This window comes from Streptantibioticus cattleyicolor NRRL 8057 = DSM 46488, assembly GCF_000240165.1.
Taxonomy (GTDB): Bacteria; Actinomycetota; Actinomycetes; order Streptomycetales; family Streptomycetaceae; genus Streptantibioticus; species Streptantibioticus cattleyicolor.
In genome coordinates, this window is the sequence record NC_017586.1 from 795379 (window position 1) to 910721 (window position 115343).

Annotated in this window: 88 protein-coding genes and 3 rRNA genes (1 of these 91 running past the window's edge); 31 read left to right on the forward strand and 60 right to left on the reverse strand. The window is 73.5% G+C overall.

Annotation, left to right across the window (positions count from 1 at the left end; all coding sequences use genetic code 11):
- The 6 genes from SCATT_RS03245 to SCATT_RS03270 all read right to left on the reverse strand — a co-directional run.
- Positions 1-240, reverse strand: the 5' end (the start) of a protein-coding gene (locus SCATT_RS03245; RefSeq protein WP_173405619.1) for a DUF881 domain-containing protein. 681 nt of this gene lie to the left of the window's left edge; the window shows 240 of its 921 coding nt (coding positions 1-240); its start codon is at positions 238-240; the stop codon falls past the left edge of the window.
- Between the two features lie 109 nt (positions 241-349).
- Positions 350-2845: a mannose-1-phosphate guanyltransferase gene (locus SCATT_RS03250; protein WP_014141491.1), complete on the reverse strand. Its 2496-nt coding sequence runs from the start codon at positions 2843-2845 to the stop codon at positions 350-352.
- Positions 2846-2963: 118 nt separating this feature from the next.
- On the reverse strand, positions 2964-3572 hold the full coding sequence (locus tag SCATT_RS03255) for a CDP-alcohol phosphatidyltransferase family protein (protein WP_014141492.1): 609 nt from the start codon (positions 3570-3572) through the stop codon (positions 2964-2966).
- 160 nt (positions 3573-3732) lie between these two features.
- Positions 3733-3849, reverse strand: a 5S ribosomal RNA gene (gene rrf / locus SCATT_RS03260).
- A gap of 97 nt (positions 3850-3946) precedes the next feature.
- Positions 3947-7069, reverse strand: a 23S ribosomal RNA gene (locus SCATT_RS03265).
- A 274-nt stretch (positions 7070-7343) separates the two neighbouring features.
- A 16S ribosomal RNA gene (locus tag SCATT_RS03270) occupies positions 7344-8869 on the reverse strand.
- Together the 16S, 23S and 5S rRNA genes form the textbook arrangement of a ribosomal RNA operon.
- Before the next feature lie 633 nt (positions 8870-9502).
- Between SCATT_RS03270 and SCATT_RS03275 the strand changes: the two genes are divergently transcribed.
- Together SCATT_RS03275 and ptsP are read left to right on the forward strand one after the other, a co-directional pair.
- Entirely contained in the window at positions 9503-9955 is a 453-nt protein-coding gene (locus SCATT_RS03275) for a PTS sugar transporter subunit IIA (RefSeq protein ID WP_014141494.1), read from the forward strand.
- 72 nt (positions 9956-10027) lie between these two features.
- Positions 10028-11698 carry a phosphoenolpyruvate--protein phosphotransferase gene (ptsP, locus tag SCATT_RS03280; protein WP_014141495.1) on the forward strand — a complete coding sequence of 557 codons (1671 nt, stop codon included), beginning with the start codon at positions 10028-10030 and terminating at the stop codon, positions 11696-11698.
- A gap of 84 nt (positions 11699-11782) precedes the next feature.
- Here the strand turns inward: ptsP and SCATT_RS03285 are convergent, their stop codons facing one another.
- Positions 11783-12613, reverse strand: a complete 831-nt coding sequence (locus tag SCATT_RS03285) for a hypothetical protein (protein ID WP_014141496.1) — start codon at positions 12611-12613, stop codon at positions 11783-11785.
- A gap of 343 nt (positions 12614-12956) precedes the next feature.
- On the opposite strand from SCATT_RS03285, the gene SCATT_RS03290 reads away from it, so the two are divergent.
- Complete coding sequence (locus SCATT_RS03290; protein WP_014141497.1) at positions 12957-13541, forward strand: TetR/AcrR family transcriptional regulator; 585 nt, start codon at positions 12957-12959, stop codon at positions 13539-13541.
- 116 nt (positions 13542-13657) lie between these two features.
- Positions 13658-14422 (forward strand): SDR family NAD(P)-dependent oxidoreductase, encoded by a 765-nt coding sequence (locus SCATT_RS03295; protein WP_014141498.1) that lies wholly within the window; start codon positions 13658-13660, stop codon positions 14420-14422.
- A 54-nt stretch (positions 14423-14476) separates the two neighbouring features.
- On the opposite strand, the gene SCATT_RS03300 is transcribed toward SCATT_RS03295, so the two are convergent.
- A complete protein-coding gene (locus tag SCATT_RS03300) occupies positions 14477-16486 on the reverse strand; it encodes an acetoacetate--CoA ligase (RefSeq protein ID WP_014141499.1) in 2010 nt (669 codons plus the stop codon).
- Between the two features lie 271 nt (positions 16487-16757).
- On the opposite strand from SCATT_RS03300, the gene SCATT_RS03305 reads away from it, so the two are divergent.
- On the forward strand, positions 16758-19097 hold the full coding sequence (locus SCATT_RS03305) for a glycoside hydrolase family 31 protein (RefSeq protein ID WP_014141500.1): 2340 nt from the start codon (positions 16758-16760) through the stop codon (positions 19095-19097).
- Here SCATT_RS03305 and SCATT_RS03310 read toward each other — a convergent pair.
- From SCATT_RS03310 to SCATT_RS03330, 5 genes are all read right to left on the reverse strand, one after another.
- Entirely contained in the window at positions 19094-20398 is a 1305-nt protein-coding gene (locus tag SCATT_RS03310) for a cation:proton antiporter (RefSeq protein ID WP_014141501.1), read from the reverse strand. The genes SCATT_RS03305 and SCATT_RS03310 overlap by 4 nt on opposite strands.
- Positions 20399-20977: 579 nt before the next feature.
- Positions 20978-21586: a GTP-binding protein gene (locus SCATT_RS03315; RefSeq protein WP_014141502.1), complete on the reverse strand. Its 609-nt coding sequence runs from the start codon at positions 21584-21586 to the stop codon at positions 20978-20980.
- A gap of 30 nt (positions 21587-21616) precedes the next feature.
- Complete coding sequence (locus tag SCATT_RS03320; protein ID WP_014141503.1) at positions 21617-22006, reverse strand: DUF742 domain-containing protein; 390 nt, start codon at positions 22004-22006, stop codon at positions 21617-21619.
- Positions 22007-22015: 9 nt separating this feature from the next.
- On the reverse strand, positions 22016-22420 hold the full coding sequence (locus SCATT_RS03325) for a roadblock/LC7 domain-containing protein (RefSeq protein WP_014141504.1): 405 nt from the start codon (positions 22418-22420) through the stop codon (positions 22016-22018).
- A complete protein-coding gene (locus tag SCATT_RS03330; RefSeq protein ID WP_014141505.1) occupies positions 22417-25038 on the reverse strand; it encodes a sensor histidine kinase in 2622 nt (873 codons plus the stop codon). Before SCATT_RS03330 ends, SCATT_RS03325 begins: the two co-directional genes overlap by 4 nt.
- A gap of 276 nt (positions 25039-25314) precedes the next feature.
- Here SCATT_RS03330 and SCATT_RS03335 point away from each other — a divergent pair, with 276 nt between their 5' ends.
- Positions 25315-25749, forward strand: coding sequence for a hypothetical protein (locus SCATT_RS03335; RefSeq protein ID WP_014141506.1), 435 nt, complete (start codon positions 25315-25317; stop codon positions 25747-25749).
- 15 nt (positions 25750-25764) lie between these two features.
- Here SCATT_RS03335 and SCATT_RS03340 read toward each other — a convergent pair whose 3' ends face one another.
- The 5 genes from SCATT_RS03340 to SCATT_RS03360 form a co-directional block, all read right to left on the reverse strand.
- Positions 25765-30420, reverse strand: coding sequence for a hypothetical protein (locus SCATT_RS03340; RefSeq protein ID WP_014141507.1), 4656 nt, complete (start codon positions 30418-30420; stop codon positions 25765-25767).
- Positions 30421-30468: 48 nt separating this feature from the next.
- A complete protein-coding gene (locus SCATT_RS03345) occupies positions 30469-31416 on the reverse strand; it encodes a hypothetical protein (protein WP_014141508.1) in 948 nt (315 codons plus the stop codon).
- Entirely contained in the window at positions 31413-32975 is a 1563-nt protein-coding gene (locus tag SCATT_RS03350) for a hypothetical protein (protein ID WP_014141509.1), read from the reverse strand. The genes SCATT_RS03345 and SCATT_RS03350 overlap by 4 nt, the downstream gene beginning before the upstream one ends.
- 128 nt (positions 32976-33103) lie before the next feature.
- On the reverse strand, positions 33104-36718 hold the full coding sequence (locus SCATT_RS03355) for a hydantoinase B/oxoprolinase family protein (RefSeq protein WP_014141510.1): 3615 nt from the start codon (positions 36716-36718) through the stop codon (positions 33104-33106).
- A 67-nt stretch (positions 36719-36785) separates the two neighbouring features.
- Positions 36786-38207, reverse strand: coding sequence for a hypothetical protein (locus SCATT_RS03360; protein WP_014141511.1), 1422 nt, complete (start codon positions 38205-38207; stop codon positions 36786-36788).
- 514 nt (positions 38208-38721) lie between these two features.
- Between SCATT_RS03360 and SCATT_RS03365 the strand changes: the two genes are divergently transcribed.
- Positions 38722-40203, forward strand: a complete 1482-nt coding sequence (locus SCATT_RS03365) for a PP2C family protein-serine/threonine phosphatase (RefSeq protein WP_014141512.1) — start codon at positions 38722-38724, stop codon at positions 40201-40203.
- An 18-nt stretch (positions 40204-40221) separates the two neighbouring features.
- Here SCATT_RS03365 and SCATT_RS03370 read toward each other — a convergent pair whose 3' ends face one another.
- Positions 40222-41703, reverse strand: coding sequence for a DNA-binding protein NsdB (locus SCATT_RS03370; protein WP_014141513.1), 1482 nt, complete (start codon positions 41701-41703; stop codon positions 40222-40224).
- A gap of 413 nt (positions 41704-42116) precedes the next feature.
- Between SCATT_RS03370 and SCATT_RS03375 the strand changes: the two genes are divergently transcribed.
- Both SCATT_RS03375 and SCATT_RS03380 read left to right on the forward strand, forming a co-directional pair.
- Positions 42117-43253, forward strand: coding sequence for an aminoglycoside phosphotransferase family protein (locus SCATT_RS03375; protein WP_041824388.1), 1137 nt, complete (start codon positions 42117-42119; stop codon positions 43251-43253).
- A 311-nt stretch (positions 43254-43564) separates the two neighbouring features.
- The gene (locus SCATT_RS03380) at positions 43565-45493 is read left to right on the forward strand and encodes a peptidoglycan recognition protein family protein (protein ID WP_014141515.1); all 1929 of its coding nucleotides are present in this window, start codon (positions 43565-43567) and stop codon (positions 45491-45493) included.
- A gap of 47 nt (positions 45494-45540) precedes the next feature.
- Here the strand turns inward: SCATT_RS03380 and SCATT_RS03385 are convergent, their stop codons facing one another.
- The 7 genes from SCATT_RS03385 to SCATT_RS03415 all read right to left on the reverse strand — a co-directional run bounded on the left by SCATT_RS03385 (position 45541) and on the right by SCATT_RS03415 (position 53145).
- Positions 45541-46041, reverse strand: coding sequence for a hypothetical protein (locus SCATT_RS03385; protein WP_014141516.1), 501 nt, complete (start codon positions 46039-46041; stop codon positions 45541-45543).
- A gap of 77 nt (positions 46042-46118) precedes the next feature.
- Positions 46119-48056 carry a phosphocholine-specific phospholipase C gene (locus SCATT_RS03390; RefSeq protein WP_014141517.1) on the reverse strand — a complete coding sequence of 646 codons (1938 nt, stop codon included), beginning with the start codon at positions 48054-48056 and terminating at the stop codon, positions 46119-46121.
- Positions 48057-48818: 762 nt separating this feature from the next.
- Complete coding sequence (locus SCATT_RS03395; protein WP_014141520.1) at positions 48819-49058, reverse strand: DUF397 domain-containing protein; 240 nt, start codon at positions 49056-49058, stop codon at positions 48819-48821.
- A gap of 100 nt (positions 49059-49158) precedes the next feature.
- Positions 49159-50325 (reverse strand): thiolase domain-containing protein, encoded by a 1167-nt coding sequence (locus tag SCATT_RS03400; RefSeq protein ID WP_014141521.1) that lies wholly within the window; start codon positions 50323-50325, stop codon positions 49159-49161.
- Positions 50318-51367: a thiolase domain-containing protein gene (locus SCATT_RS03405; protein WP_014141522.1), complete on the reverse strand. Its 1050-nt coding sequence runs from the start codon at positions 51365-51367 to the stop codon at positions 50318-50320. The genes SCATT_RS03400 and SCATT_RS03405 overlap by 8 nt, the downstream gene beginning before the upstream one ends.
- A complete protein-coding gene (locus SCATT_RS03410; RefSeq protein WP_014141523.1) occupies positions 51364-52308 on the reverse strand; it encodes a Zn-ribbon domain-containing OB-fold protein in 945 nt (314 codons plus the stop codon). Before SCATT_RS03410 ends, SCATT_RS03405 begins: the two co-directional genes overlap by 4 nt.
- A 36-nt stretch (positions 52309-52344) precedes the next feature.
- Positions 52345-53145: a crotonase/enoyl-CoA hydratase family protein gene (locus tag SCATT_RS03415; protein ID WP_014141524.1), complete on the reverse strand. Its 801-nt coding sequence runs from the start codon at positions 53143-53145 to the stop codon at positions 52345-52347.
- Between the two features lie 188 nt (positions 53146-53333).
- Between SCATT_RS03415 and SCATT_RS03420 the strand changes: the two genes are divergently transcribed.
- Entirely contained in the window at positions 53334-54941 is a 1608-nt protein-coding gene (locus tag SCATT_RS03420; protein ID WP_014141525.1) for an acyl-CoA synthetase, read from the forward strand.
- A gap of 14 nt (positions 54942-54955) precedes the next feature.
- Here SCATT_RS03420 and aroQ read toward each other — a convergent pair whose 3' ends face one another.
- The 11 genes from aroQ to SCATT_RS03475 all read right to left on the reverse strand — a co-directional run bounded on the left by aroQ (position 54956) and on the right by SCATT_RS03475 (position 64535).
- Positions 54956-55561 (reverse strand): gamma subclass chorismate mutase AroQ, encoded by a 606-nt coding sequence (aroQ, locus tag SCATT_RS03425; protein ID WP_014141526.1) that lies wholly within the window; start codon positions 55559-55561, stop codon positions 54956-54958.
- 92 nt (positions 55562-55653) lie between these two features.
- A complete protein-coding gene (locus tag SCATT_RS03430) occupies positions 55654-57228 on the reverse strand; it encodes an acyl-CoA synthetase (RefSeq protein WP_014141527.1) in 1575 nt (524 codons plus the stop codon).
- 14 nt (positions 57229-57242) lie between these two features.
- Complete coding sequence (locus tag SCATT_RS03435; protein ID WP_014141528.1) at positions 57243-58346, reverse strand: nitronate monooxygenase; 1104 nt, start codon at positions 58344-58346, stop codon at positions 57243-57245.
- A gap of 77 nt (positions 58347-58423) precedes the next feature.
- Positions 58424-60010 (reverse strand): serine/threonine-protein kinase, encoded by a 1587-nt coding sequence (locus SCATT_RS03440; protein WP_014141529.1) that lies wholly within the window; start codon positions 60008-60010, stop codon positions 58424-58426.
- A gap of 94 nt (positions 60011-60104) precedes the next feature.
- Entirely contained in the window at positions 60105-61283 is a 1179-nt protein-coding gene (locus SCATT_RS03445) for an acyl-CoA dehydrogenase family protein (RefSeq protein WP_014141530.1), read from the reverse strand.
- 106 nt (positions 61284-61389) lie between these two features.
- Positions 61390-62151 carry a metallophosphoesterase family protein gene (locus SCATT_RS03450; protein ID WP_014141531.1) on the reverse strand — a complete coding sequence of 254 codons (762 nt, stop codon included), beginning with the start codon at positions 62149-62151 and terminating at the stop codon, positions 61390-61392.
- The gene (locus SCATT_RS03455) at positions 62148-62402 is read right to left on the reverse strand and encodes a BON domain-containing protein (RefSeq protein WP_014141532.1); all 255 of its coding nucleotides are present in this window, start codon (positions 62400-62402) and stop codon (positions 62148-62150) included. Before SCATT_RS03455 ends, SCATT_RS03450 begins: the two co-directional genes overlap by 4 nt.
- Positions 62399-63091, reverse strand: a complete 693-nt coding sequence (locus SCATT_RS39325) for a nucleotidyltransferase family protein (RefSeq protein ID WP_231905194.1) — start codon at positions 63089-63091, stop codon at positions 62399-62401. Before SCATT_RS39325 ends, SCATT_RS03455 begins: the two co-directional genes overlap by 4 nt.
- 459 nt (positions 63092-63550) lie before the next feature.
- On the reverse strand, positions 63551-63757 hold the full coding sequence (locus SCATT_RS03465; protein WP_014141534.1) for a hypothetical protein: 207 nt from the start codon (positions 63755-63757) through the stop codon (positions 63551-63553).
- A 62-nt stretch (positions 63758-63819) separates the two neighbouring features.
- Positions 63820-64227 (reverse strand): SRPBCC family protein, encoded by a 408-nt coding sequence (locus SCATT_RS03470; protein ID WP_014141535.1) that lies wholly within the window; start codon positions 64225-64227, stop codon positions 63820-63822.
- Positions 64224-64535 carry an ArsR/SmtB family transcription factor gene (locus SCATT_RS03475; protein ID WP_014141536.1) on the reverse strand — a complete coding sequence of 104 codons (312 nt, stop codon included), beginning with the start codon at positions 64533-64535 and terminating at the stop codon, positions 64224-64226. The genes SCATT_RS03470 and SCATT_RS03475 overlap by 4 nt, the downstream gene beginning before the upstream one ends.
- A gap of 127 nt (positions 64536-64662) precedes the next feature.
- Between SCATT_RS03475 and SCATT_RS03480 the strand changes: the two genes are divergently transcribed.
- On the forward strand, positions 64663-65490 hold the full coding sequence (locus SCATT_RS03480; RefSeq protein WP_014141537.1) for an MOSC domain-containing protein: 828 nt from the start codon (positions 64663-64665) through the stop codon (positions 65488-65490).
- Between the two features lie 12 nt (positions 65491-65502).
- Here the strand turns inward: SCATT_RS03480 and SCATT_RS03485 are convergent, their stop codons facing one another.
- Together SCATT_RS03485 and SCATT_RS03490 are read right to left on the reverse strand one after the other, a co-directional pair.
- Positions 65503-67164: a penicillin-binding transpeptidase domain-containing protein gene (locus SCATT_RS03485; protein WP_014141538.1), complete on the reverse strand. Its 1662-nt coding sequence runs from the start codon at positions 67162-67164 to the stop codon at positions 65503-65505.
- A gap of 97 nt (positions 67165-67261) precedes the next feature.
- Complete coding sequence (locus SCATT_RS03490) at positions 67262-67894, reverse strand: TetR/AcrR family transcriptional regulator (protein WP_014141539.1); 633 nt, start codon at positions 67892-67894, stop codon at positions 67262-67264.
- Between the two features lie 258 nt (positions 67895-68152).
- Between SCATT_RS03490 and dhaK the strand changes: the two genes are divergently transcribed.
- From dhaK to SCATT_RS03505, 3 genes are all read left to right on the forward strand, one after another.
- Positions 68153-69139: a dihydroxyacetone kinase subunit DhaK gene (gene dhaK / locus SCATT_RS03495; protein ID WP_173405620.1), complete on the forward strand. Its 987-nt coding sequence runs from the start codon at positions 68153-68155 to the stop codon at positions 69137-69139.
- Positions 69140-69204: 65 nt separating this feature from the next.
- Complete coding sequence (gene dhaL, locus SCATT_RS03500; RefSeq protein ID WP_014141541.1) at positions 69205-69882, forward strand: dihydroxyacetone kinase subunit DhaL; 678 nt, start codon at positions 69205-69207, stop codon at positions 69880-69882.
- Positions 69879-70289 carry a PTS sugar transporter subunit IIA domain-containing protein gene (locus SCATT_RS03505; protein WP_014141542.1) on the forward strand — a complete coding sequence of 137 codons (411 nt, stop codon included), beginning with the start codon at positions 69879-69881 and terminating at the stop codon, positions 70287-70289. The genes dhaL and SCATT_RS03505 overlap by 4 nt, the downstream gene beginning before the upstream one ends.
- On the opposite strand, the gene SCATT_RS03510 is transcribed toward SCATT_RS03505, so the two are convergent.
- The 3 genes from SCATT_RS03510 to SCATT_RS03520 form a co-directional block, all read right to left on the reverse strand.
- Positions 70274-70798 (reverse strand): NUDIX hydrolase, encoded by a 525-nt coding sequence (locus tag SCATT_RS03510; protein WP_014627438.1) that lies wholly within the window; start codon positions 70796-70798, stop codon positions 70274-70276. The genes SCATT_RS03505 and SCATT_RS03510 overlap by 16 nt on opposite strands.
- 92 nt (positions 70799-70890) lie before the next feature.
- Positions 70891-71454 carry a hypothetical protein gene (locus SCATT_RS03515; RefSeq protein ID WP_014141544.1) on the reverse strand — a complete coding sequence of 188 codons (564 nt, stop codon included), beginning with the start codon at positions 71452-71454 and terminating at the stop codon, positions 70891-70893.
- A 94-nt stretch (positions 71455-71548) separates the two neighbouring features.
- Complete coding sequence (locus tag SCATT_RS03520; RefSeq protein WP_014141545.1) at positions 71549-72334, reverse strand: glutamate racemase; 786 nt, start codon at positions 72332-72334, stop codon at positions 71549-71551.
- 822 nt (positions 72335-73156) lie between these two features.
- Between SCATT_RS03520 and SCATT_RS03525 the strand changes: the two genes are divergently transcribed.
- Complete coding sequence (locus SCATT_RS03525; protein WP_014141546.1) at positions 73157-74329, forward strand: glycosyltransferase; 1173 nt, start codon at positions 73157-73159, stop codon at positions 74327-74329.
- Positions 74330-74367: 38 nt separating this feature from the next.
- Here SCATT_RS03525 and SCATT_RS03530 read toward each other — a convergent pair whose 3' ends face one another.
- On the reverse strand, positions 74368-75621 hold the full coding sequence (locus SCATT_RS03530; RefSeq protein WP_014141547.1) for a TerD family protein: 1254 nt from the start codon (positions 75619-75621) through the stop codon (positions 74368-74370).
- 323 nt (positions 75622-75944) lie between these two features.
- Here SCATT_RS03530 and SCATT_RS03535 point away from each other — a divergent pair, with 323 nt between their 5' ends.
- The 3 genes from SCATT_RS03535 (at position 75945) to SCATT_RS03545 (ending at position 80280) form a co-directional block, all read left to right on the forward strand.
- Entirely contained in the window at positions 75945-76466 is a 522-nt protein-coding gene (locus tag SCATT_RS03535; RefSeq protein WP_014141548.1) for a DUF6643 family protein, read from the forward strand.
- A 457-nt stretch (positions 76467-76923) separates the two neighbouring features.
- Entirely contained in the window at positions 76924-77517 is a 594-nt protein-coding gene (locus tag SCATT_RS03540) for an Rv1733c family protein (protein ID WP_231905035.1), read from the forward strand.
- A gap of 264 nt (positions 77518-77781) precedes the next feature.
- On the forward strand, positions 77782-80280 hold the full coding sequence (locus SCATT_RS03545; protein WP_014141550.1) for a right-handed parallel beta-helix repeat-containing protein: 2499 nt from the start codon (positions 77782-77784) through the stop codon (positions 80278-80280).
- Here the strand turns inward: SCATT_RS03545 and SCATT_RS03550 are convergent.
- Entirely contained in the window at positions 80250-82709 is a 2460-nt protein-coding gene (locus tag SCATT_RS03550) for a hypothetical protein (protein ID WP_014141551.1), read from the reverse strand. The two genes, SCATT_RS03545 and SCATT_RS03550, sit on opposite strands and share 31 nt — an antisense overlap.
- Positions 82710-83067: 358 nt before the next feature.
- On the opposite strand from SCATT_RS03550, the gene SCATT_RS03555 reads away from it, so the two are divergent.
- Positions 83068-83907 (forward strand): DeoR/GlpR family DNA-binding transcription regulator, encoded by an 840-nt coding sequence (locus SCATT_RS03555; protein WP_014141552.1) that lies wholly within the window; start codon positions 83068-83070, stop codon positions 83905-83907.
- A gap of 92 nt (positions 83908-83999) precedes the next feature.
- Positions 84000-84479, forward strand: a complete 480-nt coding sequence (locus SCATT_RS03560; protein ID WP_014141553.1) for an SRPBCC family protein — start codon at positions 84000-84002, stop codon at positions 84477-84479.
- A 79-nt stretch (positions 84480-84558) separates the two neighbouring features.
- Here the strand turns inward: SCATT_RS03560 and cds1 are convergent, their stop codons facing one another.
- A complete protein-coding gene (gene cds1, locus SCATT_RS03565; protein ID WP_014141554.1) occupies positions 84559-85710 on the reverse strand; it encodes an L-cysteine desulfhydrase Cds1 in 1152 nt (383 codons plus the stop codon).
- Positions 85711-85901: 191 nt separating this feature from the next.
- Between cds1 and SCATT_RS03570 the strand changes: the two genes are divergently transcribed.
- Positions 85902-86219: a hypothetical protein gene (locus SCATT_RS03570; protein WP_014141556.1), complete on the forward strand. Its 318-nt coding sequence runs from the start codon at positions 85902-85904 to the stop codon at positions 86217-86219.
- Between the two features lie 187 nt (positions 86220-86406).
- On the forward strand, positions 86407-86913 hold the full coding sequence (locus SCATT_RS03575) for an ATP-binding protein (protein ID WP_014141557.1): 507 nt from the start codon (positions 86407-86409) through the stop codon (positions 86911-86913).
- Positions 86914-87004: 91 nt separating this feature from the next.
- Here the strand turns inward: SCATT_RS03575 and SCATT_RS03580 are convergent, their stop codons facing one another.
- Both SCATT_RS03580 and SCATT_RS03585 read right to left on the reverse strand, forming a co-directional pair.
- Entirely contained in the window at positions 87005-87361 is a 357-nt protein-coding gene (locus SCATT_RS03580) for a hypothetical protein (RefSeq protein WP_014141558.1), read from the reverse strand.
- Between the two features lie 73 nt (positions 87362-87434).
- The gene (locus SCATT_RS03585) at positions 87435-88661 is read right to left on the reverse strand and encodes an ROK family protein (RefSeq protein WP_014141559.1); all 1227 of its coding nucleotides are present in this window, start codon (positions 88659-88661) and stop codon (positions 87435-87437) included.
- A 371-nt stretch (positions 88662-89032) separates the two neighbouring features.
- Between SCATT_RS03585 and SCATT_RS03590 the strand changes: the two genes are divergently transcribed.
- The gene (locus tag SCATT_RS03590) at positions 89033-90304 is read left to right on the forward strand and encodes an MFS transporter (protein WP_014141560.1); all 1272 of its coding nucleotides are present in this window, start codon (positions 89033-89035) and stop codon (positions 90302-90304) included.
- A 122-nt stretch (positions 90305-90426) separates the two neighbouring features.
- The gene (locus SCATT_RS03595; RefSeq protein ID WP_014627446.1) at positions 90427-91071 is read left to right on the forward strand and encodes a hypothetical protein; all 645 of its coding nucleotides are present in this window, start codon (positions 90427-90429) and stop codon (positions 91069-91071) included.
- Positions 91072-91131: 60 nt separating this feature from the next.
- On the opposite strand, the gene SCATT_RS03600 is transcribed toward SCATT_RS03595, so the two are convergent.
- The 5 genes from SCATT_RS03600 to SCATT_RS03620 all read right to left on the reverse strand — a co-directional run bounded on the left by SCATT_RS03600 (position 91132) and on the right by SCATT_RS03620 (position 96694).
- Complete coding sequence (locus SCATT_RS03600; RefSeq protein WP_014141562.1) at positions 91132-91770, reverse strand: maleylpyruvate isomerase N-terminal domain-containing protein; 639 nt, start codon at positions 91768-91770, stop codon at positions 91132-91134.
- A gap of 92 nt (positions 91771-91862) precedes the next feature.
- Positions 91863-92528 carry a response regulator gene (locus SCATT_RS03605; RefSeq protein WP_014141563.1) on the reverse strand — a complete coding sequence of 222 codons (666 nt, stop codon included), beginning with the start codon at positions 92526-92528 and terminating at the stop codon, positions 91863-91865.
- Complete coding sequence (locus SCATT_RS03610) at positions 92525-94099, reverse strand: sensor histidine kinase (protein WP_014141564.1); 1575 nt, start codon at positions 94097-94099, stop codon at positions 92525-92527. The genes SCATT_RS03605 and SCATT_RS03610 overlap by 4 nt, the downstream gene beginning before the upstream one ends.
- A gap of 216 nt (positions 94100-94315) precedes the next feature.
- Complete coding sequence (locus tag SCATT_RS03615) at positions 94316-95008, reverse strand: TetR/AcrR family transcriptional regulator (protein ID WP_014627447.1); 693 nt, start codon at positions 95006-95008, stop codon at positions 94316-94318.
- Between the two features lie 444 nt (positions 95009-95452).
- Complete coding sequence (locus tag SCATT_RS03620; RefSeq protein WP_014141567.1) at positions 95453-96694, reverse strand: geranylgeranyl reductase family protein; 1242 nt, start codon at positions 96692-96694, stop codon at positions 95453-95455.
- A 150-nt stretch (positions 96695-96844) separates the two neighbouring features.
- Between SCATT_RS03620 and SCATT_RS03625 the strand changes: the two genes are divergently transcribed.
- Entirely contained in the window at positions 96845-98224 is a 1380-nt protein-coding gene (locus SCATT_RS03625; protein WP_014141568.1) for a dipeptidase, read from the forward strand.
- Between the two features lie 1290 nt (positions 98225-99514).
- Here the strand turns inward: SCATT_RS03625 and SCATT_RS03630 are convergent.
- Positions 99515-100555 (reverse strand): NUDIX hydrolase, encoded by a 1041-nt coding sequence (locus SCATT_RS03630; protein ID WP_014141571.1) that lies wholly within the window; start codon positions 100553-100555, stop codon positions 99515-99517.
- Between the two features lie 1187 nt (positions 100556-101742).
- Between SCATT_RS03630 and SCATT_RS03635 the strand changes: the two genes are divergently transcribed.
- Positions 101743-102474 carry a class I SAM-dependent methyltransferase gene (locus SCATT_RS03635; RefSeq protein ID WP_014141573.1) on the forward strand — a complete coding sequence of 244 codons (732 nt, stop codon included), beginning with the start codon at positions 101743-101745 and terminating at the stop codon, positions 102472-102474.
- Positions 102475-102520: 46 nt separating this feature from the next.
- On the opposite strand, the gene SCATT_RS03640 is transcribed toward SCATT_RS03635, so the two are convergent.
- Positions 102521-103051: a winged helix-turn-helix transcriptional regulator gene (locus tag SCATT_RS03640; protein WP_014141574.1), complete on the reverse strand. Its 531-nt coding sequence runs from the start codon at positions 103049-103051 to the stop codon at positions 102521-102523.
- Between the two features lie 169 nt (positions 103052-103220).
- Between SCATT_RS03640 and SCATT_RS03645 the strand changes: the two genes are divergently transcribed.
- The 3 genes from SCATT_RS03645 (at position 103221) to SCATT_RS03655 (ending at position 106427) form a co-directional block, all read left to right on the forward strand.
- Positions 103221-104687, forward strand: coding sequence for an MFS transporter (locus SCATT_RS03645; protein WP_014141576.1), 1467 nt, complete (start codon positions 103221-103223; stop codon positions 104685-104687).
- 65 nt (positions 104688-104752) lie between these two features.
- Positions 104753-105517, forward strand: coding sequence for a serine hydrolase (locus SCATT_RS03650; protein ID WP_014141577.1), 765 nt, complete (start codon positions 104753-104755; stop codon positions 105515-105517).
- A gap of 70 nt (positions 105518-105587) precedes the next feature.
- Positions 105588-106427: a MerR family transcriptional regulator gene (locus SCATT_RS03655; protein WP_014141578.1), complete on the forward strand. Its 840-nt coding sequence runs from the start codon at positions 105588-105590 to the stop codon at positions 106425-106427.
- A gap of 564 nt (positions 106428-106991) precedes the next feature.
- Here SCATT_RS03655 and SCATT_RS03660 read toward each other — a convergent pair.
- A complete protein-coding gene (locus tag SCATT_RS03660; RefSeq protein ID WP_014141580.1) occupies positions 106992-107969 on the reverse strand; it encodes an ROK family protein in 978 nt (325 codons plus the stop codon).
- Between the two features lie 358 nt (positions 107970-108327).
- On the opposite strand from SCATT_RS03660, the gene SCATT_RS03665 reads away from it, so the two are divergent.
- Positions 108328-109314, forward strand: coding sequence for a LacI family DNA-binding transcriptional regulator (locus SCATT_RS03665; RefSeq protein ID WP_014141581.1), 987 nt, complete (start codon positions 108328-108330; stop codon positions 109312-109314).
- Between the two features lie 37 nt (positions 109315-109351).
- Here the strand turns inward: SCATT_RS03665 and SCATT_RS03670 are convergent, their stop codons facing one another.
- The gene (locus SCATT_RS03670; RefSeq protein ID WP_014141582.1) at positions 109352-110620 is read right to left on the reverse strand and encodes a DUF6986 family protein; all 1269 of its coding nucleotides are present in this window, start codon (positions 110618-110620) and stop codon (positions 109352-109354) included.
- Between the two features lie 79 nt (positions 110621-110699).
- Complete coding sequence (locus tag SCATT_RS03675) at positions 110700-111260, reverse strand: Lrp/AsnC family transcriptional regulator (protein ID WP_014141583.1); 561 nt, start codon at positions 111258-111260, stop codon at positions 110700-110702.
- 148 nt (positions 111261-111408) lie between these two features.
- Between SCATT_RS03675 and SCATT_RS03680 the strand changes: the two genes are divergently transcribed.
- A complete protein-coding gene (locus SCATT_RS03680; protein ID WP_014141584.1) occupies positions 111409-112629 on the forward strand; it encodes a trans-sulfuration enzyme family protein in 1221 nt (406 codons plus the stop codon).
- 80 nt (positions 112630-112709) lie between these two features.
- Here the strand turns inward: SCATT_RS03680 and SCATT_RS03685 are convergent, their stop codons facing one another.
- The 3 genes from SCATT_RS03685 to SCATT_RS03695 form a co-directional block, all read right to left on the reverse strand.
- Entirely contained in the window at positions 112710-113672 is a 963-nt protein-coding gene (locus SCATT_RS03685) for an electron transfer flavoprotein subunit alpha/FixB family protein (protein WP_014141585.1), read from the reverse strand.
- A 100-nt stretch (positions 113673-113772) separates the two neighbouring features.
- Positions 113773-114561, reverse strand: a complete 789-nt coding sequence (locus SCATT_RS03690; protein ID WP_014141586.1) for an electron transfer flavoprotein subunit beta/FixA family protein — start codon at positions 114559-114561, stop codon at positions 113773-113775.
- A 210-nt stretch (positions 114562-114771) separates the two neighbouring features.
- Positions 114772-115302, reverse strand: a complete 531-nt coding sequence (locus tag SCATT_RS03695) for a flavin reductase family protein (protein WP_014141587.1) — start codon at positions 115300-115302, stop codon at positions 114772-114774.
- Positions 115303-115343: the final 41 nt, after the last annotated feature.

Below are 115343 nucleotides of genomic sequence, written 5' to 3' on the forward strand. Positions count from 1 at the left end.
CTGGGCCTGCGCCCCGCCGACGGTGACCACCGCGGCCACCAGCGCGAGGCCCGCGGCGAGCGCGATCCGGCCCCGGGCGGTACGCGGCAGCCTGGCCCGCCCGGTCTCCCCGCGGCGCGCGGTGACCTCGGCGTATCCGTCGTCCAGGCTGTGCTCCATGATGTTGGTCAGCAGCGACATCGAGGCGTCCCGCCGCGGGGGGCGCGGGGGCGTGCTCCGAACGGGGGGCTGCTGCGGCATGCCGCACATCGTCCCACGTCGGACCGGCCGGTGCCGAACGGCCCCCGCGGGACACGCCTGACGACCTCACCGGCGCCCGGCCGCGATGGCGCGGCCGGGCGCACGCGTCTCAGCGGCCGGCGCTGTCGACCACCGTCGACCACTCGTCCAGCAGCGCCTGCGCGGAGGCGTCGTCCGGTCCCTCGGCCCACAGCCGGGTGACCGCCTCGGCCGGGTCGGGCAGCACCATCACCCAGCGCCCGTCGGCCTCGACCACCCGCACGCCGTCGGTGGTGTCCACCGAGCGGTCCCCGGCCGCCTCGACCACCCGTCGCATGACCAGCCCCTTGACCGCCCACGGCGTCGCCAGCTCCCGCTTGAGCACATGGGCACGCGGGATCCGGGCATCGATCTGACTGAGCGTCAACTGGGTGCGCGCGACGAGCCCGGTGAGCCGGACGAACGCCGCCGCGCCGTCGAAGACGCTGCTGAACTCCGGCACGATCAGCCCGCCGCGGCCGTCACCGCCGAAGATGGTGCCCTCGGTACGGCACACCCGGGTCAGGTCGTCCGGGGAGGTGGTCGTCCACTCGACCTGGGTGCCGTGGTAGGCGGCGACCTGTTCGGCGATGCGGGTCGTGGTGACCGGCAGCGCCACCCGTCCGCTGCGTCGCTCGGCGGCCACCAGGTCCAGCATGACCAGCAGCGCCCGGTCGTCCTCCACGATCCGGCCGCGCTCGTCGACCAGCGAGATCCGCTCGCCGACCGGGTCGAAGCGCACCCCGAAGGCGGCCCGCGCGGAGGCCACGATCTCGCCCAGCCGCACCAGCCCGGCACGGCGTTCGTCGGCGGTCTCGGTCGGCCGTCCCTCGTCCAGACCGGGGTTGATGGTCAGCGCATCCACCCCGAGCCGGCCCAGCAGGCTGGGCAGCACCAGGCCGGCGCTGCCGTTGGCCGCGTCCACCACGACCTTCAGGCCCGACTCGCGCACCCCGGTGGTGTCCACCGCCCGCAGCAGGGCGCCGGTGTAGGAGTCGAAGACGCTGGACGGGAAGGTGAGGTCGCCGATCTCGCCGGGGAACGCGCGGCGGTACTCCTGACGGGCGAAGACCCGGTCGAGTTTGCGCTGCCCGGCCTGGGAGAGGTCGGCGCCGCGTTCGTCGAAGAACATGATGTCGACCGAGTCGGAGACCCCGGGGGTTGTGCGGATCATCAGGCCGCCCGCGCTGCCGCGCGCGGTCATCTGCCGGGCCACCGGCATCGGCACGTTCTCCAGGTCACGTACGTCGATCGCGCTCGCCTGGAGCGCGGAGATGACGGCGCGTTTGAGAGCGCGCGCGCCTCTGGAGTGGTCCCGCGCCGTGGTGACCGTGGACCCCTTCTTCAGGGTGGTGGCGTAGGCTCCGGCGATGCGCACCACCAGTTCCGGGGTGATCTCGACGTTGAGGATGCCGGAGACGCCCCGGGCGCCGAACAGATGCGCCTGGCCGCGCGATTCCCAGATCACCGAGGTGTTGACGAAGGCGCCGGCCTCGATGGTCTTGAACGGGTAGACGCGGACCGTGCCCGCGATGATCGACTCCTCGCCGATCAGGCACTCGTCGCCGATCACCGCCCCGTCGTCGATCCGGGCGGCCCGCATGACGTCGGTGTTCTTGCCGATGACGCAGCCGCGCAGGTTGCTCTGCGGTCCGACGTAGACGTTGTCGTGGACGACGGCCTTGTGCAGGAACGCGCCGGACTTGACGACCACGTTGGAGCCGATGACCGAGTGTTCTCTGATCTCCGCGCCGGCTTCCACCTTGGCGTAGTCGCCGATGTACAGCGGGCCGCGCAGCACGGCGTCGGGGTGGACCTCGGCGCCCTCGGCGACCCAGACGCCCGGGGAGATCTCGAAGCCGTCGATGTCGACGTCGACCCGCCCCTCCAGGACGTCGGCCTGGGCCTTGACGTAGCTCTCGTGGGTGCCGACGTCCTCCCAGTAGCCCTCGGCGACGTAGCCGAAGACGGGCTTGCCTTCCTTCATCAGCTGCGGGAAGACGTCACCGGACCAGTCGACCGGGACATCGGGCTCCACGTAGTCGAACACCTCGGGTTCCATGACGTAGATCCCGGTGTTCACGGTGTCGGAGAAGACCTGGCCCCAGGTGGGCTTCTCCAGGAAACGTTCGACCCGGCCCTCGTCGTCCACGATGGTGATACCGAATTCCAGTGGGTTGGGCACCCGGGTCAGGCAGACGGTGACCAGCGCGCCCTTTTCCTTGTGGAACCGGATCAGGTCAGTCAGGTCGAAATCGGTGAGCGCGTCACCGGAGATCACCAGGAATGGCTCGTCCTTGAGCGCCTCTTCGGCGTTCTTGACGCTCCCCGCGGTGCCGAGTGGCTTTTCCTCGTGGGCGTAGGTGAGGTCCATGCCGAGTTCGTCGCCGTCCCCGAAGTAGTTCTTCACGAGGGAGGCGAGGAACTGCACGGTCACCACGGTCTCGGTGAGACCGTGCCGCTTGAGCAGCCGCAGCACGTGCTCCATGATCGGCCGGTTGGCCACCGGCAGGAGCGGCTTGGGCATGCTTGAGGTCATCGGGCGAAGGCGGGTGCCTTCGCCGCCGGCCATCACGACGGCCTTCATGTCGGAAGCGTCCTCCTCGAAGAGACGGCGTTCGCACCGACCGAATCCCTGCGACGACCTGCCCGTATCGCGTTACGGGCACCCGGCCGCGGATGACTGTCTGCCGGGAATCGCGGACTCAGTCGGCTGTGGCGTCCGCCCTGACGAGTCGGCGGACCTGGACCACGTAGAGGATCCCTGCCCACCAGTAGAGCGTTGTACCCCATCCGGCGAACGCCCATCCGAAAATAGCAGCGATGGTGTGACCCCACCCGTCGCCCTGGCTCAGCAGGAGCAACGGGAACGCGTACATGAGGTTGAAGGTCGCCGCCTTGCCCAGGAAGTTGACCTGCGGCGGACCGTAGCCGTGGCGGCGCAGCACGAGGACGGCGACGCCCAGCATCAGCTCACGCGCCACCAGGACGGCCGTCAGCCACCAGGGGAGGATCTCCCGCCAGGTGAGGCCGACCAGGGTGGAGAGGATGTAGAGCCGGTCGGCCGCGGGGTCGAGGATTCGGCCAAGACTGCTGATCTGATTCCACCGGCGGGCGAGCTTGCCGTCCAGGTAATCGCTGATCCCGCTGAACGCCAGCACCAGCAGCGCCCAGCCGTCGCTCTTGGGACCGCCGAACTCGGGACGCAGAATGAGCCACAGGAACACCGGCACGCCGACCAGCCGCGCCATGCTGAGGATGTTGGGGATGGTGAGGACCCGGTCGGTCTGCACCCGTGTCTCCTGGACCTCCACCCGGACTGCCTTCCTGTAAGCCGCTGCGGTACGCGCGGGTATCCGCGCCCCATGACCTTACCTGGGCGTGGGACGCACCCGGTAAGGGGGCGGTGGGGCGTGGAACGCGAAGAAGCCCTGCCGGTGCGTTACACACCGACAGGGCTTCCCCTGACAAATTGTTCGGCGGCGTCCTACTCTCCCACGGGGTCCCCCCCGCAGTACCATCGGCGCTGAAAGGCTTAGCTTCCGGGTTCGGAATGTAACCGGGCGTTTCCCTAACGCTATAACCACCGAAACACTATGAAGTAAACAACCAGACCACACAACACACCCTACACGGGGATTGTGACGGTTCGTTACCTCAGAACCTACACAGTGGACGCGAGCAACCTATGGACAAGCCCTCGGCCTATTAGTACCGGTCAACTCCACCAGTCACCTGGCTTCCATATCCGGCCTATCAACCCAGTCGTCTACTGGGAGCCTTACCCCATCAAGTGGGTGGGAGCCCTCATCTCGAAGCAGGCTTCCCGCTTAGATGCTTTCAGCGGTTATCCCTCCCGAACGTAGCCAACCAGCCATGCCCTTGGCAGAACAACTGGCACACCAGAGGTCCGTCCGTCCCGGTCCTCTCGTACTAGGGACAGCCCTTCTCAAGACTCCTACGCGCACAGCGGATAGGGACCGAACTGTCTCACGACGTTCTAAACCCAGCTCGCGTACCGCTTTAATGGGCGAACAGCCCAACCCTTGGGACCGACTCCAGCCCCAGGATGCGACGAGCCGACATCGAGGTGCCAAACCATCCCGTCGATATGGACTCTTGGGGAAGATCAGCCTGTTATCCCCGGGGTACCTTTTATCCGTTGAGCGACGGCGCTTCCACAAGCCACCGCCGGATCACTAGTCCCAGCTTTCGCTCCTGCTCGACCCGTCAGTCTCACAGTCAAGCTCCCTTGTGCACTTACACTCAACACCTGATTGCCAACCAGGCTGAGGGAACCTTTGGGCGCCTCCGTTACCCTTTAGGAGGCAACCGCCCCAGTTAAACTACCCATCAGACACTGTCCCTGATCCGGATCACGGACCCAGGTTAGACATCCAGCACGACCAGAGTGGTATTTCAACAACGACTCCACCCAAGCTGGCGCCTGAGCTTCACAGTCTCCCACCTATCCTACACAAGCCGAACCGAACACCAATATCAAACTGTAGTAAAGGTCCCGGGGTCTTTCCGTCCTGCTGCGCGAAACGAGCATCTTTACTCGTAATGCAATTTCACCGGGCCTATGGTTGAGACAGTCGAGAAGTCGTTACGCCATTCGTGCAGGTCGGAACTTACCCGACAAGGAATTTCGCTACCTTAGGATGGTTATAGTTACCACCGCCGTTTACTGGCGCTTAAGTTCTCAGCTTCGCCCTGACGAATCAGAGCTAACCGGTCCCCTTAACGTTCCAGCACCGGGCAGGCGTCAGTCCGTATACATCGCCTTACGGCTTCGCACGGACCTGTGTTTTTAGTAAACAGTCGCTTCTCGCTGGTCTCTGCGGCCACCCCCAGCTCACCGTGCACGACGGATCACCAGGAATGGCCCCCCTTCTCCCGAAGTTACGGGGGCATTTTGCCGAGTTCCTTAACCATAGTTCACCCGAACGCCTCGGTATTCTCTACCTGACCACCTGAGTCGGTTTAGGGTACGGGCCGCAACAGCACTCACTAGAGGCTTTTCTCGACAGCATAGGATCATCCACTTCACCACAATCGGCTCGGCATCAGGTCTCAGACTATGTGTCATACGGATTTGCCTGCATGACGTCCTACACCCTTACCCCGGGACAACCACCGCCCGGGCTGGACTACCTTCCTGCGTCACCCCATCGCTCACCTACTACCACGTTGGACCGGCGGCTCCACCACTCCCCCTCACTCCGAAGAGATCAGAGGCGGCTTCACGGCCTTAGCATTCGAGGATTCAGCGTTGGCGCACTGCCACGGGTACCGGAATATCAACCGGTTGTCCATCGACTACGCCTGTCGGCCTCGCCTTAGGTCCCGACTTACCCTGGGCAGATCAGCTTGACCCAGGAACCCTTAGTCAATCGGCGCAAGAGTTTCCCACTCTTGTATCGCTACTCATGCCTGCATTCTCACTCGTGAACCGTCCACAACTACCTTCCGGCGCTGCTTCACCCGGCACACGACGCTCCCCTACCCACCCACACCCTCGTTGGAGGTATTGTGTGAGTGACACGACTTCGGCGGTGTACTTGAGCCCCGCTACATTGTCGGCGCGGAATCACTTGACCAGTGAGCTATTACGCACTCTTTCAAGGATGGCTGCTTCTAAGCCAACCTCCTGGTTGTCTCTGCGACTCCACATCCTTTCCCACTTAGCACACGCTTAGGGGCCTTAGTCGATGCTCTGGGCTGTTTCCCTCTCGACCATGGAGCTTATCCCCCACAGTCTCACTGCCGCGCTCTCACTTACCGGCATTCGGAGTTTGGCTAAGGTCAGTAACCCGGTAGGGCCCATCGCCTATCCAGTGCTCTACCTCCGGCAAGAAACACACGACGCTGCACCTAAATGCATTTCGGGGAGAACCAGCTATCACGGAGTTTGATTGGCCTTTCACCCCTAACCACAGGTCATCCCCCAGGTTTTCAACCCTGGTGGGTTCGGGCCTCCACGAAGTCTTACCTCCGCTTCACCCTGCCCATGGCTAGATCACTCCGCTTCGGGTCTTGAGCGCGCGACTGACTCGCCCTGTTCGGACTCGCTTTCGCTACGGCTACCCCACACGGGTTAACCTCGCCACGCACCGCAAACTCGCAGGCTCATTCTTCAAAAGGCACGCAGTCACGACCGCCAAGCAAAACCTGACGGCGACGCTCCCACGGCTTGTAGGCACACGGTTTCAGGTACTATTTCACTCCGCTCCCGCGGTACTTTTCACCATTCCCTCACGGTACTATCCGCTATCGGTCACCAGGGAATATTTAGGCTTAGCGGGTGGTCCCGCCAGATTCACACGGGATTTCTCGGGCCCCGTGCTACTTGGGTGGCTCTCAAGCAAGCCGCTGATGTTTCGACTACGGGGGTCTTACCCTCTACGCCGGGCCTTTCGCATGCCCTTCGCCTACACCAACGGTTTATAACTCGCCGACCGGCCGGCAGACCGGTCAAGAAAGCTCCCACAACCCCGCCTGCGCAACCCCTGCCGGGTATCACACACAAACGGTTTGGCCTCATCCGGTTTCGCTCGCCACTACTCCCGGAATCACGGTTGTTTTCTCTTCCTGCGGGTACTGAGATGTTTCACTTCCCCGCGTTCCCTCCACACTGCCTATGTGTTCAGCAGTAGGTGACAGCCCATGACGACTGCCGGGTTTCCCCATTCGGACACCCCCGGATCACAGCTCGGTTGACAGCTCCCCGGGGCCTATCGCGGCCTCCCACGTCCTTCATCGGTTCCTGGTGCCAAGGCATCCACCGTGCGCCCTTAAAAACTTGGCCACAGATGCTCGCGTCCACTATGCAGTTCTCAAGCAACGACCCATCCCCCACACCCAACACCTCACGGCGCCTTCGGCGAGACCGGTCTCCATGTCCGAGGGGACTCATCGTTCCCTCAGGACCCAACAGCGTGCCCGACACCACCCCGCTCAAGGACCACGTTCCACGCCGAAGCAGTACTAGTGCCCATCACAAGGACGTGCCGAATAGTCAACGTTCCACCCATGAGCAACCGTGCGAGACACTCGCTCGCATCCGGCTATGTGCTCCTTAGAAAGGAGGTGATCCAGCCGCACCTTCCGGTACGGCTACCTTGTTACGACTTCGTCCCAATCGCCAGTCCCACCTTCGACAGCTCCCTCCCACAAGGGGTTGGGCCACCGGCTTCGGGTGTTACCGACTTTCGTGACGTGACGGGCGGTGTGTACAAGGCCCGGGAACGTATTCACCGCAGCAATGCTGATCTGCGATTACTAGAGACTCCGACTTCATGGGGTCGAGTTGCAGACCCCAATCCGAACTGAGACCGGCTTTTTGAGATTCGCTCCACCTCACGGTATCGCAGCTCATTGTACCGGCCATTGTAGCACGTGTGCAGCCCAAGACATAAGGGGCATGATGACTTGACGTCGTCCCCACCTTCCTCCGAGTTGACCCCGGCAGTCTCCCGTGAGTCCCCATCACCCCGAAGGGCATGCTGGCAACACAGGACAAGGGTTGCGCTCGTTGCGGGACTTAACCCAACATCTCACGACACGAGCTGACGACAGCCATGCACCACCTGTACACCGACCACAAGGGGGACCCTGTCTCCAGGGTTTTCCGGTGTATGTCAAGCCTTGGTAAGGTTCTTCGCGTTGCGTCGAATTAAGCCACATGCTCCGCCTCTTGTGCGGGCCCCCGTCAATTCCTTTGAGTTTTAGCCTTGCGGCCGTACTCCCCAGGCGGGGAACTTAATGCGTTAGCTGCGGCACGGACAACGTGGAATGTCGCCCACACCTAGTTCCCAACGTTTACGGCGTGGACTACCAGGGTATCTAATCCTGTTCGCTCCCCACGCTTTCGCTCCTCAGCGTCAGTATCGGCCCAGAGATCCGCCTTCGCCACCGGTGTTCCTCCTGATATCTGCGCATTTCACCGCTACACCAGGAATTCCGATCTCCCCTACCGAACTCTAGCCTGCCCGTATCGAATGCAGACCCGGGGTTGAGCCCCGGGCTTTCACATCCGACGCGACAAGCCGCCTACGAGCTCTTTACGCCCAATAATTCCGGACAACGCTCGCACCCTACGTATTACCGCGGCTGCTGGCACGTAGTTAGCCGGTGCTTCTTCTGCAGGTACCGTCACTTGCGCTTCTTCCCTGCTGAAAGAGGTTTACAACCCGAAGGCCGTCATCCCTCACGCGGCGTCGCTGCATCAGGCTTTCGCCCATTGTGCAATATTCCCCACTGCTGCCTCCCGTAGGAGTCTGGGCCGTGTCTCAGTCCCAGTGTGGCCGGTCGCCCTCTCAGGCCGGCTACCCGTCGTCGCCTTGGTAGGCCATTACCCCACCAACAAGCTGATAGGCCGCGGGCTCATCCTGCACCGCCGGAACTTTCCACCCCAGGGCATGCGCCCTAAGGTCGTATCCGGTATTAGCCCCGGTTTCCCGGAGTTATCCCAGAGTGCAGGGCAGATTGCCCACGTGTTACTCACCCGTTCGCCACTAATCCACCCCGAAGGGCTTCATCGTTCGACTTGCATGTGTTAAGCACGCCGCCAGCGTTCGTCCTGAGCCAGGATCAAACTCTCCGTGAATGCTTCCGGGCTATCCCGGTGACACAGTCACGAGAGCGGCACGGGCCGGAGGAATAATCCGGTCCGTGCACAGCGTCCTCGCTGTGTTTTCTTCAAAGGAACCTCATCCATCCAGGCCGTCAGGCCCGGCGGACGGGGTATCAACATATCTGGCGTTGACTTTTGGCACGCTGTTGAGTTCTCAAGGAACGGAAGCTTCCTTCGTTGCCGTTTCCGGCCCCTCCGGGCTTTCCCTTCGTTGTCTCCAGCTTATCAGATCCTTTCGGGCCCGATTTTCGCTGGATTTGCGTTCCGGCCTTTCGGCTTTCCCGCTGCCCCGACTTTAGCAGAAGCTTTCCGCCGGATTTCCCACCGCGTTCCCGTCGAACTGTTCCCGGACATGCCGGTGTGCTCGTCGGTCGCGGCGGTTGTGCCAAGGTACTGGAGCCTCGGTGACGAAGCAAATCTCCCGGCCCCGAGGGCGTTCGCGGCCCGGGAGGAGGGGCTGCGGGAGGGGGTGATCGGGATCGGACATCAGGGATCAAACGCCCAGTGGTCTGGACCGGTCGAAGATGACTTACGCTGCTCTAGCGGTAACGCCGTCCGGTACAGGATGGGGCGGCGCCTCTGAACTCCGCACATAGGAGGCTTCCCATGACGACGACTGTGACGTCCCCTCTGCCCGGACGCGCGATCGGGCTGGCCGCGGTGCCCGACCCGGTGTTCTCCGGGGCGATGGTGGGCCCCGGCACCGCGATCGATCCGGTGCGGGAGCCGTCCACCGCCGTCTCGCCGGTGAGCGGAGTCATCGTTTCCCTGCACCCGCACGCGTTCGTGGTCGTGGACGACCAGGGACACGGCGTCCTCACCCACCTCGGTATCGACACCGTGCAGCTCAACGGTGACGGTTTCGAGCTGCTGGTGGCCAAGGGCGACACCGTGGAGCGCGGTCAGCCGGTGGTGCGCTGGAACCCGGCCGCCGTCGAGGCGGCGGGCAAGTCGCCGGTGTGCCCGGTCATCGCCCTGGAGGCCGCCGCCGAGGCGCTGGCCGATCTGCGCGAGGACGGCGAGATCGCCTCCGGCGACCAGCTCTTCGCCTGGAACTGACACCGCGCCCGCGAGGCGCCGACACATGCCAACGCGGCGGACCACCCGCCGCACGTACCGGAGACGGGTGAGATGGAGACAACGCTGCGAGGCGTCGGGGTGAGCCACGGCGTGGCGATCGGCGAGGTACGGCACATGGGGACCGCGGTCCTCGAACCGCCGGCCAAGCAGATCCCGGCCGACGAGGCACCGCGTGAGCAGAGCCGGGCGCGGCAGGCCGTGGAGGCCGTCGCCGCCGACCTGATCGCGCGCGGCAACCTGGCGGGCGGTGAGGCCCAGGCGGTGCTGGAGGCCCAGGCGCTGATGGCCCAGGACCCGGAGCTGATCGCGGACGTGGAGCGGCGGATCGCGGTGGGGAGCACCGCCGAGCGTGCCGTGTACGACGCCTTCGCCGCGTACCGGGCGCTGCTCGCCGGTGCCGGGGAGTACCTGGCCGGCCGGGTGGCCGACCTGGACGACGTGCGCAACCGCATCGTGGCCCGGCTGCTGGGCGTGCCGATGCCGGGTGTGCCGGACAGCGACGAGCCGTACGTGCTGATCGCGCGGGACCTGGCGCCGGCGGACACCGCGTTGCTCGACCCGGCGCTGGTGCTCGGCTTCGTGACCGAGGAGGGCGGGCCGACCAGCCACAGCGCCATCCTGGCCCGGGCCATGGGGGTGCCCGCGGTGGTGGCGCTGCCGGGCGCGATCGAGCTGGCCGAGGGCACCGTGGTCGCCGTCGACGGCAGCACCGGTGAGGTCTTCGTGAACCCCAGCGCGGACAAGCGGGCCGAGCTGGAGCGGGCCGCGGCCGAGCGGAAGGCGGCGCTGGCCGCGTCCACCGGGCCGGGGGCCACCTCCGACGGCCACAAGGTTCCGCTGCTGGCCAACGTCGGCGGCCCGGGCGACGTGGCGGCGGCGGTGGAGGCGGGCGCCGAGGGCGTCGGCCTGTTCCGTACCGAGTTCCTCTTCCTGGACGACAGCACGCGGGCGCCATCGGAGGAGAAGCAGGTCGCGGCGTACCGCTCGGTGCTGGAGGCGTTCCCCGAGGGCCGGGTCGTGGTGCGGGTGCTGGACGCGGGGGCGGACAAGCCGTTGGAGTTCCTGACCCCGGGTGACGAGCCCAACCCGGCGCTGGGCGTGCGGGGGTTGCGGACCCTGCTCGACCACCCGGAGGTGCTGCGGACCCAGTTGCGGGCGCTGGCCACCGCGGCGGCGGGGCTGCCGGTGCACCTGGAGGTCATGGCGCCGATGGTGGCCGACCGCGTCGACGCCAAGGCGTTCGCGGACGCGTGCCGGGAGGCGGGGCTGCAGGCCAAGTTCGGCGCGATGGTGGAGATCCCGTCCGCCGCGCTGCGGGCCCGGGCCATCCTCCAGGAGGTGGAGTTCCTGTCGCTGGGCACCAACGACCTGGCGCAGTACACCTTCGCCGCCGACCGGCAGGTCGGCGCGGTCTCGCGGTTGCAGGACCCGTGGCAGCCGGCTCTGCTCGACCTGGTCGCGGCGGCGGCGGAGGCCGCCCGTGCCGAGGGCAAGAGCTGTGGTGTGTGTGGTGAGGCGGCCTCCGATCCGCTGCTGGCGTGTGTGCTGACCGGTCTGGGCGTGACCAGCCTGTCGATGGGTGCCGCGGCCATTCCCTACGTGCGGGCCACGCTGGCCAAGTACACGCTGGCGCAGTGTGAGCGGGCCGCGGCGGCGGCGCGGGCGACCGACACGGCCGAGGAGGCCCGGGTCGCGGCGCAGGCGGTGCTGTCCGGGGAGTGATCCCGCCTCCCGGCTCAGGAGGGCGTCCCGCCATGGCGGCGGGGCGCCCTTCGTCGTCCGTGCGGACCGGTCGGTCAGGAGCGGTCATCCGGTGAGGGGCGGCAGCGGGATGCCCGCGGTGTATTCGACGCCGGGTTCGGGAGGGATGGGGTCGCCGGTGCGGGGGTCGGTGCAGTAGGCATCAAAAACCTCGCCTTCGGTGAGCGGCCGGAGTCCGTCCCCGGTGACCGTCCAGCCGCGTACCCGGTCCGGGACGTGGCGGTCGGGCGTGCCGGTGGTGCGCAGTACGAGGCCGCCGGGGCCGGCGTGGGCGAGGGCGGCGGCGAGCACGGTGCACAGGACGAGGGCGTCGGCCTCGGGCAGGTGGACGGTGCCGTCGTCGGCGTGGTGGGCGTGGAGCGCGGCGGTGAGCGGTGGTTCGGTGAGCGGGACGCTGCACACCAGGTGGTGGGTGCCGGGGCCGGCGGCGGTGAGGAGCGCGGTCAGGGCCGTGGTGGCGTGTTCGAGGAACGGTTCGGGGTCGTGGCCGGCGCGGACCAGGACGTCGGTGGCGTGCGTCCAGGTGGTGTGGTGGTCGGTGGCGGTGCGCAGTTCGGCGACGAGGTGGCCGAGGGGCTGGCCGTGGTAGGGCACGGTGACGCCGCCGGCGGCGACTTCGGCGGTGTAACGGGCGCGGCTGGCGGGGGTGTCGGGGTCGCGCCCGGTGGCGGCGCAGTAGTCGGCGAACTCGGCGGGGTCGAAGAGCACGACGCGTACGTGGATGCCCTGGGTGTCGAGCGAGCGCAGCAACCCCTGGGTCCGGCGCAGGTATTGGGCGTGGTCGTCGAAGAGGAACGTGGTGTAGGCGTCGCGCATGGCGGCGAACTCCCGTGGCCCGGGCAGGAGACCCACCGTGCTGGGGACCTCGCGGCGCATGGCCTGCCGCACCGCGCGCCGTGAGCCGCGGCGAGGCGGCCCGCCCTCCCCCGCGCCCCCGGAGCCCCGAGGGCCCTGAGAGCCCCCGGAACGCGGGACGTTCCGTACGCCGCCGGAACTCCCGCTGTGCTGCCCGCCGTTGCGGCTCGGTTGCCGGCGATGCGTGTCTGTCATGGCTTCCCCCTGGGCATGACGGTGTGAGTGGCTGCGGTGGTCCGTCCGTCGTGACGACATCGGAACCACTCGTCACTCACCGTAATCGAGGGGTCTGACAATCGAGGGCGGCCGTCGACCCGACGGGCTTTAATTGACCGGTCGTTCTCGAATGGGCTACGGTCCTGGCATGGCCCGCACCAAGGAGTTCGATCCGGACGCAGCGCTCGACGCCGCGCTGGAGTTGTTCTGGCGGCGTGGTTACGAGGCGACGTCGATGGCCGATCTGGTGGAGCATCTGGGGATCGCCCGGGCCAGCGTGTACGGCACGTTCGGCAGCAAGCGGGAGCTGTACCTCAAGGCGCTGGACCGGTACCAGGAGAGCACCGCGGAGGGGACCCTGGCGGCGTTGTCGGAGCCGGGGCCGGCGTTGCCCGCGGTGCGCCGGCTGGTGGAGGCGTTCGGGGCGCAGACGCTCCAGGACGCCGAGCGGCGCGGCTGCTTCGTCACCAACACCGCGGTCGAGCTGGCCGGTTCGGACGCGGAGGCGGCCCGCCGGGTGGAACGTAGCTGGGACGGGCTGGAGTCGGCCATCGCCGGCGCGCTGACGAGGGCCCGTGCCCAGGGCGAGCTGGCCGCCGGCCAGAACCCGACGGCGCTGGCGCGTTTCCTCGTCGTCCTGTTGCAGGGCCTGCGGGTGATGGGCCGGGCGCGGCCGGAGCCGGAGCGGGTCCGGGACGCGGTGCGCGCCGCCCTCGCCGTGCTCGACGGCTGACCGCCCTCGTCCACGGGCGCGCCACCGTGCGCCGAAGTCCGTGACCGTCCATGCCGTTATTCGAGACCGTTCGTTCTCATTACTTTCCCAGAGGACTTTCCAAGAGGAGCAGCATCATGAGCGCAGCACGCTTCGCCGGGCGCACCGTTCTCGTCACCGGGGGCAGCGGCGGCATCGGTCGGGCGGCGGCGGTGGCCTTCGCCGAGGAGGGGGCGTCGGTGGTGGTGACCGGCCGCCGGGAGGCGGAGTTGAAGGAGACCGTCGCCCTGATCGAGAAGACAGGCGGGCGGGGAGCCGCGGTGGTCGCCGACGTCACCGTGGCCGAGGACGCCGAGCGCATGGTGGCCGAGACCGTCCGCCGGTTCGGCGGGCTGGACGTGGCCTTCAACAACGCCGGGGTGCTCGACGGGATCGGCCCGGTCTCCGAGGTGGGCGAGGATGCCTGGCGGCGGCTGCTGGACGTCAACCTCACCGGGGTGTGGCTGTCGATGAAGTACGAGATCGCGCACATGAAGGCGCACGGCGGCGGGACCGTGGTCAACACCTCGTCGGTGCTCGGCTGGCACCGGCGGGCCCCGGGCACCGGCGCCTACGCGGTCTCCAAGGCGGCGGTGAGCGCCCTGACCCGGGCCGCCGCCCTGGACCACATCCGCGACGGCGTCCGCGTCAACGCGGTCAGCCCGGGGCCGATGGACACCACGATGTCGCTGCGGGCCGGTGAGACCGAGGCCGACCGGGACGCGCGGATGGCGCAGGAGTCGCCGATCGGGCGGACCGGGCGGCTGGCGGAGACCGTCTCGGCGGTGCTGTGGCTCGCCTCGGAGGAGTCGGCGTACACCGTCGGCCACGACCTGGTGGTGGACGGCGGGGCGAGCGCCTGAGTCACTGCGCGGTCCTCGCCCGACGCGGCGGCGGGCGGGACCGCGTACCGCGGGTCAGCCCTCGGCGCGGCGGGCCGCCGCCACCTTCTCGTAGAACCGCAGCAGCCCGATGTCGTCCACCGAGCCGGGGTTGACCGCCTCGGTCAGCGGGGTCCCCTGGAGCAGCCGCTTGACCGGGACCTCGATGCGCTTGCCGGTGAGGGTGTGCGGGATGCCGGGGACCTCGATGATGTCGTCCGGCACGTGGCGCGGGGAGAGTTCGGAGCGCAGCGCCCGCTTGACCCGGTCGCGCAGCGCGTCGTCGAGGACGGCGCCCTCGGCGAGCCGGACGAACAGCGGCATCCAGTAGCCGCCGTCGGGCTGTTCCACCCCGATGACCAGGGACTCACGGATCTCGGGGAGGCGTTCGACCACCTCGTAGATGTCGGCGGAGCCCATGCGCACGCCCTGCCGGTTGAGGGTGGAGTCGGAGCGGCCGTGGATGACGACGGTGCCGCGTGAGGTGATGGTGATCCAGTCGCCGTGGCGCCAGACGCCGGGGAACATCTCGAAGTACGACTCGCGGTAGCGGGTGTCGCCGGGGTCGTTCCAGAAGCGCACCGGCATCGAGGGCATCGGGGCGGTGACCACGAGTTCGCCGACCTCGTCGGTGACCGGGGCGCCGTGCGCGTCCCAGGACTGGAGGTCGGTGCCGAGGCAGGCGGCCTGGAGTTCGCCGATGTACACCGGCAGGGTGGGGACGCCGCCGGCGAAGCAGCTGCACACGTCGGTGCCGCCGCTGACCGAGGCGAGCCACAGGTCGTCGCCGACCGCCTCGTACACCCAGCGGAAGCCGTCCGGGGGCAGCGGGGAGCCGGTGGTGGCCACGCAGCGCAGCGCGGACAGGTCGTACGCCTCGCCGGGGCGGACGCCGGCCTTGCGGCAGGCCATGACGTAGGCGGCGGAGGTGCCCAGCACGGTGGTGCCGGTGTCCTGGGCCACCCGCCACTGGGCGCCGGTGTCGGGGTGGCCGGGGCTGCCGTCGTACAGCACCACGGTGGCGCCCGCGAGGAGGCCGCCGGCCAGGAAGTTCCACATCATCCAGCCGGTCGAGGTGTACCAGAAGAAGCGGTCGTCGGGGCCGAGGCCGAGGTGGAGCCCGGTCTGCTTGAGGTGTTCGAGCAGGATGCCGCCCTGGGACTGGACGATGGCCTTGGGCAGCCCGGTGGTGCCGGAGGAGTAGAGCACCCACAGCGGGTGGTCGAACGGGACGTGCTCGTAGACCGGTTCGGCGTCCCCGGAGACCAGGTCGTCCCACTCCAGCGCGCCGTCCGGGGCCGGGGTGCCGAGCAGCGGGATGTGGACGACGGCGCGCAGCGTGGGCAGTTCCTCGCGCAGTTCGGCGACGGTGGTGGCGCGGTGGTGTTCCTTGCCGCCGTAGGTGTAGCCGTCGACCGCGAACAGGACGACGGGCTCGACCTGTTGGAAGCGGTCGAGGACGCCGCGGGCGCCGAAGTCGGGGGCGCAGGAGGTCCATACGGCGCCGACCGAGGCGGTGGCCAGCAGGGCGATCACGGCGTGCGGGATGTTGGGCAGGTAGCCGCTGACCAGGTCGCCGGGGCGGACCCCGAGGCCGCGCAGGCGCTCGGCGAGGGCGGCCACCTGGCGGCGCAGTTCGGCCCAGGTGATCTCGGCGGGCGCGTGGCGTTCGTCGAGGTGGAGCAGGGCGGGGGCGTCCGGGCGGTGGTCGGCGGCGCGCAGCGCGTGCTCGGCGTAGTTGAGGGTGCCGCCGGGGAACCAGCGGGCGCCGGGCATGGCGGGGTCGGCGAGCACGGTGTCGTAGGGGTGGTCGAAGCGGACGTCGAACCATTCGACGACGGCCTGCCAGAAGCGCGCGATGTCCGCCACCGACCAGGTGTGCAGCGCCTGGTAGGAGGCGACCGGGTCGGCCGGGTCGGGGGCCGGGGCGCCGTGGCGCTCGGCGGCCCACCGCTGGAAACGGGTGATCTGCGCGTCGGCGATCCGGTCCGCCGGGGGCCGCCACAGCGGCTCGGGTGCGGTGGCGGGCTGCGGTGCGTTGCTCATGGGGCGGCTCCCGGAATCGATGACCGGCCGTCCGGCGGCGCCGGATCGCGGGGCCGCGGGTGTGGCGGTCTCACCCTGTCTGCGTGCGGCCGGGCCGACCGGCATGACCACCGGCCCGGCTGGGCAGGACGATGCCACGTCGGCGCCGTGCGCGCCAGGGGCGACCTGCTGTGACGCGGTACGCACCGGTGGCCCGGGGATCGGGTCGGGCGGGTGAACAACGGGCGAACCGCGGGGTGCGGGGCGGTTCGGGGGTGGGAGGGTGAACGGCATGGACACGCGGGACGTGCTGCGGGCGGTGCGCCGGGCGGGGTCGCCGCAGGGGTGGCGGGAGGTGCGGTCGGCCTGGCGGCGGGCGCGTACCGACGCGCGGGATCTGCCGCGGCCGGGGGCGGAGCGGGCGAGGGTGCCGGGTCCGGCCGGGTCGGTGGAGCCGATGCCGGGCGGCGGGGTGGTCCACTTCGCGCGGTCGTCGCTGCTGGTGCGGGTGGCGGTGGGCGGCGCGGTCTTCTGCGGGTGGGACGGTGCGGAACCGGAGCCGTCGTACGCGCTGGCCGACGGCTGTCCGCAGGCGGACGCGCGGGCGGTGCTGGAGCCGGACAAGGACGGCTGGCGGGTGGTGTCGGAGCGGATCACGGTGGTGGTCTTCCGGGACGGCGCGGTGGAGTTCCGTACCCCCGGCGGGGTGGTGCTGCGGCGGGAGCTGCCGCCGCGCTGGTGGGACCGGGCGGGGCGGCCGTCGCGGTGGGTGCAGCGGTCGCGGACCCCGGCGGACGCGGACGTCTTCGGGCTCGGCGGACGCCCGGGCGGGCCACGGCTGGACGCGGGGACGTACCGGTTGTGGAACACCGATCCGGCCGAGCCGTTCGGCCCCGGGGTCGATCCGCTGTACATCACGATGCCGGTGATGCTGGTGGCCGGGGGCGCCGGGTGCCATCTGGTCTTCCACGACAACACCTGGGACGGGCGGGTGGTGCTGCGGGAGGGCGAGCGGGGCGACGGTTCGGGGCACGACCGGCCGGGCTGCTGCGAGGTGCGGATGGACGGCGGTCCGCTGCGCTACTGGGTGATCGCCGGTGCCCCGGGCCGGGTGCTGGCCGGGTGGACGGCGCTGACCGGGCGCCCCGCGCTGCCGCCGCGCTGGGCGCTGGGGTACCAGCACGCGCGCTGGGGGTTCGGCAGCGAGCGGGAGGTGCGCCGGGTGGTGGCCGGGTATCGGGAGCACGGGCTGCCGCTGGCCGCGGTCCACCTGGACATCGACCACTTCGACGGCCACCGGGTGTTCACGGTGGACGAGCGCGCCTTCCCCCGACTGCCCGCGCTGGCCGAGGAGTTGCGGCGGGACGGGATCCGGCTGGTGTCGATCGTCGACCCGGCGGTGAAGGCGGAGCCGGGTCAGGCGGTGTACGACGGCGGGCTGGCCGTGGACGCGTTCGTGCGGGACGCCCGGGGCGATCTGGTGCGCGGGGTGGTCTGGCCGGGCGAGACGGTCTTCCCCGACTTCACCGACCCCGCGGTGCGCCGGTGGTGGGGCGGGCTCTACGCGGAGCGGCTGGAGCGCGGGTTCGCCGGGGTGTGGCACGACATGAACGAGCCGACGTCGTTCGCCGCGTTCGGCGAGACGACGCTGCCGCGGTCGGCCCGGCACGCGCTCGACGGGCAGGGCGGTGACCACCGGGCGGCGCACAACGTGTACGGGCTGGCGATGGCGCGGGCCGGCTACGAGGGGCTGCTGCGGCTGCGCCCGAAGGAGCGGCCGTTCCTGTTCTCCCGTTCCGGCTGGGCCGGGATGCAGCGGTACGGGGGAACGTGGTCGGGCGATGTGGCCACCGGCTGGCCGGGGTTGCGCGCCTCGCTGGCGCTGGTGCTGGGGCTGGGGCTGTGCGGGGTGCCGTACTCGGGGCCGGACGTCGGCGGGTTCAGCGCGGATCCGTCGCCGGAGTTGTACGTGCGCTGGTTCCAGCTCGGCGCGTACCTGCCGTTCTTCCGTACCCATTCGGCGCTGGACGGAGGGCGCCGGGAGCCGTGGGAGTTCGGGGCCGAGGCGCTTCGGTGCGCGCGCGAGGCGCTGGCCGGACGCGCCCGGCTGCTGCCGTATCTGTACACGCTGGCGCATCTGGCGCACCGCACGGGGGCGCCGTACGTGCGGCCGGTGTGGTGGCACCAGCCGCAGGACGCCGCGTTGCGGGCGGTCGGGGACGCCTTCCTGCTGGGCGAGGCGTTGCTGGTGGCGCCGGTGCTGGAGCCGGGGGCGACCAGCCGCGCGGTGCGGCTGCCGCGCGGTACGTGGTACGACACGGCGACCGGCGCGGCGCACCGGGGGCCGGGTCAGGTGGTGCTGGCGGCGCCGCTGGACCGGGTGCCGGTGCTGGCCCGGGCGGGGGCGGTGATCCCGGTGGACGGCCCCGGGGACACGGTGGAGCTGGAGGTGTGGGCCCCGGCCCCGGACGCCACCGGGGGCGGGTCGCTCGTCACCGATTCCGGGGACGGCTGGGCGGCGCCGCGGCGTGAGCGCTACGTGTCGCGGTGGCGGGAGGGCGCCGTGGTGGTCGAGCGCGACGGCGCGGTGGTCACCGACCGGGTGGTGCGGGTGCGCGGGGTGGCCGGTTAGGCGTGTTCGTCGGTGGCGGGGACCGGCGGGGCGGGCTGGGCCGGGAGGGGGACGGCTTCGGCGGGCGGGGTGCGGGCGGCGAGGAGGCGTACCAGGGGGTTGACGGAGGCGGTGGCGAGCAGGGCGGTGAGCAGCATGGCGGTGAAGACCTGGGCGTCGATGAGGCCGGCCTGGCGGCCCAGCGAGAGGATGAGCACCTCGCTCAGCCCTCTGCTGTTGACCAGCACCGACAAGGTGGCCGAGGCGTGCGGGGTGAGCCGTAGCAGCCGGGCGGTGAGGTAGGCGCCGGTGAACTTGCCGCCCCAGGCCACGCAGAGGAACGCGGCGCACTCCAGGACGCCGCGCGTCCCCAGCGCCCCGATGTCGACCGAGAGCCCGGCCAGCGCGAAGAACACCGGCAGCAGCAGCGCCCCGGTGTGCCGCAGCGGCTCCTCCACCACGCGGCGCACCCCGGCCGGCAGGTCCCGTGGCATCACCAGGCCGAACAGGAAGGCGCCCAACACGGCGTGCACGCCGAGGCGTTCGGTGGCGCACGCGGACAGCAGGACGCCGCCGGCGGTCACCAGCAACAGCAGCAGCGGGCGTTCGCCGGCCGGGTCCGCGCGGCGCAGGAAGCGGGCGAGCAGCGGGCGCACCCCGGCGAGCATGACCACCGCGTAGCAGGCCGCCGGGGCCAGGGCGCCCAGCAGGTCCGTTGGTCCGGTGCGGTGGGCGGTGGCGAGCAGGACGACCACCGCGGACCAGGCGAAGAGCTCGGTGACCGCGCCGGAGGCGATGGCCATGGCGCCGGCCCGGGTGGCGTGCAGCCCGTTCTCGCCGACGATCCGGGCGAGGACGGCCAGTGCGCTGATGGACATCACCACGCCCATGAAGAGCGCGAAGACCACCGGGGAGGTGGTGCGGCCGGGGGGCGGGGACCAGCGGGTCAGGACGGTGAGGGCGAGGGCGACGGCGAGCAGGAAGGGGACGGCCAGCGAGGCGGCCGTGATGGCGAGCACCGAACGCAGCCGACCGCGCAGCAGGTGCAGGTCGAGTTCCCAGCCGGCGGTGAACAGGTAGAGCACGATGCCGACCTGGGCCACGGTCGCCAGGTGCGGGCGGGCCTCGGCGGGGAAGAGCCGGTCGGGCAGGTGGCCCGGGAGGAGCCCGAGCACGCTGGGCCCGAGCAGCAGCCCGGCCGCGATCTCGCCGACCACCACGGGCTGGTGGAGCCGTCGGCGCAGCGGGGTGAGGGCCACCCCGGCGAGGAGTACCACCGCGATGCCGGCCAGCACGGCCGCGTGGGACAGGGAAGCCTTCATCGCCCGCCGCCCTCCGTGTGCAGGGGCCGCACCGCCCGTGGGGGACGACCGCAACGTCCGTCCGGCCTGGCAGGGTATGCGGCATTCGGAGCCAGTATGGGCGTGCCGTCCGGTCCGGGGGACGGCAGCGGGCTTCTCCACCCGGACGAGGGAGATGTGCGATCTGGCTATTGTCGGCCCGGCGCAGGGCGGACGAAGCCGGGTACCGGGAGCGCCTCGCGGTGGAAGCTCGCCCGGGTCCAGGCGGCGGCCCCGGACGGCCTCGTGGACCTCGCGCGGCTCGGCGAGGGCGCGCGAGGTGAAGGACCGGCGGGCGGCACCACCCCCGTGGGCCCCGTCCCGCCGGTCCTGCTCGGGGTGACGCGCGGGTCCCGCGGCGTCGGGTGCGGCGCGCGGGGCGCGTTCGCCGTCCGGTCCGGCCACCGGCACCCGGCCGGCCCCGGCCGCGCCGTCGCCGGTCCAGACTGCCGACTCCGGTGTCAAGGCGGCGTCAACAACCGTCGATCAGCGCACAGTTGCCGGCATGGCGAAGGGCCGGGGTGCGCGTGGCACCGCCGGCCCTTCGCCGTGTCCGCCCGGTCAGGTGGCCGCGGGCTGCCGCCGCGCCGCGGAACGTTCCATGGCGTGCGACACCACCGCGATCAGCACCTCCTTGACCGAGGCCCGGTCGCGCGCGTCGCACAGCAGCAACGGCACGTGGGCGTCGAGGTCGAGGGCGTCCCGTACCGTCTCCACCGGGTAGCGGTCGGCGCCGTCGAAGCAGTTGACGGCGACCGCGAAGGCGATGCCGCGCCGCTCGAAGTAGTCGATGGCGGCGAAGGAGTCCTCCAGCCGGCGGGTGTCGGCGAGCACCACGGCACCGAGGGCGCCTTGGGCCAGCTCGTCCCACAGGAACCAGAACCGCTCCTGTCCGGGGGTGCCGAACAGGTAGAGCACCAGGTCCTCGCGGAGCGTGATGCGGCCGAAGTCCATGGCCACCGTGGTGGTGTGCTTGCCCTCCACCCCGGCGACGTCGTCCACCGGCCGGCCCGCCTCGGTGAGCGCCTCCTCGGTGCGCAGCGGCCGGATCTCGCTGACCGCGCCGACCAGGGTGGTCTTGCCCACCCCGAAGCCGCCGGCCACCAGGATCTTCAGCGCCACCGGTTCGGCGGCGGCTGCGCGGCGGCGCTCAGCACGCCCGAACACCATCGTTGTTCTCCTGTCGATCCGTGGTCGGGCTCACAACGCCCGCAGGCCATTGATCACATCCCGCAGGATGTTCTCGTCCGGCAGCTCCGCCGGGGGCACCGGACGGGTCACCCGGACCAGTCCGTCGTCCAGCAGGTCGCCGATGAGCACCCGCAACACCCCGACCGGCAGGTCCAGTTCGGCCGCGAGTTCGGCCACCGAGACCGGCTCGGCCTGGCAGCGGTGCAGGATGTCCAGGTGCTCCGGGGAGAAGGTGTGGTCCAGATCGCCCGGATCCTCGGTGTCCTCGTCGGTGAAGACCAGGGCGATCAGGTCGAGCCGGTCCTCGGCGGCGTGGCTGGTGCGGCCCCGCGTCATGGCGTACGGCCGCACCACCGGCCCCGCCGCGTCGTCGAACCACCGATCCGCTTCGGAACTCATATCACCTCATCACCCCGAGACGCGGGGCGCCGTGCCCAGGTGGGCGCCGACCCGCTTGACCAGCAGCGCCATCTCGTAGGCGACCTGGCCGACGTCGGAGTCGGCGTCGGCGAGCACGGCCAGGCAGCTGCCGTCCCCGGCCGCGGTGACGAAGAGGAACGCCTGCTCCAGCTCGACCATGGTCTGCCGGACCTGGCCGGCGTCGAAGTGCCGGCCGACGCCCTTGGCGAGGCTGTGGAACCCGGAGGCCACCGCCGCCAGGTGCTCGGAGTCCTCACGGGACAGATCCTTGGAGGAGCCGGTGGCCAGCCCGTCCCCGGAGAGCACGAGTGCCTTGCGGATGCTGGCCACCCGGTCGACCAGATCGTCCAGCAGCCAGTTGAGCTCGCCCGTCGGGCCCGATGGTGCGGTCATCGACCGTCCCCCTCCGATGTCGTTCCTGTGTCGTCGCCGCCCGGACCGGTCGGCCGGTCCGGGACGGTGAGGTCGTCGGCTTCCTCGCGGCCACGTTGCCAGCCGCGTTGCAACGAGGCCATCCGGGACCGTACTTCATCGGCGTCGCGGTCGTCGGTGGCCGGTGCGGCGGCGCCCGGCGTGGCGGTCCGCGTCCGGGTGGTGTCGTCGGCGCGCAGCTGCGGGGCCAGGCTCGCCTGGCGGATCCGGCGCGGCAGACCGCCCGGGGTGGCCTGGGGCGCGGGCCGTTGCTCCCGTCCGGCCGCGTCCCCGCCCGGGGCGGTGGTGCGGCGGACGCCGTCGACCGTACGGCCGTTGTCGGCGACGAGGACGGGGGCGTGGCGGCGGCGCGGCAGCGGAACCGGGGCGTCCGGCCGGGCGGACGGCTCCGGGCCCTCCGGCCGCGCGGACCGGTCGGTGGCCGGGGCCAGGCCGAGCCGGTCGGCGCGCTGCTCGGCGATTTCGAAGCGGCGGGTGCGGGCCGGGACCTCCTCGCACGGGGCCTCGGCCACCAGGCCCCATTCGCGGAACGCCTCGTCGCCGCCGCCGTCCGTCACCGGCAGCTCGATCTCGTCCGGCAGCCCGCGGTCACCGGCCGGTTCCCGGACGGCCTGGCGGGCGACGGCGGCGGGAGCCCGCTGCTCCCCGGTGTCGGAGTCCCCGATGCCCTCGGTGAGCAGGGCGGTGGGGATGAGCACCACCGCGGTGGTGCCGCCGTACGGGGATTCGCGCAGCGAGACGCGTACGCCCTGGCGCTGGGCGAGGCGGCTGACCACGAAGAGGCCGAGGCGGTCGGTGTCGGAGAGTTCGAACTCCGGTGTCTCGGCGAGCCGCAGGTTGGCGTCGAGCAGCGCGTCGGGGGTGAGCCCGAGGCCCCGGTCGTCGATCTCCAGCACGAAGCCGTTGGCCACCCGTTCGCCGTGCACCTGGACGGTGGTGTGCGGGGGTGAGAAGACGGTGGCGTTCTCGATGAGTTCGGCCACCAGGTGGGTGATGTCGGCGACCGCGGGGCCGGCCACGCCGATCCTCGGCAGGCGGCGCACCTCGACGCGTTCGTAGTCCTCCACCTCGGCGACGGCCGCGCGCACCACGTCCATCAGCGGCACGGGTTTGCGCCACTGCCGGGAGGGGGCGGCGCCGGAGAGGATGACCAGGCCCTCGGCGTGCCGACGCATGCGGGTGGTCATGTGGTCCAGCTTGAACAGGTCGGCGAGCTCCCGGGCGTCCTCGGTGCGCCGTTCCATGGTGTCCAGCAGGGTGAGCTGGCGGTGGAGCAGCACCTGGTTGCGGCGGGCGAGGTTGACGAAGACGTCGGAGATGCCGCGCCGCAGGTCGGCCTGGCGCACCGCGGCCTCGACTGCGGCGCGCTGGAGGGTGTTGAGGGCCCGGCCCACCGCGCCCATCTCGTCCTCCGGGTACTCCAGGCGCGGCACCTCGGTGTCGACGTCCACCTCCTCGCCCGCGGCGAGCCGGCGCATCACGCGGGGCAGCCGGGTGCCGGACGCCTCCTGGGCCTCCTTGCGCAGCGCGGACAGGTCGCGGGCGAGGGAGCGGCCGGTACGCAGCGAGACGACCACCGAGACGAGCACGGCCAGCAGTCCGAAACCGCCCGCGACACCCGCCTTGACCAGCACCCCGACGGCGAACGGGGTCACCCGGCCCTTGTAGTTCTCGGCCGCCTGGCGGTCCAGCGACGCCAGGTCGCCGAGGACCGAGCCGGCGGTGGCCTGCCAGTCGCCGGCCGAGACCACCAGGCCGTCGGAGGAGCCCGGTTCGGGGTGGGCGTCCACGTCGGCGCCGACGATCCGGTCCTCGGCGGAGCGCAGCGCCCGGCCGGTGGCGGAGTTCCAGTAGTCGTCGAAGAGCCGGCTGTCGGAGGCGGGCAGCAGTTGCGGGTAGGTGTCGAAGAGCAGCCGCCGCTGGGCCACCGCGTCGGCGAACTGGAGCTGCTGGGCGTGGGTGAGGCGGCCGGCGGCCAGCCCCGCCGAGTAGACCGCGTCCTCCCGGGCCGCCGCCTCCCGGCCCCGGGACAGCTCGGTGAGCACCCGGGCCTGGCGGTCCAGGGCCACGCTCTGCAGCGGGTTGAGGCCGTGGAAGAAGCTGTAGTACGGGTCGATCTCGTCGTTGTAGGCGGTGAACGCGGCGGTGGTGGCGATCTGGCCGTCGTCCACCTTGCGGCGCACCGTCTCCAGGTCTGCGGCCTGCGCGACCAGTCCGTCGAGCCGGTGCAGCGAGGCGGCGTCGAGCCGGTTGCGCAGATCGGCGTTGCGGCTGTTGTCGCGGACCACGCCGACCGCCTTGTCGGTGGCCTGCTCGGCGGTGCGCAGGTCGCGCAGGGAGCCCGGCCGGTGCGGATCGGCCAGCCGGACCAGGGCGGCCTTGCGCTCCTCGGCGAGCGCCTCGATGGCGTTCTCGACCGGGTACCCGATCTTGTCGGTCACCCGCTCGACGTCGAAGAGGGCGAACACCCCGCGGCTGGTGATCCAGGCCGCGAACGCCCAGATCGCGACGAGGGACACCAACGGCACCAGCAGCAGCGCCACGATCTTCCGACGGATCGACTTCCCGCGAAAGCGCATGGCCTCCCCAACGTCGGCCCCTGACCTCGGGGCGTGGTCCGTGAAACGGCGTGAGCCTACTACTGTCGGGTGACCAACTCGAAAGCCAGTCCTCCGCATGACGGCCAACCAATCCGGACGTATTGTCATTCTTCGTACGGTGAAGGCCGGTTTACGGCACAGGGACGCCTCCCGGTGCGGGACCGGGAATATCCGGCGCGCAGGCGGGCAGTCAACCGGGAGCCGGGTGTTTCCGCGTCGGCGCGGCCGGGTCGGCATCGGGAGGAGCGCAGCACGATGGACATCCAGTCCCGTGGCATCACGCCCGCAGGCACGTGCCCACCGCCCCGACGGCCGCTGTGGGTGGAGGAGCCGGCGGGCCGGCCGCGGCTGCCGGACCCGGTGCGGCGGGCGGCGGTACGGGCCGGCCTGGTCGTGGCGTTCACCCTGATCGAGGCGGTGGTCGCGGTGCTGGCCACGGTGGCCGGCGTGTGGCTGGCCGCGCCCGCCCTGCTGTGCGCGGTGGCCAGCACGGTGGCGGCCACCTGGGCGGTGGTCGACGTCTGGGTGACCCGTCAGGTGTGGAGCCAGCGGTACGGGGTGGTCTCCACCCCGAGCAGCGTGGCCCGGGCCCGGCGCCGGGAGGGCCGCCGCGAGCGCCGGGCCGCCCGGGCCGCGGCCCGCGCCGCCGAACGCGCCCGTGCCCGCGGCGGCCTGATGTCGGGTACCTGAGAGGGGCGCCGCCGGTCAGGACGACGGGGCCGGGGCGGACGGCTCGGGGGGCCTGCGAAACATCCGGGTGGCGGTGACCTCGCCGTGCATCTGCTCGCCCGCCGGATCGGCCTGGGGCAGGCCGGGACGCAGGTGCTCCTCGACGCTGATGTACTTCAGCCCGGCCCGCAGGTCGGCGTCGTTGCGCAACCGGACCACCAGCGGGAACTCGGCGAGCGCGGTGGTGTCGAAGAGCCCGGTGGTGTAGATCAGCTGCACCCCGAGGGCGTCGGCGACGGCCCGCTGGAGCTCCAGCAGATAGGTGGCGTTGGCCCGGCCGATCGGGTTGTCCAGGAAGAGCGTTCCGGCGTGCCGCTGGCGGTCGCGCCCGCTGTCGTTGCTGCGCAGCGCGGCCATGGTGCAGTACAGCGCGATGGCGGCGGTCAGCAACTGGCCGCCGGAGAAGACGTCGCCCATCTGCCCGACCGGCACCCGTTCGGCGCGCAGCACGGCGTCCGGCTTGAGGATCTCCACCGCCACGCCGCGCGGCTCCAGGGCCGCCTGGACGCCGCGCAGCAGCAGCGTCATGCCGTCCCGGCGCAGGTCGGAGTTCTTGCGTACGGCCGCGCGGGTGGCCTCGTCGATGACCTCGCCGAGGCGTTCGGTGAGAGTGGCCTGGTCGGGGTCGTCGAAGCGGATGCGCAGGAACTCCTGGCCGGACCACTCCCCCAGTCCGTCCGGGAGCCGGGAGAGCCGTTGCGCCGAACGCAGGGTGGCGAGCGCCGCCTCCACCAGGCCGCGCAGCCGGTCCACGATGCTGTCGCGGTTCCGTTCGAGCTGGGAGAGTTCGTCGCTGAGCACCCGCAGCCGGGGGGCGAACGCGGCGGCCCAGGCGGCGGCGTGTTCGGGCAGCGCGGCGGCGGGCAGTTCGCGGATCTGCTGCCGGGCGGGGGTACGCACCTGTTCGTAGCGGGTGGCGTTGGCGTGCCGGACCAGTTGGTCGCAGGCGTCCCGGACGTGCGACTCGGCGGCCGACAGCTCGGCGGCGCAGCCCCGCAGCGCGCGGCGGGCCTCGGTGGCGTCCTGCCGGGCCTCCTGGGGGGTGCCCGGGTACGGCTGCGGGGGCTCCTCCTCGGCGGATTCCTGGCCGCCGCCGTCGCGGAGCAGGTCGCGCAGGAGGGCCGCCGTCTCGCCGAACGCCCCGGCGGCCTCCTCGGCGGCCTGGTGGGCGTGGCGCAGCCCGGCGTGGCGTTCCCGGGCCTCGGCCAACTCCTCGGTGCGGGCGGCCAGTTCGGCGCCGACCTTGCGCAGCAGGCTCTGCGCGTGCTCGACGCCCACCGGTACCAGGTCGTCGGTGAGTGCGGCGTGGGCGTCGGCGCCGTCGGGGGCGAGGCGTTCGGCCTCGCCGCGGAGTCTGCCGAGGAGTTCGCTGGCGGCGTCCATCCGGGACTCGATGCGCTGCACCAGGGCCTCGGCGCGGGCGGCGGCGGCCTGCCGGGAGGGTCCGTCGGCGCCGTCGGGGCCTTCGAGGAGCTGGGCGGCGCGGGTGCGGACCTTGTTGGTGAGCCGGTCGAGTTCGGCCAGGGTGGCGCTCTCGTCGCTCTCCGCGCGGGCCTGTTCGGCCCGCAGGTCGGCGCCGACGCCCACCTTCTCGTAGAGCCGGGAGGCGGCCCGGTACGCCTCGCGCAGTTCGGCCAGCGGGGCGCGGACCGGTTCGGTGTCCGGCGGCAGGTGCTCGGGGGCACCGGCGATCTCGGCGCGTTCGGCACGCAGGGTGCGGACGGTGCGGCGGGCGTCGTCGGCGGCGCGCTGGGCGGCCCGGCGGTCCTCGTCGCAGGAGCGGGCGCGGGCCAGGCAGGTCTCGGCGCGTTCCTCGGCCTCGGCGGCCTCCTCGGCGAGTTCGCGCAGGCGCCGCTGCCAGGTGGCGCGTTCCCGCAGCCGGAAGGCGAGGCCGGCCAGGGCGTCGGCGCGGCGCCGGGCGAGGCGGGCGGTCTCCTCACGCTCGTCACGGACCCGGACGGCCTGGGCGGCGGCCTCCTCGGCGGCGGCCCGGTCGGCGCGGGCCTCCTCCAGGTGGGCGCGGGCGGCCTCGGCGGTCTGCCGGGCGGCGTCGACGGCGGCGGCGAGTTCGGCCAGGCGTCCGGCCGGGCAGGAGGAACGCCAGGAGGCGAGGCGGGCGGCGAGTTCCCGGTCGTGGGCGAGGCGGGTGGCGAGGACGCGGATCTCCTCGTCGCGGGCGGCGGCCCGGGCCCGCAGCTCGCGCCGTTCGCCGTCGGCGGCCTGTTCGTCGTGCATCGCCGGGTTCGGCGGCACCAGGAAGACATCGTCGGCGGCGGGACCGGCGGGCGGCGGGGCCAGCAGCGCGGCGGCGGTGCCGACGGCCACCGTGGACCGCGGCAGCAGCGCGGCCTCGGCCAGCACCTGACGTGCCCGGCGGTAGCTGCCGGGGTCGGTGACGACGACGCCGTCGACGAGTTCGGGGCGGGCGGCGAGCACCGCGGCGTGGTCGGCCGGGTCGACGGACTGGGCCAGGTAGCGCCAGCCGGGGAGCGCGGGCACGCCGTGCTCACCGAGGTGTTCGACGGTGGCGAGGACGTCCGGGCCGGGTGGCAGGAGTCCGCCGTCACCGAGGGCGGCGAGGATGCGGGAGTCGTCGGCGGCCTGGGTGCGCAGGTCGAACAGGTGGCGTTCGGCGGCGGCGACCGAGCCGTTCAGCAGGTCGAGCAGGGTCTCGGCGGCGCGGTCGAGGTCGGCGGCGCCGAACGGGACGGCCGTCCGGTCGGCGTCCCCGTCCCCGTTCCCGTCGCCGGTGCGCGGGGCCGGGATGGCGCCGCCCGGCGCCGACGGGGCGGGCAGCCCGAGGAGTTCGGCGAAGCGTTCCTGGCCGGCCAGGGCTTCGGCGGTACGGTGCTCGGCGGCGTGGGCGGCCTCGGCGGCCTGGCGGGCGTCGACGGCGCGGGCGTCGGCGAGTTCGGCGCGGGCTTCGCGGGCCGCGGCCTCCCGGGCCCGTTCGGCGGCCTGCCGGGCGGCGTCCCGGGCGCTCTCCCAGGCGGCGACGGCGGTCTGCTGGGCGTCGCCGGCCTCCAGCGCGGCGCGGGCCGGGTCGGCGTCCGGACCGGCGTCGTCCAGCCAGCCGGCCCGGACCGCCTCGGCGGTCTCCTGTTCCACCTCGGCGAGGCGCTGCCGCAGGTGGCCGATCTCGCTGCGGGCGCGCTGGGCGGCGGTGGCGGCGGCGGTCGCGTCCCGGTGCGCGCTGTCGGACTCGCCCTGGAGGACCAGGGAGCGCTCCTCCTCCTCGTCGGCGTGGCGCTCGGCCCGGTCGGCGGCCTCGTGCAGGGCCCGTACCAGGTCGGCGGCGGCCTTGGCGCGGGCGGCCAGGGCGGGGGCGGCGTCGCGTTCGGCCTCCCGGATGGCGGCGGCCACCCGGGCCGACCGGTCGGCGGCGGCGCGGTGCCGCAGCACGGTCTCGGCGGCCTGCCAGGCGGCGTTGAGGGTACGGGCGTCGGCCAGCTCGCGACGCTGCGCGGCGGTGTCCTTCTCGGCCGCGGCCAGGCTCAACGAGGCGTGCCGGTAGGCGAGTTCGGCGCTGATCGCGGCGGTGCGGGCGCGGGCGGCCTCGGCGTCGGTGACGGTCTGCGCGGCGGTGGCGACCTGGCGGTCGAGGTCGGCGGCGCGGTCGTGTTCGGCGGTGGCGCGGGCGGCGAGGCGGCGGGCCAGGTCGCGTACCCGGCGTTCGCTGCCGGCGTAGACGCCGCGGGCGCGTTCGCGTTCCTCGGTGGCGTCCGCGATGCGCTGGAGGTGGTCGAGGGAGCCGGCGGTGAAGTCGCGTTCGGCGGTGAGTTCGGCGCGGCGGCCGAGTTTTCCGGCGAAGCCGTGCACCAGGTCGGCGAGGCCGTCGGTGTCGCGGGTGTCGGTGACCGCGCGCAGCAGCAGATCGGTGAAGTCGGAGTCCTTCTTGACCGCGAAGAGCCCGGCGGCCTCGCCCTCGTCGGCGTTCATCTCCCGCTGATAGCGGAAGAGTTCAGGGTCGAGGCCGAGGTCGCCGAGGTGCTCGATCCAGCGGTCGTGGATCTCCTCCCAGGCCACCTCCAGGTGCGGGTAGGCCTTGCCGGCCTCGGTGAGCGCGTCGCGGAACCCCTTCATGGTGCGGCGCCGGCCACGGGCGCCGGAGCTGCCCTCGGCGGCCGGGCGCACCGGGGCCGCCTCGGCCACCGGCAGCGAGTCCAGCGAGAGCCCGGGGCCGGGCCGGAACGAGTACCACGCCTCGGCGAACTTCCGCGGATCGGAGGAGACCTGACGGCCGCGCCACTCGCTGACCTTGCCGACCACCACCAGCTCACCGGTGAGCGTGTGCTGCCATTCCAGCGCCACGTGGCCGCAGTCGTCGGCGAGCAGGAACTTGCGCAGCACGCCGGAGCTGGCGCCGCCCAGGGTGTTGCGGTGGCCCGGCAGCATCACCGAGAAGATCAGCTTCAGCAGCACCGACTTGCCGCCGCCGTTCTCCAGGAAGAGGACGCCGGCGGGGGCCGGGCGGCGCGGCGGGCCGACCGGTTCGTCGGCGAAGAAGTCGCCCTGCGCGGGGGCGGGGTGCGGCACCGGGTCGCCGACCCCGCGCAGGTCGAGCACGGTGTCGGCGTAGCGCGCACCGGCCGGCCCGATGGAGTAGAGGCGGACCCGGGACAGCTCGTACATGGCGGACTCTCGTTGCTCGGTTGAGGATGTTCGCGGTGGGGCGGGCGGTCAGGAGGAGTGGAAGGGCAGCCCGGCGTCGGCGACCAGGTCGAGGTCGGCGCTGTCGTCGGGCACGGCCAGCGACGCGGTGCCGTCGGTGACCGGGACGATGCCCAGCTCCAGCAGTTCGGCCATGGCGGCGCCGCCGGCCAGGTCGCGGACCTGCAACTGGTAGCGGGCGGTGGTGCGGTAGGTGCCGCCGGCCTCGTCGCCGGTGCGTTGCAGGAAGCCGGAGTCGACCAGGAAGGCCACCGCCTTGCCGACGATGCCGGTGGTGGAGTTGGTCAGCCGGCGGGCGTCCTTGGTGGCCCCGGTGGCGCTGCGCCGGGCCCACACCCGCCAGGCGGCCTCCAGGCCGGGGGCGTCGCTGGCCGGGTCGGTGTTCTCGCCCTGCTCCTGGGCGCGTTCCTCCAGCCGGCGGCAGGCCTGGCGGACGAAGGCGTCCACCCCGTTGACGGTGATGCGGCCGATGTAGCCGTCGTCGGCGAGGTCGGCGGGGCGCGGGAAGGCCATCGCGGCGACCGCGAGGTGGGCCAGGCCGTGCAGGAAGCGGTCGGTGGAGTCGGCGGCGGCGCGCCGGGAGTAGTCGCCCATGCGGACCGCGAAGACCGAGTCCTCGGCGGCGGCGACCGCCATCCCGGCGCGCGGCGAGACCTCCAGGACGATCAGGCCGAGGCCGGCCGCGACGGCGTCGGCGAGCCGGGCGAACGCCGGATCCTCCCGGTGCCGCCGCAGCAGCGCGGCGTACTCGGCGTCGCGGGACGGCGGCAGCTTGGGCTGGAGCCCGAAGGAGACCAGCCGGGCGGCGTCGGCGGCGTCGGCCGGGGTGACCGGGCGCGCGGACGGCTCGTCGCGCACCGGTGCGTCGTCGTGGCCGCCGTGGTCGTCGGCGGCGTCGGTGCCCCACGCGGGCCGCGGCGCTCCCTGGGCGTACTCGGGCGCGTCGTCGTCGGTCACGGGCGGGGCTCCTGGTTCTCCACGGGGTCGGGGTGGTCGGGGTTGCGTCCGGCCGCCATGCCGGCGGCGTCCAGCAGGGCGGCTCCGACGATGAGGTCGGCGCCGCCGAATTCGGGGTCGTCCAGCTCGGTGCCGTCGTCCACCGCGAACAGCAGCCGGCGCTCGCCCTGGCGGTAGGCGGTGCCCACCGGCGGGCTGGCGGCGTGCACGGCCAACAGGGCGACCAGGTAGGGCAGTTCGGGGTCACCGCGGCGGCGGGCCTCGGCGAGCAGGCCGGAGAGCCGGCGGGGTGCGTCGTGGGGCAGGTCGAGCAGGTCGAGGGCGGCTTCGAGCTGTTCCTCGGTGAAGCGGCTGTCCTCGGGGGTGGCGATCAGGTCGGGCTCGGGCAGTTCGGCGCCGAGGTGTTCGCGTTCCAGCGGCGGGGTGAGGAGCACGTCCACCAGGTCGCCGAGGCGGACCGCGAGGGGGTTGCGCAGCCCGGTGGCGCGGGCGAAGTAGACGTCGGTGACCCGGCCGGCCCGTTCCACCGGCTCCGGCAGCAGCGGGGCGAGGAGTTGGCCGTACAGGTCGAGGCCGGCCCGGGCGGGGGGCGTGGCGAACGCCTGGCGGTCCTGCTCGGCGCGGAAGAGCGGGCCGGCCTCCAGCAGTCGGGCCTGGAGCTGGGTGTGGCGGCGGATGCAGTCCTTGACGATGTCGACGAGTTCGGCGGCGCGGCGTTTGCGGGCCGGTTCCTCGGTCTCGTCGCGGGCCTTGCGGATGTTGGTGAGGATGGCGTTCTCGTGCCGGTAGCGGTCGGCGACGTGGTCGAGGGCCTCGTCGATCAGGTCGGGTACGGTGCGCAGCCAGTCGACGGCGCGGACGTCGCGGCGGGTGGCCTCCAGGGCGCGGCGCAGCGATTCGGCGTACTGCACGGTGCGGTAGCGGGCCTGTTCGGCGGCGAGCTGGGCGTCGGCGAGCCGGCCGCGGCTGATCAGCACCTCCAGCTTGACCTCGGCGGCGATCTGGGCGCTGGTGACGTCGGTGTCCAACGCGCCGACCAGGACGTTGACCGCCTCGTCGGTGGTGCGCAGGTAGACGGTGCCGCCGGGGCCGGGGACCTCTTCGACGAGCTTGAAGTCGTAGTCGCGGCGCAGGTAGGCGCCGTCGGGGCCGAAGGTGCCGTAGACGGCGCGGAATCCGCGGTCGACGCTGCCGACGTTGATCAGGTTCTCCAGCACCCAGCGGGCCACCCGCTCGTGCTCGGCGGCCGGGCGGCCGGGGGCCTGGGCGGCGACGCGCGGCAACAGGCGCTGGATCACCTGCTCGTGGTCGGCCCCGGTGTCGAAGTCCATGTGCAAGGTGACCAGGTCGATCGCGGCGAGCGCGATCTCGGTCATGGTGTACGTGGAGAACTCGCCGGCCAGGTTGGCCTTGCGGACGTCCAGGTCGTGCAGGGGTGCGGTGCAGGCCAGCGCCTTGAGCCGACGGGCCAGGCCCTCGTCGGCGGCGGGTCCGGGCGCGGGGTTGCGCGGGACTCCGTAGGTGTGGTGCGGCGTGGTCTCCGCGGTGGACGCAGTCACGACGGACAGATTAGGCGCTCCCACCGACAACGTTCGAAACGGCGCGGACGGGCCGTCCACGGTGCCCCGCCGCCACCTTATCCCACCGAGGTATCCGCAGGTGGCGGGGGTGGTCGGGGCGGCCGGGGTCAGCGGTCGGCGGGCGGTCCGTATCCGCCGCCGCCCGGGGTGCGGACGACGAGGACGTCGCCGGGGCGGGCGGTGGTGACGGTGACGCCGGGAAGGGGTTCGACGGTGCCGTCGGCGCGTTCCATCGCGTTCTCGCCGAGCGCGCCGGGGCAGCCGCCGGCCATGCCGTAGGGCGGGACGCGGCGGTGGCCGGTGAGCAGCGCGACCGTCATCGGCTCCAGGAAGCGGATGCGGCGCACCACCCCGCAGCCGCCGTGCCAGCGTCCGCGTCCGCCGCTGGCGCGGCGCACCGAGAACTCCTCGACGCGCACCGGGTAGCGCGACTCCAGCACCTCGGGGTCGGTCAGCCGGGAGTTGGTCATGTGGGTCTGCACCGCGTCGGCGCCGTGGAAGCCGTCACCGGCGCCGGATCCGGAGGCCACGGTCTCGTAGTACTGCACCCGGTCGTCGCCGAAGGCCACGTTGTTCATGGTGCCCGACCCTTCCGCCTGCGTCCCGAGCGCGGCGTACAGGGCGCCGGTGACCGCCTGGGAGGTCTCCACGTTGCCGGCCACGGTGGCGGCGGGGTGGCGCGGGGCGAGCATGCAGCCTTCCGGGACGCGCACCGAAAGCGGGCGCAGGCAGCCGCCGTTGAGCGGGATGTCCTCCTCGATCAGGGTGCGGAAGACGTAGAGCACGGCGGCGAGCACCACGGAGGTCGGCGCGTTGGTGTTGTCCGGGCGCTGCGGCGAGGTGCCGGTGAAGTCGAGGACGGCGTGCCGGCGCCGCCGGTCGACGCGGACGGCGACCTGGATGACGGCTCCGCCGTCGGTGACGTAGCGGGCGGAGCCGTCGTGGAGGGCGGCGATGACGCGGCGCACCGACTCCTCGGCGTTGTCCTGGACGTGGCGCATGTAGGACTCGACCACGTCCAGGCCGAACTGGTCGATGACGCCGCGCAGTTCGCGGATGCCCTGCTCGTTGGCGGCGATCTGGGCGCGCAGGTCGGCGAGGTTGGCGTCGGGGGCGCGGGAGGGGTGGGGGCCGCGGGTGAGCAGGGCTCGGGTCTCCGCCTCGCGCAGCCGTCCGTCGCGGACCAGCGGCCAGTTGTCGAAGAGCACGCCCTCTTCGTGGATGTCGCGGCTGAGGGCGGGCATGGAGCCGGGTGAGACACCGCCGATCTCGGCGTGGTGGCCGCGTGAGGCGACCAGGAACAGCAGCCGTTCGCCGCGGTCGTCGAAGACCGGGGTGACCACGGTGATGTCGGGCAGGTGGGTGCCGCCGTGGTACGGGTCGTTGACGGCGTGGACGTCCCCGGGGCGCAGGGTCCCGGCGTTCCGGCGCAGCACCTCCTTGATCGTCTCGCCCATCGAGCCGAGGTGGACGGGGATGTGCGGGGCGTTGGCGACGAGGTTGCCGCCGGGGTCGAACAGGGCGCAGGAGAAGTCGAGGCGTTCCTTGATGTTGACCGAGTGGGCGGTGTTCTCCAGGGTCACCCCCATCTGCTCGGCGACCGCCATGAACAGGCTGTTGAAGACCTCCAGCCGCACCGGGTCGGCGCCGGTGCCCGCGTCGGCGGCGGCCGGCCGGGGCCGGGTACGGGTGAGCACCAGATGGCCCTCGGGGCGGACCACGGCCCGCCAGCCGGGGTCGACGACGGTGGTGGCGTCGGCCTCGGCGACGATGGCGGGGCCGGTGACGGTGTCGCCGGGGCGCAGCGCGTCGCGTCGGTACAGCGGGACGTCCCGCACGCGGTCCTCGGTGTACATCGGGACGGTGGCGGCCGGGTCCGCCGGACGGGACGGGGGCGGCGCGGGGCCGGGCGGGGCGGGCCCGGGCTCGGCTGCGCCGACCGAGCCGACCGCCTCCACCGAGACCGTCCCGGCGATCAGCGGGCGGTCCATGGTGAAGGAGTAGCGGGCACGATGGGCGCGGGCGAACTCCTCGGCCATCCCGGCCGCGTCGCCGAGGGCGACCGGGATCGCGGAGTCGGTGCCGGCGTAGCGCAGGTGGACCCGGGCGGTGGTGGTGACGGTGGCGCCGGGTACGCCGTCGGCGAGGAGGTCGTCCCGGGCGCGTTCGGCGAGAGCGGCGCAGGCGTCCCGGACCGCGGGGAGGGCGTCGTCGGTGAGCGCGGTCTCCACCGAGCGCTCGCGCAGCGCGGTGGCCTCGGCCACGCCGATGCCGTAGGCGGAGAGCACGCCGGCCAGGGGCGGGACGACGACGGTGCCGATGCCGAGCGCGTCGGCCACCGCGCAGGCGTGCTGGCCGCCGGCGCCGCCGAACGCGGCGAGGGCGTAACGGGTGACGTCGTGGCCGCGCCGTACGGAGATCTTCTTGACGGCGTTGGCCATGTTGAGCACGGCGATGCCGAGGAAGCCGGCCGCCACCTGTTCGGGGCCGCGGTCGTCGCCGGTGGCCTCGGCGGCGCGGGCGGCCAGTTCGGTGAAGCGCCGCCGTACGGTGGCCGCGTCCAGCGGCTGGTCGCCGCCGGGGCCGAAGACGGCGGGGAAGTGCGCGGGCTGGACGCGGCCGAGCATGACGTTGGCGTCGGTGACGGTCAGCGGGCCGCCGCGGCGGTAGCAGGCGGGGCCGGGATCGGCGCCGGCCGAGTCGGGGCCGACCCGGTAGCGGCGCCCGTCGAAGTGGAGCACCGAGCCGCCGCCGGCCGCCACGGTGTGGATGTTCATCATCGGCGCCGTCATCCGCACCCCGGCCACCTCGGTGTGCAGGGTCCGTTCGAACTCCCCGGCGTAGTGGGAGACGTCGGTGGAGGTGCCGCCCATGTCGAAGCCGATGACGCGGTGGTGGCCGGCCCGTTCGCAGCTGCGGGCCATCCCGACCACCCCGCCGGCCGGGCCGGAGAGCACGGCGTCCTTGCCGCGGAACCGGGCGGCCTGCCGCAGCCCGCCGTTGGACTGCATGAACAGCAGCCGTACGCCCGGCAGTTCGGCGGCGATGCCGGCCACGTAGCGGTGCAGCACCGGGGAGAGGTAGGCGTCCACCACCGTGGTGTCGCCGCGCGGCACGAGCTTGATCAGCGGGCTGACCTCGTGGGAGCAGCTGACCTGGGAGAAGCCGACGCGGGCCGCGAGCTCGCCGAGGGCGCGTTCGGGTCCGGGACAGCGGTAGCCGTGCAGCAGGACCACCGCCGCGCTGCGCAGGCCGTCGCGGTGGGCGGCGCGCAGTGCCTCCTCGGCGGCGGCGAGGTCGAGCGGACGGATCTCGCGGCCGTCCGCGCCGATCCGGCCGGGGACCTCGATCACCCGCTCGTAGAGCGCCTCGGGGAGGACGATGCGGCGGTCGAAGAGGCGCGGCCGGTTCTGGTAGGCGATCCGCAGCGCGTCCCGGAAGCCCTCGGTGACCACCAGGACGGTGGGTTCACCGGTGCGTTCCAGCAGCGCGTTGGTGGCCACGGTGGTGCCCATCTTGACGACCGCGACACGCCGCGCCGGCACCGGCTCGCCCGGCGCCACCCCCAGCAACCGCCGGATCCCCGCCACGGCGGCGTCCTGCCCTCGCCCGGGATCCGCGGAGAGCAACTTGGCCGTGACCACCCGCCCGTCCGGCCGCCTGCCCACCACATCGGTGAACGTGCCGCCCCGGTCGACCCAGAACTCCCACCGCCCGGCCACGATGCCATTCTCCCAACGGCACGGCAGCGGTGCGCGGCGGCGGTTTCACCGGGCGCCTCGTGAGCGGTCAGCCGGTCAGGCCCCGGCCGGGGTTGAGGCGGCCTCGGACGGCGGTGAGGACCTCGGCCTCCTCGGCCGGGTCGGCGGCGAGGCGGCGGAGCTGGGCGAGGACGCGGACGTCGCCGGTGGCGGCGTGGCGGGCGGCGAGCTCGCGGGTGGACTCCTCGCAGTCCCAGAGGCATTCGACGGCGAACCCCTTGGCGAAGGCGGGGTCGACGGCGACCAGGGCGCGGGCGGCCCGGCCGCGCAGGTGGGAGGAGGCGGTCTCGCGGTAGATGTGGCGGACGACGGGCGCGGCGCAGGCGATGGCCAGGCGGCCGACGCCGTCGACGAGGACGTCGAGGCCGGGGGCGTCGGCGCCGGCGGTGCGCACGGCGCGGCGCAGCGCGGCGAGGACGGCGGGGGCGTCCGTACGGCCGCCGAGGTCGGCGAGCATCCGGGCGGCGGCGGCGCCGAGTTCGTCCTCCCGGCCGGCCCAGCGGCGGGCCTGGTCGAGGGCGGCGGCGCCGCGCATCCGGGCGAAGGACTCCAGGGCCGCCCCGGAGACCACCGGGGAGGGCGCGGCGGCGGCGGCCTCGATCAGGGCGAGGGCGTCGGGGTCCTGGCGGGCGGTGAGGTGGCGCAGGGCCGCGGCGCGGGCGCCTTCCGGGCCGCCGCGGGCCGCCTCCAGCAGCGCCGGACGGTCCTCGGGGCCGGCCACGGCGGCCAGGCAGCGGGCGGCGGGGGCGTCGCGGTGCTGCACCGGCCAGCCGTCGTACCCCTGCTGGGCCCAGCGCAGCACGTCGGTGACGCTCCAGCCGGGGGCGGGGCCGGTCGGGCGGAGCTGGCGCTGCCAGCGGTCGAAGGAGCGCTGTTCCTCGGCGGCGCGCACCCGTTCGCCGTGCACCGGGTCCTCGGCCCACAACCGCCACGGCCGCGGTTCGTACGCCTCGCGCATGGCGCGGGCGAGCGCGGCGTCGCCCTCGGGACCGGCCGGGAAGCGGCCGAGGACGGCGGGGGCGAGGGCGCGCAGCGAGGCGTCGTCGTCGTGCAGTGCCAGTTCGTCCAGGGCCCACTCCCAGTTGGCGCCCTCGGCCGCGTAGCGGCGCAGCAGGTGGAGGGCGTCCTTGCGGCCGTAGCCGGCCAGGTGGCCGAGGACGGACAGGGCGAGCCCGGTGCGCTGCTCGTCGGTGTCGAGCAGGTCGTCGGGGTGGAAGAGATGGTGTTCGATCCCGCCGAGCCCGCCCTCCAGCTCGGAGTACAGGCGCGCGTAGTACAGCGAGCGCGACTCGACCTGCCAGTCGCGGCGCGGATCGCGCACGACGCACTGCTCCAGGGCGGCCAGGGCCTCGGCCCGGTCCTCCGCGAGGGCGTGCAGGGTCCCGTCTCCGCGTCCTCGCTGCAGGAGGCCGAGAAGGGTACCGCTGGGCGCTATGTCTGGGTCGAACATGAATCAATCCTCACTGGCGGCAGGCGGTGCCGACAAACGAAAATCCACAGGTCGCTCGTGGTGGGGCCGAGCTGGGGCCCCGCCTACCTCGGTATTCGTCCGGTTGGTCCGCGCATCGGGTCCTGACCGTTCCGCACTGCTCGCTCCGCACATCTCGGGGGAAGATCCAGCCATCGGCGGCCCTGACGGCCTCGCGGAGCGCGCACCCCCACCGCGCGCCCCGGTTCGCCACCGTCCGGCATCACCTGCCCAGATCGGGTCGTCGTGAATCCAGCCTCATGATGACCCACGTACCGGGCGACGGCCACGGTATTTGGCCGTACCGGCCGGGTTCCACCCAGGGCCCCGGGCAGGCACCGGCCACGGCCACTGGAATATGCCAGAAGCACCACCAGATCGGGTATCGCGGAACCCCTTACAGACGATCGCTCTGTGTGCAACAGTCGTCACTGGCCCATATGCCGCCGCGCGCCCGCATCTGAGCACGCACGTAGAGCCACGCATGGAGACAGTGATGCCGTCCCACCTGCATGCGGACCATTCCGCCTCGCCCTCCCCGGATCCCGGTGCGGTGGACGCGCTCATCTCGCAGGCCCGCTCGCTGCGCGGCCAGGTCGACGCGGTACGCAGGGGGGCCCCGGAGGAGGACGACCCGCGCGGACGCTGGCAGCGCGCCCTGTACGACCTGGCCGTGCACCACCTCGACGACCTCGGCGCTCACCTCGACCGGCTCAAGCAGCAGCTGCACGAGGAGGCCGCCCCGCAGCCGGGCACCGCCTACCCGCCGCTCCCCCGGGCCGACGGCGACGGCGCGCAGGCCCTGGACGACGCCCCGCACCCCCCGGCCGCCGACGTCCCCTCCTGCCCGGCCGGCAGCGCCGAGTGGAACCTGCTCACCGACGGCGTCACCTGGTCCGACGAGGTCTACCGGATCTTCGGCCGGGCCCCCGCCGACGGCCCGCTCACCCTGGACGAACTCCCCTCCTGGCTGCTCCCGGAGGACCAGCGGCTGCTGACCGAGATGGTCACCGCCTGCCTGGTCGACGGCAAACCGATCGACGGCGAGGTGCGCATCCGCCGCCCGGACGGCTCGGTCCGCACCATCCACCTCACCGGCGAGCCGGTCCTCGACGACGAGGGCGCCACCGCCTCGCTGTGGGCCGTACTGCGCGACGTGAGCGAACTGCGCCGCAGCCAGCAGCGGTTGCGCGAGCGTGAGGAAACCCTGTGGCGCCGGGAGCAGGCCGCCCAGGCCGAGCGCCGGCTCACCGTGGAGTTCCAGGAGACCGTGCTGCCGCCCGGACGCGGTCCCCTGCGGCTGCCGCCCGGCCAGGACGGCCCCGGGCTCGACGTGGCCGCCCACTACCTGCCCAGCGCCACCGGCGCCCTCATCGGCGGCGACTGGTACGACGCCCTCCATCTGCCGGACGGCGCCACGCTGCTCACCGTCGGCGACCTGACCGGCCACGGGGTCGCCGCCACCTCCGGCATGGCGATGCTGCTCGGCGCGCTGCGCGGCATGGCGGTCGCCGGCCTCGCCCCGGGCCCGTTGCTCGCCCGCCTCAACGACCTGCTCGACCGCTCCCCCCAGCCGGTCCTCGGCAGCGCGCTGTGCTGCCGTTACGATGCCGAACGCCGGCTGCTCACCTGGGCGCAGGCCGGCCACCCCGCCCCGCTGCTCTTCCGCGACGGGACGGGGCGCAGGCTGACGCCACCGGACGGCATGCTGCTCGGCGCCACCACGGAGGCCGGGTACGGCGAGGCCACCGAGGCCCTGCGCACCGGTGACCTGCTGGTGCTGCACACCGACGGGCTGCTGCCACGGCCGGCGGCGGCCACCGAGGACGGCCACGGCACACCACGCGAACTGCTCGCGCTGGCACCGTACTTCGCCCAGGGGCACGACGCCCGCAGCTGCGTCCGCGCCATCGTGGAGGAGGTGGGGGCACCACGGCGTGACGACGACGCCTGTGTGCTCGTCGCCCGGATCGGGTGACCTCCGGGGCGGGCCCCCTCACACCTCCGCCGTCGTCTGCCTCTTCGGCAGCGCCGCCCGGATCTCCTCCCGCAGGTTGCGGATCGTGCCGTGCTCGGCGTAGCGGCCGGTGAGCCGGTACATCTCACGGAGCCGGTCCCAGGTGCGGTGGGAGGAGGTCTGGCCGATGCTCAGCAGCGCCAACCGGGCGTAGCGGTCGGCTTGTTCGGGGTCGTCGGCGATGAAGCAGGCCGAGGCCATGGAGATGTAGTCGAAGATCTTGGACCGGTCGCGCCCCGCGCAGCGCAGTTCGAGGGCGCGGCGGGCGTGGTGCTGGGCCGGGACCGCCGCCGCCGGGTCGTGGTCGGCCAGCGTGCGGTAGGCCAGCGCCTGCATGCCGTGCAGGTCGGCCTCGTCGAACATCTGCATCCAGCTCGGCGGCGGTACGTCACCGCGGTCGGAGACGAAGAGGTCCTCCGCCTGTCCCAGGGTGCGGCGCATCGCCTGGCCCCGGCCCATGGACGCCTGGGCCCAGGCCTCGATGGTCAGCAGCATGGCCCGGGTCCGCGGCAGCGCCTCCTCGCCGGATCCGGAGTGGGCCAGGCGCATCAGGTCCAACGCGTCGTCGGGGCGGCCGAGATGGACCATCTGCCGGGCGGCCCGGGAGAGCGCCTCGCCGGCCCGCGGACGGTCGCCGCCCTCCCGCGCGGCGTGGGCGGCGATCACGAAGTACTTCTGGGCGGTGGGTTCCAGCCCCACGTCGTGGGACATCCACCCGGCGAGCACCGCCAGGTTGGCCGCCACCCCCCACAACCGCCGCTGGAGGTGGGGCGGATGGTGGAAGGAGAGCATGCCGCCCACCTCGTTGAGCTGGCCCACCACCGCCTTGCGCTGGAGTCCGCCGCCCCGGGAGGCGTCCCAGGCGCGGAAGACGTCCACGGAGTGTTCCAGCGCCTCGATCTCCGCGGAGCCCACCGGTGCCGCCTCGTAGCGGTCGTAGCCGGCGGCGGTGACACCGGCCGGCTTCCCGGAGCGCAGGGGGTTGTCGAAGACGGGGGCGTCGGCGGCGAGTGCGGGGTCGGAGTGCAACCAGTCGTACATGGCGCCGCTGAGAGCGGAGCCGGCGGTGAGCGCGGCGCCCGCGCCCACCAGACCGCGTCGGTTGAGCATGAGGTCCATTCCCGTGAATTCGGTGAGGACCGCGGCGGTTCGCTCCGGTGGCCAGGGCAGGTCGTCGCCGGTTCGCTTCCCTCCCGCGCGCCGGTGCCGGTCGAACCCGAGATCCTCGATGGTCACGACACGGCCGAGACGCTCGGTGAACAGGGTCGCCAGCACCTTCGGCACCGGCTCGCGCGGGGTCTCGCCGGTCTCGATCCAACGGCGCACCCGGGAGGTGTCGGTGGACAGTTGCGGATGGCCCATGGCCGCCGCCTGCCTGTTGACCATCCTCGCGAGTTCGCCCTTGGACCAGCCGGTGAGACCGAACAGGTCGGCGAGTCGGGTGTTGGCTTCCTTGGTCACGTCAAGCCCCCAGGTTCCTCGGCACGGTCGACAGTAATGGCCGGTCCAACCGGGTGCGAGCATTCGCCAGGGTTCGCCAGGGTCCGCCAGATGGTCTGCCACCCGCCCGCCGGTGTGATGTAGGAACGCGCCATCCCGCCCCCGCACCGGACGGCATGCCGCCGGATCCCGGTCCGGTGGCCGCATTCCCCAGGGTGCGGTCGCCGGTCCCGGAACCGGCGGCCCCCGGCGGCGCGGGGGTGGCGACGGCATGGCGGACGTCCGCGCCACCCCGCGGTGGCGCGAGCGCCCGTCGTACCGGCCAGCAGCAGTCACGGCACCGGGCGGAAGCGCTCCCGGCAACCGTCCGGCGGCCCCCGCCGACGCCACGCCAGAAGCAGCCACCGGCACACGAAGGGATCTGTCAGCACCCCATGTACTCAGCATCGTCCTCCGTGTCCGTCCGAACCCGCCCCGCCGTGCCGGGGGGGACGGGTCTCGCCGCCCGGCCGCGGCCCGGCACCGCCGAGCCGTTCCTCGACCCCGTGCAGGCGGCAGCCGCCGGCCGGTTCCCGGGACGGCCGCGGGGGGTGCCGATGGGGGCGCCGCACCCGCTCAGCGGCCGGCTCGACCTGTCCGGGCCGCAGGGCGCGCAGGTGCGTACCGCGGTCACCGCGGTCCAGCGGATCTGCCCGGAGTTCGCCCCGGCCCAGGTGCTGCGCCGGGGCAGCCGCGCGGTGCTGCTGGTCGGCACGGCGGGGCGGACGCCCGCGGTGGCCAAGTGCCTGGTGGACCAGTCGCCGGCCTGGGTCGACCGCTTCCAGCAGGAAATAACGGCATACCGGGCGTTCGTCCGGCACCGTCCGCCGGTCCGGGTGCCCCGGCTGATCGCGGCCGACCCGGACAGCCGCGTCCTGGTGCTGGAACGGGTGCCCGGCCGGGTCGTGGCGGTGCAGCGCCATCCGTCGGAGGCGCCGCCCCGGGCGGACGCGCGGGCGGCGCTGGGGGCGTTCCACCGGATCAATCAATGGCAGCCGCCCGCCGGGGTGTTCGACGCCCCGGTCGACTACGCGCGGCGCATCTCGCGCTACCACGAACTCGGTCTGCTCACCGACCGCGACCTGGGCGACCTGGAGAAGCTGCTGCGCGGACTCGCCCATGTGCAGGGGCAGTTCTGCCACGGGGACGCGCTGCTGAGCGGCGTGCTGCTGTCGCCCACCGGTCCGGTGCTGGTCGACTGGGAGCACGCCGGCTGGTATCTGCCCGGGTACGACCTGGCGATGCTGTGGACGGCGCTGGGCGAGGACCCGGTGACGCGGCGGCAGATCAGCCAGCTGGCCCAGGCCGGCGGCACCCTGGTGCGTGACTCCTTCCTGGTGAATTTGATGCTGGTCGTGACCCGGGAGATCAGGACCTTGGAGTCCGCTGTGCAACGGTCGATGCACAGCAGCGCACCCGTCGGCCAAGCAGCCGCCGAGGCCGGCGAGGAACAGCGGCTGCTGCTGCGCCGCCTGCACGACGACTGCGGGATGGCGCGGCGTGCGGTTCGCGCGGCGGTCGGCACCCGCTGATCGTTCCCAGCCCGTACGGAACGCCGGTCGGGACCGCCACCGGTTCAGTCCACTGACGCGCCGCAGGCCCGAACGCCCGTGCCGGGAAACCCTCCCGGCACGGGCGTAGCCGTGCGTTCCGGGGGTCTTCGCCGTGGTGTCGGCGGTGGTTGACGGATCGTCGTGGGGCCGGTACCTCTGAGGTCCCGGTACCGGCCCGCACGTCTGATCCCGCAGCACGCGTCGCGTCATCACGTCACACGGAGGCCGCTTTGCGAGGACCCCTGCCCCACCCCGTCAGACCTGGCCGGCGGTCCGCGTCGCGGGCGGTCATGGCCGCGGTGGCCGCCGCCGCGCTGCTGCCGGTGTTCGTCGGCGCCGCCCCGGCCGGGGCCGGCCAGGCGGACACCGGCTCGCTGCAACGGGCGTTCACCACCGCCGCCCGCCACTACCACGTCCCGGTGAGCGTGCTGCTGGGCGTGTCCTACCTGGAGTCGCGGTGGGACGGCCACGCCGGGCGGCCCAGCGTCACCGGCGGCTACGGCCCGATGCACCTGACCGACGCCCGTACCGCGCTCGCCGGGTCGGGGCGGCGGGCGGGCGGTGACGCGCTGGGCGATCCGCGCGGGGACACCTCACGTCCGCTGCGGACCCCCGCGGCGGTGCCGTTGCCGGCCGAGCGCGCGTTGCCCGCCTCGTTGCGCACCGCCGAGCGGGCCGCCGCGCTGACCGGGTTGCCGCGGGCGGCGCTGCGGGAGAACGCGGCGGACAACGTGGCCGGCGGGGCCGCGCTGCTGGCCGCCGCGCAGCGGGCGACGGGCCGGCCGCCGAGCGCCGACCCCGGGCAGTGGTTCGGCGCCGTGGCGCGTTACTCGGGGGCCGACGACGCGGCCACCGCGACCGACTTCGCCGACGACGTCTTCCAGGTGATCCACGACGGCGCGGCCCGCACCACCGACAGCGGCCAGCGGGTCGCCCTGGCCGCCGACGCCTCGGTCCGGCCGCGCACCACGCAGGTACGGGCGCTGGGGCTGCGCGCCCCGCGTACCGAGCGGACCGAGTGCCCGCGCCGGGTGGCCTGCGAGTGGGTCCCCGCGCCCTACCAGCAGTACGGGCCGGGCAACGGCGACTACGGCAACCACGACCTGGCCGACCGGCCCAAGGACTCCTCGGTCGACTACATCGTCATCCACGACACCGAGGGCACCTGGGACACCACGCTCAAGCTGGTGCAGGACCCCAAGTACCTGGGGTGGCACTACACCGTGCGCTCCTCGGACGGGCACGTCGCCGAGCACATGGCCACCAAGGACGTGGGCTGGCACGCGGGCAACTGGTACGTCAACGCCAAGTCGATCGGCATCGAGCACGAGGGCTTCCTCGCCGACCCGGACGCCTGGTACACCGAGGCGATGTACCGCGCCTCGGCCCGGCTGGTGCGTTATCTGGCGGCCCGGTACGACATCCCGCTGGACCGCCAGCACATCCTGGGCCACGACAACGTGCCGGGGACGACACCGGCCACGGTGGCCGGGATGCACACCGACCCGGGGCCGTACTGGGACTGGGCGCACTACTTCGAGCTGCTGGGGGCGCCGTTCCACGCCACCGCCGGACGCCACGGCGGCCTGGTCACCATCGACCCGTCCTACCAGGACAACCAGCCCGTCTACACCGACTGCGCCGGGGCGGGCACGGCGTGCGCGCCGCACGGTTCGGAGGCGGTACGGCTGCACACCGCGCCGAGTGAGGACGCGCCGCTGGTGAGGGACGTGGGGCTGCACGGCAGCGGGGAGAGCACCACGGGGGTCAATGACACCGGGGCGCGCGCCTCCACCGGGCAGCGGTTCGCGGTGGCGGACCGGCGGGGCGACTGGGTGGCCGTGTGGTACCTGGGGCAGAAGGCGTGGTTCCACGACCCGGCCGGCCGGCGCACCGCGGTCGACTCCCGCGGCTGGGTGGTGACGCCCAAGCCGGGTGCGGCCTCGGTGCCGGTGTACGGGCGGGCCTATCCGGAGGCGACGGCCTACCCGTCCGGCGTGCCGGTGCAGTCGCTGACCCCGCTGCAGTACACGTTCGGGGCGGGCCAGTCCTACGCGGTGGGCGGGCGCACCCCGGGTGAGTACTTCTACTCGCAGAACTTCGACCGCTCGGGGCAGACCTGGGTGCGGGGCAGGACGCTCTACTACGAGATCCAGTTCGGCCACCGGGTGGCCTATGTGAAGGCGGACGACGTGGTGGTGCGCCCCTCGCGGGGGTGAGGCCGGCGTTCGTGGTGCGGGGCCGGGTGCCGGTGCGGCGCCCGGCCTCAGCCCTGCTGGAACATCTCCGCGGGCAGCGGCTTGAGCAGCTGGTAGAGGTCGTCGGTGATCGGCCGGTCCCAGGTGGCGATGGTGACCTGCACGCCGTCGCTGCGGTCGAACTGGGCGCAGGCGACGCGTTCCTCGGAGACCTTGATGCGGCGCACGATGAGCAGGCTGTCGCCGTGCATCACCGGGGTGTCCTCGCGGGAGACCTCGTGCACCGGCTCCTCGTTGCCGAGGGCGGCGAGGAGCTGGGCGACCTCGAAGGGGACCTGGCCGTCCTCCAGCTCCCGGGCCGGGGAGCCCGCCGGGAGGTTGCCGATCAGCATGGCCGGACCGCGCCCGCCAAAGAGGTCGTAGCGCAGGAAGATCCCCTGGCAGCTGCCGTCGGGGCCGGGCAGGAGCCCCGCTCCGAGGTTGCCGGGCCAGTCGCCGGGGTCCATGGCGAGGACGTCGAAGTCCGGCCCGGTCGGCGTGGCGGAGCTGCGGCGGCGGAGGAAGGACATGCCGACATCGTACGTGGCCGTGGCGCCCCCGCGCGGCGCCCCCCGGGACCGGTGGCCGGGGGGCGCGGGGCCCGGGGTCAGGCCGCCGGGTAGGTGCGGCCGGCGAAGCGGCGGGCGAAGCCGTCGCCGGTGTCGGCGGTGACGGTGTAGTCGTAGGAGCCGTCGGTGGCGACGCCGAGGGTGAGCGTCTTCGATCCGCCTGCCGGGACGGTGGCGGTGGTGGCCGTGGTGCCGCCGATGGTGTAGGTGATGGCCGCGGCGCCGCCGTTGGTCAGGGTGAGGGTGAGCTGCTGCGGGGTGGCCGGGGCGATGGTGACGGCGGCCTCGGGGTGGCCCTTGGTGGTGGACGACCAGGTGCGGACGTCGCCCTGGAAGCCGCGCAGGTAGCCGTCGGGGCCGTGCAGGTCGATGTCGTACAGGCCGCCGCCGTAGGTCAGGGGGCTGAAGTAGTCCTGGAAGGAGCCGCCGACGGGGGCGGTGTAGCGCCAGTTGGCGTAGGCGCGGTGGTTGACGGTGTAGATGGCGAAGCCGGCACCGAGGGTGCCGGTGTTGGTGACCTTGATCCACAGCCGGCCGGTGCCGGTGTCGGTCCAGGAGGTGGTGTCGAAGCCGTAGCCGATGCGGCGGGCCGGGCGGGTGCCGGGTTCCTGGACGGGGGCGGGTGAGGTGGCGGGCGGGTTGGCGGCCGGCAGGGAGTTCTCCTGGTCGCAGGCGGCCACCAGGGCCTTGGTGTCCGGGAGCGCGGGGAAGGTGGTGTTGGCGGTGGTGAAGTCGAAGGCGCTCATCAGGTCGCCGCAGACGGTGCGCCGCCAGGCGGAGATGTTGGGTTCCCTGACCCCGGTCCAGTTCTCCAGGAAACGCAGCACGGAGGTATGGTCGGCGACCTCGGAGTTGACGTAACCGCCGCGGCTCCAGGGCGAGATGACGATCATCGGGACGCGGGGGCCGAGGCCGATGGGGGCGCCGCCGATGAACTCGTCGGGGGTGCCGGACGGGGGCACCGGGGGTGCGACGTGGTCGAAGAAGCCGTCGTTCTCGTCGAAGTTGAGGAAGACGACGGTCTTGGCCCACACCTCGGGGTTGGCGGCGAGCGACTGGAGCACGTAGCTGGCGGTGTAGTCGGCGCCGTAGGCGGGCGGGTAGGCGGGGTGCTCGCTCTGGTTGGTGGGGGCCACCACCCAGCTGACGGCGGACAGGGTGTTGTTCCGGACGTCGTCGTTGAAGGCGTCCGCGGAGCGCCGCTGCATCCCGTTGACGTACAGCGAGGAGGTGGTGGGGGCGTTCTTGAACTGCTGGAACCAGGCGAGCGGGTTGTCGTCGTAGTTGTCCTGCTGCTGGTACACGCGCCAGGTGAGGCCGGCCGCCTCCAGGCGTTCGGCGTAGGTGGTCCAGCTGTAGCCGGCCTCGGAGTTGTCGGTGACCGGGCCGCCGGCGGTGCCGTTGGGGTCGATCCAGCCGGTCCACTGGTAGAGCCGGTTGGGGTTGGTGGGGCCCTGGACGGAGCAGAAGTACTGGTCGCACAGGGTGAACGCCTCGGCGAGGGCGTACTGGAAGGGTATGTCGGCGCGCTGGTAGTACCCCATGGTCCAGGCGGACTTGGCGGGTATCCAGTTGTTGTAGTTGCCGCCGTTCCAGGCGTTGTGGGTGCCGGACCAGCCGTGGTCGAGGTCGCGGACGCGCTGGGCGTTGGTGGTGGCGGTGTCCAGGTGCCAGGGGAGCAGGACGCTGCCGCCCGAGGGGCCCAGGGTGGTCTGGTGGAGCACGTCGGAGCCGCCCGGGAAACGCAGCCGCGAGCGGTCGCCGAACCCCCGGACGCCCTTGAGGGTGCCGAAGTAGTGGTCGAACGAGCGGTTCTCCTGCATGAAGATCACGACATGCTCGACCGAGTCGAGCGTACCGCCGGCCGGGGCGGCGGCCATCGCCTGCTGGATCGAGGCCGGCAGGGCACCGAGAGCGGCGGCGGCCGAGGTTCCGGCCGCCGCGCCCAGGAATCCACGACGTGACAGGGGCGTCAACGCGGCTCCTTCGTTGGACGTGTTGGGGACGCGGCGATTGAAGGGGCCGGACGCGACCGCCGCGTCAACGTCAGCACATCGTGGCGTGGACAGTTGCTGCACACAAGGTGTCGTGCACACCACAAAGAAACCGCTTTCCGTCATGCCGCCACTGGACGCACGTCGCGCGGAGACGAACCGTTGTCCGGCGCGGGCGGCCGGTCCCGCTCGAGGACCCCGCCCGGCGTCCAGCGCGGTCCCGCGGGGGTTGTCGAGGCGGGCCCCGGCCAGGGAGAGCACGCCGCCGATGGTGGCACGCGCGTTTGGCCTCTCCGTGCCGGTGACCGCGCGCTCCAGGGGACGCACGGGTTCTCGGCGTCCAGGCCGGGCGGGCGGCAGCCGGGCAGGCGGATCAGCGGTGCGGTGGCGTGGGTCAGGGCGACCGGCACGTCCAGCAGGCAGGCCGTGAGCGGCAATCAGCGGGTCAGCGTGGCGCCTTGGAGGTCGGGCGAGCCGGTGACCCCGCGCCCGCCACGCGGAGCGGGGCCCGGCCACCGGCGTCCGTGAGCAGCGGGGCAACGAGCTCGGCCCATATCGTCCGCTCCGGTGACCACGCGGCGCCGTGGCCCGGATCGTCCGGGGCCACCCGCCACTCGGCCGCCGTCAGATCGTCGGCGGTCGGCATCGTCCCCCAGGCGTCGGACGGGTGAGCCTGGTGCCACGGCGCGGGACGCTCCGCCGACGATTCTGACGTAGCGTCAGATGAGGGGAACGGAAGTCCACTCAGGTCAGGTCGAACTCCCCGTCGCGGGCGCCGAGGACGAAGGCCCGCCACTCGGCGGGGGTGAAGATCAGCGCGGGGCCCTCGGGGTTGCGGCCGTCGCGCATCGCGATGTACCCCTCGACGAAGGCGATCTGAACGTCTCCCGAGCCCTGACTGCTGGAGAGCCACTCCGCTCCGGTCAGGTCGAGCTTGGGCTTCTTCTGGTCCGCCACGGGCTGCCCGATGGTGCTTTCGGCCACGTCCGTTACTCCTCCCGGGTTGTCGTCCGCGCCCAGCCTAGCGATCCGGGGCGGTGGCGCACAGGGCGTCCGGAAACCCCGCCGGATACCGGTGGGACGGTCAGGAATCCGGCCGCTCGGAACCCACCAGCCACATCGCGAAGAACTGCGAGCCGCCGCCGTAGGCGTGGCCGAGCGCCCGCCGGGCCCCGTCCACCTGGTGTTCCCCGGCGAGCCCGCGCACCTGGAGGGCGGCCTCGGCGAAACGCAGCATGCCGGAGGCGCCGATGGGGTTGGTGGAGAGCACCCCGCCGGAAGGGTTGACCGGCAGGTCGCCGTCGAGCGCGGTGGCCCGGGACTCGGTGAGCCGCCACCCCTCCCCCTCGGCGGCGAACCCCAGGTTCTCCAGCCACATCGGCTCGTACCAGGAGAACGGCACGTACAGCTCGGCCACGTCGATCTCGCGGCGCGGGTCGGTGATGCCGGCCTGCCGGTAGACCTCGGCGGCGCAGTCCCGGCCGGCCCGTGGCGAGACGTAGTCCTTGCCGGCGAACATGGTGGGTTCGCTGCGCATGGCGCGGCCGTGCACCCAGGCGGGCGGGTGCGGGGCGCGGCGGGCGCCGACGGCGTCGGTGAGCACCATGGCGCAGGCACCGTCGGAGGAGGGGCAGGTCTCGGAGTAGCGGATGGGGTCCCACAACATCGGCGAGGCCAGCACCCGTTCCAGGGTCAGGTCGTCCTCGTGCAGGTGGGCGTAGGGGTTCTTGAGGGCGTTGCGGCGGTCCTTGTAGGCGACGAGGGCGCCGACGTCCTCGGGGGCGCCGCTGCGCCGCAGGTAGGCGCGGACGTGCGGGGCGAAGAAGCCGCCGGCGCCGGCGAGCAACGGCTGCTGGAACGGGATGGGCAGCGAGAGCCCCCACATGGCGTTGGATTCCGACTGTTTTTCGAAGGCGACGGTGAGCACCGTGCGGTGGACGCGGGCGGCCACCAGGTCGGCGGCGACCAGCGCGGTGGAGCCGCCCACCGAGCCCGCGGTGTGCACCCGCATCATGGGCTTGCCCACCGCGCCGAGCGCCTCGGCGAGGTACAGCTCGGGCATCATCACGCCCTCGAAGAAGTCGGGCGCCTTGCCGATGACGACGGCGTCGACGTCGGGCCAGTCGAGCCGGGCGTCGGCCAGCGCGCGTCCGGCGGCCTCGCGGACGAGCCCGGCGAGGGAGACGTCGCGGCGGGCGGCGGCGTGCTTGGTCTGGCCGATGCCGATCACGGCCACCGGTTCGTCAGCCATGGTCGGCTCCCTCCAGGACGGCCACCAGGTTCTGCTGGAGGCACGGGCCCGATGTGGCGTGCGCCAGCGCCCGGTCGGCGGCGCCGGTGTGGATGCGGGCGGCGGCCTCGCCGATCCGGATCAGCCCGGCGGCCATCACGGGGTTGGCCGCCAGCGCCCCGCCCGAGGGGTTGACGGTGACGTCGTCGGTGAGGCGCAGCGCGTCGCGCAGGACGACCTCCTGGGCGGTGAACGGGGCGTGCAGCTCGGCGAGTTGGACCGGTGCGGTGAAGGAACCGGCGCGTTCGGCGGCGAGCCGGGTGGACGGGGAGGTGGTCAGGTCGCGCAGGCCGAGGGCGTGGGCCTCGATGCGGTGGTCGATGCCGCGGATCCAGGCCGGGCGGGCGCACAGCCGCCGTGCCGTGTCGCCGGCCGCGAGGACCACGGCGGCGGCGCCGTCGCTGATCGGCGGGCAGTCGTGGCGGCGCAGCGGGCGCACCACGTAGTCGGTGTCGGTGCGGTCGTCGGTGAGCTGGGCGTGCGGGTTGGCGCGGGCCGCGGTGCGGTTGCGGGCGGCGATGGCGGCGAGCCGCTTCTCGTCGGTGGCCCCGGCGTCGATGAGCGCCTGGGCCTGGAGCGCGGCGAGGGAGACGGAGTCGGGCCACAGCGGGGCGAGGCAGTAGGGGTCGAGCTGGCGGGTGAGGACGTCGCGCAGCCGGCCCGGGGAGGACTTGCCCCAGGCGTAGACCAGGGCGGTCTCGGCGCGTCCGGTGCGCAGCTTGACCCACGCCTCGTACAGCGCCCAGGCGCCGTCCATCTCGACGTGCGACTCGGCGATCGGCGGCCAGGCGCCCACCCCGTCCAGCGCCATGGTGAAGGAGAAGGCGCGGCCGGCCAGGTAGTCGCTCGACCCGGAGCAGGTGAAGTCGATGCGCGCCGTGGTGAGCCCCACCTGGCCGAGGGCGTCGTGGAGCACCGGCAGCACCATCTCGACCTCGGAGGACTCCGCGGAGTCGCGGACGTGCGCGCTCTGCGCGAAGGCGACCACGGCGACCTCGGTCACAGCAGCTCCTTGTAGGTGTCGTAGTCGGCGTCGGGTTCGCCGGTGGGCCGGTAGTGGTCGGGGTAGCGGCCGTCCCGCGTCCACACCGCCTCCACCCGCAGCCCCATGCGCACCTGGTCGTAGGGGATGCCCGCGATGCGGCCGTGCAGGGCCAGGTCGGCGCCGTCCAGGGCGATGTGCGCGTAGACGTAGGGCACCTCGATGTCGGCGCCGCGGGCCTTGATGTTGACCACGCAGAAGGTGGTGACGGTGCCGCGCGGGCCGGTCGGGACCTGTTCGGTGGTGGCCACCCCGCAGGTGGGGCAGGCGCCGCGGGGCGGTACGTAGACCTTGCGGCAGGCGGGGCAGCGTTCGCCGAGGATGCGGTGGTCGGCGAGGGCGGTCAGGTAGCGGGTCTGGGCGCGGCCGGGTGAGTAGGTGTAGTCGAGGCGGGCGGGGGCGGTGATGCCGGTGACCGGGTCGGTGAAGTCCGCGTCGTGCGGGGCGCCGAAGTCGCCGGGCGGCCCCTGGTACGGCTCGAAGCAGGCGATGTCGGTGATGGCGCCGTGGCGTTCGGCGGCCCAGCGCACCCGTACCCGCAGGCCGGTGCGGACGGCTTCGGGGCCGGGTGCGTCGAGCGCGTGGAGCAGGGCGGTGTCGGCGCCGTCGAGGCGGACCAGGGCCCAGGCGAAGGGGTGGTCCAGGGGTTGCGCGGGCCCGGGGCGCGGGTTCCACGCCCAGGTGGTGACGGTGCCGGTGGGGGCGACCTCGACGAGGTGGTCGAGTGCGGCGCCGGTGGCCGGGTCGTACTCGGCCGGCGGCACCAGGACGCGGCCGTCGGCGGCGCGCGCCCCGAGGACGACGCGTTCCCGCAGTCCGGTGAGGAAGGCGCCCAGCACCGGGCCGAGGGACCGGGTGAACGGGAACTCCACCACCAGCGGGGCGGTGAGGACGTGGGGCATGGGTCTCCTCCCAGGGCCGGGCGGACGGCGTGCGGGTCAGGCGCGGCGGAAGACGGGCGGGCGCTTCTCGGCGAAGGCACGGCTGCCTTCCTTGGCGTCGTCGGTGGCGAACACCGGCCAGCCGCGGTCGAGTTCGGCCTTGAGTCCGTCGGCCTCGGTGAGGCCGGCGGTCTCGTAGACGCTGGCCTTGACCGCCTCGACGGCGAGCGGGCCGTTGGCGTTGATCAGCTCGGCGGTCTCCAGCGCCTTCTCCAGTGCGGTGCCGTCCGGGACGACGTGGCCGATCAGGCCGATGCGGGCGGCTTCCTCGGCCGGGTAGGGGCGCCCGGTGAGCAGCATCTCCAGGGCGTGGGTGCGGGGGATCTGGCGGGGCAGGCGCACGGTGGAGCCGCCGATCGGGAACAGGCCGCGGCGCACCTCGTACAGGCCGAAGACCGCGCCGCGGCCGGCGATGCGGATGTCGGTGCCCTGGAGGATCTCGGTGCCGCCGGCCACGCAGTGGCCTTCGACGGCGGCGATGACGGGTTTGCGCGGCCGGTGGTGGCGCAGCATCGCCTTCCAGTGCAGATCGGGGTCGGCGGCGAGGCGGTCGCGGTAGCGGTCGTCGCCGGCGCCCTGGCCGGCGAGTGTCTTGAGGTCCATGCCGGAGCAGAAGGTGCCGCCGGCGCCGGTGAGGACGACGGAGCGTACGGTGTCGTCCTCGTCGGCGGCGAGCCAGCCGTCGTGGAGGCCGACCAGCATCGGCAGGGACAGGGCGTTCTTCGCCTCGGGGCGGTTGAGGGTGAGCACGAGCGTCGCGCCGACGCGCTCCACCGTGAGGTGTTCGGTGCCGGCCATGGCATCCCTTCCTGGGCGCTGCTGGGCGCTGATCCGGACCAGGGTGGCGGAGGCGGCAGGGGAGTTCAAGAGACTTTCTGACTTACCGTCAGATTTTTTCGGCGCCGCCCCTTCCCACTCCCGGCGCCCGGCGCTCTAATGGCCCTCGCCCAGTGGTTGCCCGGTCAGTGGCCCGGTCTGGAGGCACCGTGGAGTACAACCTCGCCGACCTCTTCGAATCCGTCGTGGACGTGGTGCCCGACCGCGAGGCCCTGGTGTACGCGGACCACCCCGGCACCGGCGCGGAACGCCGGCTCACCTACGCGGAGCTGGACGCCGCCGCCAACCGGCTCGCCCACCACCTGGCCGGCCAGGGCGTCGCCCCCGGTGACCACGTGGGCCTCCACCTGTACAACGGCGTGGAGTACCTCCAGACGACGCTGGCCTGCCTGAAGATCCGCGCGGTGCCGGTCAACGTCAACTACCGCTACGTGGAGGACGAGTTGGCGCACCTGTACCGGGACGCCGACCTGGTGGCGCTGGTGTACGACGCGGAGTTCGCCGACCGGGTGGCCACCGCCGCCGCGCGGGCGCCCCGGCTGCGTCACCGTCTGCGGGTCGGCGGTACCGGGCCGGAGGCGGTGTCGTTCGCCGACGCGGAGGCGCAGGGGTCGCCCGGGCGTGACTTCGCGCCGCGTTCCGCCGACGACCAGTTGGTGATCTACACCGGCGGCACCACCGGGCTGCCCAAGGGCGTGATGTGGCGCTCGGAGGACCTGTTCTTCGCCGGGCTCGGCGGCGGGGCGCCCACCGGGATCCCGGTCTCCCGCCCCGAGGAGCTGGCCGAGCGGGTGGCGGCGGGCGGCGAGGGGCTGGTCTTCTTCCCGGCGCCGCCGTTGATGCACGGCACCGCCACGCTCACCGCCTTCATCGCCTTCTTCTTCGGCCAGAAGGTGGTGCTGCACCGCCGGTACGCGCCCGAGGAGGTGCTGCGCACCGTGGAGCGGGAGCGGGTCACCTCGCTGGCGCTGGTGGGCGACGCGATGCTGCGCCCGCTGGCGGACGCGCTGGCCGGACCGCTGAAGGGCACCGACTGCTCGTCGCTGCTGAGCCTGTCCAGCTCCGGCGCGGTGCTCTCGCGCACCGTCCGCGAGCAGTTCCAAACGCTGGTGCCGCAGGTGCTGATCCTCAACAACTTCGGCTCGTCCGAGTCGGGCTTCAACGGCACGGCGACCGACGAATCCGGGGCCGGCGAGGGGTTCCGGCTGCGGGTCAACTCCCGCACCGCTGTGGTCGATCCGGTCACTCACCGGCCGGTGGCGCCGGGGGTGCCGGGGCGGCTGGCGCAGCGCGGCCATGTGCCGCTGGGGTACTACAACGACCCGGTCAAGACCGCCGAGACGTTCTTGACCGACGCGGCGGGCGAGCGCTGGGTGCTCCTCGGCGACATGGCGACGGTGGACGCCGAGGGTGTGGTGACGGTGCTCGGCCGGGGTTCGCAGTGCATCAACACCGGTGGCGAGAAGGTGTTCCCGGAGGAGGTCGAGGAGGTCCTCAAGGCCCATCCGGACGTCTACGACGCGCTGGTGGCCGGGGTGCCGCACGAACGCTGGGGAAGTCAGGTGACGGCGGTGGTGCAGCCCCGCCCCGGCACGGAGGTGACGTTGTGTCAGCTCCAGGAGCACTGCCGGGACCGGCTCGCCGGGTACAAGATCCCCCGGGTCCTGGTGGTCACCGGGCACATCCGGCGCTCCCCCAGCGGCAAGGCCGACTACGGCTGGGCGCGGCAGGTGGCGGCCCGGGCCGCCGGACGCTGAGCCGGGCGCCCCGGTCAGCCGCAGACCGACGGCAGGGCGCGGGCCAGCGCGGCGCGGTGCAGCGCGTCGAGGTGGAGTTCGCGGCCGACCTCGAGGTATTCCAGGCCGAGGTGGGCCGGGCAGGAGCGGGCGGCGCGGGCGGTGGCGGTGCCGGCGATGGCGTGCACCAACCGGTCGCCCAGTTCGTTGAGTTCGGCCCGGACCGCGGCCAGGTCGGGGCGGACCGGCGGCACCGTGCGGGGGTCGGCGGTCCACCGCCGGTACAGGCCGCGCTGGACGACCTTGCTCGCCTCGATCTGGTCGCGGAAGATCCGCCTGGTCACCGCCGGATCGGCGCCCAGCCGCACCGCCTCGGCCGCCGCGCCGTCCAGCACCTGCCGCTCGCGCGCGGGGTCGTCGATCGGCGCGGAGGTGCCCCACTTGGCCGCGGCCACCTGGTCCGAGACGAGCACGCGCCGCGCGGCCAGGCGTACCACCGGGTCGAGGGCGCCGTGACCCGGGGCGGACACGGTGCGGCCGGCCGGCGGTGCGGGGTGCGGGTCGGCGGCGGCCGGGGCGACGGCGCCGGCCAGGAGCGCGGCGGTGGCCAGCAGGACACGGAACGGCTTGCACAGGCGCACGGTGGGCCCCTTCGGTCGGACGGCTTTCCCCGGCCATGATGGCGTACCCCGGGCGCGGAACGGCAGCCTTGGCGCATCGAGTTGACCCCGCGTCAGATGGCGCGGTCGCGGCCGGCCCAGTAGGGCTCGCGCAGCCGCCGTTTGTAGAGCTTGCCGTTGGGGTCGCGGGGCATCTCGGTGACGAAGTCGACGGAGCGGGGGCGTTTGTAGGCGGCCAGCCGTGCTTCGCAGTGGGCGAGGACGGAACGGGCCAGCTCCTCGTCGGGCCGGTGGCCGGGGGCGGGTTCGACCACCGCCTTGACCTCCTCGCCCCAGTCGTCGTGCGGGACCCCGAAGGCGGCGGCGTCGGCCACCCCGGGGTGGGAGAGCAGCACGGCCTCGATCTCGGCGGGGTAGATGTTGACCCCGCCGGAGATGATCAGGTCGATCTTGCGGTCGCGCAGGAAGAGGTAGCCGTCCTCGTCCAGGTAGCCCAGGTCGCCGACGGTGAAGAAGTCACCGATGCGGCCCCGCCGGGTCTTCTCGGCGTCCTTGTGGTAGCTGAAGCCGCCGGTGCGCATGGTCAGGTAGACGGTGCCCACCTCGCCGGCCGGGAGCCGCCGCCCCTCGTCGTCGAAGACCGCGATCTCGCTGATCGGCCAGGCCCGGCCGACCGTGCCGGGGCGGGCCAGCCATTCGGCGGCGGTGGCGAAGGTGCCGCCGCCCTCGCTGGCCGCGTAGTACTCCTCCACGCACGGCCCCCACCAGTCCAGCATCGCCCGCTTGATGTGTTCCGGGCACGGGGCGGCGCCGTGGAAGGCGTGCCGCATGCTGGAGACGTCGTAGCCCTCGCGTACCTTCTCCGGCAGCGCGATCAGGCGGTGGAACTGGGTGGGCACCATGTGGGTGTGGGTGACCCGGTGGCGTTCGATCAGCCGCAGCATCTCCTCCGGGAGCCACTTGTCCATCACCACCACGAGGTGGCCCAGGTGGAGCGCGGCGGCGGCGAACTGGAGCACGGCGGTGTGGTAGAGCGGCGAACACACCAGGTGCACGTTGTCGTCGAAGGGGCGGACCCCGAAGATGCCGAGGAATCCGCCGAGGCTGCCCTCCTCCGGCGGACGGCCGGTCAGCGGGCGGCGCACCCCGCGCGGGCGGCCGGTGGTGCCGGAGGTGTAGTTCATCACGGCGCCGGCGGTGCGGGCGTCCGGCGCGGTGCCGGGGTGGGCGGCGAGCCAGTCGTCGTAGGAGGCGAACCCCTCGGCGGCGCCCACCACGTAACGGCGGTCGCCGGGCAGCCCGGCCTCGTCCGCGGCGGCCCGGGCGGCCCGCGCGTGGCGTTGGTGGCAGATGACCACCTTGGCCTCGGAGTCGGCGGTGATCCAGGCGATCTCCGGCCCGGTCAGGTGGTGGTTGACCGGCACCAGGTAGAACCCGGCCTGGGCGGCGGCGAGATAGGCGGTGAAGAACTCCGGGCCGTTGGGGAGCACCACGGCGAAGGAGTCGCCGGGGCGCAGGCCGTGCGCGCGCAGCGCGTGCACCAGCCGGTTGGCGGCGGTGTGCAGCCTCCCCGCGGACCACGGCGTGCCGTCGGGGGCGATGAGCACCGTGCGGTCGGGGTCGGCGGCGGCCTGGCGCCAGAAGCCGTTGGTGTTGGCGGCCAGGTGGGCGTCGGCGGGTGCGGACACGGTCGGGCACCTCCTCAGTCGCGGGCGGCGATCCGGCTGAGCCGGGCCATCGCCCGCTCGAAGCCACGGGTGAGGTCGTCGAAGACCGCCTGGACGGGGCGTTCCCGGTCGAGTTGTCCGACGATCTGTCCGACCGGGGTGCCCAGCAGCGGTTCGACCTCGTACTTCTGGATGCGGGAGACCGCCTCGGCGACGAGCATGCCCTGCAACGGCATGGGCAGCGGGTCGGGGGTGCCTGCGGCGTCCCACGCGTCGGTCCAGACGGTGCGCAGTTGGCGGGCGGGTTTGCCGGTCAGGGCGCGGGAGCGGACGGTGTCGCCGGAGCCGGCGGCCAGCAGCTTGCGGGTGAGCGCCGCGGAGTGGAGTTCGGCCTCGGTGGTGGTGAGCCAGACCGAGCCGAGCCAGACGCCCTGGGCGCCGAGCGCGAGGCCGGCGGCGATCTGCTCACCGGTGCCGATCCCGCCTGCGGCGAGCACCGGCAGCGGGTCGACGGCCCGGACCACCTCGGGGGTGAGCACCATGGTGGTGATCTCGCCGGTGTGGCCGCCCGCCTCGTAGCCCTGCGCCACCACGATGTCGATGCCGGCGTCCCGGTGGCGTACCGCGTGCCGGGCGCTGCCGGCCAGCGCGGCGGTGAGCACCCCGTGCTCCCTGGCGCGGCGCACCACGTCCGGCGGCGGCGGGCCGAGCGCGTTGGCCAGCAGCGCCACGGGGTGGTCGAAGGCCACGTCGAGCTGGGAGCGGGCGACCTCCTCCAGCCAGCCGGTGATCCGCCAGCCGGACTCCTCGCCGTCCGCCAGCTCGGGCACGCCGTGCTCGGCCAGCGTCTCGCGGACGAACTTCCGGTGGCCCTCGGGGATCATCGCCTCGATGTCGGCCACCGAGACGCCCTCCACCTTCCTGGCCGGCATCACCACGTCGAGCCCGTAGGGGCGGCCGGCGCAGTGCGCGTCGAGCCAGTCGAGGTCCCGGGCGAGTTCGCCGGGGGCGCCGTAGCGCACCGCACCCAGCACGCCGAGTCCGCCCGCCCGGCTGATCGCCGCGGCCACCGCCGGGAACGGGGTGAAGCCGAAGACCGCGTACTCGATGCCCAGTCGGTTGCTCAGCTCCGTCCGCATGGGGGCAGCATGCCGCACCCGGCGGAAGAGGGGAAGAGGGCTCCTGACACAACGTCAGTTCTATGTCTGACGTTGTGTCAGTCTATGGACCCGGAAGCGCGCCCGCCCTCCGGCGCGGCCTGCCGCGATGCCAGCCTAACCAGGCAGTTGGCCACGTCCTCGCGGGCGCTCACCGTCGCCGGGTGGTCCGCGCCGAGCACCCGGGTACGGGCGTCGGCCACCGCCTGGTAGGTCTCGCACGCCTGCGCCCAGTGGCCCAGCCAGCCCAGGGCCACCGCGATCTCCCGGCGGCTGACCAGGGTGTCGGGGTGGTCCGGGCCGAGCACCCGGGCGCGGGCCGCGTGGACCTCCCGGGCCAGGGCGAGCGCCTCCGTCCAGCGGCCGAGGCGGCCCAGGTTGACCCCGCGCCCGTGCTGCGCGCGCAACGTGTCCGGATGGCCGGGCCCGAGCACCCGGGTACGGGCGGCCACCACCTCCTCGTACCGCTGGAGCGCCTCGGCGGCGTGGCCGAGGCGGCCCAGGCAGAAGCCGGCCTCGTAGCGGGCGGTGAGGGTGTCGGGGTGGTCCGGGCCCAGGACGGCGGCGGCGAGCCGGGCCAACTCCTCGTACTCGGCGAGCGCTTCCTGGGTGCGGCCCAGGTCGCGCAGGGTGGCGGCGAGCCGGGCGCGGGCCGCCAGGGTGCCGGGGTGGGCGGCGGGCCTGGGCACCGGCCCGGTGAGCGCGGCCAGCGGGGTCACGGCCGGCCGCGGCGGCCTCGGACGGGGCGCCGCCGGGCCGGGCGCCAGCCGGCCGGCCCACCCCGGGGCCGCGTCGTGCGGCCGGATCGCGGCGAGCCGCTTGGCGACCACCGAGGCGTCCCGGGGGCGCTCGGCGGGGTCCTTGGCCAGCAGGTCGAGCACGAGCCGGTCGAACGCCTCGGGCAGTTCGGGGCGGCGCAGCCGCGGCGGCTCGGGCGGGGTGTCCCGGTGGGCGACGAGCACCGCCCAGGCGTCCCCGACGTCGAACGGCGGCGTACCGGTGGCCAGTTCGTACAGCACGCAGCCGAACGAGTACAGGTCGCTGCGGTGGTCCACGGCGTCGCCGGCGATCTGTTCGGGGGACATGTACTGCGGGGTGCCCATGGCGGTGCCGGTGCCGGTGAGGCGGGCGGTGAAGCCGGCGTCGTGGCCGAGGCGGGCGATGCCGAAGTCGCAGATCTTCACCGCGCCGTCGGCCAGCCGCACCACGTTGGCGGGCTTGAGGTCCCGGTGCACCACGCCGTGCGCGTGGGTGTAGGCGAGCGCCGCGGCCACCTGGCCGGCGATGTCGAGCACGTCGGGCACCGGCAGCGGCACGCGTTCGCCGTCCTCCAGCAACTGCGCCAGGTTACGGCCGTGCAGCAGCTCCATGACGAGGTAGAGCAGCCCGTCGTCCTCGCCGAAGTCGTGCACCACGGTGATCCCGTGGTGCTGGAGCGAGGCGGCCACCCGGGCCTCGCGGCGGAACCGTTCCCGCAGCACGTCGAGTCGGGCCGGGTCGGCGGCGACGCCGTACGGCCGCAGCGCCTTGACCGCCACGTCCCGGCCGAGCGCCTCGTCGTGGGCGCGCCACACCTCGCCCATACCGCCGCGGCCGATCCGTTCGATCAGCCGGTACCGCTCCCGGATCAGCCCGTCGTCCCCCATCGCAAGCCGCCGCCCCGTCGGTCACACGTCAGTCGGCGTTGGCGTCCCCCTCGTGACCAGTATCCCCGGCGCGGCGCCCGGAGCTACCCCCCGGTCACCGGCGCACCCGTGGCATGCCCAGGCCGATCCAGGAGATGATCTCGCGCTGGATCTCGTTGTTGCCGCCGCCGAAGGTGAAGATGACGGCGCTGCGGTAGCCGCGTTCCAGCTCGCCGTGGAGGACCGCACCGGCCGAGCCCTCGCGCAACGGGCCCGCGGCGGCGGCCACTTCCATCAGCCAGGCGTACACCTCGCGGCGGGCCTCGGAGCCGTAGACCTTGACGGCGGAGGCGTCCTGCGGGGTGAGCGCGGAACGCTGGAGTGCGTCCACCATGCGCCAGTTGAGCAGCCGCATCGCCTCCAGCCGGACGTGGGCGGCGGCCAGCCGGCGACGCACCCAGCCCAGGTCGATCACCCGCCGGCCGTCGTCGAGCCGGGTCCGCGCCGCCCAGTCGCGCACGTCGCGCAGGGCGCGGATCGCCATGGTGCCGTGCGCGGCCAGCGTGACGCGCTCGTGGTTGAGCTGGGTGGTGATCAGCCGCCAGCCCTCGTTCTCGGCGCCCACCCGGCGGCTCACCGGCACCCGTACGTTCTCGTAGTAGCTGGCCGTGGTGTCGTGGCCGGCCAGGGTGCGGATCACGGTGCACGAGTAGCCGGGGTCGTCGGTGGGCACCAGCAGCATGCTGATGCCCTTGTGCGGCGGGGCGTCGGGGTCGGTGCGCACCGCGAGCCAGACCCAGTCGGCGGTGTCGCCGTTGGTGGTCCAGATCTTCTGCCCGTTGACCACGTAGGTGTCGCCGTCGCGCACCGCGCGGGTGCGCAACGCGGCGAGGTCGGTGCCGGCGTCGGGTTCGCTGTAGCCGATGGCGAAGTCGATCTCGCCGGAGAGGATCCTGGGCAGGAAGTACGCCTTCTGCTCCTCGGTGCCGAACTGCATGATGGTCGGACCCACCGTGTTGAGCGCCATCAGCGGCAGCGGCACCCCGGCCTGGGCGGCCTCGTCGAAGAAGACGAACTGCTCGGCCGGGGTCAGCCCGCGTCCGCCGTACTCCGTCGGCCAGCCGACGCCGAGCCAGCCGTCGCTGCCGAGCCGGCGGACGGTGCGCCGGTAGAACTCCTTCTGCCGGGCGGGTTCGGCATGCCGGGCGTAGGCGTTCTCGGGTACCAACTCGGCGAAGTAGGACCGCAGTTCACTGCGCAGGCGCTGCTGCTGCGGGGTGCTTCGAAGGTGCACGGCCCCTCCCAGGGTGCGGCGGTTCCCGGCGGCGCGCGGGCGGCGGCGCCCGGTGCGCGGCACACGGTAGAACGCGTTGCAGAAATCCGGAAGGGCCGGGCGCCCGTCAGCACCGGGCGGATCCGGCGGCGACCGTGGCGGCCTCGTCGGCGTGCACGTGGTAGACGGCGTACGCGCGCCGGATGACCGGCTGGGCCACGTTGCGCACCCGGACCCCGCCGGCGGTCAGGCCGTGTTCGCTGCCCGCGTGGGCGTGGCCGTGCACGGCGAGGTCGGCCCCGGCCCCGTCGATCGCTTCGGCCAGCAGGTAACTGCCGAGGAACGGATAGATCTCCAGCGGCTCCCCGGCGAGGGTGTCGGGCACCGGGGAGAAGTGCGTCAGCACGACGCGTACCGCGCAGCCATCGGCGGCCAGCCCCTCCAGCGCGCCGCGCAGGCCCTCGGCACACCGCTTGGTGTACCGGATGAACGCCTTCATCTCCGGCTCCCCGAAGTCGCCGCCGCTGCGCCCCGCGAATCCGCCGCCGAACCCCTTGGTGCCGGCCACCCCGACCCGGGTGCCGGCCAGATCGAGCACGGTGCCCCCGCACTCCAGGACGGTGACCCCGGCGTCGGCGAGCACGGCGGTGATCTCGTCCTGCTGGTCGGAGTGGTAGTCGTGGTTGCCGAGTACGGCCACCACCGGCACCGCGAGCCCGGCGACCTCGTCGGCGACCACCCGGGCCTCCTCGACCGTGCCGTGCCGGGTCAGGTCCCCGGCGAGCAGCAACAGGTCGGCGCATTGCGGCAACGCCTCGAAGGCGGGGCGCAGCAGCCCGCGGCTGTCGTCGCCCATGTGGATGTCCCCGACGGCTGCGACACGGATCATGCCAGGTCCTCCGGGTGGTCGGGGGCGGTCGCGTCGGCGAGCACCAGATCGCTGCGGAGCGGTACGTCGCCCAGTTCCTCCCGGGCGACGCGCAGGATCTCCTCGCGGCAGCCGGCGGTGGGCACGGTGCCGGTGAGCAGCACGCCGTCGCCGCGCGCCTCGGCCCGTACGCCGAGTTCGGCGGTGGGGTCGGCGGCCAGCCGCTCCCGCAGCCGGGCCACCCGGTACTCGGTGGTGTCCGCACCGGTCATGGCGCTCCCTCGGATGGTTCGGACCGGTCGCTCCGGTCGATGACGTCCAGTCGTTCGAGGAGGTAGAAGAAGGCGGCGGGCATCGGGTCGGCCCCCAGGTCGCGGCGGAGCCGGTCCCAGTCGACCTTCTCCCGCAGCGTGCGGGCCACCGGCAGCACGGCCCCGAAGTCGCAGTGGTGCTCGGAGAACGCCGCGATCAGACTGCCGACCAGATCGGTGGCGGTGAGCACCGGCATCCGCACCGAGTCCACCGACAGGACCTCCGCGCGGTCCAGGACCTCCCGGGTGATCGGACGGTGGGCCAACTCGAAGATCAGGTCCACCTCGGCGCCCCCGCACCGCGCCTTGATCAGCCAGTCCTCCGGTGGATGACGCACCTCGATCCCGGCCCGCCGCAACGTCGCGGCCACCGCGTCGGCGTCCTCCCGCCGCACGCAGAAATCCGCGTCGTGCTGCAACCCGGTGGCCACCCCGTGCGCGTACGCCGCCACACTCCCGGCCAACGCGAACGGCTCAGGCGCCGCCTTGAGCAACGCGCCGACGCGCTTGGCGGCCTCCAGGATGGACTGCGTGCGGTCGGGCGGGAGGGGGTGGGCCGGGGCGGTGGCGCCCGGCCCGTCGGACGCGGATGCGCCGCCCCCGGCGGCGGCGCGTGACGCGCCGGGCGCGGCGGAGTCGGCTTGAGCGATGGCGCCCGGCACGCCCGAGCGGTCCCGGGCGGCAGCGCCCGTCGTGTCGGGCGCGGACGTACGGTCCCGGCCGGCGGCGCCCGGCTCGGCCGTTCCGCCCCCGGCGACTCCTGGCGCCTCGGGCGCGGACGTGCCGTCCCGGGAGGCGACGCTCGCCGCGTCGCGTCCGACCGTGCCGTCCCAAGCGGCAGCACCCGGCGCGCCGCGCCCCGGCGTACCGTCGGCGCCGGATGCCGTCACCCCATGGGCCGGCGGGCCGGCGCGTACCGGGCCGGCGCGGGTCGGGCCCTCGTACGCCGGGTCGCTCTGGGCCGCCGGGCGGCCGGGGGCCGGGCCGTCCGGGCCGGGGATGTCGTCCGTGTCACGCATCACCGCCACCCCGTCACCGTTGTCGTCACCGTGATCACCGCGCAGGGGTCGGGTACCCAGTGGGCCGGGTCGGACACGTGGGGCGGCGGGTCAGTGGGTGGGAGGCGTGGCGAGGCGGGCGCCCGCCTCGCCGGACCGGGACGGCGTCGAGGCCGTCGCGGGCGGCGGCCAGGGCGCACGCCCGCCGGCCTCGGAGACCGCGGCGGCCAGCCGTCCGACGGCCACCCCGCCCATCGGCGCCAGGGCGACGGGGTGCCGCACCCCGGCCAGTTCGGTGAAGGCGGTTGGCAGCGTCATCGCACCACTGTCACCGTACGGTGCGGGCGAACGCCGGAGCACGCCGCACAGTTGACGTGCCGTCAGCTCTCGCCGAGTACCGTTCCGAGCTGTTCCAGTACCCCGGGCCACCCCTCGCCCATGCCGTGGTAGGCGGCCCTGCCCATCGGGGAGTCGAGGTCGAACCCGGCGTGTTCGAGGAGGAGCCTGGTGCCGTCGCCCTCCGGCACCAGGCGCCAGGTGATCAGGGTGTCGAGGGCGCCTTCGGCGAAGCGGTAGCTCAGCAGGCGTTCGGGCTCGACGGCGGTCACCTCGCAGGGCTGCTCGCCCCAGGGGCCCATGTCGAGGCTGAAGCGGTGGCCCACCACGGGCCGTACGTCCCCGGCCGCCCACCAGCGGGCGTGCGGTTCGGGGTCGGTCAGGGCACGCCAGACCACGGCGGGCGGACGGGGCAGGAACTGGTCGCAGTGGATGACGGCCGGATCGGTCACGGGTTCTCCTCGTCAAGCAGTTCGGCGAGCGAGCGCAGGCGCCCCCGCCAGTACCGCTCGAAGGGGTGCAGCCAGTCGCCGACCTCTTCCAGCCGACGGGGTTCGAGGTGGTAGAACCGCTGCCGGCCACGGGGCTCCTCGCGCACCAGGCCGGCCTGGCGCAACACCTGGAGGTGCTCGGATATCGCGGGGCGGCTCAGCTCGAACTCGCTCACCAGGTCGTTCACCGCGCGAGGCCCGTCCCGCAGCGCGTCGAGCAAGTGGCGGCGCACCGGGTTGGCCAGCGCGCCGAAGACGTCGGTCGGCACGCCACCGACGTTACGTCGGAGATTTCCGACGCGTCAATCCGGGCTCGGCCCGACGGGTACCCGTACTTCGCGACGTACCTGGTCACACCGGCCCCACCGGCCCCGGCCACGGTCTAGGCTCCCCGGTATGGCCACCGTCATCGAACTGATCTACTACCCCGTCAAGGGGTGCGCCGGCACGTCGGTGCACGGCGCCCGCCTCACCCCGGCCGGGATCGCCCACGACCGGAGCTTCATGGTGGTGGGAGCGGACGGGGTGGCGCGTACTCAGCGGCGGGACCCGCTGCTGGCCACCGTGCGCCCCGAGATCACCACGGACGGCGCACACCTGACCCTTCGCGCCCCCGGCATCGACGCGGTGACCCTCGCCGTGGACACCGAGGGCCCGCGGCGCGGCGTGGAGCTGTTCGGCGAGCCCTACCAGGGCATCGACCAGGGCGACACGGTGGCCGGGTGGCTCTCCCAGGTGCTCGGGGCGGAGAGCCGGCTGGTGCGCGTGCCGCCGGAGCACGCCCGCCCGACGGACGGCCTGACGCCGGGGACCTGCGGGTACGCCGACAGCAACGCCCTCCTCGTCGCTTCGACGGCCTCGCTGGAACTGCTCAACGAACGGATCACGGCGCGCGGGGCCAAGCCGCTGCCGATGTCGCGCTTCCGGGCCAACATCGTGCTCGCCGGATGGGACGAGCCGCACACCGAGGACCGGGCGCGCCGTGTTCTGGCGGGCGGGGCCGAACTCGGTTACGCCAAGCCCGCCATCCGCTGCGCCGTCACCCTGGTCGACCAGGAGACCGGCGCCCGGCGCGGTCCGGAACCGCTGCGCAGCCTCGCCGACTACCGCAGGGCGGCCGGTGGCGGGGTGGCCTTCGGCGCCAAGTTCTCGGTGGTGCGCCACGGTGACCTCGCCGTGGGCGACGAGGTCACCGTGGCCTCCTGGGGCGCCTCGGAGGTGTGAACCCCCGTCCGTTCAGCGGTTGTACGGGGTGGTGAGCAGCGTCCGTACCACGTGGCCCGCGGAGTCCACCCCGGAGCTGCCGCCCTCGACCAGGGAGGCCACCGCTATGTCGTCGTCGTAGGCGGTGAACCAGCCGGTGGTGCTGTCGCCCACCTCGGCGGTGCCGGTCTTGGCGCCGGCGCCGGGCAGGCCGCCCAGGCGCGGGGTGGCGGTGCCGTGGTCGACGGCGGCGCGCATCATCTCCCGCAGGGCGGACGCCGTCGCCGGGGAGAGCGGCCGGGACGCCGGGGTCTGCGGCTGGCCGGGCAGGATGACCGGCTGGTGGAAGGCGCCGTCCCGCACGGTGGCCGCCAGCGAGGCGACCACCAGCGGGCTCATCGTCACCTGTCCCTGGCCGATGAACTGGGCCGCCTTGTCGCTCCCTCGCGGCTGCGCCGGGATGCTGGGGTCGGCGGTCTGCACCCCGCCGCCGATCGACCACGACCCCAGCCCGAAGACCTGCTGCGCCTCGTCGTGCAGGGCGGACGCCTCGTCGCCGTGGACCAGGTAGCGGAAGCCGTCGTAGATGAAGGCGGTGTTGCAGGAGACGGCGAACGCCTCCTCGATGGTGGAGCCCGGGTTCACCGGCACGTCGGCCTCGTTGTGGAACGCCTGCCCGGCGGCGACCTGTTCCTTGTTGCACGGCGCCGGGCTGCTCGGCGTCATCCCCGTCCGGTCGAAGAGCGCCGCGGCGGTGACGATCTTCAGGGTGGAGCCGGGGGCCAGCGCCGCGTTGATCGCGGTGTTGCCGTCGGTGCCGTGGTAGGCGATGGCCAGGATGTGCCCGGTGCGCCGGTCGAGGGCGGCCACCGAGGCGCGCTTGCCGCCGAGCTGCGGGTCGAGCACCGCCCGTTCCGCCGCCGCCTGGAGGCCGGGGTCGATGGTGGTGGTCACCGAGGGCAGCTCGGGCGCCTGGAACGTCTTGACCGCCGAGACCTTCTCGCCGGAGCCGTCCACCACGGCCACCCCGCTGCCGCTGTCCTGGCCGGCGCCCGGGGCGTGGTGGCCGATGGTGGCGATGATCTCGGTGAGCGAGGGATAGTGGTCGGCGGTGAGCACCGTCCTGCCGTCCCTGGCGACCACCGAGGCGGTGGCGGCCTGGGCCGGCAGCGCCCCGGCCGCCAGCGACTGGCCGTCCTTGAGCGCGGGGTGGAGCACCGAGGCCGCCCAGTGCACGGCGGGCCGTCCGCCGCCGGAGACCACGTCGAGGGCGCCCGGGTACGTCCAGGTGCCGCCGGCCACCTCGGCGGTGACCGTGAAGGTGACCCGGGTGGCCCGGGTCAGCTGCGGGTCGGGTCCGGCCGCGGTGACGCCGTCGAAGTTCACCCGGGTCAGCTTCAGCCCGTCGTGGTACCCCTGGAGGGCCGCGCGGGCGGCTTCTGGCGCGTCCGTGTCGCCCGCCGCGCCCTGGTAGTGGCCGGGGCCCGCCGCCCAGCCGTCGAGGAAGGACCGGGCGAGCTTGACGGACTGCTCGTCACCGGGCGCGGTGCCCGATCCGGCCTCGGTCGATCTCGCCTGGGGCCCCGCCGAGTGGCCGCCGGCCAGGGCGTCGACGACGTTGTACGCGCCGAACCCCCCGGCTCCCAGCACGGCCACGCAGCCGATGGTCAGCCCCGCCTTCACCGCTTTGTGCATCGTGTTCCCCACCCCCTGGGCGGCCCCTCGCCGCCCCTGTGTCCACGGTTCTCCTCTGCCGCCCCCCCCGCCCGGTCGGCCGCGGGGCGTCCTTGCGTCACCTCTTCGCGTACCGCCGCAACCGGGAGCGTACGGCCCGCTGTGCGACCGGTCCCAGGTCCTCCAACGCGCCGAAGAGCGCGGCCAGTTGGGGCAGCGCGTCGAAGGCGCGGGCGGCGCCTTCGGGGTCGGTGCCCTCGTACAGTTCGAGGCCGGTGAAGGCCGCGCAGACGGCCCTGGCCACGCCGCCCACGTCGAGGATTCCGGCCAGCGGGGTGCCGGCCAGCAGCCGGGTCACCACCTGCTCGACCTCCTCGGTCCACAGCGCGAGCCCGGCCGCCGTCGCGGCGGCGAGCCTGGGGTGCGTCTGCGCCCCGGCCAGCAGCTGCCCGAGGACGGCGACCTGGCCGCCGTCGCGTTCGGTGTCGTGCAACTCCCTGGCGAGCGCCAGGAGTCCGGCGAAGTCGCGTACCTCGCGCAGCCGTTCCCGGTAGCCGGCGATGCGCTGCTCGGCGCCGAACCGGCAGGCGGCGGCGAGCAGTTCGTCCACGGTGCCGAAGTGGTAGAAGACCAGCGCCTGGTTGACGCCGGCCGCCGCGGCGACGGACCGGGCCGACGTCCTGGCGATGCCCTGCCGTGTCACCACCGCCAGCGCGCCGGCGAGCAGCTTGGTGCGCGTGTCGTCCCCCACCGACGGCCCTCCGGCCCCCGGCCTGCCGCCGGGTTGAGCACTCGCTCAACGTCACGAACCGTACGCCGGTTTGAGCGACCGCTCAAGAGCGGCCCGGAGCACGCGGCGGCTTCCGGCGGCGCCGGCCGCGGAAACACCGCGTGGCCGATGCGTACCGAGGGCCGTCCCTGGGCAGCGCTAACTTGCCCGATTGTCGTACGTACCCTGGACGTACTCGCGCACTGTGCCCCACGCACCGCACGGGAGGACCACGTGAAGATGCTGATCAATGTCCCCGAGACGGTGGTCGCCGACGGATTGCGGGGGCTGGCAGCGGCCCACCCGGAGCTGACGGTGGACCCCGACACGCGGGTGGTGGTCCGGCGGGACGCGCCCGTCGCGGGCAAGGTGGGCCTGGTCTCCGGCGGCGGCAGCGGGCACGAACCGCTGCACGCCGGCTTCGTCGGCCCCGGCATGCTGGACGCGGCGTGCCCGGGCGAGATCTTCACCTCCCCGGTGCCCGACCAGATGGTGCGGGCGGCGGCGGCCGTGGACAGCGGCGCCGGCGTCCTGTTCGTGGTCAAGAACTACACCGGGGACGTGCTCAACTTCGAGATGGCCGCGGAGCTGGCGGAGGACGAGGGCGTCCAGGTGACCTCGGTCCTGGTCGACGACGACGTGGCGGTCACCGACAGCACGTACACCGCGGGGCGGCGCGGCACCGGCGGCACCCTGTTCGTGGAGAAGCTGGCCGGCGCCGCCGCCGAGGAGGGCGCCCCGCTGGACCGGGTGGCCGCCCTCGCCCGCCGGGTCAACGACTCCTGCCGCAGCTTCGGCGTGGCCCTCGCCGCCTGCACCACCCCGGCCAAGGGCACCCCCACCTTCGACCTGCCCGCCGGTGAGCTGGAGCTGGGCATCGGCATCCACGGCGAGCCCGGCCGGGAACGCCGCGGCATGATGACCGCCCGGGAGATCGCCGACGTCACCGTGGACGCCGTCGTCGGCGACCTGCGGCCGGACGGCCCGGTGCTGGCGCTGGTCAACGGCATGGGCGCCACCCCGTTGCTGGAGCTGTACGGCTTCAACGCCGAGGTGCACCGGGCGCTCACCGAACGCGGCATCGCGGTGGCGCGCACCCTGGTCGGCAACTACGTCACCTCGCTGGACATGGCCGGCTGCTCGCTGACGCTGTGTGCCGCCGACGACGAACTGCTGCGGCTGTGGGACGCCCCGGTACGCACCCCGGCGCTGCGCTGGGGCCGCTGACCCGCTCGACGCCCGTCCGCGAACCGCCGGCCCACGGCCGGCACAACGGGAGGAACGCACCGTCCATGAACACCCCCGCATCGACCACCGAACCGGTCGTCGACACCGAGTTCGCCCGCCGCTGGCTGGAGACGGCCACCGCGGCCGTGACGCGCGAGGCCGACCGGCTCACCGAACTCGACTCGCCCATCGGCGACGCCGACCACGGCGCCAACATGCGGCGCGGCTTCACCGCCGCGCGCGACGCCGTGGCCAAGGAACCCCCGGACACCCCCGGCCGGCTGCTCGTCCGGGTCGGCCGGGAACTGATCAGCACCGTCGGCGGCGCCTCCGGGCCGCTCTACGGCACCCTGCTGCGCCGGACCGGCAAGGCGCTCGGCGAGGCGGCCACGGCCACCCCGGAGCAGCTGGGCGACGCGCTGCGCGCCGGGGTCGACGCGGTGGCCCAGCTCGGCGGCGCCGCCCCGGGCGACAAGACGATGCTGGACGCGCTGGTGCCGGCCACCGAGGCGCTGGCGTTCGCGCTGGACGCGGGCGCCGGGCTGGCCGAGGCGCTGGCCGCGGCCCGGTCCGCCGCCGACGAGGGGGCCGCCGCCACCGTGCCGATGCTCGCCCGCAAGGGCCGGGCGAGCTACCTCGGGGAGCGCAGCGTGGGCCACCAGGACCCGGGGGCCACCTCGGCGGCGCTGCTGGTGGCGGCGCTGGCCTCGGCGGCGGGCGCGGCCACCGGGGACGCGCGATGAGCGCCCCGGCCGGACGGGTCGGCGTCGTCCTGGTCTCGCACAGCGCCGAGGTGGCCGCCTCGGTCGCCGATCTCGCCCGCAAGCTGGCGGCCGGCGGTGCCGCCGCCGACGTCGCCCCGGCCGGCGGCACCCCGGACGGCGGCACCGGCACCAGCTCGGCGCTGATCACCGAGGCGGTCCGCGCGGTGGACTCCGGCGCCGGGGTCGCCGTCCTCGCCGATCTGGGCAGCGCGGTGCTCACCGTCAAGGCGCTGCTGGAGGACGGCGAGCTGCCCGAGGGCACCCGGCTGCTCGACGCGCCGTTCGTCGAGGGGGCGGTGGCCGCCGTGGTCACCGCGTCGGCCGGGGCGGACCTGGACGCGGTCGCCGCGGCGGCCCGGGAGGCGTACGACTACCGCAAGGTGTGAGCGCCCGCGGGTCGGACCACCCCGGTGACCGCTTGGCCGGGGGCCTGGAACCAGGTGGTCGGCTCGTCGCCGACCGCCTGCCTGATCCGGGCCAGGCATCCGTCGCCCAGCGGCGGCAGGGCGTCCAGCGGGAACCAGCCGACCTCGGTCGACTCGTCGTCGTTGACCCGCGCCTCGCCGCCGACCGCGCGGCACAGGAAGGTGATGGACATGTACTGCACCTGGTCGCCGTTGGGGTAGGCGACCGGCTCCTCGGTCCAGACGCTGAGCACCCGTTCCGGCACCGCGTGCACCGCGGTCTCCTCCTGGATCTCGCGCACCACGGCCTCGGCGGGCTGCTCACCCGGCTCCGGGATGCCGCCGACCACCGTCCACCGGCCGTCGTCGGCCCGTCGTACCAGCAGCACCCGCCGCCGGTCGTCGAAGACCACCGCCGAGACCCCCGGCAGGAACAGCAGCCGGGTACCGATCGTCGCCCTGAGCTCACGCAGGAATTCGGGAATCGCCACGCGCCGAAGCATACGAGCGGCCGGCCGCGACCGGACCGACCAGGGAGGTCACCGGTTGCACAGCCGGCCGCCGACGCCGGTGCCGCACACCGTCACGGACGGGAACGGGCCTTGCGGGCGCTGGAGCGCAGCCGGTCCCGGATGGCGGTCACCGCCCCCTCCGGGTCGTCCACGGTGATCGTGAACCGCCGTCCCTCACCGAGGTCGAGCACGAGACCGGGGCCCCGCCGGACCACCACGGCGGTGCCCAGACCGGGCCGCCAGCGGTATCCCCAGCCACCCCAGCCGCACGGGCTGATCCACGGCACCATCTGGGCCGAGGCGACGTCCTCCAGCGGGATGCGGCGCCGCGGCACCCCGATGTGCCCGCAGCGCACCTCCAGGCACTCGCGGTCCACCCGCACCCGTACGTGGGTGAAGGCGAGCGTCCCGAAGAGCACCAGCAACCCGGCGGCCACACAGCCGACCACCGACATCACCAGCGGCGCCAGCCCCGATGTCCACGAGGAGTCCACGGCCAGCTCGATGCCGAGCGCCAGGCAGGCGACCCCGGCCGCGGCCAGCAGCCACTGGGCGCGATTGGTGGCGTTTCCGGTCCAGACCTCTGACGCAGGGGGCACCGCGTTACCGGCTCCTGCGGGGCGGGAGTCGTCCATGCCCCGGAGCGTACTCAAGAACCGGCCCGCTGGCACTCGCTGTGCACGGACCAGGTACGGCGGACACTGGGCCGGACGGGTGAGCCCCGGCCGTTCAGCAGGCCGCCGCGGTGGCCGCCAGCGCCTGCCCCTGCGGGTAGTGCAGCACCGCCGCCGGCAGTTCACCGGTGCGCCCGCTGAGCAGCACGGTCAGGCCGCCGGTCGGGGCGGCCTCGGGCGCGGGCCCGGCACCGATGCGCCGCAGCGCCTGGGCGGCCACCGCCTCGGCGGAGCCGTACAGGACCACCGGGGGCGCCCCGGCGGGCTGGACGGCGGCGCCGATGCGGTCGGCGACCAGCTCGTAGTGGGTGCAGCCGAGCACCACGACCCGCACGTCGGAGGGGGTACGGGTGGCGGCGTCGGCCACCGCCGCGTCGATCGCGGCGTCGTCGGCCTTGTCCAGCGCGTCCGCGAGCCCCGGGCAGGCGACCTCGGTCACCTCGACACCGGCCGCGAACTCCGCGATCAGCCGCCGCTGGTAGGGGCTGCCGGTGGTGCCCGGGGTGGCCCAGATCGCCACCGGCCCGCCGGTCTCCGCGGCCGGCTTGATCGCCGGCACGGTACCGATCACCGGCAACCACGGCTCCAGTTCGGCGCGCAGCGTCTGCAGGGCGTGCACGGAGGCGGTGTTGCAGGCCACGATGAGGGCGTCGGGACGGTGCTCGGCGGCGGCCCGCGCACACGCCAGCGCGTGCGCGGTGATGTCCTCGGGGGTCCGCGGCCCCCACGGCATGCCGTCGGGGTCGGAGGAGAGCACGAGGTCCGCGTCGGGGCGCAGCCGGCGCAATGCGGCTGCCGCCGCCAGCAGCCCGATCCCGGAGTCCATCAGCGCGATCTTCACTGGGGCGTGCCCTTCCGGTGTCGTAACGGTCCCGGCCGCCCCACCCCGCCACCCCCGGCCCCGAGCTCCCCACCCGGCACACCGGCGCGTACGGCGTGGCCACGGCCTCCGCAACTCTAATCGATCGTGTGGTGGCGGGGGGTCGGGGCGGGGTGAGGGGGGAACAGGGGTGCCGGAGGTGGACGGCACCCCACGCGACCGGACGCGCCCGGCAACGGACATGACGGGCGCCGGGCGCGCCGAAGACGGGAAGGTCATGGCGATCGAGCCACACGCACCGCGTGTGGCCGGGCGTGCCCCGGGACCTCGTCCCGCCGGATCCTCGCGCTCCGGGGCTGGTGGTGGCGGAGGTGGACGGCACCGGAGGTGACCGGGTTTGCCCGCGAACGGGAGATGGCGGCTGCTGGGCGGCCGGCGCTGGGGGCGCCCCGGAACGGACCCGTCGGGGGGCCGGGCGTGCCCGTGGGCGGGAAGTCCCGGCGACGGGGCCAAATGGCACCGCGCATGCCCGACGTGCCCGGGCCCCCTCCCGCCGGGGCCAGTGACCGAGGCGGACGACACCACACCTGACCGGGCACGCCGCACCCGAGCATGACGGGCGCCCGGGCATCGGAGGTTCCCGCACCGCACGCGGCCGGGCGTGCCCCCGAACAGACCCGCCGGGGGCCCGACGTACCCGAGGCCGGGCGTCCCGGCGTCGGAAGTTCCCGTACCGGGCACGGCCGGGCGCAGCGTCCGCTCCGGCGTGCCGATCTGTACGCCTCGGGGCCGAGTGCGGGGTGGGGGCGGGGCGGTGGGCGGGGGTGCGGCAGACTGCGCCGGGTGACCTTGTGGACCGTGATCGCTGTTGTCTCGTTCGTCTCGCTGCTCGGCTGGGTGTGGCTGCTGCTGGCGCAAGGCATGTTCTGGCGTACCGACGTACGGCTGCCGCCCCGCGCGGAACCCGCCGTGTGGCCGTCCGTGGCCGTGATCGTCCCGGCCCGGGACGAGGCCGAGGTGCTGCCGGTGAGCCTGCCGTCGTTGCTGGCGCAGCGTTATCCGGGGCGGGCCGAGGTGTTCCTGGTGGACGACCACAGTTCGGACGGCACGGGCCGGCTCGCCGAGGAACTCGGCGCGAGGCGCGGCGGGCTCCCGCTGACCGTCACCGTGCCGGGGAGCGAGCCGCCGGCCGGGTGGACCGGCAAGCTGTGGGCCGTCCGCCACGGGATGACCGTGGCCCGTCAGGCGTACGACGCCGAGTACCTGCTGCTGACCGACGCCGACATCGCCCACGAGCCGGACAGCCTGCGGGAGTTGGTGGCCGCCGCGGCCGGCTCGCAGCTCGACGTGGTCTCCCAGATGGCCCGGCTGCGGGTGGCCACCGGATGGGAGCGGCTGATCGTCCCGGCGTTCGTGTACTTCTTCGCGCAGTTGTACCCGTTCCGGTGGGTGAACTCCGCGCGAGGCCGGACGGCCGCCGCGGCGGGCGGCTGCGTGCTGCTGCGCCGCACCGCCGCCGAGCGGGCCGGGCTGCCGGACTCGATCCGCCAGGCGGTGATCGACGACGTGTCGCTGGCCCGCGCGGTCAAGCGCAGCGGGGGCCGGATCTGGCTCGGCCTGGCCGACCGGGTGGACAGCGTGCGCCCCTACCCGCGGCTGGCGCAGTTGTGGCGGATGGTCTCGCGCAGCGCCTACGCCCAGTTGCGGCACAACCCGTTGCTGCTGCTGGGGACCTTGCTGGGACTGGCGTTGATCTACCTGGTGCCCCCGGCCGCCACGATCATCGGCGCGGTGGCCGGCAGACCGCTGGTGTGCGCCGCCGGCCTCGCCGCGTGGCTGGTGATGACGGGCACGTATCTGCCGATGCTGCGCTACTACCGCCAACCCCTGTGGCTGGCGCCGACGTTGCCGTTCACCGCGGCGCTCTACGCGGCGATGACCGCGGACTCCGCGGTGCAGCACTACCGGGGACGCGGCGCGGCGTGGAAGGGGCGGACATACTCGCGTCCGTCGTGACCCGGTGACGGCGGGAACGGGGAAGGGCCGGGCGGCGGTTACTTGTGGCCCGGGGTCCAGTTCATGCCCCAGCCGTAGGCCTGGTCCACGGTGCGTTGCGGGCTGACGCCGCGGTCGGGAACGAGGTAACGCGCCTCCCGCCGTACGACGAGCCCGTCCCCGTCGTTGGTGAGCAGGGCCAGCGCGCACACCGTGGACGGCACGGTGCACTCGTCCAGGAAGAACTCGACGGGGGCACCGTGCTGCGGCAGCAACGTGGTCGTCGCGTGCAGCCCGGCGAAGCTGTCGGCTCCCTGGTAGATGGTGACGAAGACCAGGATCCGCCGGAACACCTCGGCGTGGTCGAGACTGATCGTGAGGTTCTCGCCGCTCGCCACCGCCCCGCTGCGGTCGTCGCCGTCCAGCCGGATGTACGGCGGCCGGTGCAGCGAGCCGAACGAGTTGCCCAGCGCCTGGACGACCCCCTTGGTGCCGTCGGTCAGCTCGTACAGCGCGCACAGGTCGAGATCGACGTCGAGCGCCGGCGACGCGGCCATCCCGATCCGCCGCAGCCACCCGGCCGGCGTCGCGGGGCGCCGCTCCTGCCAGTTGAGGTTGACCCTCATCAGCCCCCGGGAGCCACCCCGCTTGGTCAACGAGACGGTGGGACGATCCTTCGTGAGGGTGATTTTCGCCGGCGGCCGGGAGAACGCGGGTGCGGGCGGCGGAGCGGCGGGCGGGTACGGGGCGGACGGCGTCACGGATACCGGCGGGGCGGACGGCCGCGGAACGTCGTCCACGGTGACCCCGAAGTCGGTGGCCAGCCCGGCCAGCCCGCTGTCGTACCCCTGGCCGACCGCGCGGAACCGCCACCGCCCGTCCCGCCGGTACAACTCCCCCAGCACGAAGGCCGTTTCCACGGTGGCCCCCGGACTGTCGAAGCGGGCGATCTCCGTGCCGGAACCCGCGTCGGTCAGCCGGACGTACACCCCCGGGACCTGCCCGAACGTGCCCCCGTCCGCGGACGCCGTGAACACCACCCGGTCGACGTCGGACTCCACCCGTGCCAGGTCCACCACCAGGAGGTCGACCACGCGACCACCCTCACCCCGGCTGCCTTCGTGACGGACGGCGCCGGAGGCGTGCGACGGCTGGTTGTAGAAGACGAAGTCGGTGTCGGAACGCACCTTCCCGTCGCTGAGCAGCAACGCCGAGGCTTCCGTCTCCGGCACGCCGGGCCCCGTGCCCCGGCCGACCTCCACCCGCACCACGTCCGCCGCCACCGGTACGTTGGCGCCCTTCGCCATCGACATCGTTCGGCTCCCCCTTCCCGGCCCGGCCGCACGGCCTCGTCCACCGGACCGGCCACACCGCCCGCTCGCGCCGTCCGCCTCACCGTAGGCCGCCTGATCCCGCCCGGCCACCCGCCCCACCGAACCCCCGGCCGACCGTCGGAACCCCTCCGCATAACGCCCGAGATGCCCTCCGGCGCCGGGCTTTACACGATCAAAACGGGGTCTGGCGACCGTTTTTCTCACATTCGCTCGTATTGAGCGTCAACGAACACACACGACGCCCCGAACAACCCTCTTATCGGGCTCCCCTAACAGCACATCGTGGGCTTAACTTATGGGCTATGACCACCCCCCGCGGCACTTACAGCGGCGGCTACTACGCCACGTCCGCTTTCTTCCCGGACACCCCGATCTACGACAGCCTGGTCGCAGAGCGGGGCACCCCTCAAATCGCCCCCATCCGGGTGCCGTCGCCGTACGACACCGGCAGCAACCTCCCCGCGCTGCCGGCGCTCCCGGCCCTTCCGTCGGCCCCCGCCTCGCATACCCCGGCGCAGGGTACGTACACCGGCTACCAGCAGCCGACCGGGTACCAGCCCCAGCCGGCCCCCGCCGCCTACATTCCGCAGCAGGCGAGCGCGCCGCGCGGCTACCCCGGTGCCCAGCCGGCGCCGAGCCAGCCGCAGCAGCAGATCGCCAACCCCGCGGGGTACGACATGCGGCCGGTGCCGCCGCGCCAGATGCCGCCGCGCCAGCCCGCACCCGGCTCGTACAACACCGGTGCCACCGGCTACCCCGGCACCGTCCAGCCCGGTTACGGCGAGGAGCAGTACCGCAGGCCCTACAACGGTCCCGGTTACTGAACCGTCCCGGCCGCGGTCACCGCGGCCGGAGACCGGTGCCCGGTGAGGCGGCCTCGCGCCGTGGGGGCTCGCCGGGCCCGGTGGTGGTCCGAAGTGGCCGGCGCGCGCGGTCGGAGGCGACCGCGCCCGTCCGGCCCGGTCGCGCCCGATCCCGCGGCGGCGCGGAACCCTTCGCGTCGGCGGTCCGTTCACCGTGCTGGACACTCCGAACAGCGCGAGCGGGTGGCAAGAGGGTTCGGTGGTGCGGCGCACGCCGGTGGGGGGCCTCGGTCGCCGAGGGGCCCTGGGGCCGCGAGGGGCCTCGGGGCCGCGGAGCGATGAGTCCGAGGTGTCAAGGCGTCGTCGTCCGCCCACCCTCCGGTGGGGGTTTCACCTCTTTTCCGGCCCGTCCCGCGCATGTGCTCGGCCGTGTGCGGTACTTGGGAGGGCGAAGGGGGTGTGTAGTGCGATGCGGTGGATGCCGGGCATGTGGCGTTGGCGGCGCAATCCGCTGCGCAGGCGCAGCGATCTGATCGAGGCCTGGGCCGGCCTGGCCACCGCCGTCGTGGTGGTCGTCGGCGCGCCCGTCGCCGGGATCGCGGCGGGACGCTCCGTCGGCACCGAACTCGAACACGACGCGCGGGTGGAACAGGCCCAACGCCACCGGGTGACGGCGACCGTCCTCAGGACGGCAGACCGTTCCTCCCCTGCCGTGCAGACCGAGTCCGTCCCCGGCCAGCAACCCCTGCGCCTCGCGACGATCCGCTGGACCGCGCCCGACGGCACGCCCCGCACCGGCACCGTCCGGGTCGAACGGCGCCCGGCCGCCGGCGACACCCTGCCCGTCTGGACCGACCGGCACGGCGTCCTCACCGACCGGCCCCTGGACTCCTCCGCCGCGACCGCCAACGCCGTCGCCGCCGGACTGGGCGCTGCCACCACCACCGCAGCCCTCGCCTGCGCCGCCCGCCAGGCGCTCGGCTGGCGCCTGCTGCGCCGCCGGCTCGCCGACTGGGAACGCGACTGGCTGCGGGTGAGCCAGGACTGGGGCCGCACCGGCGCCGGCGGCTGACCGTCGTCCCGCACGCCCGAACGCCAGGCGGAGCACCGCACCGGCCAACGCACGCACCGCACCGACGAACCGTCCCGCCCCGCCGGCCCAGACCGCCCCTATCGCCCGTGCGCCATACCGGCGTCTTCCTTTTCGGCCCGAACTCCCCCACAGCGCACGCTTCCAGACGCTCGACGTGCGGTCGGAGCGGCCACGCGCGCTACCGTGGTGCCTCGGTTCCGGACACGGGTCCACAGCGGCAAGAGGTGGGGGCGCGACAGCACCATGGCACAGGGCGTGGCACAGGTGACGCACACCGGGACGTCGCGGTGGCGGCGCCGCACCGGCGAGTACGAGACGCTCGCCGCGGCCCTGGAAGCCGCCACTGACGGCGACGTGGTGACCATCGCCTCCGGCACCTACCGCGAGAACCTGGTGGTGCGGCAGGCGGTGACCCTGCGCGCCACCGACGGCCCCGGCTCGGTGCGCCTCGCCCCGCCCGGCGGCGTCGCCCTCACCGTACGCGCCGACGCCACCGTCCAGGACCTGCGGATCGAGGGCCAGGACACCTCCTCCGCCGCCCTGTTGGTCGAGGACTGCGCCGCCGAACTGCTCGACCTGAGGGTCGTCACCCGCTCCGCCGTCGGCATCGAGGTACGGGACGGCGCCCGGCCCACCGTGCGCCGCTGCACCGTGGACAACCCGGCGGGCCTCGGCATCAGCGTGCTCGGCACGGCCGGCGGGCTCTTCGAGGAGTGCGAGGTGGTGGCCGCCGGCCAGTCCGCCTTCGCGGTGCGCGGCGCCTCCGCCCCCCGCCTCGAACGCTGCCGCCTCCACCACGCCTCCGGAGCCGGCCTCTCCCTCACCGGCGACGGCACCGCGGTCGAGGCGGTCGGCTGCGAGGTCTACGAGGTCAAGGGCACCGGCGTGCAACTCGCCCAGCGCGCCGCCGGCAGCCTGACCGACTGTCAGGTTCACCGGACCACCGGTGACGGAGTCACCCTCGACACCGACTCGGTGCTGACGCTCTCCGACTGCGACATCCACGACATCCCGGAGAACGGTGTCGACCTGCGGTCCCGTTCGGTCCTCACGCTCACCCGGTCCACCATCCGCCGGTTCGGCCGCAACGGCCTGTCGGTCTGGGACCCCGGCACCCGGGCGGACGCCAACCAGTGCGAGATCCACGACAGCACCGGCAGCTACCCGGCCGTCTGGGTCAGCGACGGCGCCGCCGCCGTCCTCGACTCCTGCCGGGTGCACGACGTCCCGGACGCCCTGTTCGTCCTCGACCGCGGTTCCCGTGCCGATGTGGTGGACAGCGACATCGCCCAGGTGCGGTCCACCGCCGTCTCGGTCAGCGACGGCGCCACCGTCCAGCTGGACGACTGCCGGATCCGCGAGGCCGCCACCGGCGCCTGGTTCCGCGACCACGGCAGCGGGGGCACCCTGGCCGCCTGCACCATCGAGTCCACCGCCACCGGCGTCATCGTCACCAAGGGCGCCGATCCGACCGTGGAACGCACCGTGGTGGAGAACCCCGCCGAATCCGGCTTCTACGTGTCGGCCGGCGCCCGCGGCACCTTCACCGGCTGCCGCGTCACCGGCAGCCGCGGCTACGGCTTCCACATCATCGACGGCTGCCGCTCCACCCTGACCCGGTGCCGCACCGAACGCTGCGCCCGCGGCGGTTACGAGTTCGCCGAGCCCGGCCCGGTCACCGAGGGGTGCACCAGCGACGCGAGCGCGGAGAGCCACGTCACATCGGGTACGGCCGAACCCTTCGGTCATCCCTCCACAGGCTCTCCGTCCTCGCCGGCCGCGACGGCCTCCCTCGTCCCTCCCGCGGAGCCGCCCGCCACCGGGACCGGCCCGGCCGGCTCCGGTGCCGCCCGGGCCGCCGCCGTCCAGACCTACGGCCTGCTCGGCGGGGTGCCCGCACAGCCGGCCGCCGCGTCGCCCCCCGTGGTCTGCCGGTCCGCCGACGAAGTCCTCGGCGAACTCGACGCCCTCGTCGGCCTGGACGGGGTCAAGCGGGAGGTACGCGCGCTCATCGACCTCATCACCGTGGGCCGTCGCCGCACGGAGGCCGGGCTGAAGGCGCCCTCGCTCCGCCGCCACCTCGTCTTCACCGGCTCCCCCGGAACCGGCAAGACCACGGTGGCACGGCTGTACGGCGAGATCCTGGCGGCCCTGGGCGTACTGCGCACCGGCCACCTGGTCGAGGTCTCCCGGGTGGACCTGGTCGGCGAACACATCGGCTCCACCGCCATCCGCACCCAGGAAGCTTTCGAACACGCCCGTGGCGGAGTGCTCTTCATCGACGAGGCGTACGCCCTCTCCCCCGAGGACGCCGGCCGTGACTTCGGCCGCGAGGCCATCGACACCCTGGTGAAGCTCATGGAGGACCACCGCGACGCGGTCGTGGTGATCGTCGCCGGCTACACCGCCGAGATGGAACGCTTCCTGTCCGCCAACCCGGGCGTCGCCTCCCGCTTCTCGCGCACCATCACCTTCGGCGACTACACCCCGGACGAACTGCTGCGGATCGTCTGCGCCCAGGCCGAGGAGCACGAATACCGGCTCGCCGACGGCACCGACGAGGCGCTGTTGAAGTACTTCACGGCGCTGCCCAAGGGCCCCGGGTTCGGCAACGGCCGCACCGCGCGACTGACCTTCGAGGCCATGGTCGAGCGGCACGCCGGACGGGTCGCCCAGTTCACCGAGCCCACCCACGACGACCTGCAACTCCTCTACGCCGACGACCTCCCCGAACTCCCCTGAGCGGTCTGCCCCGGCGGCTCCGCCGGGTCGGCGGTCTCGATGGCAGCTGTCGCCGGTATGCCTTCGGGTGAGGCCGGCGCGTCATCGTCCGCCTGCCCCGGCCTCGGCACCGGTGCCAGCTGCCCGGAGCCGGGGAGCATCGCCAGCAACGCGGCACGTTCCGCGGTGAACACCGGATCGCCCTGGTAGTCGCTGTGGGCCAGGATCGGGGTGGGCAGCGGATGTTCGGCGGAGCGCTCGTAGGCGGCCGGATCCCGCAGCGGCCCCACGTCGACCGCCTGGCCGTCCGGTTGCGGCAGCCGCATCGGCCCGCCGATGGGATCGGTGCTCCGCCACAGGTTGCGCCAGGCGTGCACTTCGCCGTGGAGCGAAGCCAGCGCCACGGGACCGAAGTACGCGGGGAACCACCGTCCGTAGAGCCGCTCCAGCGGGGAGCCGTAGGTGAGCAGCGCGACCCGGCGCCGGGCGCGTGGCGCGAGTTGCCAGATCGCCGAGGCGGCGAGCACGGTGCCCTGCGAGTGGGCGGAGAGCACCAGGCGCCCGTCCGTCCGATCCGTCCAGGTGGCCATCCGCCAGGTCAGGTCGGGCACGGCCCGCTCGGCGTAGCACGGCGGCGCGAACGGATGCGCGGCGCGGGGCCAGAAGGTACCGACGTCCCACAGGATGCCGACCGTTCGGCGGGCGGAGGGGTTGCGGTAGGCGCGGCGGCCGAGCGTGTACAGCGCGACGGCTCCGGCGCCCAGCAGCCACGATCCGGTGTCCTGGGCGATTCGGACCGCCCGGCCGATCGTCTCGCCGGTGCCGGCGACGGCTACCGCGGGGGAACGGCCGGTCGCCCAGGCGCCGACGGTACCCAGGGCGGCGAGCACGAAGGCGGTGCATCCGATGGCGACCACCACCGCGGGCGCGGTGTCGGTGAGCCTGGCCCGGGTGACGGCGCCGGCGATCTGCCGTGTGCGATGCGGCTGTTCGTGGTGGCCGGGGTAGTCGCCGCGGACCCGTGCGGCTTCCTTGCCCCGTCCGGCCGCGACCCGCGCCGCCGCCACCCCGGCCACCACGGCGACCACCGGCAGGAACACCGGGATGGTGGCCGCCTGCCAGGACAGCAGGACCGGGGGGCCGGCGAGCGGGCTGCCGCTCGCACCCGGGGTCCGGCTGCCGTCGAGCCAGTCGGCGACCTGCTGGGCGACGCCTCCGGCGAAGATCCAGCCGACCATGCACGCGAGCACCGCCACCATGGGACCGGCGAAACCTCGGGCGGCTGCCCTGGGCTCCGCCCCGCCGCCGCGGCGCAACCGCTGGACGACAACGGTCAGCGCGACGATCAAGACGCCCTGCACCACCGTCAGTCCACTGAACAGGCCGGCTCCGGGCAGCCGCGAGGCGGCGGTGCCGGGGCCGCGCAACGCCGCGTGGGCGACCGCGGCGGCGAGCAGCACCAGCGAGACGGCGAGCAGCGAGCGGATGGTGCGGCGGTCGGTGGCGTGGTCGACGGCGCTCTCGCTGCGTCCGGTGCGGCAGACCACGACGGCCGCGGCCAGCGCGGTGGCGGACACGAAGGCGGTGAGGACGGCACCGTCGGTGCGGTGGTCACCGGCGCGTACCGCGGGTAGCAGCAGGGCCACCGCGATGGTGCACAGGGCGACCGCGGTGTGTGCCGCGCGCAGCCGGGCCACCGGCCGGCGTCCGTACCAGAAGCCGGGCAGCGCCAGGTCGGGCGTCTGCGGGGAGTGGCCGTCGTCGGCGGTGCCGGGCGGCAGTTGGGCCTCGTAGGCGCTCCAGGTGCGGTGCGAGAGCCACCACAACGCGGTGACCAGGGCGGTCGGCACGAGGGCGGCGACCGCGGTGCGTGGTCCGGCCGGGAGTTCGCCGAGGAAGCCGGGCCAGGGTTTGCCGCGTGCGCAGGCCGGGTTTCCGGCGCACTGCCAGGCCACCAGGTCGACGGCGACCTCGCAGGCGGCGGCGACGAGCAGCACGGTGAGGCTCAGGGCGAGCAGTCGCACCAGGATGTCGTAGAGGCGCCGCCACCGGTCCGTGCCGGGGCCGCCGGGTGGCCGCATCCAGTGGGCCAGGTTGACGATCATGAAGGGCACGAGCAGCAGCCACAGGGCGCGGCTGCTGTTGCCGGAGGTCAGCCCTGACCAGCAGTAGGCCTCCTGCACGGGCTGCCCGTCGGCTCCCGGGGGCCGGCCGGGGCCGTCGGCGGCCGTGCCGGGAGGTGCGGTGGGCGCCGGGATGTCGGTGCGTGAGGTGCCGCAGGTGTCGTCGAGGCCGTCCTCGGCCCGGCGGTAGATGCCGGCCACCTGGTCTCCGCAGACCTGGGCCACCTGGCCGGAGCAGAGCATGGCCTCCGGCGTGGTACCGCCGACCCCGTGCACCAGCAGTTCGAGTGCGGGTGCCGGCCGTGTCCAGGCGGCGTCCTCCCCCAACTGTTCCGCTGCCGGCGCCGGCCCGTCCGGTGACGTGGCCGGTAGGCTTCCGTCTTCCGCGGGCACCGGCTGCGCGGTCTCGCGTCGTGATGGTGTCCGTTGCTGCGTGTCTTCCGCGTGCAGCGTCCGCGCGGCTCCTTCCACCGCTTGCCTCCCCCGTGTTCGCGTCGTGCTCGTCCAGCATCGGGCACGCACCATTGATCGCGCAGCAGAGGACGGCTTGAAACCCCCCGAAATCGTGAATTTGTGCTAGGTGAGCCCGATCACCCGGCGCGGCGGTGTCGTACCCCCGTGGGAAGATGGCTTCACCAGGACGTCGTACCGGTGAACGGCTGGTCGAGGAAGGGACGGGGCTCGGGTGGGCGACAATCACAACCTGCTGGCCGAGCAGCGGCGTGCCCTGATCCTGGACGAGGTCAGGCGGCGCGGCGGGGTCCGGGTCAACGAGCTGACCCGCAAGCTCAACGTCTCCGACATGACCGTGCGCCGCGATCTCGACGCGCTGGCGCACCAGGGCGTGGTGGAGAAGGTGCACGGCGGGGCGGTGCCGGTGGCCGAGGCCAGCACCCATGAGCCGGGGTTCGAGGCCAAGTCCGGTATGGAGCAGGGCGCCAAGGAGGCCATCGCGCGGGCCGCCGCCGGCCTGGTCACCGCAGGCAGCGCCATCGCACTCACCGGCGGCACGACGACGTACGCGGTCGCCCACCAGCTGCTCGACGTCCCCGATCTGACGGTGGTCACCAATTCGGTGCGGGTCGCCGACGTCTTCCACTCCGGGCAGCGGCGCGCGGGCGGCCGGGGTCCGCGGCCCGGGGCGGCCACCGTGGTGCTCACCGGCGGCGTGCGCACCCCGTCGGACTCGCTGGTCGGCCCCGTCGCCGACCAGGCGATCCGGTCGCTCCACTTCGACCTGCTCTTCCTCGGCGTGCACGGCCTGTCCGTGGAGGCCGGTCTCACCACGCCCAACCTGGCGGAGGCGGAGACCAACCGGCAGTTCGTCCGCTCGGCCCGCCGGGTCGTCGTGGTGGCCGACCACACCAAGTGGGGCACGGTGGGCCTGAGTTCGTTCGCCTCGCTGGAGGAGGTCGCCACCTTGGTGACCGACGCGGGCATACCCCAGGTGCTGCGTGCGGAGATCTCCGAGCACGTGGCGGAGGTGGTGGTGGCCGGCGAGCCGGAGAGCGGCGCCGACGGCTGAGCGCCGACGCTCGCGCGGAGCGAGGCCTGCCGCCTGACGGCTCGTCACGGTAGCGTGGTTCGGTTGCCGTCGCCGACCTGGAGGACTTCGCCGTGATGCGTCAACTGCGCTCGGTCGGGCTGGACTTCGTCACCGACGCTCCGGTGCTGCTGGCCTTCGCGGCCGGGCTGCGGGCCGACGCGGACGCGGTGTACCGGGCCCTCACGGAGGACACCGAGGGCTGGTCGGCGTGGTTCCGTGCGGTGGCTTCGGCCCTGCCCACCGGGGAGGGCCGCCGGATCAGGCTCACCGGCGGGGTGCGTTTCGCGGAGACGTTCCTCGCCATGGACGAGGCGGAGCGCTTCGCGTACCGGGTGGACGCCACCAACCTCCCGGGGGTGCGCGCCCTGCTGGAGGACTGGCGGCTGGCGCCCATGCCCACCGGCGGCACCCGCCTTCGGTGGATCTTCGCCGCCGACGCCGCACCGGCCGCCGCCGCCCTGCTGCGGGTCGCACGCCCGGCGTTCGACCGCGCCTTCGCCGACGCCGTACGCGCGCTCGACCGGCGCCTGGCCCCGGCGCCCGTCGCGTGAGCCGCCGCGTCCCCGCGGACCGGGATCACGGGCCGCGGGGCGGACGTTCCGGGAGGCGGTGGAGCACCCTCGTACCGGGTCAGGAGGGCCAGCCGCCGGTCTCCAGGAAGCCGTCGATCGCCGCCGCGTAGGGGCCGATGTCCATCCCCTGTTCGGCGAGCCAGGCGTCCGAGTAGTACTTGTCGAGGTAACGGTCGCCGGGGTCGCACAGCAAGGTGACCACGCTGCCGGTGCGCCCCTGGGCCAGCATTTCGGCGACGATCCGCAGCGACGCCCACAGCCCGGTACCGGTGGAGCCGCCCGCCTTGCGGCCGATCGCCCGCTCCAGCGCGCGCACCGCCGCCACCGAGGCGGCGTCCGGGACCTTCATCATGCGGTCGATCGCGCCGGGCACGAAGCTCGGCTCCATGCGGGGCCGGCCGATGCCCTCGATCCGCGAGCCGCTGTCGCAGCGCACCCCGGGGTCGCCGCCGACCCAGCCGTCGAAGAAGCAGGAGTTCTCCGGGTCGGCCACGCAGATGCGGGTGCCGTACTGCATGTACCGGACGTAGCGGCCGATGGTGGCCGAGGTGCCGCCGGTGCCGGCGGTCGCCACGATCCAGGCGGGCTCCGGGTAGCGCTCCATGCGCAGTTGGTGGTAGATCGACTCGGCGATGTTGTTGTTCCCCCGCCAGTCGGTCGCCCGTTCGGCGTAGGTGAACTGGTCCATGTAGTGGCCACCGGTCTCCTCCGCCAGGCGGGCCGAGACCTCGTACACCGTCCGGGGGTCGTCCACCAGATGGCACCGGCCGCCGTGGAACTCGATGAGCCGCTGCTTCTCCCGGCTGGTCGTACGTGGCATGACCGCGATGAAGGGCACACCGATCAGATGGGCGAAGTACGCCTCGGAGACGGCGGTGGAACCGCTGGACGCCTCGATCACCGGGCGGTCGGGGCGGATCCAGCCGTTGCAGAGGCCGTAGAGGAAGAGCGAGCGGGCCAGCCGGTGCTTGAGGCTGCCGGTCGGATGGGTCGATTCGTCCTTCAGGTACAGGTCGATGCCCCAGTGCTCGGGCAGCGGGAAGCGCAGCAGATGCGTGTCGGCGCTGCGGTTGGCGTCCGCCTGCACCTTGCGGACGGCTTCCTTCAACCAGATCCGGTACGCCTGGTCCGACCGGTCCACATCTACGGTCGGCGTAGGGGTGTCCAAATCCGATCGGTCTACGCTCGCCGCGTGATCGATGGTGCCCACGTGGGTCCGCCTTCCGTTCCTGTCGTTCTCGGCCCCGGTTGCGGGCCCGGCTCGATCATAGGCAGCCGCAGGTCAAGGCGGCGCGCGGCGTCTGGTGCGGCCCTGCCGCGCCCGGCACACTGCCCAGCAGGCGGATACCCGAGGCGGTCGGCACGGGGACGGCTGCCCGGCCCGCACGAAGGGGGTGCACCGTGGCGGAAACCGAGTTCAGCGTCTCGGGGGTGCAGATCAGCAGGCGGCTGCGCTCGTTGACCAGGGCAGGCACGGTCGTCGTGGGCGATGGCCGGGTCAGCTTGTTGACGAGCCGGGGGCAGGAGATCGACAGCGCTCCACTCACCGAGGCGAGGGCGGCCACGCCCCCCTGGTTCGGCCCCGGCCGCCGCGCGCGGGTGGTGCTCGAAGGGCGCGCGTACGGGCTGCGCCCCGGCCCCGGCGACGACGAGGCGGTGCTCCGGCTGTGCGAGGCGCTCTCCTGGGCGCGCGAGCAGATGGACCCCCGCGATGGGTGAACGCCGCCGCCACGACCCTGTTGCCGGCGCGTCGTGAGTTGCGGAACACCGTCACCGGGGCGAACCTGGTCACACACAAGGAGTACATTTCCTGTCACTCTGAGTGTTCAGCACAGGCTTTCCCACTCGAAGCGGACGGGCCCGGGCCGGGCGACGGCGCGACGCCCCCGCGGAGGGAGTCGCAGCCGTGATCACCACCCAGCACACCCGACAGTGCGTCCTGGAGCTCGAAGCCCTGCCGCACCGCATCGGGCAGGTCCGAAGAATCGTCTCTGCCCAGCTGCGGTACTGGGGCCTCGAATCACTCCTGGACACCACCCTGCTCGGCATCACCGAGCTGCTGGCCAACGTCCACCGGCACGCCCAGCCCGACAAGCGCTGCGCCGTGGAACTCGTCCACGAGCAGGGCCGGCTCACCGTGTCGGTCGCCGACAACGATCCCCGCCCGCCCCGCGCCGGGCTGCGCACCGACGCCATGGCGACCTGCGGCCGGGGGCTGGCGATGCTCGCCGCGCTGAGCGACGAATGGGGCACGCGGCCCAACAAAAGCGGCGAAGGCAAGATCGTGTGGTTCACGCTCAGCGAGCCCGCTTCGGGCGCCCCCGACCTGCTGGCCCCCGTGCCTCCGGCGGTCGCGCTGCCGCTGCGCACGCCGCTGGCCATCGCTCCCTGCCCGCAGCCCGTGGCGGTCTGACGCCGCACCCGCTCCGCCGGGGCGCGGTCCACACGGTGAAGTCCCCGTCATGGCCGGGGACTTCACCGTTGCTCATTGCGGCCGTGTCCGGTCATGCCTCATGGTCACGCGGACGCACCGTTCGCCCCGGGCGCGGCGCCGGCTCGCCGGATATCGCCCCGGGGAGCGTCAGCCGCGCGGTGCCCGATTCGAGGTCTATGCCGAACGGCGGGTCGGTGCCGGGACGTACGTCCTTGCGGAACGTCTCCTGCTCCAACGACCGCTTCATCGCCTGGGCGGCCGGCGAGAACTCCTGGAAGATGTCGGTGCCGATACCGGTCGCGCCCTTGGTCCTGCGGTAGTAGATCCAGCCACGGCGTTCCAGCCGCAGGAGGAACCGGTCCAGCACGAAGAGCGCCAGGGCGGCGCCGGGAACGGCCGCGGCGACGAATAATCCGGTGCTCTCCATGGTCCGGTAACGGGGCGGCGCCGCGCAGGGTTCCCGCCGACAACAGGGAACGGGCACTGCGCGCCGGCCGCCGCTAACACGCCCCCAGGACCTCCAGCGGGTCGTCCAGCACCGGCTGCCAGGCGAGTTCGGCCGCGCCCACCAGGCTGTTGTGGTCGAGCGTGCAGCTCAGGATGGGCACCGAGCCGCTGCGCCCCCACAGGCTCCGGTCGGCCACCACCGCGCGGAGCCGCTCGGGGTCGGCCTCGAAGAGGAAACGGTGCAGGCCGCCGAGGGCGATCCGGTCCGGGTTGAGTACGTTGACGAGCCCGGCCAGCCCGAGCCCGAGCCGGTCGATGAGGGCCTCGGCCGCACCGCGTACCACGGAGTCGTGGTACTCCTCACGGAGCAACCGGGCGCAGTCGTCCAGCAGCGACACCTCCGGGCCCGGGTCGCGTCCGCACTCCTGGAGGAAGACCAGCGGGTCGACCTCCACGTCCAGGCAGCCACGGCTGCCGCAGTGGCACGGGCGTCCCGCGGGGTTGACGGTCAGGTGGCCCACCTCCAGGGCGAGCCCGGAACTTCCGGTGTACAGCCGTCCGTTGACCACCAGAGCACCGCCGACGCCGCGGTGACCGGTGGCGACGACGAGCAGGTGCTGGGCCCCGAGCCCGGCACCGTGACGGTGTTCGGCGAGCGCCGCCACGTTGACGTCGTTGCCGACGAACGAGGCCGCCGGGTGGCCGTCGGGGCCCACCACCCCGTATACGGCGAGCTGTTCGGCGAAGATCCGTTCGACGGGCGCGCCGGCCGGCCAGGCGAGGTGGAGGGGGTTGAGCGCGAGGCCGTCCGGCTCGGCGACCGCCGAGGGCACCGCGAGGCCGGCGCCCAGGCAGAGCCGTCCGGTGGATTTCAGCAGTTCGGCGCCGGCCTCGACGACGAGGCCGAGGATGTGGGCCGGGTCGGCGGGCACGGTCATGCAGGCGGGCGTGGTCGCCACGATGTGTCCGCCGAGACCGACCAGGGCCGCGCGGAACCCGTCGGCGTGCACCTGTGCGGCGAGCACCACGGGGCCGTCCGGGTCGATGGTGAGCCGGTGCGACGGCCTGCCCTGGGCGCCGGAGACCACGGTCGGCTTGGTGTCCACGCGGATGAGGCCGAGCGATTCGAGTTCGGCGGCGACGGCTCCGGCGGTGGCCCGGGTGACGCCGAGTTCCGCGGTGAGGACGGCACGCGTCGGCGCCCGGCCGGTATGCACCAGCGTCAGCGCGGGACCGAGGGCCGCGCGGCCTCTCTCAAGCCTTGTCCGAGTCTGCGTCACGGTCCTATTCTCACTTTGTGCCGACGCTAAACAAAATACGCACGGCCCGCACCGCGTTGACCGCCCTCCGGGCCATGTCGACCGGCAGACGCCGCGGAACCGGCACGCCCACCCACCCCGGCCACGCGTCCGGCACCGCCGCGGACACGGCGAACCCGTCCGGCGTCCCCGCCACCGCCGGCCACCGGTCCTCCCGAGCGCCGGCCACGACCCTCGCCGGTCGCCGGGACACTCCGGCGACCGACACGGCCGCCCGGTCCGGCGTGCCCGCGCGCACCGCTGGCCGGCCCGGCAGGCGCCGATCCAGGCGGCCGGCGGACACGCACCCGCCATCCGGCGACGGCCGCTCGTGGAGCGCCGTCCGGACGGCCTTGACCGCCTTCTTCGCACTCGACGGCTTCACCTTCGCCGGCTGGCTGGTACGCATCCCCGCCATCAAAGCCCACGTGGGTGCCTCGCCGGGTGCGCTGGGTATGGCCCTGCTCGGCGTGTCGGCCGGGGCGGTGGCCACCATGGTGTTCACCGGCCGGTTGTGCCACCGGTACGGCAGCCACCGGGTGACGGTGGGATGCGGAGTCCTGCTGGCGCTCAGCGTAGCGCTACCCCCGCTCACCCGTTCAGCGCTCGCTCTCGGGCTGGTCCTGCTGGTCTTCGGCGCGGCGTACGGTTCCCTGAACGTGTCGATGAACAGCCTCGCCGTGGACCTGGTCGCGGCCGTCCGGCGCCCGGTCATGCCCGGCTTCCACGCCGCGTTCAGCTTCGGCGGCCTGACCGGCTCGGCCCTCGGCGGACTGCTCGCCCCGCATCTCTCCCCCGCCCACCATCTGCTGCTGCTCACCCCGGTCGGCCTGCTGGTCTCCGCGACGGCTGGCCGCACCCTGCTGGCACACCCGGTGCCCCGGTCGGCACCGGAACCGGCTGGTGGGGGCCCGGCCCCGGAGGACGGTCCCGAGGCCCCGCCCTGCCCGCCGGGCCGAGCGTCCCGGAGCCGGCGCGGTCATCCGCCGGGCGGGAAGCCCCCGCGATCGGACGCCACCGGCGCCTCGGCCGTGGACGCCGCGACGGCCGATGGACGTGGCCCCGCCGGCCCGCCGGTCCGGGTCCGATGGCTCGTCCTCGTCCTCGGGCTCATCGCCCTGTGCGACGCCTACGGCGAGGGGGCGCTCGCCGACTGGAGCGCGCTCCACCTCAGCCAGGACCTGCACACGGGCCCGGGGCTCGCGGCGGCGGCGTACGCCCCTTTCGCCCTGGCCATGACCGTCGGCAGGCTCAGCGGAACGACGCTGCTGGAACGTCTCGGCCGGACCCGCACCGTGGTCCTGGGCGGACTGACCGGGGCGGCCGGCATGCTGGTCGGTGCCCTCGCCCCGCAACCATGGCTGGTGCTCACCGGTTTCGCGGTGACCGGGCTGGGTCTGGCCAACATCTTCCCGGTGGCCGTGGGCGGGGCCGGAGCCCTGGCCGGCCCCGGCGGGGTGGCCGTCGCCTCGACGCTCGGGTACGGCGGGATGCTGCTCGGCCCGCCGTCCATCGGCTTCCTGGCCGAGGCAACGGGCCTGCCGTTGGCCCTGACAACGGTCGCCCTGCTCGCCGCGGTGGCTTCCGGGATCGCCCTCGCCACCCGGGACTCGGCCGGTCCCTGACGGGGGCGTCCCCTCCCGGGGCTTCGTAGGACGGTCGACGTCTAGAGGCCGGTCCCATGTCAACTGACCGGTATGCACGGATCGGTGGACACCGCACCACGGATCAGGGAATGCTCAGGTGCATGCCAGAAGCGCTCCCGACGCCCGCGCGAGCCGACGGCACGGCCTCGCGTGCTCTCAGCCCCACCGACGTGGTGCTGGGCCCCCAACCGGTCGAACACGTTCCCGCCGAAGGACCCACCGTCATCGTCGGCGAGGTGATGCCCGGACGCCATCGCGCACCGCACCGCCGGAACGTGGCCGGGGGCGCCGTGCTCTCCGCCACCGTTCTCCTCGCCGGGCTGTCCCTCTTGCTCACCAACGCCTCGTCGAAACCGCCCGCCGACGGCCACCACTCCCCCGCGGCGGCCTTACCCGATCAGGCCACCGGATCGGACATCGAGCAGGCCCCGGCGCGCACCTCCATGGTCACCACCGACGCACCGGCGTCCACCCCCGCCTCACCCGCGCACCCTCACGTCACCCACGTCACGGCCGCCACCGCGCCGACTCACCGACCCGCCGCCACGTCGCCGCACCCGGCCGACCACCCAGCCTTGCCCCCTGGTCTGTCCGACCTCACCGACTGGTTCAACGCCATCCGCAAGGCCGCCGAGGACCATCACGGCCACCGGCAGACGTACCGGCCGGGCGACTCGTGGCCCGGATCCGACGGCCCCCGCTGGGGACACGGCCGCCCGTACCCCGGCGGCGCCGACCGGTGGTGACGAACCAGGCCACCGACCCCACCACCACCGACGACGGAACCGTACGGATCCGGCCCCTCCTCAGAGGGCCGCGATCGTGGACGGCGCCCGCTCCGCCCTGCTGAACGCGCGCAGCACATCGACCGCTCCATGCCGCCGCACCGCTATCCGGGACAGCACGTCCACCACCAACTGGACGGCTTGCCCGTGGAGTTCAGGGGTCGCCACCCCAACGCTGTACGCCAGGTCGTCGCAGTGCACAACCATCTCCAGCAACCGGCTGGCCACGAAGTCGTCCAGGCTTATCGACCACGGCCCCCACGTGGCCCGCCGCACCGGCCTGTCCGGCGCGGCCAGCAGAGCGGTACGCAGCTCCCGGACCGTCGCGTCGACCCGAGAGGCCAGGTCCACCGGCCCCTTGGCCGCTTCCTCCTCTCCCCCGTTACGGACCGCCACACTGGACTTGTCGTCGACATCGGAACCGATCCAACTCGCCCGCGCGTAATACTCGTCCAACGAGATCGTCTCTTCCACCGGCACGGGCTCGGCAAGCACCTTCGGCAGGTGGAGGACCTGCCCGGCCAAGTGACCGGCGAGCCCCCGCACACTCATCTTCGGCAAGGCGCTCGGCTCGTCCCACGCCGCCGCCACCTCCGGCGCCGCGATCAGCTCGGTGACCGATGCCGCCACCTCAAGGTAGAGCTTCCGGACAGACGTCATTCCAACCTCCGCGTCGGCGTGGAGAGCCTCGTTGCAGCACGAGCCCGGTGATCCTTTGCGGCACCCGCTGTTCCGGCTCGCCGCTCCTCCCCTCAGCCGAGCCACCCCGGTCGTACCAAGCCCGATTCGTACGCCATCACCACCAGTTGTGCCCGGTCGCGGGCGCCGAGCTTGACCATCGCCCGGCTGACGTGGGTCTTGGCGGTGAGCGGACTGACCACCAGGCGCCGGGCGATCTCCTCGTTGGAGAGGCCCATGCCGACCAAGGCCATGACCTCCCTTTCCCGTTCGGTGAGTTGCGCGAGACCGGCTGCTGCCATCGGCTCCTTGGACCGGGCGGCGAACTCCGCGATCAGCCGGCGTGTCACACCGGGCGACAGCAGGGCGTCCCCGGCGACGGCGGCCCGCACCGCCCGCAGCAGTTCCTCGGGCTCGGTGTCCTTCACCAGGAACCCCGAGGCTCCGGACCTGATGGCCTCGAAGACGTACTCATCGAGTTCGAAGGTGGTGAGGATGACGACCTTGACTCCGTCCAGGGACGGGTCGTCGGTGATCCGCCGGGTGGCGGCGAGCCCGTCGAGCACGGGCATCCGGATGTCCATCAGCACGACATCCGGCCGCAACCGCGCGACCTGCCGCAGCGCCTCCGCCCCGTCCGCGGCCTCGCCCACCACCTCGATGTCGGACTGCGCGTCCAGCAGTGCGCGGAACCCGGCCCGGACCAGCACCTGGTCGTCGGCGAGTACGACCCGGCTCATCCTCGCTCCTCCTCTCCGTCCTCGCCACGGTCCTCGTTGCCGTCGATGCCCTCACCGGGGACCGGGCCCGGTCCGGCGCCCGCCGGCCTCGGCCCGGTGGCTGCAGCGCTCCGGCCACCGCTCGTGGCCGGAGGTATTCGTGCGCCCTTGTCGCGGTTCGGTGGGTCGAGGTCCGGGTCCGGGCGTGTAGGCCCGTCGGGCTGCCCGGCGGGCGGGGCCGGGTCCGGGGAGACCGGCAGGGTCGCGGTCACCCGGAAGCCCCCGTCGGCCCGGGTGCCCGCCTGAACGGTGCCGCCCAGGGCCGCGGCACGCTCCCGCATCCCGACGAGTCCGTTGCCGCCGTCGCTTTCGTCTTGCGACGCGGCCGGCCCCTCGTCGTCGATCCGCAGCCGCAGGACGCCGGGTTCGTGGTGGATCCCGATCCGGGCGGTTCTTGACCGGGAGTGCCGCACGATGTTGGTCAGGGCCTCCTGCACGATCCGGAAGGCCGCGAGATCGGTGTTGGGCGGCAGACCGGGTGCGGTGCCGGTCACCTCGACCTCGGCCCGCAGCCCGGCGGTGCGGGCCTGCTGCAGCAGTTCGGGAAGACGGTCGAGCCCTGGGGCCGGCGCCCGCGGTGCCGCGCCGGGCGCCCGTAGTGTGGCCAGCACCTGGCGGACTTCTCCCAGCGCTTCCTTGCTGGCTGCCTTGATGGTGGTCAACGCGGTGCGGGCCTGTTCGGGACGCTCGTCGATGAGCGCAAGGCCCACGCCCGCCTGGACGTTGATCACCGAAAGGCTGTGCGCGATCACGTCGTGGAGCTCGCGGGCGATCCGCAACCGTTCCTCGTCCGCCCGGCGCCGTTCGGCCTCCGCCCGTTCCCGCCGCGCTCGTTCGAACTGCTCGCGCCGGACCTTGAGCAATTCGGTGCCGGCCGCGATGACCAGCAGCCATGCGGCGACCCCGTACTCCATGCCCCATCCCGGCGCGGTGTCGCCCGGTGGCGGCAACCACGGGTAGAGCCATTGCCGAACGACGAGCGCACCGAGGTAGGCCGCCCCCGCCGCGATCCAGGCGTGGCGCCGCCTGCCGCGGAAGACGGCGGAGGCGAAGGCGACGACGAAACTGAGGACGAAGGGGCCGTACGGATAGCCGAGTGTGAAGTAGGCCAGCGAGACCGCGGCGACCGCGTGGACCACCAACGCTGGCACGCGATGGCGCAAGACGAGGAACACAGGCCCCGCCATGAGCAGCAGCCAGCCGACGGCGTCCAACGGCGTACGGCCCGTCTGGTGCATACCGGCGAACCTGGAACCGGTCAGCTGAACCACGGCCACGGCCAGCGACGACACCACCGGGGTACCCCTGTGAGCACCGTCGCGCCGCACCACCGACGGGCCGGCCCGGAGCCCACGCCACACCCACCCACCGCTTCCGCCGGCATCGGGCATGGCTTCCGGGACGTCGAGCCCGTACGACGTGCGGGAACCGTTCGAGGCACCGTTGTCGCGGACCACCTTCGGCCCGGTGCCCAAGCGGCCCGGCAACCAGTCTTTCCCCCAACCCCCGTCCGCGTTCGCCGGACGCTTCATGACAGCACCTCCCCCGTTGGTCGTCGTGCAGGCCGACCCCTCACGGCCTGGCCTTCCGTGTTCGCGACCCGGCGTCCGCCGCGGCCCCCGGTGCGGGCTCGTCGTTCACGCGGCCACGCTAGACCGGGCACACGCGCGACGCGTCACACCCTGGAGGTGCCCGGTGCTACTGCGGCGGAAGTAGCCGGGCCACCGGAGATCCGCAACCCACCTGCTTCATATGCCGACCTGATGGGCCAGGCGGACGCAGGCGTGGTCGAAGAATTCGTCCCTGGCCTCGACGAGGTGGTCGAAGTGGCCGAAGACCTCGAAGCCCACCAGGCCGAAGACTTGCGACCAGGCCGCCGTGAGCCCGGCCAGCACCGGCTCGGGAAGCTCCACCAGCATGTCGGCCGCGAGCCGTTCGACATCGGTGCGCACGGCGTCGGGCAGTGGTTCACCGGCAGGCAGGTCGAGCCGGCCCCTACGGTGGGCGTCACGCGCCACCTCGATCAGGGCACGGCCGACCCGGGAGGCCGGCACCACCATGTCCTGCGGCGCGCTGTAGCCGGGCACGGGCGAACCGTAGAGCAGGGCGTACTCGTGCGGGTGAGCCAGGGCCCAGGCCCGTATGGCTCGGCAGACCGCCTTCCAGCGTTCGACCGGCACCGCTCCTTCGGTGTCGGCCAAAGCCTCCTCCGCGGTGGTGCCCAACGCGTCGTACGCGTCAACGATCAAAGCGGTCAGCAGGTCGTCACGGCTGGGGAAATAGCGGTAGAGCGCCGAGGAGACCATGCCCAGTTCGCGGGCGACGGCGCGCAGCGACAAACGCGAAGCACCCTCGACGGCGAGTTGCCGTCGGGCCTCTTGCTTGATCGCCGCCGTGACCTCCAGGCGGGCTCGCTCACGGGCTCCTCGGATGACACTCATGGAAGCACTGTCCCACATAACAGATCAGCAGTCAACGAAGAGAGCGCCGCTCTTGCAATCGTCCGAGCCGGGTGCAACACTGTTCCACGTCGAGAGCACTGCTCTCAATGAACGGGGGTTCCCATGTCCGAATGCGCCGAAGCCTCAGGTCGGTTCGCCATCACGGCCCTCAGCCGCTGCGCCGCCTGGCTTGCTCGCGTGACCCTGTGCCGACAGGCGGCCCGGAAGCCGGCTGTGCGCGACCACCAGCGCGGCGAGCGGCGCTCCGTTCCGGCCGATCCGCCAATGGACGGGGGTGAGGTGCGGCCAGGCGGGAAGGCTGAGATCTTGCGCGCCCATGAGCTGGCCGACGAGGGCAAGCGGGACGGCGGGACTGTGCGACCAACACCTCAACGGGCCGCGCCGGCGCCGATCGAACGGCGTCGGACACGGCACGACCGGTCCCTAGGCGCGGTCCAGACCGGAGAGCACACGACCGGCCAACGGGTGGTCGCGGACGATCTCGCCCAGCGTGGTCGCACCGCTGGTGATGCGCACGAAGGCGTTCCAGGCCGGCCGGAACGTGGTCAGCGCGACGTGGAACATCCGAGGGCGCTGCTCGAACAGGGTGAGCATCCGCCGGCCCACCGCCATCTCCACACCGAGTCCCGCCTTGATCGCGAAGGCGTAGTTGAGAGCCTGGCGACGGGCGTCCACGGCGTCCTGTGCCTCGGCGATGCGCACCGCCCACTCCCCCGCCAGCCGACCGGAGCGCAGCGCGTAGGAGATGCCCTCCCGGGTCCACGGTTCCAGCAGCCCGGCCGCGTCGCCGCACACGAGCACCCTGCCACGGGACAGCGGGGAGTCGTCGGACCGGCACCGGGTCAGGTGCCCGGAGGAAACGCTCGGCTCGAAGCCGGCGAGACCGAGCCGGGCGACGAAGTCCTCCAAGTAACGCTTTGTGGCCTCGCCCTCGCCACGGGCCGAGATCACCCCCACCGTGAGGGTATCGCCCTTGGGGAACACCCAGCCGTAACTGCCCGGAAGCGGGCCCCAGTCGATCAGTACGCGGCCGGCCCAGTCCTCGGCCACCGACGGCGGCACCGGGATCTCGGCCTCCAGGCCCAGGTCGACCTGGTCGAGCTTGACCCCGACATGGGCGCCTATCCGGCTGGCGCTGCCGTCCGCCCCGACGACGGCACGGGCCAGCACCGTCTCGCCGGTGGTCAGGACGACTGCCACGGTCCGCCGGTCGGGGACGGCCGGACCGTGCTGTTCCACGCGGGACACGGCGGTGCCGGTGCGCAGCTCGGCGCCGGCCCGCTGGGCGGCCTCGACCAGGCCGGCGTCGAACTCCGGCCGGTTGATCAGTCCGAAGAGCATCTGGCGGGAGCGACGGGTGCGGGTGAGGCGGCCGTTCATGCTGAAGGTGACGGCTTGCACACGGTCCCGAAGCGGCAGCTCGAAGCCCGGGGGAAGGGCGTCACGGGACGGGCCGATGATGCCGCCTCCGCAGGTCTTGTAGCGTGGCAGCTCGGCCTTCTCCAACAGCAGCACCCGCCGGCCGGTGCAGGCCGCGGCGTGAGCCGCGCTGGCCCCGGCGGGACCGGCACCGACCACGACGACGTCCCAGACCGTGGGTTCCCCGCCCGGCTCCGGACCGGTGTGCTCCGGTCGGCTGTCCCCCGTTGCGTTGTCGCTGCTCACGTGTGCTTCCGCTCCCGCTCGTCCTGGGCCTCCCCCGCATCTTATGGCGCGCTTCGAACGGCAGCCCGGGGGTGGGGGCCGGAGGGCCTGTGGAACGATCGGCATCACGGTCACCCGTTTGTACGCAACTGCCACTTTGTGAGGAGTCCCATGGAGCAGGACCAGGCCCTTCGAGCCCCGCTCGCCCGGAGCGTCGCCGCCCTGATGCCGCGTGCCAAGGCCGAACTCGCCGAGCTCGTCTCCTACCGTTCGGTCGCGGATCCGCGCCAGTTCCCCAAGAGCGAGTGCGAGAAGGCCGCGCGCTGGATCGCCGACACGCTGACCGCCGAGGGCTTCGCGGATGTGGCCGTGCTCGACACCCCGGACGGCACGCAGTCGGTGTACGGGTATCTGCCCGGGCCCGCGGGGGCGCCGACGGTGCTGCTGTACGCGCACTACGACGTGCAGCCTCCGTTGGACGAGGACGCGTGGCTGTCGCCGCCGTTCGAGTTGACCGAGCGTGACGGCCGCTGGTACGGGCGCGGGGCGGCGGACTGCAAGGGCGGCCTGGTGATGCATCTGACCGCGCTGCGGGCGCTGCGGGAGAACGGCGGGATGCCGGTCTCCGTGAAGGTCATCGCCGAGGGCTCGGAGGAGCAGGGCACCGGGGGCCTGGAGCGCTACGCCGAGGCCCACCCCGAGTTGCTGGCGGCCGACGCCATCGTGATCGGTGACACCGGCAACTTCCGGGTCGGACTGCCCACGGTGACGGCGACGCTGCGGGGGATGACTCTGGTCGAGGTGACCGTGGAGACGCTGGAGGGCAATCTGCACTCCGGTCAGTTCGGGGGAGCGGCACCGGACGCGCTCGCCGCGCTCATCCGCATGCTGGACTCGTTGCGCGACGAGTCGGGGGCGACGGTCGTCAAGGGCCTGGACGCCGAGGCGCGTTGGGAGGGGCTGCAGTACGACGAGGAGCAGTTCCGGCGCGACGCCAAGGTGCTGGACGGGGTCGAGCTGACCGGCACGGGCAGCGTCGCGGACCGGTTGTGGGCCCGCCCGGCGGTGACCGTGCTCGGCATCGACTGCCCGCCGGTGATCGGAGCCACCCCGTCCGTGCAGGCCGCGGCTCGTGCCCTGGTCAGCCTGCGGGTGCCGCCGGGGGTGGACGCGGCCGAGGCCCAGCGTGCCCTCGCCGCACATCTGGAGTCGGCGGCTCCGTGGGGTGCCCGGGTCACGGTCTGCTTGCGCGGACAGGGGCAGCCGTTCCGCGCGGACACGTCGAGCCCGGCCTACACGGCCATGTCCGACGCGCTGCGGGCGGCCTACGACGGCGCCGCGATGGAGATCGCCGGCCAGGGCGGCTCCATACCCCTGTGCAACACCCTGGCCTCGCTCTACCCCGACGCCGAGATCCTGCTGATCGGTCTGAGCGAGCCGGAGGCTCAGATCCACGCCGTCAACGAGAGCGTCTCCCCCGAGGAACTCGAACGGCTCTCTGTCGCGGAGGCGCTGTTCCTGGCCAACTACGCCTCGGTGAAGTCCGCCTGATCCGCACGGCCCGGGCGCCCCGTCGGGTCGGCGCCCGGGCGGTGGCCCGGCTCCGGAGTCCTTCCGCCACCGTCGGAACGTCGCCAGGGCCTCCGGGCCCGGCGGCTTCCCGGTCAGGTCCCGGCAGGCGGCCAGATCGAGCCTGATGGCCGAAGCGGATGGCCAAGGTGGGCGACTCGGTCCGGTGGACGGGCATGGCGGAAGGCAGGAAGGAGGCCGATGAGGGCGTCGCCGAGCGCGGTGGGGATACGTCTTCGGCGGTGGACGGGGCGCGCTCGCCCAGGCTGGTTTCGGTTGCCGGGCCCAGTCATACGAGACCGCGCTGTCGCGGGCAGGCCGGGGCTGACCGGAGTCCCCGGAATGTGACGTCTGTGCCATGCCGACGGTGGGCGCGGCCGTGGGTCCGGTAGGGCCGGCTGCGGCGGCCTTGTCGGCCCGGTGCGGCAGGGCCCTGCCCGGTGGCGCTGGAAGCGGGGCGCGTTGTGTCGGGGAAGGCGCGGTCGCGGGAGGTGCACGCGGAAGTTTCGTGTCCGTGCCGGTAGGAGGGCGCCGATGGGCAGGGCCGAGGTCCGGGCGAGGTGGCGTGGAGTGACGCCTTCCGCGATGTGGCGGAGCGGCGTAGCCACCGCCGCATACCGACACCGCCGCGCTTGCCCTCGCAACGTGGCCGGGGTAGCGGATGGCGAGCGTTGCTGAGGCTCAGGGCAACAGCCGTTTGCTGATGGCTCGTTGCAACGGGGCCGGTCGGAGGGGCGCCGCCTGTAGCCGACATCTCGCCCGCCTCAGGCGCCCGTCACCGCGACGCATGGCATGCGCGCTCGCTGCCTTGCCGGGACGACCCGCGTACGCGTATGCCAGTGGCTGCCTCCGCGCGGCTGGGGGCGAAGAGGCGGCCTCTGCGTTGAATCCGCACGGCCCCGGAGGCCATGGGCACCAGCCTCCGGCCTCGGGCTCAGGCTTCGGGCTCAGGCTCAGGCTCAGGCTCGGCCTCGGGCTCGGGCTCGGGCTCGGGCTCGGCCTCGGGCTCGGGCTCGGCCTCGGGCTCGGGCTCGGGCTCGGGCTCGGGCTCGGGCGATGATCCTGCGACGTCAGGCCGTGGTGCCCACATCAGCCGAGGGCTGCCCGTCCAGAGTGGCGGCCGGCGCGGGCGGGTCGCGAGGCGCCAGGCCCGCATGGCTCCCTCGCCCCAAAAGGCCCTGCAAGGGGCCGCCTTGGCGAACCGGCAGCGCCGCGTGGGGCGTGTCAGGCGTCACCACGGGGTGGGCCTCGGGCGGCGGGCGGCGGGCGGCGCTAGCCGATCGGGACGCCGGCTTCGAGCATGAGGGTGCCGCCGCGTCGGCGGGCTGTGAGGGCCCAGTTGAGGCGGGCGAAGCGTTCGGCGGGGAGGAGGGTGGCGGCTTCGGATTCGGTGACGAAGCGCCAGGCGCGCAGTTCGGCAGCGGGGAGGAAGAGCCGGGCGGCTTCCGGGGCGGGCAGGTGGCCGCCGTCGAACAGCAGGCGGAGGCCGCCGAAGCGGGGTGGCCGGGGTGGTTCCCAGTCCATGACGAGGAGGCGCAGGGGGTGGCCCGGGCCGAGTTCCAGGCCGAGTTCTTCGGCGACTTCGCGGGCGGCGGCGCGGGTGGGTGGCTCGCCGCGTTCGACGACGCCGCCGGGGAACTCCCAGCCGGGCTTGTAGGTGGGGTCGACGAGCAGGACGCGGTCGTGGTCGTCGAAGAGGAGGACGCCGGCGGCGAGGGTTTCGCCGGTGGGTTCCGGGGTCTGCACGATGCCGCAGGCGCCGGCGCCTTCGCAGACGGCGGCAGCCGCGCGTTCGGCGGCCTGGCGCGGGGTGAGGTCGCCGGTGTCGATCACGTGGGCGTCGCGGGTCAGCCAGGGCAGCGCGGTCTGGTAGGCGGGCAGGCGGGCGAGGCGCCAGGCTCGTGCCTCGGCGCCGGTTTCCGGGTCGCCGGACCAGGCGTCAGGGTGCTGGATCCGGGCCCGCAGGATCGTTTCCTCGGCGTGCAGCAGCATGTGCCGTACGGGGATGCGTCGGGCCGCGAGTCCTCCGAAGATCTCGTCCCGGTATTCCTGCCGCAGCAGGGACATCGGGGCCAGTAGCGGACCACCCACTTCCATCAGCAGGGCAGCCGCGGTGTCCACGACGAGGCGCCGCCAGGAGGGCAGATCCTGGTAGTCGTCGACCTCGCCCAGACGTTTCTCCGGCAGTTGGGCCCGCAGAGCGTTGCCGATCAGTTCAGGGTCGTACAGGGTGCTGCCGGGTATCAGATCGAGCAGTTCGCGCGCCGTGCTGGTCTTACCCGCGCCGAACGCTCCGTTCAGCCAGACGATCACGGTGGCCCCCTCCTCCGTAGCCCCATAAGAAGTGCCCGGGTGGCATGGTCGGGCAAACGCTCGGCCGGTGCCCGGCTATTCGGCGCGCGTGGGATGCCCGCGCGGAAGCGGGCAATCCGGTGGGATTCGGTGGCGTTCAGGGACGCCACCGCGTCACGGGAACCGCGCTGAGGCCCGGGCCAACGGCCTCTTGTACTACGGAGATTGCCGGGCGCTTACCGCGTTGGCGAGCAGTTCACGAAGGGGGACGGGCGGCCGGTTCGGTTGCGGAAACGGCGGACGGCACTCCGGTCGGCCGGCGCACGCACGCACGCGCCGGTCACAGCACGGTGCCGTCCCTTCGGACGGCCACACCAGCACTGATGACCTCCCTGACGAGACCGCCGTGGCTACGAGGGTGGTCGTCCGGGATCGTGTGCAGGCGGCATGGCCGGTTCGGGCCCGTCGCGGCGGGCTTCGGCACGGCCCCGCGTCGATGTGAATCGCCCGGCTGGGAGCGTTCGTAGCGGTGTGTTGGTTGGCCGGTGGCCAGGTCGCGGGCGATCGGGGCGGGCTGGTCCGATGTGGTCTTCATGGTGGGGCGCGGAGCCTGTGCGTCGTCGCCCGTGGGCGGGGGCGGTCGGGCCGGCGGTGGGGGCGGCTGGAGTTGATCGTGCTTGCCCTCGGTGTTCAGGCGGCGGTAGGGCCGAGTCGTGGCTGGGCTCGAAGCGTTCTGCGGCTCGCTCGCGGCGTTCGCGTACCCAACACGCCGACGTCCCGGGACGACGTACCTCGCGGTGCCGGACGACCGGGCGCCGTTCCGGCGTCGTGGAGCCGCCAGCGACGGCGGCGGGTGGCAGCCTCCGTGAGGTGGACCCGGGCTTCACCAGTGCACCACCCTCCGGCCAGCCGTCGCGCGACGCCGGAACGAAGCCCTCCTGGAGGCCGGCCGCAACCACCCAGGCATCCCGCACACCCCACCCGCACCACCCCGGCCACAGCGCCCCCGCAGATGACCCGAACCAGCGCCTCCACCCGCCCGACCAGAGGCACACACGCCCCGGCACCCCGCGCCACCGCCCAGATCCCCGGAGGGCCGGACACACCGACCCAAGGGGCCGGGCCTGGGGCATCCCCCTCCGGCACGACGCCGATACGGGCGGATCGCGGGACCCGCGCCGACGCCAGCGGAACGTATGGTCCTCCGCATGGCCAACGAAGCCTTCACTCATCCGCGACTGGCCGCGATCTACGATGCGCTCGATCCGGATCGCGGTGATCTGGAGGAGTATGTCCGGATGGCGGGGTGGTTGGGGGCGCGGCGGGTGGTGGATGTGGGGTGCGGGACGGGGGTGTTCGCGTTGTTGCTCGCCGGGCGTGGGGGCGATGTGGTGGGGGTCGATCCGGCGCGGGCCTCGATCGATGTGGCGCGGGCGAAGCCGGGCGCGGAGCGGGTCCGCTGGATCGTCGGTGACGCCACAGCGCTTCCGCCCCTCCAGGCCGATCTCGTCACCATGACGGCGAACGTGGCCCAGGAGATCACCGATCCCGAGACGTGGCGGGCGACGCTGCGAGGGGCGTACGAGGCGCTGCGGCCCGGCGGGCACCTGGTGTTCGAGACCCGGGATCCGTCCGCGCGGGCGTGGGAGGGGTGGAACCGCGAGGCGTCGCGTTCGGTCAGGGAGGTGCCCGGGGGTGGCGTGGTCGAGAGTTGGGTGGAACTGGTGGATGTCAGCGGGCAGTTGGTGACGTTCCGCCGGAATTACGTGTTCGTCGCGGACGGGCGGAAGCTGGTCTCCACGTCGACGCTGAGGTTCCGTGGGCGGGAGGAGATCGAGGGGGAGCTGGGCGCGCGGGGGTACGCGTTGCGCGAGGTGCGGGAGGCGCCCGACCGGCCGGGCCGGGAACTGGTCTTCGTCGCCCAGCGGCCATCGGCGTAACCGGGCACTCCCCGCCCAGGAGAACGGGCCCGCACCCCAACCCGCCTCATCCAGCCGCCCGCACCGGCCGCAGCAGCCGGTGCGGGCGGGCCAACGCCCGGGTCACCGGGTCGTCGCGCAGGGTGGGGTCGGCGCCGGGGCCGGGGCGCATCTCGACGTCCTCCGGGGGGACGGAGCAGCCGCAGTCGGGGCAGTTGCCGAGCAGGTCGAGCCGGGTGCCGCAGTCGGCGTGGTGGAAGAGGCGGCAGGGGCCGGTGGCGGAGGCGTGGCGTTCGCCCCAGCGGGCGAGTGCGTAGAGCGGGAACCACAGTTCGCGGCCGGCGTCGGTCAGGACGTAGTCGTGGCGTACCGGCGCCTGCTGGTACGCCTCCTTGCGCAGCACCCCGGACTCGACCAGGGACGCGAGGCGCGCGGTGAGGACCGCCCGGGGTACGTCGAGGTGGGTCAGGAAGTCGCTGAACCGGCGCACCCCGTAGAACGCGTCGCGAACGATCAGCAGGCTCCAGCGTTCCCCGACGACCTCCAGCGCGCGCGCGAAGTTGCAGTCCTGCCGGGCGTAGTCGGTGCCGAGTGCCATACCGGAAGTCTAACCAACGGTTCTGTGAACGAACCGACGCTGCTAGGGTGGGGCCTCGCCAGTTCATTCACCAGACTGACAGCATGCCCACTCGGGTTCATTGACCAGACCATGAGGGACCCGCCTTCGCGGACGGCCGCTGTCGCTCCACACCACCCAGGGATGGCCCATGACTGTGCCGATCAGCGGACGACGAACCGTGCCCCGAGGGCGTGCGGCGGCCGGGTGGCGACCGGGGCCGCTGTTGGCGGTCGGCGTGGGGACGCTGCTGGCGCTGACGGTCTTCACCGCGCCGCTCACGACCCTGCCCGCCGTCACGGTCACGCTGCACGCCGGGGCGGCGGCGCAGTCGTGGGTGCTCACCGGTACGCCGGTCGGGCTGTCGGCGGCGCTGCTGACCATGGGCAGCCTGGCGGACAACCACGGGCGGAAGCGGATCTTCCGGCTGGGTGGGTGGCTGCTCGCGCTGTCCTGCCTGCTGTCGGCCGCCGCGCCCGGGGCCGCGCTCTTCGTGGCGGGCCGCGTGGTGCAGGGGGTCGCCTGCGCCGCCCTGCTCGCCGCCGGGCTGGGGCTGATCGCGGACGCCCACCCGTCCGGCCCGGCGCGGGTACGGGCGACCGGGGTGTGGGGCGCGATGGTGGGCGCCGGGATCGCGGTGGGACCGCTGTACGCGGCCGTGGCGGCCGGTCTCGGCGGCGTGCGGACGGTCTACGCGGGGCTGGCCGTGCTCTCCGTCGCGGTCGTCGCGCTCACCGGATCCGGGGTCCCGGAGTCGCGGGGGCCACGGGCGCGGCGGATCGATCCGTGGGGCATGTTCGCCCTGGCGGTGGGGGTCTCGGCGCTGGTCGCCGGGGTGGGCGAGGGGCGTTCCGGCTGGGGGCGTCCGGTCGTCCTGGCCCTGCTCGTGCTGGGCGTCGTGGCACTGGCGGTGTTCGTCCGGGTGGAACGGCGGGTTCCGGAGCCCATGCTCGACCTGGCGTTGCTGCGTTCGCCCGCGTTCCTGGCGTCGTCGGTCGGCGCGCTGGTCACCGGGCTGGCCGTCGTGGGGCTGATGAGTTACCTGCCGACGCTGCTCACGCGGCTGACCGGGCTCGCGCCCTACGCCACGGGGGCGGTGCTGGCCATCTGGTCGGGGCTGTCGGTGGTGGCCGCGCTGGCCGCCCGCCGGCTGGCGCCGCTGATGAGCGGGACGACGCAGCTCATGGCGGCGCTGTTGCTGTGCGCGGCGGGGCAGGCGGAGCTGTACGCGCTGCGGGCGGGCGGCGCCTGGTGGGAGTTGGTGCCGGGGCTGGTGGTCGCGGGCGTGGGCAGCGGTGTGCTCAACGCGGCGTTGGCGCGGCTCGCCGTGGGTTCGGTGCCGCCGGACCGCGCGGCGATGGGTTCGGGCGCCAACAACACGGCCCGGTACGTGGGTTCGGCGATCGGCACCGCGTTGACGGTCACCCTGGTCACCGGGTCGGGCGGCGCGACGAGCCGGGCGACGGCGGCGGCCATGGCGGCTGGCGGGCGCGAGGCGGTCGTGCTCAGCGCGGTGCTGTGCCTGGCGGGCGCGGTGGTGGCCGGGCTCCTCGGACGCCGGGAGGCCGCCGTCGCGCCGGCCCCGACCACGGCCCCCGCGCCCGTCCCCCGCCCCTGACGTCGGCCCCGCCGTGTTTGGGCCGCCATGACCATGGCGATACCGCGGGCAGGGGGTGGGGACGCATGCTCTCGGTGGTCGCCGGACCGTGGCGTGGCGAACCGGTCGTACGGCGCAACGCGGACGTGGTGCACGAAGCGGCCAGCACGATGAAGGTGGCCGTGCTCACCGCCCTGCACCGGAGCGGGATGGATCCGGAGCTTGCGGTTCCGGTCACCGGCGAGTTCGGCTCGGCGGCGGGTGGGACGTACCGGATCGACCGCGCCGCGGACAGCGACCCGGTGCCGTGGCGGCGGCTGGGCGGCACCGCGCCGCTCGGGTGGCTGGCCGAGCGGATGATCGCCCACTCCTCCAACCTCGCCGCCAACCTGTGCCTCGCCCAGGTCGGTCCGGCCGCCGTGGCCGAGGTGTGGCGGGCCGCCGGGGCGACGCGCAGCGTGACGGCGCGCGGGATCGAGGACCTCCGCGGCCGTGCCGCCGGCGCGCACAACCGGGTGACCGCCGCCGATCTCGCCCGGCTGCTGTCGTCCCTGGAACCACGGACGCTGCGGCTGCTGGAACGCAACACCTGGCGGGTCGACCTCGCGGCGGGGCTGCCACCGGGCACCCGAATCGCGTTCAAGAACGGCTGGTTCCCTGGCGTACGGCACTGTGCCGCCGTGATCCGTCCCGGGGACGCCGAGCCGTACGTACTCGTCGTCTGCTACACCGGTCCGCTCGCCTCGGGGGACGACGTGGCCGACCCCGCGGCCGGGTTGCTGGCCCGGATCTCGGCGCGGGCGTGGCGTCGTCGGCACGAGTTGGCCGCCGGGGCGCGACCGCGACCGTGAGACCGCCCGGCCAGGAAACGGCCCCCCGCTTGACCATGACACCGTGTGAGGCCGTGCACTGGGAGGCGTCATGTTCACCATCGGAGACTTCGCCCGGCACGGACGCGTGTCCGTCCGCATGCTGCGGCACTACGACGCCATCGGGTTGCTGCGCCCCGCGCGGGTGGATCCGGCGAGCGGGTACCGCTACTACGAGGCGGCTCAACTGGCCCGGCTCAACCGGATCATCGCGCTCAAGGAGCTGGGGTTCACCCTCCAGCAGGTCGGCCTCGTCCTGGACGAACGGGTGGGACCGGCGGAGTTGCGGGGGATGCTGCGGCTGCGGCAGGCGGAGCTGGACGCGGCGGTGTCCGCGGCGGCGGCCAGGCTCGCGCAGGTCGAGGCGCGGCTCCGGATGATCGAGAGTGAGGGACGCATGGGCACCGACGACGTGGTGGTCAAGCGCATTCCACCGGTACGGGTGGCCGAACTGGCGGCCCGGGCCGCCAGTTACGCGCCGCAGGACATCGGCCCGGTGATCACACCGCTCTACCAGGAACTGTGCCGTCGGCTGGCGGTCGCCGGGCTCGCGCCCACCGGACCCGGCATCGCCCGTTACGAGGACACGACGGAGACGGACGGCCCCGGACCCGTCGTGGTGCACGCCTGCTTCCCGGTCGACGCCGAGCCCGGCACCGTCGGCGGTGACGACGGCTTCACCGTGACCGACCTGCCCGCCGTGGAGAGCGCCGCGACGGTGGTCCATCGCGGCGCCATGTCCGACGTCGTACCCACCGCCCAGGTCCTCGCCCGCTGGATCGACGACAACGGCTACCGCTCCGAGGGTTACGCCCGCGAGCTCTACCTCGCCTGCCCCGAGGACCCCGCCGCGTGGGTCACCGAACTCCAGGAGCCGGTGACCCGGGCCTGAGCCCGGTTCCCTCCCCCGCCGACTCCGCGACCACCGCTTCACGGAGAACGGGTGCGCCCGTCACCCCGAGGCGGGATCGGCCGTGACCGGCGCCCCGAAGGGCCCCTCCAAGGCCGCCATGGCGGCACCGGCAAGGCCGTTGTCCGACGGAGTGGGCAGCACGGTGACATCGGGTGGCCGGGCGCCCGTCATCGGGGAACGAGCCCCACCCCCCGTGGACGGGTCGGCCACCTCGACAACGCCGCTGCCCAGCCCGGCGGGCAACGCGGTTCCCGGGTGGCCAGGGCCGCCCGCCGCCCAACGGTCCGGACGGCGGCCCCGAAAAGGCCGGTACCCAACCGGACGGGCACCACGGTGTCCTCCGTCATCCGGGGACCGGGCCCACCACCCAGCGGCCGAGACCGCCCGTCACACCCCGCACCCGAAGCGAGGGCCACCCCACCGCCGCACCCGGCCGGGCCGACGGCACGGCAACCCGCGAACGGAGCGCCCCCCCGTGGGCGGGTCGGCCACGCCGACGAAGCCGCTGCCCAGCCCGGCGGGCACACGGCACCGGACGACCCCTCACCCACCTCCCCCGGCCGCCACGCCGAACGCTGCCGCGGCGGCGCCCACCAGGCCGGCGTCGGTGCCGAGGTGGGCGGGGAGGACGGTGACGGCGGAGGCGAAGGAGAGGGTGGCGTAGCGGCGCAGGTGGGCGCGGAGGGGGTCGAAGAGGACGGGGCCGGCGCCGGCGACGCCGCCGCCGACGACGGCGACCTCGATCTCGACGAGGGTGGCCGCCGCCGCGATGCCGGCCGCGAGCGCCTGCGCCGCGCGGTCGAAGGAGGCGCGGGCCACCGGGTCGCCGGCCCGGGCGGCCTCGGCCACCGCGGCGGCGGTCGGCTCCTGGCCCTCCTTCGGCCGCCAGCCGCCCTCCAGGGCGCGGCGGGCGATGTTGGGGCCGCTGGCGATCCGTTCGACGCAGCCACGGGCACCGCACGGGCAGGGGTCGCCGTCCAGGTCGACGCTGATGTGGCCGATGTGGCCGGCGTTGCCGGTGGGGCCGGGGTGGAGCGCGCCGCCCAGGACGAATCCGCCGCCGACGCCGGTGGAGACCACCATGCACAGGGCGTTGCGGTAACCGCGGGCGGCGCCCTGCCAGTGTTCGGCGGCGGCGATGGCGACCCCGTCCCCGGTGAGGACGACGGGGAGCCCTCCGGTGGCCTTGCGGACCGCGTCCACCAGCGGGAAGCCGCGCCAGCCGGGCACGTTGACCGGGCTGACGGTGCCGGCCGAGGCGTCCACCGGGCCGGCGCTGCCGATGCCGACGGCGGTCACCAGGCCGCGTCGCGGGTCGGCGGCGAGCTCGGCGAGGACCTCCTCGACCGCGCCCATCACCGTGCCGGCGTCCTCGGTGGCCGGGGTGGGGCGCAGCGCCCGCGTCACCAGCGTGCCGTCGCTGTCGACCAGGGCGCCGGCGATCTTGGTGCCGCCGATGTCCAGAGCCATGACGAGCCCCCCGGCAGCCGACTCGCGCCCCGCCGCTCCTTCGCTGTGCATCGGTCCGCCTGTCTCCTCGTGTCCGCTGGTCCGTCGGCCGCCCGCCGCGTCGGTCGCCGTGGTGGAGCGGGCGGCCCCCGATCCGTTGGGCTGTGGTGGGCTGAGGGTAGTCTTTCCCTTTGTTGACAACGTTGTCCAGTCTCTAGGCTCCCGATGCGGTGCGCGCTCCGGCACCGCATCGCTGGCCGATTCCGCCACGCCCGCCCCGCCGACTCCGCCCCTGACCCCGACCCCGACCGAGACAGGACCCCGTCCCGTGCCCGATCCCGACCGTCCGTCCCCCGCCGCCGCCCGTACCGGCTCCGGGTCCGGCCGCCGACCGTCCGCCGCGGCCGGGCGCTACGGCGGCAGGCCGACCATGAAGGACGTGGCGGCGCGGGCCGGGGTGGGGCTGAAGACGGTCTCCCGGGTGGTCAACGGCGAGCCCGGGGTGACCGCGGACACCGAGTCGCGGGTGCGGGCGGCCATCGAGGCCCTGGGGTTCCGGCGCAACGACAGCGCCCGCATCCTGCGCAAGGGGCGCACCGCCAGCATCGGCCTGGTGCTGGAGGACCTCGCCGACCCGTTCTACTCCCCGCTCAGCCGGGCCGTGGAGGAGGTCGCGCGAGCCAACGGCAGCCTGCTGTTCGCCGGTTCCAGTGCCGAAGTGCCCGCCCGCGAGCAGGAGTTGGCGCTGGCGCTGTGCGCGCGGCGGGTGGACGGCCTGGTGATCGTGCCCGCCGGGGAGGACCACCGTTACCTGGAACCGGAGATGGCGGCCGGCGTCGCCACCGTGTTCCTGGACCGCCCCGCGCAGCGCGTCGAGGCGGACACCGTGCTGACCGACAACGCGGACGGCGCCCGGCGGGCGGTGGCCCATCTGATCGCGCACGGCCACCGCAGGATCGGCTTCGTCGGCGACCGGTCGGCCATCCACACCGCCGGTGAGCGGCTGCGTGGTTACCGGGAGGCGATGGCGCGGGCCGGGCTGCCGGTGGACGAGGCGTGGGTGGCGATGGGGCCCACCGATCCGGACCGGGTGCGCGCGGGGCTCGACCGGATGCTCTCCGGCCCGCACCCGGTGACCGCCGTCTTCGCCGGCAACAACCGGGTGACGGTCACCGCGGTACGGGTGCTGTACGGGCGGCCGGGCCCGGTGGCGCTGGTGGGGTTCGACGACTTCGAGCTGGCCGATCTGCTGCGTCCCGGGGTCACCGTGATAGCCCAGGATCCGGCGCGGCTCGGCCGTACCGCCGCCGAGTTGCTCTTCCGCCGGCTGGACGGGGACGACTCGCCGCCGCGCCGGGTGGAGCTCGCGGCGGATCTGCTGGTCCGCGGTTCGGGCGAGATCCCCCCGGCGGGCTGAGCACGGCCGGGCCGGGCACACCCGGGCCGGCGCGGGGTCAGGCGGACGCCGGGCGGCCGGCCAGCCGGTCGAGGGCGGCCCGGTCCAGGCCGGCGGCCTCGGTGACCTCGGCGGCGTCGACCGCGCCGCAGTCGATGCCGCGCAGCAGGTAGCCGCTGAGCGCCTTGGCGGTGGCCGGTTCGTCCATCACCGCGCCGCCGGACCGGGACAGGTAGGCGGCCAGCCGCGCGGTGGCCTGGGCGAGGCCCTCGCGGTAGAAGGCGTAGACGGCGGCGTAGCGGGTGGGCAGGTGGCCGGGGTGCATGTCCCAGCCCTGGTAGTAGGCGCGGGCCAGGGAGCGCCGGACGAGTCCGTAGTGCAGCCGCCAGGCGTCGTGGACCTGCTCGGTGCCGCCGACCGGCAGCACGTTGGTCGAGCCGTCGGAGAGGCGTACCCCGGTGCCGGCCGCGGCGACCTGCATGACGGCCTTGGCGTGGTCGGCCACCGGGTGGTCCATCGACTGATGGGCGGCGCTGACCCCGCAGGAGGCGCTGTAGTCGAAGGTGCCGTAGTGGAGCGCGGTGGCCCGGCCCTCGGCGGCGCCGAGGAAGCGGGCGACGGTGGCGGTGCCGTCCGGGCCGAGGATGGCCTGGGTGGTCTCGATCTGGATCTCGAAGCCGAGCCGCCCCTGCCCGAGGCCGTGCGCCTTCTCGAACTCGGCGCACAGCCGGGCCATCGCGGCGACCTGCTCGGGGTAGGTCACCTTGGGCAGGGTGAGCACCAGCCCGTCCGGCAGGCCGCCGGCCGCCAGCAGCCCGGTGAGGAAGACGTCCAGGGTACGGATGCCCCGGTCGCGGACGGCGGCCTCCAGGCACTTCATCCGGATGCCGGCGTACGGGGCGCCGGTGCCCTCGGCGACCAGCCGGGCGACGCGGGCCGCGGCGGCGTCCTCCTCGGCGTCCGGGCGCGGCCCGTAACCGTCCTCGAAGTCCGCCCGCAGGTCCTCGACGGGTTCGCGTTCCAGCTTGGCGCGGACCCGGCGGTGGACCTCGTCGGCGAGGTCGGCGGGGAGCGAGAGGACGCGGGCGAGGGAGGCGGCGTCGGGGGCGTGTTCGTCGAGGGCGGCGAGCGCCTGGTCGCCCCAGGAGCGTACGGTGCCGGCGGTGACGGCGTCGGCGGGTACGTAGACGGTGTGCACCGGCTGGCGGGTCCCGGGGTCGCCGGGGTAGCGGCGGGCCAGTTCCGCGTCGACCCCGGCGAGGGACGCGCCGATCTCCTCACGCACGGCGTCCGCGAAGGTCGTCGCCACCGTCTCCTGCTGCCCCATCCGGCACCTCTCTCAGAGTTTTCCGCGAAACGGAATCGCAGATCCGCCTAGCGAAGTTATCCAGGGGGGCGCCGGAGCGTCAATGGCCGTCCGCGAAGGCCCGGGAGGCCGGTCCTCGTGCGCTCCGGGGCAGCGCTTCGGGGCCGGACCGGGCGGGCGGCAGCAGGCGGCCCCGGACATGGCCGAAGATCAGGCTGGTCTCGGTGTGGCGGACCGCGGGGTGGGTGGTGAGGTGGTCGAGGACGAAGTCGCGCAGCGCGTCGGAGTCGCGGACCGCCACCCGCAGCAGGTAGTCGTCGGCGCCGGAGACGTGGAAGAGGTCGACCACCCCGGGCAGCCGGGGGATCTCCCGTACGAAGCTGTCGACCTGGCCGCGGGAGTGCGAGTGCAGCCGCACCGAGATCATCGCCTGGATGCCGAGACCGAGCGCCGCCGGGTCGAGTTCGGCGCGGAACCCGCGGATCACCCCGCGTTCGCGCAGCGAGCGGATGCGGGCCAGGCAGGTGGAGGGGGCCACCCCGACGGCTGCCGCGATGGCGGAGTTGGGCATCCGGGCGTCCTGGGCGAGCAGTCGCAGGATCGCCTCGTCGACCGGGCCGGGACCGTCGTCCCGCTGATTCTTCGGCATGGCCACGACCATGACCCCGCCGCCTGCGCGAACGCAAGGTCCGAGGGGCCCACGCCGAAGGATCGTCGGCGCCGGCCCACATCGGCACCGTGATTCCTCAGCATGGAACCGCGCCACGCGGCCGTACCCCGCCGCCCGCCGATCCCACGGAGGAACCCCCATGACGTCCGCCGTACCGCTGCGCACCACTACCGCCACCGCCGACGCCCCGCACCGGACCGACACCGCCGCCGTGCACGCCGGACGACGCGACCTGCGCCAACTCGGCGTGCACGTACCGCCGTTGGAGATGTCGACCACCAACCCGCTGCCCTGCGTGGAGCGGGGCGGCGCCAGCTACGAGGCGCTGGCCGGCGGCGGGCTGCCGCCGGGCGACGGCAGCCACGTCTACCAGCGGCTGTGGAACCCGACCACCGCCCGGTTCGAGGAGGCCGTGGCCGAACTGGAGGGGTGCGCGCAGGCGGTGGCGTTCTCCTCCGGCATGGCCGCGATCACCGCCTGCCTGCTGGCCGCCCGCTCCTGCGGCAAGGGCCACGTGGTGGGGGTACGCCCGCTGTACGGCGGCACGGACCACGTGCTGGCGAGCGGACTGCTGGGCACCGAGGTGAGCTGGGCGCGGCCGGAACGGGTGGCCGAGGCGCTGCGCCCGGACACCGGTTTGGTGATCGTGGAGACCCCGGGCAACCCGACGCTGGAGCTGGTGGACATCGCGGCGGTGGCCGACCGGTGCGGGGACGTGCCGCTGCTGGTGGACAACACCTTCGCCACCCCGGTGCTCCAGCGCCCCGCCGAACACGGCGCCACGCTCGTGGTGCACAGCGCCACCAAGTACCTCGGCGGCCACGGCGACGTCCTCGCCGGGGTGGTCGCCACCGACGAGGAGTGGGCGACGCGGCTGCGTCCGGTACGGGCGCTCACCGGCGGGGTGCTCCACCCGCTCGCCGGCTACCTGCTCCACCGCGGGGTGCAGACACTGCCGTTGCGGGTGCGCCACCAGAGCGCCTCGGCGCGGCGCCTCGCCACCTGGCTCACCGGCCACCCCGCGGTGGAGCGGGTGTACTACCCGGGGCTGCCGCAGTGCGATCCGGCCGGTCTGGTGGGACGCCAGATGTCCGGACCGGGCGCGGTGGTGGCGTTCACGGTGCGGGGCGGAGGGGCCGCCGCCGCGGCCACGGCCGACGCCTGCGAGCTGATCACCCACGCGGTCTCACTCGGCGGCGTCGACACCCTGATCCAGCACCCGGCCTCGCTCACCCACCGCCCGGTCACCCCGGACGCCCGGCCGGACGCCGCGGTGCTGCGGCTGTCGGTGGGCCTGGAGGACCCGGCGGACCTGTGCGAGGACCTGGACCGGGCGCTGCGCGCGGCCGGCCGGGCATGACGAACGGGCCGTACGGGAGCGCCCGTACGGCCCGTTCGCGGATGGCCGCCGGCCGTGCCTGGTGGCCGGCGGTCCGGGGCTCAGCCCTTGCGGGCCTTGACCTCTTCGGTGAGCTGCGGCACGACCTGGAACAGGTCGCCGACGACGCCGTAGTCGACCAGGTCGAAGATCGGGGCCTCGGGGTCCTTGTTGATGGCCACGATGGTCTTCGAGGTCTGCATGCCGGCCCGGTGCTGGATCGCGCCGGAGATGCCGGAGGCGATGTACAGCTGCGGGGAGACCGACTTGCCGGTCTGGCCGACCTGGTTGCTGTGCGGGTACCAGCCGGCGTCCACCGCGGCGCGGGAGGCGCCGACGGCCGCGCCGAGCGAGTCGGCCAGCTCCTCGATGACGTGGAAGTTCTCCGCGCCGTTGACACCACGGCCACCGGAGACCACGATCGCGGCCTCGGTCAGCTCCGGGCGGCCGGTGGACTCGCGCGGGGTGCGCGAGACGACCTTGGTGCCCTTGGCCAGCTCGCCGAAGGAGACCGACAGCTGCTCGACGGTCCCGGCGGCCGGGGCGGCCTCGGGGGCGGCCGAGTTGGGCTTGACGGTGATCACCGGGGTGCCCTTGGACACCCGGGACTTGGTGGTGAACGCGGCGGCGAAGACCGACTGCGTGGCCACCGGGCCCTCGGCGCCGGACTCCAGGTCCACCGCGTCGGTGATGATGCCGGAGCCCAGCCGCACCGCGAGGCGGGCGGCGATCTCCTTGCCCTCCGCGGAGGAGGGGACCAGCACGGCGGCCGGGGAGACCGCCTCGGCGGCGGCCACCAGCGCGTCCACCTTCGGCACCACCAGGTACTCGGCGAACTCCGGGGTGTCGGCGGCGAGCACCTTGACGGCACCGTGCTCGGCCAGCACCGGCGCGGCGGTGTCCACCCCGGCGCCGAGGTGCACCGCGACCGGGTCGCCGATCCGGCGGGCCAGGGTCAGCAGTTCGAGGGTGGGCTTGCGGACGGCACCGTCCACGTGGTCGACGTAGACGAGGACTTCAGCCATGGAATGCTCTCCTGCGGAAAATTTTCGGGGCGGTTCGGGCGGCGGCCGGTGCGGCGGCGTACGGTCGGGGCCGCACCGGCGCCGAGTCGGCCTTACGGGGTCAGATGAACTTCTGGCCCGCGAGGAACTCGGCGAGCTGCTTGCCGCCCTCGCCCTCGTCCTTGACGATGGTGCCCGCGGTACGCGGCGGACGCTGCGCGGCCTCCTCGACCTTGGTCCAGGCGCCGGCCAGGCCGACCTCCGCCTCGTCGACGCCGAGGTCGGACAGGTCCAGCGACTCCACCGGCTTCTTCTTGGCGGCCATGATGCCCTTGAACGACGGGTAACGGGCCTCGCCGGACTGGTCGGTCACCGAGACCACGGCCGGCAGCGACGCCTCCAGCTGCTCGGAGGCGGCGTCGCCGTCCCGGCGGCCGGTGACCTTGCCGTCGGCCACCGCGACCTGGGACAGCAGCGTCACCTGCGGGACGGCCAGGCGCTCGGCCAGGATCGCCGGGAGCACGCCCATGGTGCCGTCGGTGGAGGCCATACCGCAGACCACCAGGTCGTAACCGACGTGCTCGATCGCCTTGGCGAGGACCAGCGAGGTGCCCATCACGTCGGTGCCGTGCAGGGCGTCGTCCTCGACGTGCACGCCCTTGTCGGCGCCCATCGAAAGCGCCTTGCGCAGCGCGTCCTTGGCGTCCTCCGGGCCGACGGTCACCACGGTGATCTCGGCGTCGTCGTCGGCGGCCTCCTTGATCTGGAGCGCCTGCTCGACGGCGTACTCGTCGAGCTCGGACAGCAGGCCGTCCACGGCGTCGCGGTCAGTGGTCAGGTCCTCGGCGAAGTGACGGTCGCCCGTGGCGTCGGGCACGTACTTCACGGCGACTACGATCCTCAAGCTCACGCCTGCTCTCCTACTGCATCGGCTTCGGCGGTCTTTCGAGGGTGCCCCCGAAAGGCCCGGTAACTGCCCTGTGAAGGCAGCATAGGCGCCTTCCACGGCGGCTCCCGGCCGGGACGCTGCGGCGCTCCGACTGAAATATTACTCGTCAGTACACCTATCGTGTTCCCGCTTCGCAAGGCCGGTGAACTGTGACCTTCCCGACTGGGCCGGTCAGGGACGCAGCGAGGTGAAGCGGCCCTGGTGGTACAGGAGCGGGCGACCCGGTCCGGCCGGGTCGCCGGCGATCGCCTGGGCCACCACGATGCGGTGGTCGCCGGCCGGGATCCGGGCGACGACCCGGCCGATCAGCCAGGCGGAGACCCCGTCGAGCAGCGGCACGCCGTGCGGTCCGGGGCGCCAGGAGGTGGGCGGGGCGAAGCGGTCGGCGCCGCTGCGGGCGAAGGTGGCGGCCAGCTCCTCCTGGTGTTCACCGAGGATGTGGATGCCGATGTGCGGGGCGTCGGCGAGCGTGGGCCAGCTCGACGAACCGGTGGATATGCCGAAGGAGAGCAGCGGGGGTTCGGCCGCGACGGAGGTCAGCGAGGTCGCGGTGAAGCCGACCGGACGGGCGCCGGCCGCGGTGATCACGGCGACCCCGGCCGCGTGCCGGCGGAAGACCGAGCGGAAGACGGCGGGGTCGAAGGGGGCGTCGCCGGGGCCGGCGGCGAGGTCGGTGGAGCCGAGGTCGGTCGAGGCGGTCATCGAGGTGTCCTTCGGGCGCGGGCGGACCTGGACTGAGCGGT

Bases quoted from the DNA above. Each gene is read 5' to 3' on its own strand.
- SCATT_RS03670 (WP_014141582.1), bottom strand. From the start codon at position 110,620: ATGGGGCAGCAGGAGACGGTGGCGACGACCTTCGCGGACGCCGTGCGT.
- SCATT_RS03655 (WP_014141578.1), top strand. From the start codon at position 105,588: ATGTTCACCATCGGAGACTTCGCCCGGCACGGACGCGTGTCCGTCCGC.
- ptsP (WP_014141495.1), top strand. From the start codon at position 10,028: ATGGAGACAACGCTGCGAGGCGTCGGGGTGAGCCACGGCGTGGCGATC.
- SCATT_RS03440 (WP_014141529.1), bottom strand. From the start codon at position 60,010: ATGGGGGACGACGGGCTGATCCGGGAGCGGTACCGGCTGATCGAACGG.
- SCATT_RS03300 (WP_014141499.1), bottom strand. From the start codon at position 16,486: ATGAGCAACGCACCGCAGCCCGCCACCGCACCCGAGCCGCTGTGGCGG.
- SCATT_RS03285 (WP_014141496.1), bottom strand. From the start codon at position 12,613: ATGCGCCGCGAGGTCCCCAGCACGGTGGGTCTCCTGCCCGGGCCACGG.
- SCATT_RS03410 (WP_014141523.1), bottom strand. From the start codon at position 52,308: ATGCCCCACGTCCTCACCGCCCCGCTGGTGGTGGAGTTCCCGTTCACC.
- SCATT_RS03375 (WP_041824388.1), top strand. From the start codon at position 42,117: ATGTACTCAGCATCGTCCTCCGTGTCCGTCCGAACCCGCCCCGCCGTG.
- SCATT_RS03275 (WP_014141494.1), top strand. From the start codon at position 9,503: ATGACGACGACTGTGACGTCCCCTCTGCCCGGACGCGCGATCGGGCTG.
- SCATT_RS03320 (WP_014141503.1), bottom strand. From the start codon at position 22,006: ATGAGTTCCGAAGCGGATCGGTGGTTCGACGACGCGGCGGGGCCGGTG.
- SCATT_RS03360 (WP_014141511.1), bottom strand. From the start codon at position 38,207: ATGTTCGACCCAGACATAGCGCCCAGCGGTACCCTTCTCGGCCTCCTG.
- SCATT_RS03615 (WP_014627447.1), bottom strand. From the start codon at position 95,008: ATGAGTGTCATCCGAGGAGCCCGTGAGCGAGCCCGCCTGGAGGTCACG.
- SCATT_RS03680 (WP_014141584.1), top strand. From the start codon at position 111,409: ATGACGTCCGCCGTACCGCTGCGCACCACTACCGCCACCGCCGACGCC.
- SCATT_RS03305 (WP_014141500.1), top strand. From the start codon at position 16,758: ATGGACACGCGGGACGTGCTGCGGGCGGTGCGCCGGGCGGGGTCGCCG.
- SCATT_RS03480 (WP_014141537.1), top strand. From the start codon at position 64,663: ATGGCCACCGTCATCGAACTGATCTACTACCCCGTCAAGGGGTGCGCC.
- SCATT_RS03665 (WP_014141581.1), top strand. From the start codon at position 108,328: ATGAAGGACGTGGCGGCGCGGGCCGGGGTGGGGCTGAAGACGGTCTCC.
- SCATT_RS03675 (WP_014141583.1), bottom strand. From the start codon at position 111,260: ATGGTCGTGGCCATGCCGAAGAATCAGCGGGACGACGGTCCCGGCCCG.
- SCATT_RS03610 (WP_014141564.1), bottom strand. From the start codon at position 94,099: ATGAAGCGTCCGGCGAACGCGGACGGGGGTTGGGGGAAAGACTGGTTG.
- SCATT_RS03435 (WP_014141528.1), bottom strand. From the start codon at position 58,346: ATGCGGACGGAGCTGAGCAACCGACTGGGCATCGAGTACGCGGTCTTC.
- dhaL (WP_014141541.1), top strand. From the start codon at position 69,205: ATGAACACCCCCGCATCGACCACCGAACCGGTCGTCGACACCGAGTTC.
- SCATT_RS03595 (WP_014627446.1), top strand. From the start codon at position 90,427: ATGCCAGAAGCGCTCCCGACGCCCGCGCGAGCCGACGGCACGGCCTCG.
- SCATT_RS03340 (WP_014141507.1), bottom strand. From the start codon at position 30,420: ATGTACGAGCTGTCCCGGGTCCGCCTCTACTCCATCGGGCCGGCCGGT.
- SCATT_RS03695 (WP_014141587.1), bottom strand. From the start codon at position 115,302: ATGACCGCCTCGACCGACCTCGGCTCCACCGACCTCGCCGCCGGCCCC.
- SCATT_RS03485 (WP_014141538.1), bottom strand. From the start codon at position 67,164: ATGCACAAAGCGGTGAAGGCGGGGCTGACCATCGGCTGCGTGGCCGTG.
- SCATT_RS03660 (WP_014141580.1), bottom strand. From the start codon at position 107,969: ATGCACAGCGAAGGAGCGGCGGGGCGCGAGTCGGCTGCCGGGGGGCTC.
- SCATT_RS03600 (WP_014141562.1), bottom strand. From the start codon at position 91,770: ATGACGTCTGTCCGGAAGCTCTACCTTGAGGTGGCGGCATCGGTCACC.
- SCATT_RS03310 (WP_014141501.1), bottom strand. From the start codon at position 20,398: ATGAAGGCTTCCCTGTCCCACGCGGCCGTGCTGGCCGGCATCGCGGTG.
- SCATT_RS03290 (WP_014141497.1), top strand. From the start codon at position 12,957: ATGGCCCGCACCAAGGAGTTCGATCCGGACGCAGCGCTCGACGCCGCG.
- SCATT_RS03250 (WP_014141491.1), bottom strand. From the start codon at position 2,845: ATGAAGGCCGTCGTGATGGCCGGCGGCGAAGGCACCCGCCTTCGCCCG.
- SCATT_RS03545 (WP_014141550.1), top strand. From the start codon at position 77,782: ATGGCACAGGGCGTGGCACAGGTGACGCACACCGGGACGTCGCGGTGG.
- SCATT_RS03535 (WP_014141548.1), top strand. From the start codon at position 75,945: ATGACCACCCCCCGCGGCACTTACAGCGGCGGCTACTACGCCACGTCC.
- SCATT_RS03400 (WP_014141521.1), bottom strand. From the start codon at position 50,325: ATGGCTGACGAACCGGTGGCCGTGATCGGCATCGGCCAGACCAAGCAC.
- SCATT_RS03645 (WP_014141576.1), top strand. From the start codon at position 103,221: ATGACTGTGCCGATCAGCGGACGACGAACCGTGCCCCGAGGGCGTGCG.
- SCATT_RS03380 (WP_014141515.1), top strand. From the start codon at position 43,565: ATGGCCGCGGTGGCCGCCGCCGCGCTGCTGCCGGTGTTCGTCGGCGCC.
- dhaK (WP_173405620.1), top strand. From the start codon at position 68,153: ATGCTGATCAATGTCCCCGAGACGGTGGTCGCCGACGGATTGCGGGGG.
- SCATT_RS03415 (WP_014141524.1), bottom strand. From the start codon at position 53,145: ATGGCCGGCACCGAACACCTCACGGTGGAGCGCGTCGGCGCGACGCTC.
- SCATT_RS03685 (WP_014141585.1), bottom strand. From the start codon at position 113,672: ATGGCTGAAGTCCTCGTCTACGTCGACCACGTGGACGGTGCCGTCCGC.
- SCATT_RS03465 (WP_014141534.1), bottom strand. From the start codon at position 63,757: ATGACGCTGCCAACCGCCTTCACCGAACTGGCCGGGGTGCGGCACCCC.
- SCATT_RS03325 (WP_014141504.1), bottom strand. From the start codon at position 22,420: ATGACCGCACCATCGGGCCCGACGGGCGAGCTCAACTGGCTGCTGGAC.
- SCATT_RS03635 (WP_014141573.1), top strand. From the start codon at position 101,743: ATGGCCAACGAAGCCTTCACTCATCCGCGACTGGCCGCGATCTACGAT.
- SCATT_RS03515 (WP_014141544.1), bottom strand. From the start codon at position 71,454: ATGGACGACTCCCGCCCCGCAGGAGCCGGTAACGCGGTGCCCCCTGCG.
- SCATT_RS03640 (WP_014141574.1), bottom strand. From the start codon at position 103,051: ATGGCACTCGGCACCGACTACGCCCGGCAGGACTGCAACTTCGCGCGC.
- SCATT_RS03335 (WP_014141506.1), top strand. From the start codon at position 25,315: ATGGACATCCAGTCCCGTGGCATCACGCCCGCAGGCACGTGCCCACCG.
- SCATT_RS03385 (WP_014141516.1), bottom strand. From the start codon at position 46,041: ATGTCCTTCCTCCGCCGCCGCAGCTCCGCCACGCCGACCGGGCCGGAC.
- SCATT_RS03455 (WP_014141532.1), bottom strand. From the start codon at position 62,402: ATGACCGGTGCGGACACCACCGAGTACCGGGTGGCCCGGCTGCGGGAG.
- SCATT_RS03330 (WP_014141505.1), bottom strand. From the start codon at position 25,038: ATGCGCTTTCGCGGGAAGTCGATCCGTCGGAAGATCGTGGCGCTGCTG.
- SCATT_RS03530 (WP_014141547.1), bottom strand. From the start codon at position 75,621: ATGTCGATGGCGAAGGGCGCCAACGTACCGGTGGCGGCGGACGTGGTG.
- SCATT_RS03650 (WP_014141577.1), top strand. From the start codon at position 104,753: ATGCTCTCGGTGGTCGCCGGACCGTGGCGTGGCGAACCGGTCGTACGG.
- SCATT_RS03450 (WP_014141531.1), bottom strand. From the start codon at position 62,151: ATGATCCGTGTCGCAGCCGTCGGGGACATCCACATGGGCGACGACAGC.
- SCATT_RS03295 (WP_014141498.1), top strand. From the start codon at position 13,658: ATGAGCGCAGCACGCTTCGCCGGGCGCACCGTTCTCGTCACCGGGGGC.
- SCATT_RS03625 (WP_014141568.1), top strand. From the start codon at position 96,845: ATGGAGCAGGACCAGGCCCTTCGAGCCCCGCTCGCCCGGAGCGTCGCC.
- SCATT_RS03315 (WP_014141502.1), bottom strand. From the start codon at position 21,586: ATGGTGTTCGGGCGTGCTGAGCGCCGCCGCGCAGCCGCCGCCGAACCG.
- SCATT_RS03365 (WP_014141512.1), top strand. From the start codon at position 38,722: ATGCCGTCCCACCTGCATGCGGACCATTCCGCCTCGCCCTCCCCGGAT.
- SCATT_RS03505 (WP_014141542.1), top strand. From the start codon at position 69,879: ATGAGCGCCCCGGCCGGACGGGTCGGCGTCGTCCTGGTCTCGCACAGC.
- SCATT_RS03540 (WP_231905035.1), top strand. From the start codon at position 76,924: ATGCCGGGCATGTGGCGTTGGCGGCGCAATCCGCTGCGCAGGCGCAGC.
- SCATT_RS03580 (WP_014141558.1), bottom strand. From the start codon at position 87,361: ATGGAGAGCACCGGATTATTCGTCGCCGCGGCCGTTCCCGGCGCCGCC.
- SCATT_RS03605 (WP_014141563.1), bottom strand. From the start codon at position 92,528: ATGAGCCGGGTCGTACTCGCCGACGACCAGGTGCTGGTCCGGGCCGGG.